This window comes from Pseudomonas sp. HR96 (assembly GCF_034059295.1).
Lineage (GTDB): Bacteria > Pseudomonadota > Gammaproteobacteria > Pseudomonadales > Pseudomonadaceae > Aquipseudomonas.
Window position 1 is genome coordinate 1,515,808 of sequence record NZ_CP139141.1, and the last position, 115,343, is coordinate 1,631,150.

Sequence of the window (115,343 nt, forward strand, 5' to 3'; positions counted from 1 at the left end):
CATCTGGTTCCCCGAGGTGCCGCGCATCCTCGCCCAGCAAGGCGCAGACATCATCTGCAGCCTGAACAACTGGGTGTGGACGCCGCCGCCGCTGTTCGACGCTACCGGCAAATGCATGGCCTCGTACCTGACCATCACCGCCGCCCACGTCAATAACGTCTTTATCGCTGCGGCCAACCGCACCGGCATCGACCGCGGCGAACGTTTCCTTGGCTGCTCGCTGATCGCCGGCACCAGCGGCTGGCCGCTCACCGAAGTGGCCTCGGCCGAGCACGAAGCCATCCTCTATGCCGATGTCGACTTGGTGGCCGCGCGCAGTGCGCCAATCTGGAACAGCCTCAACGACCTGCCGCGCGACCGCCGCGCCGACCTCTACGACAGCATGCTCGGCTACCGCCTGCATCCTGCGCTGCCGCGCTGAGGAGGCCCCGTGGACAATCCTGCACTCAAGCCGGCGCTCACACCCCGGCTGCTGGGCGTGGTGGTACTGGCCGTAGCCGTGCTGAGTTTCTGCACCGGGCTGATTCTTTCCCACGGGCTGTACCTGGACATGCGCTGGCCCAGCTACGCCGACACCGCCGGCAACCTTGACCAGCCGATCGCCTGGCTGCGCTGGGTGCTGGGCGATCTCAGCGAGTATGCGTTCTACAAGCACGAGCTGGCGGGCCTCGGCCTGCTGGCCGGGGCCGGGCTGGCCTGGTGGGCCAACCGCAACGGCTGGGCCTGGCAGGGCTTTGCGATTGCCTATGGCAGCGGCTTGTGGCCGTGGATGCTGGCCAGTGCGCTGCTGGGGCTGCTGCTGAGCAACCTGCTGTGGGGGTGGGCGGTCAGCGAGCAGAGTTGGCAGGCCACCTTCGTGCCCTTTGTTTCGCTGCCAGCGGCCACGGTGCTGCTCTATGGCCGGGGCTGGAAGGTGGCGATCGCCGGCGCGCTGCTCGGCGCCTTGCTGGTGGCGCCGGCCAGCCTGCTGCTGATCAACCATGTCACGGCGCCGCTGGGCTTGCCCAATGTGGTCGGTGCCGTCAGCGGCATGGCATTGGGCAGCTGCCTCGGGCTGTGGCTCTGCCGACCGTTGGCCGCCTGGCTGCAGGCGACCGGCGAGCCTGCGGGGCCTGTACCGCCGGCTCGTCCAGTGGAGCAGAGCCACGGCCTGGGCTGGATGGCGCGGCGGGTGCTGGCGGACTTCTCCGAGGCGCCGTTCTTCGGCAATGAACTGGCCAGCCTCGGCCTGCTGGGCGGAATCCTGCTGGCGTATGCCCTGAGCCCGGACGCCACCGTATACGGTTCCGGGCTACTGCTGCCGATACTGGCCGCGCAGGCGCTGGCCTCGGCGGTGGGCGTGCTGGTGTGGCGGCGTCAATGGATTCGCCACGGCTGGTACCCGACCTACATTCCGCTGGTCTCGGTGGCGCCGGCGGCGGTGCTGGTGCATGGCGGCACTTGGCCGGTGGTGCTGATCGGCGCTACGCTGGGCGCCTTGATCGCGCCGCCGCTGGCCAAGTGGCTGGGCGGTTTTCTGCCGGGTTGGTTGCATGGCTTCATCGCCAACGTGATCAGCATGGCGCTGGGCACGCTGTTGATCCTGCCGCTGATCGGCCTCGTGCTGCACTGGAGTTCCTGATGCCTTTACCCCTGCTTGCCATCGCCGCGCTGGGCGGCACCCTTAGCATGACCGCCCGTGACGGTGCCCCCGGCATCCAGCCGAGCGTCGATGCCCAGGCCATGCTGGCAGCGCTGCCGCAGCTGGGCGCCATGGCGCGAGTGCAGGCGCAGACCCTGCGGCTGGTTCCCAGCGCCTCGCTGACCTTCGTGCAGCTGCTCGAAGTGTTCGATTGGGCCAACGCGCAGATTGCCGCCGGCGCCGCTGGCGTGATCGTCACCCAGGGCACCGACACCCTCGAAGAAAGCGCCTTTCTGCTCGACCTGCTGTGGCCGCACCCGCAGCCGCTGGTGTTCACTGCGGCGATGCGTGGCGCCGCCCAGGTCAGCGCCGACGGCCCGGCCAACCTGCTGGCCGCCGCCACGGTGGCGCTGGCGCCGGGCAGCGCCGGGCGCGGCGTGCTGGTGGTGATGAACGACAGCGTTCACGCCGCTCGCCACGTGCGCAAGACCCACACTCTGGCGTTGGACGCTTTCACCTCGCCCGGCCACGGGCCGCTTGGCAGCCTGGTGGAAGGCCAGGTGCGCTATCGCCACGGCGCAACGCCGCGCCAGCCATTGCCGCGCCCGACCCGCAGCGACCATCAAGTCGCCCTGCTGGAAGCCACCCTGGCGGCCGATACCTTGCTGCTCGAGCAACTGCCCGCGCTGGGCTACGCCGGGCTGGTGGTGGCAGGTTCGGGCGCCGGGCATGTCTCGGCCGAGTGGGCCGAGGTGCTCACAGGCATTGCCGCGGCCATGCCGGTGATCATCGCCAGCCGCACGGGGCAGGGCAGCACCGCACGGCAGACCTATGGCTATGTGGGCAGCGAAATCGACCTGCAACGGCGCGGCGCGCTGATGGCCGGCGAGTTGTGCCCGCGCAAATGTCGGCTGCTGATGTGGGTGCTGGCTGGCAGCGGTGGCGATGTGCGGGGCCGGCTGGGAGACTGGCTGGCGGCTATCTGATCGACGGCATCGATGGCCTGAAGGGAGGGGAGGCCGCAAAAGCTCGGGGCCATGCCCCTCCCACCTTCCTGGGAGGCCAGTGCCGACCCTCGGCATGGAACTGCGACCTCGACAACCACTCCACTAAATACCAGCGTCCCCAGATACACACCTGAGCGACCCCTCGACGCGTCTTATCGGCCGCCCCTGCAGTGCTGACGCTGCCCATTATCCGATGGAGCGCGACGATGAAGATTGCCCAGATTGCACCCCTTTACGAGTCGGTGCCGCCGGCGCTGTATGGCGGCACTGAACGTGTTGTGGCCCACTTGACCGATGCCCTGGTCGACCTGGGTCACGAGGTCACCCTGTTTGCCGCCGGGGGGTCCTGTACCAATGCGACCCTGGTAGCCAGCCGCGACCAGCCGCTGCGCCTGGACCAGACCCCGTTGAAATCGGACATGGCCAGCCACCTGACCATGCTCTACGAGCTGCGCCGGCGCGCCGACGAATTCGATGTGCTGCATTTTCACGTCGACCTGCTGCACTTTCCCTTTTTCGCCGACATCGCTCACAAGACCCTGACCACCCTGCATGGCCGGCTCGACATGAAAGACCTGGCCGGCGCCTATCTACGATGGAACCGTTTCGAACTGGTGTCGATCTCCCAGCATCAGCGCGAGCCATTGCCCTTCGCGCGCTGGCTGTCGACCATTCATCACGGCCTGTCTGCCAGCGCCTATGCCTTCAACCCGAAACCGGGTGACTACCTGGCATTTCTCGGGCGCATCTCCCCGGAAAAACGCCCCGACCGCGCCATCGCCATCGCCATTGCCGCCGGCCTGCCGCTGAAGATTGCGGCCAAGGTGGACGCCGCCGACAGCGAATACTTCGAGCGTGAAATCCGTCCGCTGCTGGCCCATCCGCTGATCGAGTTCATTGGCGAGATCGGCGACCATGAAAAGTCCGCCTTTCTCGGCAACGCCCGCGCGCTGCTGTTTCCCATCGACTGGCCGGAGCCGTTCGGCCTGGTGATGATCGAAGCCATGGCCTGCGGCACGCCGGTGATCGCCTGGCGTTGCGGCTCGGTGCCGGAAGTGGTCGACCATGGCGTCACCGGCTTTATCGTCGACGGCGAACGCCAGGCCATCCAGGCCACTCGCGCCGTACTGGAGCTGGATCGCGCGCGGATCCGGCAGGTCTTCGAGCTGCGCTTCTCCGCTCCGGTGATGGCTGGCCACTATGTGCACCTGTACCAGCAACTGGCGGCGGGCCCGTTGGACAACCTGAGGGAAATCGCATGAGCACGTCGGCGAGCAGTGAAGCAGCGCCCGTCACCGATCAGAAGGAAGCCAGCACCGCCAACCTGTTCGTGCTGGTCAACGCCAATTCCTTCCTGGTGGTCAATGCCATGGGCGACCTGGACGGCGGCGCGGTGGGCCTGTTTCATCAGGACACGCGCATCCTGTCCGAGTACCGGCTGCGGGTCGAGGGCCAGCGTCCGTCGCTGCTGTCGGCTACGGTGAGCCAGGACAACGTCTATTTCATTTCCCACCTGACCAACCATCCGCTGCCGGCGCTGGGCGAGGAGAGCACTCCGCAAGGGGTGCTGCACATCGAGCGCAAGCGCTTTCTCTGGGCCGAGCGCATGTTCGAGTGCATCACCCTGACCAACTACAGCGACCATCCCGACAGCATAGCCATCGACCTGCAGTTCGCTGGCGACTTCCTCGACATGTTCGAAGTGCGCGGCTCGCGCCGTGCCCAGCGCGGCACCCTGGGCGAGCCGCAGGTCGGCGAGCGCAGCGTGACCCTCGGCTACCGCGGCCTGGATGACGAGGAGCGCTGCATGGCCATCAGTTTCTCCAGCGCCCTGGACCACCTCGACGGCCGCAGCGCCAGCTTGCGCATGCCGGTGGGTGCCCACGGCTGCAACGCGCTGTACATCGAGGTCGGCGCCAGCGTCATCGCCCCCAGCCGCGAGCGTTATCGCTACGCCGCTGCCCAGGCGCGGCGCCTGATGCGCCACAAGCAGCAGCGCGGCGCCCGGCTCAAGGCTTCCGGGCGGCTGTTTCAAGCCTGGCTGGACAAGTCCCGCGCCGATCTGGCGCTGCTCACCGCCGAACTGCCCAGCGGCCCCTATCCCTATGCCGGGGTGCCCTGGTACTCGACCCCGTTCGGTCGCGATGCGGTTGTCACTGCCTACCAGTCACTGTGGCTCAACCCGTCACTGGCCTACGGTGTACTGGCCTACCTGGCCGAACACCAGGCCAGGGAAACCTCGACCTTCAGCGACGCCGAGCCCGGCAAGATCATGCATGAGACCCGCCAAGGCGAAATGTCCCGGCTCAAGGAGCTGCCGTTCGCGCGCTACTACGGCGGCGTCGACACCACGCCGTTGTTTGTCCTGCTCGCCGGCGCCTACGCCCGGCGCACCGATGACATGGCCTTCATCGACCGCCTGTGGCCGGCGCTGGAGCTGGCCACCCAGTGGATCGAAAACAACGCCAGCCGCAGCCCCGACGGTTTCGTCAGCTACGCCCGGGGGGAGAAGACGGGCCTGGCCAACCAGGGCTGGAAAGACAGCCACGACTCGATCTTTCACCAGGATGGCCGCAGCCCCGAAGGCCCCATCGCCCTGATCGAAGTCCAGGGCTACGCCTACCGCGCCTATCACAGCATGGCCGAACTGGCGCAGCGGCGCGGCAACCACGAGGCCGCCGAGCACTGGCAGCAGTGTGCGCAAAAACTCCAGGCCGCCGTCGAGCGACGGTTCTGGATGGAGGACCAACAGTTCTATGCCCTGGCCATCGACGGCCACGGCGAACCTTGCCGCGTGCGCGCCTCCAACGCCGGCCACCTGCTGTTCAGCGGCCTGCCCAAACCCGAGCGCGGCCGCGCCGTGGCCCGCCAGTTGCTGACTCGGCCGTTCGACAGCGGCTGGGGCCTGCGCACCCTGGAAACCGGCGCCATTCGCTACAACCCCATGAGCTACCACAACGGTTCGGTGTGGCCCCACGACGTCGCGCTGTGCGCCGCCGGCGTGGCTCGCTACGGCGAGCACAGCGGTGCCGTGCATATTCTGAGCAGCATCTTCGAAGCGGCCACCGAGTTCGGCATGCGCCTGCCCGAACTCTACTGCGGCTTCAAGCGCGCCCCGGGCGAAGCGCCCATCGCCTACCCGGTGGCCTGTCTGCCCCAGGCCTGGGCCGCCGGCTCGGTGTTCATGCTGCTGCAGGCCTGCCTGGGCATCCAGATCGATGCCCGCGATTGCCGGGTGGTGATCACCCAGCCGCGCCTGCCGATCGGGATCGATCGTCTCGAGGTGCAGAAACTGGAGTTTGGCCAACACCGCATCGACATCACCTTCGCGCGTATCGGCGACCGGGTGACGGCGTATATCGAAAGGCAGACGGGACCGACGCCGATCAAGATGGATGTGCGGTTTTGAGTTGATCAGGGGTGAAGATCAAACCGGCCTTGCGGCCTCTCGGGGGCAGCGTGCGGCACGCTGCTCTGGGCCTGCAGACACATTCGCTTGCAGAAGATCCGACATTGAACTGACCAACGCCTTGTAGGCCCCAGAACGGGAGAATAGTCTGGAACTCCGCCATTGACGTATAGTGTAAAAGGCATGATATTCATTGAGACGCCGACATTTACAGAAGACGTCAAGCAGTTGCTGAGCGATGAGTGCTACGGCGAGTTTCAGCTGTATATGTGTGGTAACCCCCATGCCGGAGACGTAATCCGAGGCACTAATGGCCTTCGGAAGGTACGCTGGGCCGGCGATGGCGGAGGGAAGCGAAGTGGAGTCAGGATTATTTATTACCACATCAGCTCGGCCTTTGAGATCAGGCTCATTTTGATCTATCGCAAAGGTATCAAGGACGATCTTTCACCCGCCGAGAAGAAAGTGCTTTGCGAGCTGAACAAGAGGTGGAAATGATGGATAAGCGTTTATACGAACGATTGGTCGGTAGCATGACTGAAATGGACCAGATTGATCGGGGTCAGGAGCAGCCTTCCAGGGTGTTTCATATCGACGCGTTGCAAATCAAGACGATTCGCGAGTCTACCGGGCTGTCCCAGGCCAGATTTGCGCAGGCAATTGATGTCGCGGTGGGCACGCTACAAAACTGGGAGCAAGGTCGGCGTGAGCCTGTGGGGCCTGCTCGCGCGCTGCTTCGGGCTATCCACAACGATCCAACTCACGTTCTTGCAGCGCTGGAGCGACGTTGAAACGCGATCCGGCGTGCAGTCCGAGCCGTCTTGCGCCCACCGATCTCAGCCCGTCGCCTGAGTGATGAGGGCAAATTGCTGAACGCCGCCCCGCGCCTGGGGCGCCGAGCCAAGGGTCATCTGCGCTGCGCTGGCGACACACTTCAGCCCTGCGCCGGCCAGTCGCTCACTCAACCCGCAGCCCGCTGCGATATCGATTCGCACAAACTCGCCGGCGACGCGGCTCAACAGCGTGCAAACCAGCTGCCACGCCTCGTGCTCGTCTCGGGCAATCACCGGGCCGATGCTCAAGCCCCGGCCGAACGGCCGCAGCAGGGCAAAGCTGGCAACCTGCCCCTCATGCTCGACCGCGATGCCCTGCAAGGCGCTGGCCAGCACCTCATCGAGCACCGCACCGCGCTGCAACCCGCTGCCCGCAGAGGCCAAGGCGTGCAGCCGAGAGCGATCAGCGGCGCGCAGATCGCGCGTGCCATTGGCCGCTGCGAGCGGTGTTGCCACTCCTTGCCATTGCTCGATGCGTGCGTACTCGCGAAAGCCCATCTTCAGGTACATCGGCGCCCCGGCAGGCGTTGCATTGAGGAGGGCGGTGCGTGGGGCCACCGTCGCCAGCGCCAATTCCATCAGCCGGCGGCCAATGCCCAGCCCCTGGTAGGCGTCATCGACGATGACCAGGCCGATCAGCGAGAAGTCGCCTTGATGGCAGGCAAACGAACTACCCACCACCTGGCCTGCACTCTCGCAGACGAAGCCGTCGGCCAGGCGTTGCAGCATCGCCCAGTCCTCCAGGCGATGGGACCAGCCCACGCGGGCCGACAAGGTGTGTGCGGCCGGGATGTCGGCGGCGGTGATAGGGCGGCAGGTGACGGCCGGCGGCAGGGGGGCGGACATGGGGGGGCTCCGGCGCAGACAGGTGAATGGGTGGCCATCATACCCGGCCGAGGCCGTGAGATGTCCTAGGCGCGCTGATCAGAGCGCCCCTGCTGTACCACTTCGATAAACGCCCGCAGCCCGCTCGGCACATGACGATGCCCCGGGTAATACAGAAACAGCCCGGGCACTGGCGGGCACCAGTCGGCCAGCACCGGCACCAGCCGACCCTCGCGCAGGTAAGGCGCCGCAATATGTTCGGCGAGATAGGCGATACCCAGCCCGCGCGCCGCGGCGTCGGCCATGATCTGCGGGTTGTCCAGGGTCAGGTTGCCGGATACATCCAACGTCAGTGCCTGGCCGCGGCGCTCGAATTCCCAACGATAAGGCTTGCCGCTGGGCATGCGAATGCCGATGCAGCGGTGCTGGCGCAGATCGTCCGGCGTCTGCGGCGAGCCATGGGCGGCGAGGTACGCCGGGGCGGCCAGGGCCATGAAACGCATGTCTGCAGTCAAGCGCACCGCGATCATGTCCTGCGGCACCGACTCGCCCAGGCGCACCCCGGCGTCGAAGCCTTCGGCGACGATGTCTACCAGCCGGCCATCGGTCACCAGGTCGATCGCCATATGCGTGAAGCGCGCCAGAAAGCTTGGCACCACTGCTTCCATCAGCACCCGTGCTGCCGGTTCGCTGGCGTTGATGCGCAGGATGCCGCTGGGCAGGTCGCGAAATTCATTGACCTCCTCCAGCGCCAGCTCGAAGCCGCGCAGGAGGGGAGCCGTGCGCGCCACCAGGCGCTCGCCCGCAGCCGTTGGCGCCACGCTGCGAGTGGTGCGGTTGAGCAGGCGCACGCCAAGGTTGGCTTCCAACGTGCGCATCATGTGGCTGAGGGTCGAGGCTGAGAGCCCCAATTCATCTGCCGCCTTGCGAAAGCTGCGATGGGCGACGATCAGGGCCAGAGCCTGCATTTCGGCCAAAGAGGGTTTCAGCTGATTCATGGGTCTATTTCACCAGTGCATCCATGATTCGCTGGATAGTAACAGCAGTGCGGCGGGGCTAGGGTGGAACACTCAATCACCCATTCGAGGACACATCACATGAGCGCCACCTGGCTGATCACGGGCAGCTCGTCGGGCATAGGCCTCGCGCTGGTCGAACAACTGCTGGCCCGCGGCGACCGAGTGGCTGCGACCTTGCGCCGCCCCGACGCGTTGAACGAACTGCAAGCCCGCTACGGCCAGCAGCTGTGGCTTGGGCAACTGGACGTCACCGACCCCGGCGCCGTTCGCCGAGTCATGCGGGAGGCGTTCGCCCACTTCGGGCGCATCGACGTGGTGGTCAGCAACGCAGGCTATGCGCTGTTCGGCGCAGGCGAGGAAGTCACCGACGAGCAGATCGAACAGCAGCTGCAAACCAACCTGATCGGCTCCATCCAGGTCATCCGCGCCTGCCTGCCGCATCTGCGGCAACAGGGCGGCGGCCGGATTCTGCAGGTCTCCTCGGAAGGCGGCCAGCTGGCCTACCCGAATTTCAGCCTTTACCACGCGAGCAAGTGGGGTATCGAGGGCTTCGTCGAGTCGGTGGCTCAGGAAGTGGCGCCGTTTGGTATCGGCATCACCCTGATCGAACCGGGCCCCACCCGTACCCATTTCGGCGCGGCGCTGGTGCGCCCGCCGACAATGCCTGCGTACGAGCACACGCCCGCAGGCGAAGTGCGCCGGGCCGTCGACAGCGGCGCCTTCGGCCTCAAGGGCGACCCGCAGAAGATGGCCCGGGCAATGATCGAAGTCGCCGCCCGGCATCCTGCGCCCAAACGCCTGCTGTTGGGTAGCGATGCCTACGACAGGGTGCACAGCATGCTGACCGAGCGGCTGGCGGCTCTGGAGGGGCAGGAGGCGGTGGCGCGCAGTACCGAGGTGGACGAGTAGGCGCCCGGCCTCAAGGCCGAAGTGGCGCGGCCGCGACGCCAGCCCTCTCGCTCGTCGAGCCCTCGACTGCATCCGCCTGCGATTGGGTACGGTAGCAGGCCTTGGGCACCGCCCAGATGATCAGGGCTACCGCTAGCAGACTGACCAGGCTCAACAGGTACAGCGCCGAGGTGGTCGCCCCCGTCAGGTCGCGCACGCGGCCGATCATGAACGGCGCGATCACCCCGCCCAGCTGCCCCAGCGAGTTGATCAGGGCAATGCCCGCCGCAGCCGCCACTCCGGCGAGAAAGCGCGGTGGAATCGTCCAGAAAATCGGCATCCAGGCGATGATCCCGGCCATGATCATGCTCATCCCCACCATCAGCGGCAGCAATTGCCCCGCCGTCATGGCGCACAGCAGATAACCTGCCGCCGTCAGCAGCGCGCAACCGGCCATGTGCCAGCGCCGCTCGCCGCGGCGGTCCGAGCTGTAGCCCACACACAGGTTGAACACCACTGCAACCAAGTACGGCACCATGGTCAGCCAGCCGATGCTCAGGGTATCGGTGACCCCAGCGCTGCGGATCAGCTGCGGCATCCAGAACAGCAGCCCGGTCAATGCCATGACCAGGCACAGATAGATGGCCGACATCACCCAGGTCGCCGGCTGCCGCCACACCTGGGCAAACGAAGACTTGCCCTGAGGCTTGAAGTCCTGGGCCATGCGGGTCGCCATCAGGCGCTTTTCTTCGAGGTTGAGCCAGGGCGCATCCTCGATGCGATCGGACACCAGCCAGAACACCACGCCACCCAGCACGATCGAAGGCAGTGCCTCCAGCAGAAACAGCCATTTCCAGCCGGCCATGCCCATGGCCCCGTCCAGGTGCCCCAGTACCAGCCCGGCCAACGGCCCGCCGACCACGCCGCACAGGCAGATGGAGCTCTTGAAGTAGCTGTTGACCTGCGCCCGACGATGGCTGGGGTACCACTGGGTAAAGAAATACAGCACCCCCGGGACGAACCCGGCCTCCATCACCCCGATCAGAAACCGCAGTGTGTAGAACCAGAACTCGCTCTGCACGAACATCATGCAGGCCGAGGTAATGCCCCAGCTGACCATGATGCGCGCTATCCAGATCCGCGCGCCCATCCGGTGGAGCAGCACATTGCTCGGCACCTCGAAGAGGAAATAGCCGACAAAGAACAGGCTGGCGCCCAGGCCATAGACGGTGTCACTGAAACCCAGGTCGCTCTGCATCTCCAGCTTGGCGAAGCTGATGTTGACGCGGTCCAGATAGGCGAATAGGAAACACAGGATGAAAATCGGCACAATCCGCCAGTTGACCTTGCGGTACAAGGCGTCTTCCAGAGACTTGGCGTCGGCGGCGGTGGAGGGGGAGACGGGTATGGCCATGTAGCACCTCTTGTTGTTATGGGGTGTCGACAGGGGCCGCCGGTAAGCGGTGGGATGACCATATAGTATTACTATTTTCGGGGCCAGCGTTGGGTGATGGCTGGTGGGAGCGCAGATCGGCGCTACCGCTACCAGTCCTTGAGCCGGGTGCCGTCCATACATTCCTTTACATCAAGATCGATCAACGCGCCCGGCTTCAAACACTCGGCCATTGTCTTGCGTGTCGCGCGGTTTGCCTGGGCTGTGGTCGCGGCGATCTGCTGCTGGTTGTGTCGGGCACCGTCACCGATGGGGCCTGGTGTACCGGCGAGGAAATCGTTGACGGTGTTGCTTACGGTTCTGGAAAACTGCGCCGCCAATGGTTGCACGGCTTCAGCGGCCTGAGTGGGGAGGGGTTTGTGCTGATCGGCCAGCGCAAGGGTGATGACACCCGCGCTGAGCAGCCCGAACACGATGAGGAAGATTTTCATGGGGGAGGCGTCCTGGCCGTTGCCGCTATGCAGAGGGGCCTGGATTTTCGATGACATTCGCCGGCGGCGCAACTGGCTCGACGTCTTCTCGAACAAGCTCGGTACTGCAAGGCCGCTCGGGCTGACACTGGCAGAGATCTGGGAAACACCCATCACTCTTCGGCCTGCGCAAATTTTTAAAACCACGCCGCAAGCGGCCGGTGTCGGATCGACACCTCAACCCCGACCCGCCCAATAATCGATCAACCGGTTCAACAGGATCGCCAGCACGATGATCACCCCGGTGATCGCCATCTGATAGAACGAGCCCAGCCCCAGCAGGTTGAAGATGTTGCGCAGGATCTGCAGCAGCATCACCGCCACGGCCGTGCCCACCACGCTGCCGCGGCCGCCGAACAGGCTGGTGCCGCCGAGCACCACCGCCGCGATCGCGTCGAGCTCCAGGCCCTGGGCGGCGGTGGGTTGGCCGACGTGCAGGCGCGAGGTCATCAGCACGCCGCCCAGGGCAGCCAGCAGCCCGCAGATGGCGAACACCGCGATGGTCACTGCGCGCACCGGCACGCCGGACAGCCGCGCGGCCTCCAGATTGCCGCCGGTGGCCAGCACGTATTCGCCGAAGACCGTGTAGCGCAGCACCAGCCAGGCCACGGCGGTGATGACGATGAACATCAGCCCCAGCACCGGAAAGACGATGCCGTGACTGGGCAGGATGTCGATCATCGCCGAGCCGATGCGGGTGAAACCCTGCGGCAGGCCGCCGATGGGGGCGCCGTCGGAAGCCAGGAAAGTCAGGCCGCGCAGCGACACCAGGCCGGCCAGGGTGACGATGAAGCTGGGCACCTTGCCGAACACCGTGATGCTGCCCATGAAGGTGCCGATTAGCAGGCCGGCCAGCAGGGTGCCAGGCACCGCGAGCCAGCCGCCGACCTGTTGCTGCAGTAACGCAGCGACAATGATGCCGCCAAAGGCGCACAGGCTGCCCACCGACAGGTCGATGTTGGCGGTGAGGATGACGAAGGTCATGCCGATGGCGACGATGCCGACGATAGCGCCTTGCTGGAACAGGTTGGCGATGTTGCTGAAGGTCAGGAAGTCCGGCGACAGAAAAGTCGCCACGGCCACGGCAAACAGGAAGATGAACACGAAGTTGTAGCGCATCACCCAATCGAGCACGGCGTTGCGGCGCAGGGCGGGCAGCAGGGTCGGGCGCTCCAGCGCCGGCAGGCTTTTGCTTGGAATAGTCATGATTCAGGCACTCGCTCCCATCAGGATGGTTTGCTCTATCTGATCGCGGGGGGTGGTGAGGGGGTCGAAGCAGGCGACGTTGCGCCCTTCGTGCATCACCCAGATGCGGTCGCAGTTGACGTACAGTTCGTCCAGTTCGCTGCTGGCCACCAACACCCCGGCGCCTTCTTCGGCCAGCGAGCGGGCCAGGGCGTAGAGGTCGGCCTTGGCGCCGACGTCCAGGCCGCGGCTGGGCTCGTCGAGCAGCAGCAGGCGCGCGCCGTCGATCACCCATTTGGCCATGACCACCTTTTGCTGGTTGCCGCCGGACAGCTGGCGCACCGGCTGTTCGAGGTTGTCGAATTTGGTTTGCAGACGCTTGAGCACCGGCGCGCTGCGCGCTTTGGCGCGGACGTGGGAGAACCAGGTGAGGTGGCGGGTGTGCACCAGCTCGGCGTTGCGGTAGATCGGCGCGTCCAGCAGCAGGCCTTCGCTCTTGCGGCTCTCGGGCACCAGGCCGACCCCGGCGCGGATGGCCTGGCGCGAGGTGCGCGCTGCATAGGGCTGGCCGAACAGCTGCACGTCGCTGGCCACCTTGCTGGCGCCGAACAGACCCTTGAGCAGGCTGCTGCGCCCGGCGCCGTTGAGGCCGGCGAGGCCGACGATTTCGCCCTGGCGCACTTCCAGCTCGCGCACGTCCAGGCCCTGCGCGCCTTGCAGGCGGGTGACGCGCAGGGCCAGGCCCGCTTGCGGCGGCTGGCGTGGGGCGCGTTCGAGCAGCTCGCGGTGTTCGCCGACCACGGCGGCCACCAGCGCGCGGTCGTCGACGTCGGCCAGGTTGACGGTATCCAGGGTGCGGCCGGCGCGCAGCACGGTGACGCGGTCGCCGATCTCGCGGATTTCATTGAGGCGGTGGCTGACGTAGAGCACCGCGACGCCGTCGGCAGTGATTTCGCGGATCACCTGGAACACCCGCTTGAGCTCGGTTTCGTTGAGCGCGGCGGAAGGCTCGTCCATCACCACCACCCGCGCCTCGCAGGTCAGGGCGCGGGCGATGGCGGCCAGTTGCTGATTGGCGATGGACAGTGTCTCGACCCGCGCGGTGGCGCTGAAACCGGCGCCGACCCGCGCCAGCGCCGCCTTGACCCGGGCGCGCCGGGCGGCCTTGGCGATGAGACCAAAGCGCTGCGGGGTGTAGCCGAGCATCAGGTTCTCCTCGACGGTCATCTGCCCGACCAGATCGAGCTCCTGGTAGATCATGGCGATGCCGGCGCTGCGGGCCTGCTGTGGGTTCTTGAGTTCGACGCTGCGCCCGCCGACGAACATTTCACCATTGTCCGGACGATGGGCGCCGGCGACGATCTTCAGCAGGGTGCTCTTGCCCGCGCCGTTGGCGCCGAGCAGGCAGTGCACTTCGCCGGCGCGCAGGGTCAGGCTGGCGTCGGTCAGGGCAATCACGTTGGGCGGGAAGCGCTTGGACAGGTGACGGATGTCCAGGGCCAATTGTTCGGGCGCGATCATGAGGCGGCTCCCAGCAGAAAATGCGCGGTGGCTTGGTCGGTGGCCAGCACGTTGGCGTAGCCGGCGCGCAGGCAGGCCAGCACCACGGCATGTTTGGCCGCGCCGACGCACACGGCGATGGACCAGGCCTTGTCGCGCAGTGCCTGCGGGTGCAGGCCAAGGGTGCGCTGGTCGAGTTCGGGCATTACCACCTGGCCATCGGCGCCGATGAAGCGGCCCATGATGTCGCCCACGGCGCCGCGCCGGGCCAGTTCGGCCAGCAGCGCTTCATCGATATAGCCGCTCTCCAGCAGTACCGAGCGCTGGCTCAGTTCACCGAGGCTGAAGCAGGCGACCGGCGCCTTTTGCCCCAGTTGCAGCACGCTGGCGATGATCGGGTCCTGCTCCAGCGCCTCGCGGGTGTGGGCGCTGCCAAGGATGGCTGGCACCGGCAGCAGGGTGGCCTGGCCGCGCGCGGCCTGGGCGAAGCGTTCGGCGACGTTGTGGCTGGGCTCGCCGACCGATCGGGTATTGATCGCGCCGTTGAGCAGCACCACATTGAGCGCCTCGTTCCAGCGCGGGGTCAGCCACTGGGCCATCTTGGTCAGGGTGCGGCCCCACGACACGCCGATCAGGTCGGGCGCCGGCTGCAGGTTGCACAGGTAGCGCGCGGCCATCTGGGTCACGCTGTTCAGCGCGCTGGCGTCTTCGTTGTCGGCCACCACCAGCGCTTCACGCAGGCCGTAGCGGCGCTGCAACTGGGCCTCCAGGTGCGGCAGGCGGGTGGAGCGGGCAACGATTTCGATGCGCACCACGCCGCTGTCGCGGGCGTCGCGCAGCAGGCGGCTGACCTGCCAGCGGGTCAGGCCGGTTTCGCGGGCGATATCGCTCTGGTTCTTCTCCAGGTCGTAATACAGCTTGGCCACCTGCACCATCAGGTCCTCGCGCTGGCTCTCGCTGGGCAGGCGCGGGGCCAGGCCCGATTGCTCGCCGGTGTGGTCGTCGAAGGTCGGGGAGGTGTTCATGCGGCAGGCCTCCGGGTGCCGACGCTGCTCGGCGCTGGCCGGCAGCTGATGGGCGCGACGCTCTGGGTGGCGTCGCGGTAGCGGCCGAGCAGCTCGACATAGCAGTCGTGGGCGTGGGGGTCGGGCTCGATCAGCTTGCCGACGGTGGTGAAGTCGGTGGCGGCCTCCTGCAAGGTGGCGAACTCGCCCAGCGCGCAGGCGGCAGCGGCGGCGGTGCCGATCAGGGTGAGGTTGTCGTGGGCGACCATCTCGAAGGGCACGCCGGTGGCGTCGACCGTGGCCTGCAGCCACAGCGGGTTGTTCTGGAAACCGCCGGCGGCCACCACCCGGGTGATCTCGATGCCTTGAGCGCGCCAGGTGTGAAAGATGTTCGCCGAGCCCAGGGCGATGGCCTCCACCGAGGCGCGGTAGAGGTCGTGGCGGTCGTGGTTGAGCGACAGGCCCATGATTGCCCCGCGCATGTCCGGCGCGCGGTAGGGGGTGCGGTTGCCCATCCAGTAGTCGAGCACCAGCAGGCCGGTGGCGCCGGGTTTGAGTGCCATGGCGCGCTGGATGAGTTGTTGATGGCCGGCGGCGTCGAGGCCGAACATCTTCTGCGCCAGCCAGTTGAGGATCGAGCCGGCGGACACCTGGCCGCCCTCCATCAGCCAATGGCCGTCGAGCAAGGCGTCGGGGTAGGGCCCCCAGATGCCGGGCACGTCGATGCGCTCGGGGGTGTGCATCAACTGCACCACCGAGGTCCCGCCGATGAACAGCAGTTCGCCGGCGCCGGTGGTGCCAGCGCTGAGCATGGCCATGTGCGCGTCGATGCCGCCCTGGGCGACCAGGGTGTCACGGGTGAGCCCCAGGTGGTTGGCGGCATCGCCGCTGAGCGGAGCTATCCTGCCGCCCACGGCGATCACTTCGGGCGGCAGCTTGTCGGCCAGCTCCGGGATGCCCAGTTGTTCGTACAGCTCCACGGGGAAACGCTGGCGCTGGGTGTCGTAGTTCCACTTGCAGCTGGCGTTCAGACGCGAGGCGACCCAACGCCCGGTGAGCTTGAAGTTGAGCCAGTCCACCGCTTCGCAGATATGCGCAGCAGCGGCGTACACCTGCGGCTCGTGGCGCGCCAGCCACATGGCCTTGGGCACCAGCCATTCCACGGCATCGCCGCCGGGGTTCATCATGGGGTGTGCGGTTTGCGCGGTGCGGGTGGATTCGGCGCCGGCGCGGCAGTCCATCCATAACAGGGCCGGGCGCAGCGGCCGGCCGTCGGCACCGGCGGCCACCACAGTGGACGCCGTGGTCGCCACGCACACCGCCGCCACCGCAGGGTGGCCGGCCGCCGCCATCAACTGCCGGCAGGCGCTGCCCAGGGCCGACCACCACTGGTCAGGGTCCTGCTCGGCCCAGCCCAACTCGGGGTAGCTCGTGGCATAAGGGGCTTCTGCCACCTGCACCAGCTTGTGGCTGTGCAGGTCGTACAGCCCGGCGCGCACGCCACCGGTTCCGAAGTCCAGCCCCAGCAATAACGTCATGCCGTCCTCCTGCGTCTGAGTCGACGCTTCTTGTTGTCAGGGTGCCGCCTGCTCGCGCCTCGCTCAGGGGCGGAAGATCACCTTGGCCGCCACTTCCTTGCGCTCGGCGTAGCGGCGGAACATGTCCGGCAGCTCGCTGAGGGGCAGGTCGTGGGTGATCATGAACTGCCACTTCAATTCACCGGACGCCAGCTTGTCGATCGAGGCGGTCCACTCGTCTCCCGGAAACGGCGCCGAGAAGGAGTTCCAGGCGCCGTGCAGGGAAATTTCCTGGCGCAGGAAGTGCGAGAAGGTCGCGGTGCTGATGGCCACATCCGTGACCGGAATGCCGATGAACACCACGTGGCCGCCCGACTTGGTCAGCTGCACCGCCTGGTTGATGGAACTGGGGTGCCCGGCCGCCTCGATCACCACCTGGCAGCGCGGCAGCTCGGTGTCCAGCGCGCCGCTCAACAGGGTCAGGGTGGCACCGGCTTCGCGGGCCATGGCCAGCTTCTCCTCGGCGATGTCGATGGCGACGATGTCCTTGGCCCCCATCAATTTAAGCCACTGAATCGCGAACAGGCCAATGGGCCCGCAACCGACCACGGCGCCGTTCTGCCCGGCCTTGAAATCGGTCTTCCAGAGGGCGTGCAAGGCGATGGCGGCCGGGTCCACCAGCGAGGCGGCGATCGGGTCCATGCCGGCTGGCACCTTGATCAGATTGCTCAGCGGCACGTTGACGAACTCGGCGTAGGCGCCGTCGCGGCGGCTGCCGAAGTAGTCGTATTGCTCCGAGCGCGATGGAAACCCGCGTTGGTACTGGTCGCTGGAAACGTCGGGAATCATCGGCGGCACGGTCACCAGCTCGCCGATGCTGTAGCCCTCGACACCGGCGCCGATCTGCTCGATAAAACCGGCGAACTCGTGCCCGCAGATCAGCGGCATGCGGTGCGCGCCTTTGCTCAGCATGCGCGGGATGTCCGACCCGCAGACCCCGCAGGCGACCACGCGAATCAACGCATGGCCGGGTTTGACTTCAGGTTTGGCGACTTCTTCGACGCGGATGTCACCTGGCTGGTACATGACGGCAGCTTTCACGATAGATCCCCTTGCTTTGAGATGGGCGGCGGATTGTCCGTAGCCATGAACTGGGTTACTGACCGCCTGGCCGGTACTCGCCGAACGTGGCCGTGTGCGGCACCTGGGCGACATTGGCCTTGGTCAGCAGCGCGGTGCCGGCGTCGACGAAGGTCGGTACCGATTGCTTGGCCACCACCTTGCGCGCGGTGTCGATGGCGGTCTGGCCAAGGAAGGTCGGGTCGTTGAGCGCCGTGGCCACGTACTGGTCGCCGTTGGCGATGGCATTGATGGCCTCGGACAGGCCGTCGACGCCGGCCACCAGCACGTCCTTGCGGCCGCGCTCGTCCAACACCTGCAGGGCGCCCATGGCCATGTCGTCGTTGTGCGCGAACACCGCCTTGACCTTGGGGTGGGCCTGCAGCAGGTCCTGCATGGCGGTCACCGCGTTGGCACGCATGTATTCGCTGTAGGGGCCGTCGATGATCTTGAACGGGGTGCCGGCGAACGCCGTGTGGAAACCCTTGCGCCGCTGCTGCATCACCGTGCCGCCGGCGTCGCCCTGGATCTCGATGATCTCGCCGTCGCTGATGTTTTTCGCTTTCAGCGCCGCCAGCAGGGCGCCACCGGACAGCTCGCCCATCTTCACGTTGTCGCGGCCGATGGTGGTGGCGACCGTGCCATTGATCGCGCGGTCTACGGCGATCACCGGCACGCCCTTGGCGTTGGCGGCATCCAGGGAGGCGCCGACCGAGTCGGGGTTGACCGGATCGATGATCAGCACGTCGACCTTCTGCGTCAGCAGGTCCTGGATGTCATTGTTCTGTTTGCTGATGTCACCGTTGGCGTCGAGAAAGATCAGCGTGTCGCCACCCTGGGCGGCCGCAGCCTTGGCGCCGTCACGCAGTTGCACATAGAAGGGCGATTGCAGGGTGACCTGGCTGAAGCCGATCTTCAGGTCCTTGGCCTGGGCGGGCAGGCTGCCCAGGGCGGTGGCGGCGATGGCGATGGCCAAGGCGGTTTTGTGACGGGCGAACAGACGGGCGAGCAGCATGATGAAGTCCTGTTTTTATTGTTGTTCGGAATTCTTGGCGGCCTCGATGGGCGCCACCAGATGTGACTGCACATCACATTTGAGAGCTGAGACTAGTCCTCGCCCTCGGCAGGGTCAAGGCAGTTTTGTGAAAATATTCACACGATATCTTGACGGAAATCTTAAGGTCCAGGCTTTCTGTCCCGATAAACGTTGAGCGATATCAAGCCTTGAAAATACTCGTGTTACTTTTATAACATTGGTGCTATAAATTTCTCAGCGTCGTCATTCTCAAGATCAAGCTTTTGGAGCCTTCACCATGACCACCCCTCACAGCCCTTATGCGGCCTATATCGACCACACGGTGCTGGCCGCCGATGCTTCCCAGGCCAGCGTGCGCCGGCTGTGCGAGGAAGCCATCGAATTGGGTTTCAAATCGGTATGCGTCAACAGCGCCAACGTGCCGCTGGCCGCCGAATGCCTGCGCGGCCAGGCGCCGCTGGTGTGCTCGGTGGTGGGCTTCCCGCTGGGCGCCGGCTTGAGCGCCGCCAAGGCTTTCGAAGCGCGCGCGGCGATTGCCGCCGGAGCCGGCGAAATCGACATGGTGCTGAACATCGGCTGGCTCAAGGACGGCCTGCTCGACCAGGTGCGCGCCGACATCGCCGAGGTATTGCAGGCCTGCGGTGACGTACCCTTGAAAGTGATTCTGGAAACCTGCCTGCTCGACGAAACGCAAAAGGTCCAGGCCTGCGAAATCTGCAGGGACCTGAGCGTGGCGTTCGTGAAAACATCGACCGGCTTCAGCAGCGGCGGGGCAACGGTCGAAGACGTGCAGCTGATGCGCCGGGTGGTCGGACCATCGATGGGCGTCAAGGCTTCGGGCGGGGTTCGCAGTGCCGAAACGGCGCAGGCAATGATCGAGGCGGGGGCTACACGATTGGGTTCAAGTTCCGGCGTAACGATCGTCAAGGCCGAGACGGCGGTAGCTGACGGATACTGATCACTGGCGATACCCGTACAGCATCAACACGCATCCCGGACAACCTTGCCCCGGGATGCGTGTCGTCGAGATCAACCATTCTGGCAGTTCACATCACCGGCCGCGAACGCCTTGTAGTTCAGGGTATGAGTCACGCCCGTGCTGTCCTGATACTTCAGGTGAGTACCGACCGGGTTGCAGCCACCGCCGTTGTCGGCATCATGGGTCAGGCTGATCACCTTGGCGATGTCCAGATGCTGCCCGGCGCTGACCTGGCCTGCGTCGGTCAAGCCGTTCTTGCTGTTGCCCTGGGCCGAAGCAAAGGCGCTGAAGAGCATCAGGGTGGCGATCATGGCGTATTTCATGGGGTGTTCCTCTTTCGATAAGGGTTTGAAGTTGGGGGTCAGTGGTTGGCCTCTGGTGTTCATTATCGGGAAGTGGGTGAATGCCGGGAAATTCACTGTGGGAATAGTGTGCATTGGTGGAAGTGATGGTAATGGGGTGAACTTGGGCGCTGACGCGCAGGAGCCGGCTCGTCGCGATAGGCCCACAGCCGGTTTGAAGCCTGGTCAAAGGCCAGGCAGCCAACCATTCTGTCGTCTACTCCAGCCATCGGTGGTGGGCGTTCAAGCCATAGAACATCACCAATGAAGCGATGATCAAACTGGTCCAGAAATGAATGATCAGGGTTCTTCTGAAAGGCGCTGGCAAGTGATCCGTCTGTGCAATTTCAGAGCGGCCCAGTCTCCTGCGCAAGCTGCTGAATACCACGCAGCCCATCAGCTCACCCATCAAGATCAACTTCCCACGGCTACCGCTGGCATGGGGCGTTCGTTTGATACAGCCTGACCGCTGACTCATGATCTGAAGTGCATCGTCGAGTTGGGTGTGCACGGTGTAGAGCATCATTCCCAACGAGATGAACATGCCGCCGAATGCCAGGCATCCGGTTATCAGGAGAAAGGTTTCGGTGGGGGTCATTGGCGCTTTCCGATGAGTGAGACTCAGCAGACTAGAGAGGCGAGGACAGGGCTTCTATAGGACTTTTCTGAAGATGAGGGGCAGGCTTGTTCGCAGCCCAGGCGACAGGGTTCGTCGCCAAGCTCGGATTTGAATGTGGGAGCGGGCGCAGCCCGCGAGAGGCCGCAGGCCGGTTTCAAGCCTTTCGCTCAGAGCTCAGGCCCCGCGTAACTGCACCGGCCGCCGATAAACCCTCTACACCGACCGCTTCCCAAAGCACTGCGGATACCCCACACACCCCCAAAACTGCCCACCCGCGTTCGCCCCGCGTCGCGCCGTGCGCAACACCATCGCCGACTGAGCGCCAAGCCTTGCGGCTAGCCAATGCCAGGGCCCGAGGCCCGACTCGGGCAGGCGGCCCCAGCCTCGTCCGACGACTCAGCCAAACAACCGCGCCGAAGCCTTCCACCAACCTGCCACCTTCGACGAAGGCTGCCCGTGCCGGATCTCCGGGCTATCCAGCATTTGCGGCAAATCCCGCATCCGCATCCACGGCTCGTTCTGCCAATGCAGCAGGCGCAACCGCAGCCCTGGCCACTGCATCACGCTGACGCTGGGCGCCGACTCATTGGCCGGCAGCTGGGCATCGCGGATCACCGCAATCACCTCGTGGGTCAGCCAGCGCCGCAGGCTGCGGTTTTCCGGCACGTGGTGATGGACGAGCAAGGAGTAGGCGCCAGACTCGCTGACCATCAGGGTGTCGTGGTACTCGCCGTACTGGAGAAGACAGAGGGTACGGGTCTGGTCGGCGTCGAGTTTGCGCAGGGCGTGTGCATCGAGATAGCGACCCATCAGGCGACCCAGGTCGCGGGCGTGAAACCAGGCCTGGGATTCGAGCCATAGGGTGTGCAGGGGGCGGTTGTGGCGGGTGAAGAGGGTGGGGGTTTGGGGGTTAGGCATGGGGGGCCTCCGGTATCCAGGAGATCCTGGCTGCGAAGGTGGTTGGGTTGAGGGGCCAATGCGTGAACGGCAGGCAGCTTTTTGACATGTCCTTGATCCTCTGGTCGCTTCTTAGGGCGTTGATTGGGTGTCGGGAGCTAAGAAACTCACCAGAGACGAGCCGGACATATTTCCCTTTCGGGTCTTGTATTCGCCCACTCCCGACATAACGAGGATTTCTGTGGGCGAATGATAGCCGCTGGCACAGGAAAGCCGCAGGATGTCGGGTGCGGATGGCCGCTCTGGGGATGCGTTTCTTAGGCGCCAAAGCAGCGTAGGGAAAGGCAAGGGGCAAGGCAATGATGGCGCTTGTAGGACATTTCTGAAAAATGGTGCAGGTCTATTTCGAGGGTTTCCCCGACAGCGCTGCCCGCTGCTGTTCTAGCTGGTCCGAAAGCTTCTCCAACGCCTGGCTGTCTTCCTTGAGCTGACATTCCCAAATAATCAGCACGTTCCATCCGCTGGCTTCCAACGCTTGAATGTTGTTGAGATCGCGCTCTACGTTTTTCAGGAATTTGTCATTCCAGAATTCTGCTCGGGTTTTGGGTGTGGTCGCATAGCGGCACCCCACGTGGCGGTGCCAAAAGCAACCGTGTACGAACAGGCAGGTCCTGAGCTTGGGCAGTACCACATCGGGGTTGCCAGGGAGATCCTTGCGGTGAAGCCGGAAACGGTAGCCGTTTGCGTGCAGGAAGCTTCTTACCAGCAGTTCAGGTTTGGTGTTCTTCCCGCGTATCCCTGACATCATCCGTGAGCGGGTAGCTGGATCGACTACATCCATTCTATTCTCCTGAAGCGGTATCTTTGAGCGGGGCCGAATGAGAACCGTAGGTGTCTTCACCCTCTTCTTAGGGGGCGGATCTCGGGGGACGTTCAAACGCCTGACCGGCCCCGGCATTGCAGGAATGTTGGGGCCCAAGGCAAGGGGGATGACCAGCAAAAAATACTTGGCTGGTCATGCCGGACATCCCGGTTGCGGGTTTTTGCAAGGCGTTCTGTGCTGTGCGACTATTCTTGGCCCTGACTTGGATGTAGGGCGGTCTCCCTGTTCAAGTCATCTTCAGAACACAGAAAGGATGCTCATGGCTGATTACACTATTGACCCAGCGTACGACAAATGCCGCGCGTTTATCGATGATTGGCGGCTCAAAGGCCGTAGCTGGGAAGAGATCGCCAAGCTCGGCCGGTTGGGGGCGTCACCGGAAAAGCTCGATGACTGGTTCCTCGCGCAAGAGGAAATGCAGGATTGGCCTTCACTGGGAGATAGTCCGGAAAAGCGTTTCGAATGCTGGAAGGAGATAGTGAATCGCAAAGAACAGGCCGAAGCCCAATCTGTCGCGGCGGCGAGGCCTTTGATTATCGTTGGAGCAGAGGAGACTGAGCCCGGCATGGCGGTGCCTCAAGACGCGCGTAGCGCATGGCAGCTTTATAGAAAATACCTGATCGCCCAAGGCTGGAAGCAACCTGCGGTCGATAACATTCAGGGATCTGCCGTACGCGTCCTCCGGCATCTACGGCAGACCACCAAAGATAGGATGGCTGTTAAAGGCTTGGTCGTCGGCCACGTTCAGTCCGGCAAAACGGCCAACATGGCAGGTCTGATTTCCATGGCAGCCGACTATGGATGGAATTTGTTCGTCGTTCTGACCGGTACGCTCGAAAATCTGCGTATACAGACCAATAAGCGTTTAGTGGGTGATTTGTTTCAGCATGATGGTAATGTCACCTGGAAGGCGATCGATCATCCATCTGGCAACAGTCCGTACGGGGCTCGCGCACAGGACATGCAGTTCGATGCCGGCCGTCGAGACCGACATCTCGCTGTTTGTCTCAAGAACCCTGCGCGATTGAATCATCTCATTGCGTGGATCAAGGCTCACCCGCACGGGATGTCGCAGATGCGCCTGGTGGTGATTGATGACGAGGCGGATCAGGCCGGCATCAACTCGAATGATGTTTTGAAAGCTGAGCGAACAAAAATCAATGGGCTCATTCTTAAGTTGATCCGGCTACCTCTCCAATGCGTGAACTATGTCGCCTTCACCGCTACGCCTTCCGCCAATTTTCTGAATGAGGGCCCTGGCGACACTCTGTACCCGAGCGATTTCATCGCAGCGCTGCCACAGGCGGACGAGCACTTCGGGCCTGTGCAGATTTTCGGCTATGCCGAAAACGAAAGGTCGCCGTTGGGAATTGTTCTTGAAGTATCAGATAACGATTTGAATCAAGTTGGTAAGCTTCACAAGGGGGAAAGTCTAAAGCTGCCAAAGGCATTGGAAGAGGGGCTGATCTGGTTCCTATGCTGCGTGGCCGTGATGCGGCAGTCCGTTACCGCCAGACCCGTCAGTATGCTGATCCATACCAGCGCGAGGCAGTTGCATCACGACCATATGAACAAAGCGGTGCACAGTGCGCTCAGGACTTGGTCACAATACTCGGAGGAGCAATTGGCCGATGCTTTTAAGCCTGTTTGGGACAAAATCTCGTCCGGTCTGGATGCCGATGGGTTCAGAGAGCGCTTTCCAGATTACGGGCGCCTGTCTGAACTCGTCGAACTGCCGTTATTTGATTCATTCTTTCCTGAGATTCGGACTCTTCTGGATGAGGTTACGGCTATTAAGCTAGACGCGGACTCTCAACCCAGGTACCACAAAGGTATCCATATCTGTGTTGACAACTGCGCTAATAATGGAGTAACTGATGAAAATGAGGTCCGTAGATTGTTTTACCCGGACGCAGCGCAGCAGTTGGATTTTTGCACTGCCTTCATCGTCATTGGCGGCGGAACGCTTTCACGCGGCTTAACAATAGAGAATTTGGTTAGCACCTTTTTCCTGCGAGGCTCTGCGCAAGCAGATTCTCTCATGCAAATGGGACGATGGTTTGGCTACCGGAAAGGCTATGAACTGATACCTCGCATCTGGATGTCGACCGAGACGAAAAAAAAATACGAGTTCATGGCTGTTGCCGAGGAGGAGCTTCGGGACGACCTTGAGCGTTTCATGCACGGTGGGGCCAAACCTGAAGATTTTGGGCCTCGGGTTCGTGTACATCCAAAGTTTGCATGGATTCGGCCAACCAGTGCTAATAGGATGCAAAGCGCTGTGAATACGAAATACGACTTTTCAGGTATCAACAGGCAGACAACGGTTTTCCACGATGGGGAAGGTGCCGCCTCGATCCTGGACGCGAACCTAAAGGTAACGGAAAAATTTCTCGGTTCATCAGATGCTCACCTTGAAAAGTCTCAGTTGAAGGGCGCAAACAGCTATGTTTGGCGGGGCGTCGACGTTAGCCGCGTAGCAGATTATTTGGCCGAATTGTCGTTCCATCCGGGAAATCAGTTTTTCTCCGACATGGGTGCCTTTCTGAAATGGCTCGGCGAGCATGCAGATAACGCAGGATATACAAAATGGAACGTCGTGATGGCTGGCAGCACGCCGAACCCGGATAATTCCTGGGAAATCTCGGGCAAGGCTGTCGGCCGAATCAATCGTAGTAGGTTGATTAGTGAACGTTCGGATGACGGTGTCTCCATTGGTGCGTTGCGAGACCCAAAGGATTTGCTTGCAGATGCCTGCAACCTTGCTCCCGATAGCATTTCCAAGATGAAATTCACCAGTTCTTCCATCTCGAAGAGTCGCATCGAGGGTGGAGTTGGCGCAGTACCACAATTGTTGATCTATCTAATCGACAAGACGGGTAACCGCGGACTGCAAGAAAAAGCAATTCTTGATCCAAAGGCAACGCGGGCACCGCTCATGGCTAAGGCAAACATTATCGGTGTAAGCATTTATTTGCCGGGCTCCCAAGGCGCCCAAAAGAGTTATGTCACCCACGTGACAGTGAATATCCCCGATAGCTTCAAGGCTTCAGAAGAAGACCTCGAAGAAGCGCTAGGCGCGGTCTAACTTATGAAATATCACAGCCTTCCATTGCAGCCTATGCAGGAATCCGGGGCATACCTCCTTCGTGCTTTACAGAACGAAGAAACCCCTCTGCTTGATTTGCTAGTCCGGGAATCCGTTCAGAACGCGCTAGACGCAGGATGCAAAGGGAAACCAGCTCTGCCAGTTTCGGTTGATTTCTATATTCGTGACCACTCTGTGAATGCCATCGCTTCTACATTCGGTGAGGGGCTTAACCAGCAAGTTTTTGCAACACGCTTTCCGCGCGCTCAAAAGCTTCTTGAGATCCGCGATTCAGGGACTGAGGGGCTGACGGGCCCGATGACTTTTGAAGGCGTGGAACCGCATGGCCAACACGGCAACTTTCTCAAGCTTGTGTTCGAGATTGGTCGGACCCGAAGCGATGAGGGTGCAGGTGGATCATGGGGATTGGGCAAGACCTGTTACTTTCGGATGGGCGCAGGCTTGGTTATCTACTATAGCCGAATCAGGGTCGGCGAAGAGTATGAAGAGCGGCTAGTGGCCTCTATCGTTGAGGACGAAAATCGTGTAGATCGGCTTCAATTGAACACCCAAACAGGTATTGCCTGGTGGGGAGCAGAAGGAGGCTTGGGTGCAATCACTTCCCCATCCCATATCCACGAAATTCTTGATGCGTTCGATGCCAAACCTTTTACCGGTAAGCAAACTGGCACAGCAATCATTATTCCGTTGCTCAAGGAGAAGCTGTTGCCCGTTTTCGACGGGGAAAGGGGCGCTACGCCATGGTGGTACGGTGATTATGAAAGTTATATAGCGGTTTCAATTCAGCGTTGGTTTAGCGCACGTCTGGATAACCCATTCTTCGCTACCGGTAGGTATCTGAAAGCGTCGGTGAACGGCAAAGAACTAGCTCACTTTGAAATGTTACCGATATTTCAGGTTGCCCAGAGTTTGTATAACCGCGCAATGAGCGATACGGCTAAGGAAGACTATCTGACCGGCAAAGGTATCAAGAGCGACCATCTGCTCTCCAAATCAATTCAACTGCGCGGTGAATTCGTAGGTAGTGGTCTGGCAGGTCGCCTGCTTGCTGTAGCGCTGACCCCGCGTCAGCTACAAATGGATGCGCCCGACAATGCGCCCAGCCCGGAAACATGCATTTTCTCACGGGCCGACTGCGGTGCACCCCATCGACCCGTAGTAACATTCATGCGGTCTCCGGGAATGAATATCTCTTGGGACGACAGCCTTGACTCCCGGAGCTGGGCGGGTGGGTTTGCTGGGTTTCCTGATGGCCGATACGTTGTGGCGCTGTTTTTGCCTGATTCGGAACAAGAATTACAGGCGTCAGAAGCCCGCGGCTTGCGCTCGACAATACAGACTCTCGAAGGATATCTCCGGAGCTGTGAACGTGCGGATCATGGCGCGTGGGTCGACATCAGCGGTGGACGTGTCATTGAAAAGATTCGCGCTCAGTGTGGCCGGGCCATCAAAGACTTCGGGTCACCGCCTACGCCCAGCTTGAAAGTCAAACCATCCATGCGGATGTCACGCAAGCTTGCTGAACTCGTATTACCCAACCGTGGATTTGGCGGGGATGGACGTTTTGGCAAAGCAGCGCCCCGAGCAGCTGCTACCCATATTTCCAAAGGCGCTGCAGTACCTTCACCGGAGCTGGAAATCACAGAGCTTGGATATGAAGATGATGCGATCGTCATGAAATGGCGATTGAGCTGGGGAATGCTGCACCAAGGTATGCCTAGGGATATCTGTGTTTCCGTAGACTCCGAAGGTGGCCCAATCACCTTTGACACTTGGGTCACGAACAGACTTGGCGCGTTTCCGTTCCATCTGGATTCATTCAAGCTTAGCGGTTCAGCTATTACTGTTGGAAGTGTCGGAATCGATGGTGGAACAGGTGTAAGGCTCACTTTGACTGGTCCGGCGATAGAGTCGGGTTTGATTTTCGAAGGAAAACTTCACGTCAGGATGAGTGATTCGGACCGCAAGCTATTGCGGCCCGTGATCGGGGTCCGGATTTCAGATGGAGGTGGAGCTGCGAAATGAGCACTCGACTGCCACTATATCGAATGTTGAATGCACCGCTTGGCAGGAGTAACGAACCAGCGGTGGACTACCTATTTTTATCAGATGAAGGTCTAAATCCAGGTGCGACCGAAGTCAACGGCAATCAATATGCCTTGGGTAAGGACAGCGACTGGAATCCGGCCGAACACCCTTTGGCGGTTCAATGTTTAATTCACCGGGCTCCATTATTGCATGCCATATTCGGTCCAGAGGGGGTAGCCGGCAGTGGCACCGAGGTGTTATTGGCGCTGGAGTGGGCATCCGCTGACTCATGCTGGCGAGCGCTAGGACCGGTTCATGGCTTACGACACGAAGATGGGGGCATCGTAGCGTTGGATATCACCTTGGAGCCGGGGACCGTTAGAGGTAGTGGTTTTCTCTCCGTTCAAGCGTTCCTCGGCAAAAGCCAGACAGATTCCGCTCCCGGATTTGCTCAGCAGGCAGGCGCCAGGCTAGGCCCATTGACCCAGCTTGTTGAAGTCGTAATTGACGGGGACGGCTCTCTTTTCCCGGTTCTGGAAGAGTCATTGGGTGCGGAGGGGCCATTATGGGAATTGAAAGCGTGCTGGAGCGACCCCCAGGATGAGCCGTTCTCCAGCGAATACGTTGCTCTTGTGCTGAACAACGCTCACGCGCATTTTGACCAGTTACGCGACAGGGGGGGGCTTAACTTCGAGCAGTCTCCGCTGTTGCGCCAAGTCTTCGCCGCGTGGCTGGCACTTGTCGTTGCTCAGGTCAAACACGATATGGGAGCAGATTTCGATACGTATCTGGCCGCGCCTGATGTGGACGACGGATTCGGAAGTATTGCTGACGCTGTGCGGTCGTTCATTCGGTTAGGCTCTCTGAATACCGCCTCGCTCAACGAGTTGTTTGTGTCAACTCAATGCTGGTTGGATCAGCGAGTTCGGGATTTGGAGAATGTAGAATGAGCTTCCCCACCCTGAACCTTAAACTTTCGCTGCGACGCTATAACGAAATGGTCAAAGGCGATGCATTTCTTCCCGAGGCGTCTAACGCAGAGATGGAGGAAATTCGCCGGCAGCTCTTCGCCGTCGTATCGCTGTACGACTCCATAAAGAAGGACACCGCTTCAGGTCCCGGCGCCTATGACATTCGGGTTGGCCTCGCTCTGTACCAGGTACTGGCGGACGCAGGCATAAGCATTCGTACTGCCGCAGATGACGGCTGGTGGAGATTTCTGTCTTTGCGTGTGTTGCCTGACCTGGTCAAGAGTCGCTGGGACGGCGCCCCCCCTGTTAGATTCTGGAAGGGGCGAAGCCGCATCTGGTTACGCGCGATGTGGTGGACGGTCCACCTGACTTGGCAAGGGAACCAGGAGAATACTCGCAGAGTGCTTGAGAGCGTGACCACTGACACCGTCGTTCAATTAGTAGAACGGCCCGGCAAGGGCGGCTTCAGGATTGAGCTGACACGGCTTATTTTCAGCATGCGTCAGCACCGCAAGCCTTCTCAGGATCAGTTCAGGGCAATCATGAAACTCAATACAGCTCAGATCGTGCTGAAGGAACCTGCATTCTGCGACGGGGGCCTGCATGGCTATGTGGATGCGCTATTCACGGACGTAGGTTGCGCGCCTGTCCTTCCGGATCTCAATCATGACTGAATTGCTGAAAGAAATTCAAGAGGGCTTTGCCAATCTCGATCAAAGCGGCCGAATGCTGCCGCTCAGGGCTATGCCAGTAGATTGTGCCGCATGGGTCTTCAGGGAGGGAACAGCCTTCGGAGTAGCTATTGAGTGTTCTGCAGCCCTGGAGCTCTCGGAAGGCTTCGCTGGCGCCAAGCTACGGACCGTGGACCGAGTCATCAGTCAACAGCACCGACGCTTCCTGCGGTTGGAGTCTTCTATAGAGTGGCTCCGCAACGAATTCGGCGTAATCTGCGCGCATATGGTTAGCGTCGAGGCCGGTGCCAGTGTGCGGCAGGCGCTGCTGGCTGATCCTCTGAACTGGTGGGAGCGGTGGCGACATCTCTTGGGTAATGCGGTCGTCGACAGGCATGGTTATGACGTACTTGCTGAGCTTTTAGCGCTGGAAACGCTGGTAACGGGGGGCGCTATTTATGAATGGAGTGGGCCTTTTGGGGGCGTGGTCGACATCAAGACTTCCGAGACCGACTACGAAATCAAATCAACCATCAGTCGATATGGAACTGTGATAAATATATCCGGGCATTTCCAATTGGCTGCCTCTTCGGGCAAGCCATTGCAACTGTTGTATTACAGGTTCGAACCGGCTCATGATGGCCTTTCGATCGATCTGGTTTGTGACCGACTTATCGCGCTTGGGGTGGACGCTGTGCTCCTCGAGACAGCGCTGCAACGGCTTGGGATGGAAGCAGGGTGCTCTGCAAGGAAAGAGGGCTACAACCTGCTTGAAAGTCTATCCTATGCGATCGATGAAAATTTTCCGAAAATAACTCCGGCGAGTTTCAAAGGCGGAGTACTTCCTCGCGGTATTGTTCAGTTCGAATATAAAGTGGATCTTAGTGGCCTCAATTCTTCACCGCTATAGCTAAATGGTTGAACTATTGGAGCAACTTGAAACTTAACGGCAGGAGCTGCTTGCATTCCTGCTCATCAAGCAATCTAGGGCAGCCCAGAAGGTTGCCCGTTTGCTAAGCCATATCTCGTAAAAAACTGAGCCGCTGATGTTCAAGGCTGTGCTTTAGCCCTGCGCTGACCTAGGGTAAGGATCAGGCCGGCCCGGAAGCCGGGTTTGTAGGTGCGGCTTACCCCGGCCCGTGCAGCCAGAATCGATCTGCAAAGGCTTCGACGTGGCTGCGCCTCTGCTCCAATCCTGGTAAAGTAACGGGGCTCGGCTGCCTATTGTGTTGCCATCACTGATTTTTTTGACAAATGAAGCCCATGATTCAATACCAGAATAGTCTTTTCCCGCCTAGGGTGGCCACCGAGCCAGCAGCTGCAGTTGAGCACGCTATCCAGATCGTCGACCTTTTCGCTGGTCCTGGCGGGTTGGGCGAAGGTTTTTCCTCGTCTGGTGAGGGTAGGCGCTTCGATATCATAGTTTCTGCCGAAATGGACCCTGTCGCTAGAAAGACCCTCAAGCTTCGTGCCTTCTATCGTCTGCTCAAGCGGGAGTTCCCTGAAGGGTTGCAGGATTACTATCGGTATTTCAATGGTGAGGCGCCCGAGCCTTATACTGATGCAACCGCGAAATTTTGGCATTACGCTGACTTGGAAGCGCGGCAGATCACCTTGGGTTCACTCGAAGGCGATAGGGAGCTTAATCATTTAATTAAGGAAAGGTTGAACAGCGATGGGCGGCCATGGGTCCTCATCGGCGGCCCGCCATGCCAAGCGTATTCAATCGTTGGTCGGGCGAGGAATCAATCGAAACTAGGTTACATCCCTGAAAATGATCACCGGCATTTTCTCTACAAAGATTATTTACGTATCATCAAGGATTATCGGCCAACTGTTTTTGTCATGGAAAACGTGAAGGGAATACTGTCTTCAAAAGTTGCTGGGAAGGGTATCTTTTCGCAGATTCTGAACGACTTGGTAGATCCTACTAAAGCTCTAGATAATATCGAAGGCGGGCAAAAATATAAAATTTGCTCTATTGTTTCAGAAGAGTCATTCAGCCCTTCAGACTGCATAGACAAAATAAATCCAAAGTCGTTTATCATTGAGGCTGAAAAGTATGGAATTCCCCAAGCCCGACACCGTGTAATCCTTTTAGGGATAGCGCTCGATGAACAGGGCAATGTACCCTCGCATGATCTTTTGACACAGGTCGAGCCAGTCTCAGTAAGTCAAGCGATTGGCAGTCTCCCAAAGGTGAGAAGCAAGCTCTCTCGCAGTTACGACCCCTACGATGCATGGTATCGCACGGTGGCGGACGAAGTAGATGACTTACTGAATCATGCACAGCTGGAAAACGGAAGAATGGTCGCACCATTGCGCGCTACTCGCGAAGCACTGTTTGATGCGCCGCTAACTTCGGGTGCTGACCGCGTCCAAAAAAATCTTGGCGAAGGCTATACAGGCATACCCTCATTGGATGCTTGGTATCAGGACTCGAATATCAAATGTTGGCTGAGTCATGATTCTCGAAGTCACATGCGATCGGATCTGCGACGGTATGCGTTTGCAAGTACTTTTGCGAAACACTACAAGTATTCCCCGAAAGGGCACCTAGAGTTTTCATTACCAGGTCTGGCACCGGCCCACAAAAACTGGGAGAGTGGAAAATTTAGTGATCGCTTCAGGGTTCAGCTCGCCTGGCTTCCGGCAACTACGATTACAAGCCATATCTCCAAGGATGGACATTACTTCATTCATTATGATCCAGCCCAATGTCGAAGCCTGACTGTTCGTGAAGCAGCTCGGCTTCAAACATTTCCGGATAACTACTACTTTGAAGGGAATAGGACGCAGCAATTTCACCAAGTAGGTAATGCGGTCCCACCTTTATTGGCAAACAAAATTGCTGAAGTTGTCTATCATGTCATTTGTCGGCGAGCTGCCGAGGGAAAAACCTAAGCAGAATCAAAGAAAATGATTCAGTGTTTCCCATCGAGAGGGAGTTTATAAATCATATGAAATAACGGCGCTGAGTTAGCGCCGTTATGGTGATTTGCTCAAGTTACTATCAGGTGGTTATTTAGACCACCTTACATAGAATATGAGGAGCTAAACAACCGGTTTTTCAGAAATTTTATCTTTGGTGATACTATTTCCGCATGCAGGGCACATATTTTTTTCCCAAGCGAATTTCATGGTTTGAGTTATTTCAAAATCGCAGGTAGGGCACGGAAACATTACGCCTTCCCTCAATTTTCGCTGTTTGATCAGCGTGCAAGGGTTGTATATATAACGCCGCACTCGGTTGTGAATATCTTCATATTTTGTTATGAATTGAAACTTTTTGTCTTTTTGGTGGTGGTCGTATGTGCAGGAGTAACTCAATGCATATATTGAGAGCTTGTTGGATATATTTGTGTCTTTGGCGCTGATTCGATCAGTCCTCTTGTGAAGAAGCCTCTGGTAGATCAGCTCTGAAAAATCGTCTTCAGCAAGAGCGGAATGGTTTTCGGCACTTTCCTCGACTGCTATATGGCTAGTCTTGTTTTTTATAGCAAAATCTTCAAGGTGTCTCCAAGCTGACATAGCATTCGAGCGGGCTTGGATATTTAGAAGTTTTTTCTCTCCGTCAGATTTTATCGCATCTTTGATCATGACTGCTGAGACATACTGATAAGCGCCACCCCTTTTTAGAGGTCTGTTTCTATAAGTGACAAATTCGTTCCACGCATGTACCAAGATGGTGCCGAAATCTCTCGGATTACCCATTGAGCCCATAATCAGCAGTTCAAAGTTCTTTTTGCTATTGATCAGCACCGAGTTTGAAATGTCCGGACGATGCAGATGGTGTTGTAATCGTTTATCGATAAAGTCTTGAAAATATTTAATGCAAGATTGCTGATCAGTCTCATATATTAGAGATTCATCCAAGTCAATCAGGTGTTGCAGGTCATTGCCGATCGACAGTGGATGCAAGTTACCACGATAAGGAAAATATGCAATCCAAAAATAAATGGGATTATCTATGATTTTATTTATATATGTTGCTAGATATTTTTGGGAGCTGCCTTCATAGTAAAGTTTTTCCCATTCGTCAATATAAAAAGTAATGGATTTAATTTGTAGCGTGCTAATAATTTTTTTTATTATCTCGGACACATGTGATATGTCTAGGTAGCTGATGAATTTCGTGGCTTCATCTTTGGTAATATTGCGTTCTGCCACAGATTTCTTTTTCGCAGAAAGACCGAACGAGGCAGTACTAAGCCCGATCTGAGCCGACATCTCTTCAAATGCCTCTATCAAGTCCTTCAACTGCGTATTGATTTTTTGTTCGCCTGCTTCATAATTCTCGATGATACGAGTTCCTGAAAGCAGTGCATCTTGCGATTTCAACAATATCTCGATCGTTTCTGCCAGTCGTTTTCCGATCGATTGAGGAGTGGCTTTGTCAAGCAGTCTATTCCAAAATCCTTGCTTTGATGCAATAACTAGTATTTTCTGAAGGTGCTCTGAGATCCCAGTAAGTATGAAGCTAGAGAAAAGTCTGTTGAAAATCTCTTGAGTGCAACCCTCCGGAGTTGTTAATTTTTTTGAATTTAGATATATTGTTAAATTGCCATTCTCGAATATGTCTTGATTGATATTATGTCGGGCAAGTAAGAACAGATGGGTTTTGCCGGTCCCTCTGAGACCTTGGATAACACCACTCGACGAACCAGTGTGGGAAATAAGCTTATTAAGATGATCCTTGATTTCGACGTGTGTTTCAGCTAGTTCCGTAATTTTTTCTGCTGATGCCTCAAGACTCAAATCAAAATCTGCTCTCAAGTCAGAGAACGATTGTGTGATTTTTTGAACCAGGGCTGGGTCTTTAACGATGTCTCTTAGCTTTGTTTTTTGGATAGCCATAACTAACTCAAGTCTTCGGAGGGCGCTCTATATCGCTAGATTTTGAATCCTTTTTATCATGGAGTTTTCAAGATTTCAACGGAAGTTACTTATTTTTTATTGGAGTGTAAACTTGCCGGTATGAGCTATTGCGATTGATGGATTTGACACACAAAAAAGGTCGCTCAAGGCGACCTTCTAGGCGTATGTAAAGAGTTCTTCAATCCCAGCTCAAAGCCCCACCAGTCTGATACTCAATAACCCGCGTCTCAAAGAAGTTCTTCTCCTTCTTCAAGTCCATGATCTCGCTCATCCACGGGAACGGGTTGGTCGTCCCAGGATATTCTTCCTTCAACCCAATCTGGCTCAAGCGACGGTTGGCGATGAACTTGAGGTAGTCCTCCATCATCGCCGCGTTCATGCCCAGCACGCCGCGAGGCATGGTGTCGCGGGCGTATTCGATCTCGAGCTGAGTGCCTTGCAGAATCATCTGCGAGGCTTCTTCCTTCAGTTCGGCGTCCCACAGGTGCGGGTTTTCGATCTTGATCTGGTTGATCACGTCGATGCCGAAGTTCAGGTGCATGGATTCGTCGCGCAGGATGTACTGGAACTGCTCGGCGACGCCGGTCATTTTGTTGCGGCGGCCCATGGAGAGGATCTGGGTGAAGCCGCAGTAGAAGAAGATGCCTTCCAGCACGCAGTAGTAGGCGATCAGGTTGCGCAGCAGTTCTTTGTCGGTCTCGACGGTGCCGGTGTTGAATTCCGGGTCAGAGATGGCGCGGGTGTACTTCAGGCCCCAGGCGGCTTTTTTCGCGACCGATGGGATCTCGTGGTACATGTTGAAGATCTCGCCTTCATCCATGCCCAGCGATTCGATGCAGTACTGGTAGGCGTGGGTGTGGATCGCCTCTTCGAACGCCTGGCGCAGGATGTACTGTCGGCACTCGGGGTTGGTGATCAGGCGGTACACGGCCAGCGCCAGGTTGTTGGCAACCAGGGAGTCGGCGGTGCTGAAGAAGCCCAGGTTGCGCATGACGATGCGGCGCTCGTCGTCGGTCAGGCCTTCCGGGTTCTTCCAGAGGGCGATGTCGGCGTTCATGTTGACTTCTTGCGGCATCCAGTGGTTTGCGCAACCGTCCAGATACTTCTGCCAGGCCCAGTCGTACTTGAAAGGCACGAGCTGGTTGAGGTCGGCGCGGCAGTTGATCATGCGTTTTTCGTCGACCGCGACGCGGGCGGCGGAGCCTTCGAGTTCGGCCAGGCCTTCGGCAACGTCGAGCTTGTCCAGCGCAGCCTTGGCGCGGGCTACCGCAGCGGAGTCGCTGGCGTTGACGGCGCGGGCTTCAAGGGCGGCGGCGCCGCCGGCGCTGTCGAGCTTGTCCATCGCGGCTTCGGAGGCATGGCCGGCGTTGGCGCCTTTGGCGGGTTCAGCTGCGTCTTCTTTGTCGAATTCGTCCCAGCTCAGCATGGGTGAGGCTCCTGCTCGAGTGGCCGCGTGGTAGCGACCATTGGATTTGATAGTGGGCTGCTAATGGTGCGAGGTACGCATCAGGCAATGGCTTTGCATCAGAGGCTTGTTCAGCCCCCTGCGATTCTTCTAATTCGGGTAGTGGGCGCGTCAGGCAGTGCCCGGGCCCGGGCATACGGACAAGGCAAAACTCGGACGGGACGTGCGGTGTTCGGCCGTGATGTGATCAACGGCTTGAGAGACGCAGGTAGTCATGGTTTCAGTCCTGTGTTGCGGCCGGCAATTATAAAGACTTTTGCATCACGCGTGTTCGCCGTGAGGCAAATCAATGGCAGCGTATTCGGGTTTTGCTCGATACGTCACGTGGTTACGACATCCGGGGGTTAATCAACGGCGTCGAGGTCGCAATCGCCTATGTAGTGGCTAAGCAGATTGTGAGGCACACGATATAGGTTTTGGGGGGCTGTGTGAAGGAGGTTTGCAGAGTCGAAAGGTCGCAATACCCATCAGCTGCGCTGTAGCTGAAGCGGGCCGGGGGGTAGGGTGGAAGCTGGAGCGCATGCCGTCTGTCGGCGGGGAAAGACCATGCGATTGGGCGCGGGGAACACTGTGACTTTACCGCATGAGTTGAGGCGAAAATCAGGAAGCTTTGCCTGATTGCTGTCATTGTCCAGGATGACATAGCAGCCGACTCGGGCAGAGGCGTCGGAGGACTTGGCGCAACGGCGATTCTGTTCCCCTGCCCGAAGGCTGGTCGTTTGGCTTCAGCCGTAGATAGCTTGTCCGACGCAGCGCTCGAAGCAGCGTGTCAGGCCGGAGTAATCGCAGACGACTGCATCTATGTTCGCTTGAGTCCATTGCTCTTGATCTATCGCCCACCAGCTGATTTCGTAGCCGGCATGGATGATGATATGTTCGAACAGGATGCGTAGCGCACGGCCGTTGCCGTCTCGAAAGGGATGGATGACGTTCAGATCACCAAATAATTGCGCACTTGCACTGATAAGCCCCGCGCGATCAAGCCCCGAAAAGTAGGCCGCTCTGGCTAGGCTACCGAATAGTTTTTCAGCCTCGGGCTCTATTCGCCCAACTGTACAGAAGTGGGTAGTGCCTTTGGATATTTCCACGATGCGGATTTCCCCTGCCCAAGCGTACAGGTCGGCAAAGAGATGCTGGTGGATTCGTCGCAAGCACGCTAGATCATACGGAGGAGGGGAAAACTCGAGCTCGTTCGCCGCAGCTGCGGACAAGTCGCGTTCAGCCAGGTTGAGCACTGGTTCGCTTTGAATGTGCAGCTTGTTATCGAAAACCGATGTGCCGGGGTAACAGTAGGGATCTTGACCGATACCGTACTTGTCGAGCATCAGCTTTCCTTGTTCCTGTACTGCTCCAACAGCGTCTCACGCGTCGGTAACCGGCGCTCACCGTCTTGGGGGGTGGAGGGGAAGCCTTCCAGGCGCAGGCTGGCGGCGTAGTTCGATTGGCGAACCTTGCGGTAGTAGGCTTTTTTGATCTGCAGGTCAGAAGGGGACATGGTGAAGGTCTCTTGAGCGAAGCTGAATTATAGCTGACCACAGTGCTGACGTTGTCAGGAGAGACCGCAGGCTGCTGAGGTCTGACGCCCACAAAAAAACCGGCTTTCGCCGGCTTTTCTGCAGTCAGTGCAACGCTGTTACTGGCAAGCCTCGCAATCCGGCTCGTCGATCGCGCAAGCTTTCGGCACAGGGGCTGGACCCGCTGGAGCGGTCTGGATTGGCGAAGTGTCGCTGCCGCTGGAAACGGCGTTTAGCTTGCCGGTGTTGATGGTCGACTTCTCGGTGCTGGTGGCGGCCAGTGCGCGGAGGTAGTAGGTGGTTTTCAGGCCACGGTACCAGGCCATGCGGTAGGTCACGTCCAGCTTCTTGCCTGAGGCGCCGGCGATGTACAGGTTCAGCGACTGAGCCTGGTCGATCCACTTCTGGCGGCGGCTGGCGGCGTCGACGATCCACTTGGTGTCCACTTCGAAGGCGGTCGCGTAGAGGTCTTTGAGCTCTTGCGGGATGCGCTCGATCTGCTGCACCGAACCGTCGTAGTACTTTAGGTCGTTGATCATGACCGAGTCCCACAGGCCGCGTGCCTTGAGGTCGCGAACCAGGTAGGGGTTGATCACGGTGAATTCGCCCGAGAGGTTCGATTTCACGTACAGGTTCTGGTAGGTCGGTTCGATCGACTGCGACACGCCGGTTATGTTGGCGATGGTGGCGGTCGGTGCGATGGCCATGATGTTCGAGTTGCGGATGCCTTTCTGCACACGGGCGCGGATCGGGGCCCAGTCCAGGGACTCGTTGAGGTCGACGTCGATGTACTTCTGGCCACGGGCTTCGATCAGGATCTGTTGCGAATCCAGCGGCAGGATGCCCTTGGACCACAGCGAACCCTGGAACGTCTCGTAGGCGCCGCGCTCGTCGGCCAGGTCGCAGGACGCCTGGATGGCGTAGTAGCTGACCGCTTCCATGGATTTGTCGGCGAAGTCGACGGCGGCATCGGAACCGTACGGGATGTGCTGCAGGTACAGCGCGTCCTGGAAGCCCATGATGCCCAGGCCCACGGGGCGGTGCTTGAAGTTGGAGTTCTTCGCCTGTGGCACCGAGTAGTAGTTGATGTCGATGACGTTATCGAGCATGCGCACTGCGGTGTTGATGGTGCGCTGCAGCTTGGCGGTGTCCAGCTTGCCGTTGACGATGTGGTTCGGCAGGTTGATCGAGCCCAGGTTGCAGACGGCGATTTCGTCCTTGTTGGTGTTCAAGGTGATCTCGGTGCACAGGTTCGAGCTGTGCACTACGCCCACGTGCTGCTGCGGGCTGCGCAGGTTGCACGGGTCCTTGAAGGTCAGCCATGGGTGGCCGGTTTCGAACAGCATCGACAGCATCTTGCGCCACAGGTCTTTGGCCTGGACGGTCTTGTACACCTTGATCTTGTTGTACTCGGTCAGGGCTTCGTAGTACTCGTAGCGCTCTTCGAAGGCCTTGCCGGTCAGGTCGTGCAGGTCTGGCACTTCGCTTGGCGAGAACAGGGTCCACTTGCCATCGTCGAACACGCGCTTCATGAACAGGTCCGGAATCCAGTTCGCGGTGTTCATGTCGTGGGTGCGGCGGCGGTCGTCACCGGTGTTCTTGCGCAGCTCGATGAATTCTTCGATGTCCAGGTGCCAGGTTTCCAGGTAGGCGCAGACCGCGCCCTTGCGCTTGCCACCCTGGTTCACGGCCACGGCGGTGTCGTTGACCACCTTGAGGAAGGGCACGACGCCCTGGGACTTGCCGTTGGTGCCCTTGATGTAGGAACCCAGCGCGCGCACGGGCGTCCAGTCGTTGCCCAGGCCGCCGGCAAATTTGGACAGCATGGCGTTGTCGTGGATGGCGCCGTAGATGCCCGACAGGTCGTCCGGCACGGTGGTCAGGTAGCAGCTGGACAATTGCGGGCGCAGGGTGCCGGCGTTGAACAGGGTTGGCGTCGAGGCCATGTAGTCGAAGGACGACAACAGGTTGTAGAACTCGATGGCGCGGTCTTCTTTCTGCTTCTCTTCGATCGCCAGGCCCATGGCCACGCGCATGAAGAAGATCTGCGGCAGTTCGAAGCGGATGCCGTCCTTGTGGATGAAGTAACGGTCGTACAGGGTCTGCAGGCCCAGGTAGGTGAATTGCTGGTCGCGCTCGTGGTTGATCGCCTTGCCCAGTTTTTCCAGGTCGAAGGTGGCCAGCACGGGGTTCAGCAGTTCGAACTCGATACCCTTGGCGATGTAGGCCGGCAGGGCCTTGGCGTAGAAATCGACCATCTCGTGGTGCGTGGCGCTGTCGGCCACTTCCAGGAAGCTCAGGCCTTCGGCACGCAGGGTGTCCATCAGCAGGCGGGCGGTGACGAACGAGTAGTTCGGCTCACGCTCGACCAGGGTACGCGCGGTCATCACCAGGGCGGTGTTGACGTCCTTGAGGTTGACGCCGTCGTACAGGTTTTTCAGGGTTTCTTTCTGGATCAGGCTGCCGTCGACTTCTTCCAGGCCTTCGCAGGCCTCGGTGATGATGGTGTTCAGGCGGCCCATGTCCAGCGGCGCGAGGCTGCCGTCTTCACGGGTGATGCGGATGCTCGGGTGCGGTTGGGCCGGGCTGTCGACGCTGCGGGTGGCGCGCTCCTTGGAGCGGGCGTCGCGGTAGATGACGTAGTCGCGGGCCACTTTCTGCTCGCCGGCACGCATCAGGGCCAGTTCGACCTGGTCCTGGATTTCTTCGATGTGGATGGTGCCGCCCGACGGCATGCGGCGCTTGAAGGTGGCAGTGACCTGTTCGGTCAAGCGAGCCACAGTGTCGTGAATGCGCGACGAGGCAGCGGCGGTGCCGCCTTCAACTGCGAGGAAGGCCTTGGTGATGGCGACGGTGATCTTGTCATCGGTATAAGGAACGACAGTGCCGTTACGCTTGATCACGCGCAGTTGACCAGGAGCGGTGGCGGCCAGGTCCTGATTCGCACCGGTAGCCTGCGGCGCTGGGGCCTGCGGGTTCTCGCGAGTTGTGTCGGTTTGCATTGAGTGACTCCACGTTCTCTATGTTTGTTTAGGCACGTTCACGTGCCTGCCGTTCTGCCGTGCGTCTGGCAACGCGGCGCTCCATGGGCTGGGGCCGTGTGTTGCGCAAAGCCTGCGGGCCACCGCCAGGGGTGGGCCGGGAGACGCAAGGCAGAGCAGGGAAGGATGAGGCTTGCGCCATTCCCTGGCTGAATTCCTCGGGGACTGATAAAACCCCGGTACTGCGGGTGCTGCCGGTAGTGTTGCTGCGGGTTGCCCACGCCGGGTTAAGGGGGGTAGGGCGGGCCCGATCAAGCGGCAGAAACTTTCAACAAAAGCCGGCAAAAAAAGCCAACGAAAAGGGTTGAACTGCGCGCTGAAGTTGTGCTTGGTTTTGACTGCCTAGCCACAACATGTAGTGGTTATGCGCGCTGGGGACACAAGATAGTGCGATTGCCGGGGCTTTGCAACCGGCGGATCTGTGGATAACTTGTGGGTAGTTTGTGCGCCAAACTGGCCATGGGCCCGCAGGCCGCAGTGGCACTGGGCGCGGGGCAGGCAAGAGGTTTTTTGTCGCGGCCAGGTATTTTTTCGGCGCTGGCACAGGCCCCATTCTGGGGCAGCGCTACCGGTCACAATACCGGTAAAATGTTGCACTTCCATAAAGGCTCGCAAGCGGAGCAACGCACCGATGGACCTGGACGAGTTGCTGCAGCCGGCCCACCTCGACACGCTGCTGTTGCGTATGTACGGCCCGGCGCTGTGCGCGGAGCACCATCCGGTGCTGGTCTCCCAGTGGTCAAAGTATTACTTCATGTCTCTGTGGCCCTGCCTGCTGGAAGCTGGGCCGCAACGCTCGGCGGCCTGGGAAATGGTGCGGGTGAAGCTCGGCGCCCGTGGCCTGCCCGAGCACATCAGCCTCGCCGAAGCACGCCTCGCCGCATCGCCCGATGAGCTGTATGCCAGTCACCTGCGGCCGTTGGTTGGCCGTCTGGCGGCCTATGCCAAAGTGCCTGCGGCGGTGTTCTGGAGCAACGCCGGAGACGCGCTGGAGCAGGCGCTGCCGGCCTTTCCTCAAGCCGCCTGGGCGCGTGCCTTGTTGAGTCCGTCGGCGGGCGTGCGACCGCGCCGCGGTTCGCTGCAGGGCACCGTCCACTACAGCGCCCAAGGCTGCCGAAAGGTGCGGGCCTGCTGCCTTGCCTGGCAGGTGCCGGGTATCGGCTACTGCGCCCATTGCCCGTTGCAGGATTGACCCCGCCAGGCGCCATCCGGGCCTTTGCGAATTTTTGACACAGTTTTCACCAATCCCCGCCTCGAAGATTTTTATATTCTCCCCACGCCCAAAAAGTTCCCCCGCAAATTTTCGGGCTTCCGTCGTGCTGTCATTTTTCTAGCGTAATCACGGCGTTACCAACATGAAAATCGGGGCATCCACCGTGGGAACTGAAATCAGCATGGCCGTCGCATCCGTCAAACCCAAGCCGTTCAAACGCTACTTCACCACGTTGACCACCCTGGCGGTGCTGCTGGCTTTGAGCGCATTGATTGCCGGCTTCGTGGTCTGGCCGCTATCGCCCACCAATCTGGGCAGGGCCGGCAGCGAGGCGGCCATGCAGTTGCAGCGGCATTGGCAGGCCGGCGACGTGGTGGTGCTGGTGCGCCACGGCGAACGCTGCGACCGCTCGGCCAATACCTGCATGGGGCCTCCCGACGGCATCACTCTGGTCGGGCGCGATGCCGCCGCCAACCTGGGTTCGGCGTTCATGTCGATGGGCATGGACAAGGCCGAGGTGCTGACCAGCCCCTTGACCCGTACGGCGCAAACCGCCCAGGCGATGTTCAATCAGGCCGGCAGGGAGCAAAACTGGCTGGTCGATTGCAACGTCGATATGGCGGCAGATATCAAGGCGCACAAGGTCAGCGGTCGCAACCTGGTGCTGGTGACCCACAGTGGCTGCATCGACAAATTTGAAACCGCCATGGGCTTTCCCCATGCCAAGGATTCCGAGTACACCAGTTCGTTGTTCGTGACACAGGGTGCCGACGGCAAGTTGCAAGTACTGGGTGTGGTCAACGTGCAGGACTGGCCCAAGGTCATCGCGCTTAATTCGGGATTGTAACAGGCTGTGTTCAGGCGAGTTCAGGTACAACCCTTCCCTATCAAGGCCCAATGAAGTATCAACGGCCGCCAGCCAGTTTTGCTGGCAGCGAAGGCCCGGCGAAAACGATGCAAGGTCTTGCTGTAGCTGGCATTTATGGTGATGCCGACTAGCCTAGAGCAGTACGGCACCCGGTGCCTTTGCCAGAATCGATGTTCGTGCCCAAGGATCGTCATGAGTCAGAATTTTCTTCCCTTTTCGCGCCCCAGCATGGGTGACGACGAAGTGGCTGCGGTAGAGCAGGTATTGCGCTCGGGGTGGATCACCACCGGGCCGAAAAACGCCGAGCTGGAGCAGCGCTTCGCCGAACGTACCGGGGCCCGGCACGCCGTGGCCTTGAGCTCGGCGACCGGCGCCATGCACGTGACCCTGCTGGCCCTGGGCATCGGCCCTGGCGACGAGGTGATCACGCCCTCGCAGACCTGGGTGTCCACCGCCAACATGATCTGCCTGCTGGGCGCCTCCCCGGTGTTCGTCGATGTCGATGCCGATACATTGATGAGCGACCTGGCGAGCATCGAGGCGGCCATTACGCCACGGACCAAGGCCATCATTCCGGTGCACTACGCCGGCGCCGCCTTCGACCTCGACCCGCTGTACGCGCTGGCCGAGCGCCATGGCATTCGCGTCATCGAAGACGCCGCCCATGCCGCCGGTACCCGCTACAAGGGCCGCGAGATAGGCGCACAGGGCACGGCGATCTTTTCCTTCCATGCGATCAAGAACATGACCTGCGCCGAAGGCGCGATGTTCGTCAGCGACGATCAGGCCCTGGCCGATCGGGTGCGCATGCTCAAGTTCCACGGCCTGGGCGTGGACGCCTACGACCGCATGACCCATGGCCGCAAGCCGCAGGCGATGGTCATCGAGCCGGGCTTCAAGTACAACCTGGCCGACATCAACGCGGCCATTGCCCTGGTCCAGCTCGAGCGTCTGGATGACATCAATCAGCAGCGCGAGAAACTGGCTCAGGCGTATCTGCAGCGGCTCAAGCGCCTGCCGGTACAGCCGCTGCAAGTGCCGCAGTACGACCAGCAGCACGCCTGGCACCTGTTCATCCTGCGCATCGACGAGCAGCGCTGCGGCCTGGACCGCGAAGCATTCATGAAGGGCCTGCAGGAGCAGGGCATCGGTACCGGCATCCATTTCATCGCTACCCACATGCACACCTACTACCGCAAGCATTTCCCGGCGGTGAGCCTGCCGGCCACCGAATGGAACTCGGCGCGCCTGTGCTCCATCCCCCTGTTTCCCGACATGACCCTCGACGATGTCGAGCGGGTTGCGTCCGCCATTGAACACACCCTGGAACACCGCCCGTGAGACCTTATCCGATCAACAGCGTGTCCGTCGTCATCCCGGTGTACAACGAGGAGCAGAGCCTGCCCGAGTTGTTGCGTCGCACCGAGGCAGCCTGCGCGCAGCTGACCACCCCTTATGAAATCCTGCTGGTGGACGACGGCAGCCGCGACGCATCGGCCGATATGCTCGAAGCGGCGGCCGCGCGCCCGGGCAGCCCGGTGGTGGCGGTCATTCTCAACCGCAACTATGGCCAGCATGCGGCGATCATGGCCGGCTTCGAGCAGAGCACCGGCGACCTGGTGATCACCCTCGACGCCGACCTGCAGAACCCGCCCGAGGAAATCCCGCGGCTGGTGGCCCAGGCCAGGCTGGGCTATGACGTGGTCGCCACGGTACGCAACAACCGCCAGGACTCGGCCCTGCGCCGCTGGCCCTCGCGGCTGATCAACAAGGCGGTGCAGCGCTCCACCGGGGTGGCCATGAACGACTACGGCTGCATGCTGCGCGCCTATCGCCGCACGGTGGTCGACGCCATGCTGGCCTGCCGCGAGCGCAGCACCTTTATCCCGATTCTGGCCAACAGCTTCGCCCGCCACACCACCGAGATCCTCGTGGAGCACGCCGAGCGTGAGCACGGTGACTCCAAATACAGCCCGATGCGCCTGGTCAACCTGATGTTCGACCTGGTCACCTGCATGACCACCACGCCGTTGCGCCTGCTCAGCATCGTCGGCTTCGGCATGGCGTTTCTGGGCATCGTCTTCGCGGTCATTCTGCTGCTGTTGCGCCTGATGTTCGGTGCACCCTGGGCCGGCAACGGCAGCTTCGTGCTGTTCGCCGTGCTGTTCGTGTTCACCGGCGGCCAGTTCATCGGCATGGGCCTGTTGGGTGAATACCTGGGCCGCATGTACAGCGACGTGCGCGCTCGCCCGCGCTTCTTTATCGAAAAAGTGCTGCGCGCCGCGCCAGCACCCCAGGCTTCGGCCGAAGAAACCTCTTCCAGCACTAAGGTTGTCTCATGACTCAAAAAGCTGTTGTTTTCGCTTATCACGACATCGGTTGCGCCGGTATCCAGGCCCTGCTCGACGCAGGCATCGAGATTGCGGCTGTGTTCACCCATGCCGATGACCCCAGGGAAAACACCTTCTACGGCTCGGTGGCGCAACTCTGCGCGCGCAAGGGTATCGCCGTGCACGCGCCGGAAGACGCCAACCACCCGATCTGGATCGAGCGCATCGCCAAGCTCGAGGCTGACTACATCTTCTCGTTCTACTACCGCAACCTGCTGGGTGATGCGCTGCTGGCCAGCGTCAAGGGCGGCGCCTTCAACCTGCACGGCTCGCTGCTGCCGCGCTACCGTGGTCGCGCCCCGGCCAACTGGGTGCTGGTCAACGGCGAAACCGAGACCGGCGTGACCCTGCACCGCATGGTCAAGCGCGCTGACGCAGGCGCCATCGTGGCCCAGCAACGCGTGGCCATCGAGCGCTCCGACACCGGCTTGAGCCTGCACGCCAAGCTGCGCGACGCCGCTGCCGCGCTGCTCAAGGACACCCTGCCGCGCCTGCTCGCCGGGCAAGTCAGCGAAACCGCCCAGGACGAATCCCAGGCCAGCACCTATGGCCGGCGTACCCCGGCCGATGGCCTGATCCAGTGGAGCCAGCCGGCCGAGCGCCTGTTCAACCTGGTGCGCGCCGTGACCCAACCTTACCCGGGCGCCTTCTGCCCGGTGGGCGAGCACAAGCTGATCATCTGGGCCGCCGAAGTGGTGCCAGGCAACGAAGGGCAGGAGCCGGGCAAGGTCATCAGCTGCGACCCGCTGCGCATTGCCTGCGGCCAGGACTCGTTGGTGATCACCGCCGGCCAGCGTGGCGAGAACGGCCTGTACCTGAGCGGCCCGCAGCTGTCGCGCGAGCTGGGCCTGGTCGAAGGCTCGAAGCTGGCCGGCGCCCAGGCGCGCAGCGCCAAGCGCAAGACCCGGGTGCTGATCCTCGGCGTCAACGGCTTCATCGGCAACCACCTGTCCGAGCGCCTGCTGCAGGACGAGCAGTTCGAAGTGTTCGGCCTGGACATCGGCTCCGACGCCATCGACCGCCTGCGCAGCCATCCGCGTTTCCACTTCGTCGAAGGCGACATCAGCATTCACTCCGAATGGATCGAGTATCACATCAAGAAGTGCGACGTGATCCTGCCACTGGTGGCCATTGCCACGCCGATCGAATACACCCGCAACCCGCTGCGCGTGTTCGAGCTGGACTTCGAAGAAAACCTGAAAATCGTTCGCCACTGCGTCAAGTACAACAAGCGCGTGATCTTCCCGTCCACCTCGGAAGTCTACGGCATGTGCTCGGACCCGAGCTTCGACGAAGACACCTCCAACCTGATCGTCGGGCCGATCAACAAGCAGCGCTGGATCTACTCGGTGTCCAAGCAGCTGCTGGACCGGGTCATCTACGCCTACGGTCAGAAGGGCCTGCGCTTTACCCTGTTCCGCCCATTCAACTGGATGGGGCCGCGCCTGGACCGCCTGGACTCGGCACGCATCGGCAGCTCGCGTGCCATCACCCAGCTGATCCTGCACCTGGTGGAAGGCACGCCGATTCGCCTGGTCGATGGCGGCGCGCAGAAGCGCTGCTTCACCGACGTGGCCGACGGTATCGAGGCGCTGGCGCGCATCATCGAAAACCGTGACGGCCGCTGCGACGGCGCGATCATCAACATCGGCAACCCGGACAACGAAGCGAGCATCCGCCAGTTGGGCGAAGAGCTGCTGCGCCAGTTCGAGGCGCACCCGCTGCGCTCCAACTTCCCGCCGTTCGCCGGTTTCCGCGAAGTCGAGAGCAAGACCTTCTACGGCGCGGGCTACCAGGATGTCGAACACCGCAAGCCGAGCATCGCCAACGCCCGCAAGCTGATCGACTGGGCCCCGACCATCGAGCTGGAAGAGACCATCGGCAAGACCCTGGACTTCTTCCTGCGCGAAGCGATGATCGAACTCGCGGAAAAGCGTTGATGCAAGCGGGACTGCGCATCGATGTGGACACCTACCGAGGCACCCGTGACGGGGTGCCGCGGCTGCTGGAAATACTCGACGAGGCACAGGTCAAGGCCACCTTCTTCTTCAGTGTCGGGCCGGACAACATGGGGCGCCACCTGTGGCGCCTGATTCGTCCGCAGTTCCTGTGGAAGATGCTGCGCTCCAACGCGGCCGGGCTGTACGGCTGGGACATCCTGCTGGCCGGCACCGCTTGGCCGGGCAAGCGCATCGGCCGCGACCTGGGGCACCTGATGCGCCAGGCCCAGGCCGCCGGCCACGAGGTCGGCCTGCACGCCTGGGACCACCATGGCTGGCAGGCCAACGCCGGGCGCTGGAGTGATGCCCAGTTGCACGAGCAGATTCGCCTGGGGGTCGACACCCTGAGCGACATCCTCGGGCAGCCGGTGACCTGCTCGGCGACTGCCGGCTGGCGCGCCGATGAGCGGGTGGTCCAGGCCAAGGAGGCCTTCGGCTTTCGCTACAACAGCGATTGCCGCGGCAGCCACAGCTTTCTCCCGCGACTGGCAGACGGCAGCCTTGGCACCCCGCAGATTCCCGCCGACCTGCCGACCTTCGATGAAGTGGTCGGCACCCAGGTCATCGCGGCCGATTTCAACAGCTTCATTCTCGACCGCTTCCAAGCGGACAGTCTGAATGTCTACACCATTCATGCCGAAGTAGAAGGAATACTCATGGCCGACGATTTCCGTCGCCTGCTGGCAGAGGCCCGGCAACGGGACATCCAGTTCAAGCCCCTGGGCGACATGCTGCCGGCGCAGCTGGACAGCTTGCCGGCCGGGCAGCTGTCGCGCGGTACCCTGCCTGGCCGGGAAGGCTGGCTGGGAGTGCAGCGTCCATGACCGCGCCAACAACGTTCAACACCCGCCATGCCTTGCTGCTGCTGGGCCTGGCCTTTGTGCTGTTCTACCTGGGGCCCCTGGCCAGTCATGGCCTGTGGATACCGGACGAAACCCGCTATGCCCAGATCAGCCAGGAAATGCTCCTGAGCGGGCACTGGGCGACCCCGCACTTCATGGGCCTGCGCTACTTCGAGAAGCCGGCCGCCGGCTACTGGATGATCGCGATCGGCCAGGCGGTGTTCGGCCAGAACCTGTTCGGCGTGCGCATCGCCTCGGCCATCGCCCTGGGCCTCAGCGTGGTGCTGGCCTGGGCGATTGCCGGGCGCATGTGGCAGGACCGCCGCGTGCAGCTGGCCGCGGCCGTGGTGTACGGCAGCCTGTCGCTGATCTGCGCCGGCTCCGGCTACGCCAACCTCGATCCGCAGTTCACCCTGTGGGTCAACCTGAGCGTGGCCGCCCTGTGGTACGCCGCCGATGCGACCACCACGCGCGCTCGCCTGCTGGCCTGGGTCGGGCTGGGCCTGGCCTGTGGCATGGGTTTCATGACCAAGGGCTTTCTGGCGTTGCTGCTGCCGGTGCTGGTGGCGCTGCCGTACATGCTCTGGCAACGGCGTTTCCTCGAGCTGGTGCGCCTGGGCCCGCTGGCGGTACTGGCGGCGGTGCTGGTGTCGCTGCCCTGGGGCCTGACCGTGCACTTTCAGGAAGCGGACTTCTGGCACTACTTCTTTTGGGACGAGCACATCCGCCGTTTCGCCGGGGACGATGCCCAGCACGCCCAGGCCTGGTACTACTATCTGCCGATCATGCTAATGGCCAGCCTGCCCTGGGTGGCGTTGCTGCCGGTGACCCTGGTGCAGGCCTGGCAGACCCGCCTGCAGCCGCAGGTGGGCTTTCTGTGGTTGTGGCTGCTGCTGCCGCTGGTGTTCTTCAGCATTGCCAAGGGCAAGCTGCCGTCCTACATCATGCCGTGCCTGCTGCCCCTGGCGCTGTTGATCGGCCATGCGCTGGCGCAACGGCTGGCCCAGGGCAGAACCCTGGCGCTGCGCAGCAACGCCTGGTTGAACCTGGCCATGGGCGTGGTCGGCCTGCTGGCGCTGGCCTGGCTGCAGTTGAAAAAGCCCATCTATCACGATGAGCCCGGCACCCTGGCCCTGCTGGTGGTGGCGTTGCTCGGCTGGAGCCTGGCCAATCTGCTGGCCCTGTGGCGTCCGCTGCGCTGGTGGATGACGCCGGCGGTGGGCATGGGCATCGCCCTGGCGCTGATTCCTGCAGCGCTGCCGCGCTACGTGGTCGACAACAAGACCCCGGACGCCTTCATCGCCCGTCACACCCATGACCTGATGCAGACCAGCGTGCTGCTCAGCAACGAGCTGGGCGCCGCCTCGGCGCTGGCCTGGCACGCCCGGTACCCCATGGTGACCCTGTACAACACCGGCGGCGAAACCCGTTACGGCTTGCAGTATCCGGATGCGGCGGGGCGCATGGTCACCCTGCAGGAAGTCGGACCCTGGCTGGCTGAAGCGCGCCGCCATGGCAGCGTCGGTGTAGTGCTGCGCATCAAGGGCGAGGACGAACAAGCCGAGCTGGCCGCTTTGCCCACCGACGCCACCCGCTACGAGTCCGGCAGCATCGTGATCCTGATCTACAGCCAGACGGCGTCATGATCCTGTTGCTGCTGGCAGCCTGTGCTCTCACATGCGTGGGGCAGATTGCCCAGAAACTGGCGGTGGAGAGCTGGAGAGGGCAGGTCTCGAGCGCCCTGGGCAAGCTGGCCACGCCCTGGCTGTGGCTGGCCCTGGCCTGCCTTGGCCTGGGCCTGCTGCTGTGGTTGCTGGTGCTGCAACACCTGGAGGTGGGCCTGGCCTACCCGATGCTGGGCCTGAATTTCGTGCTGATCACCCTGGTGGCGCGGTTCGGCTTCAAGGAGGCGGTCGATGCCCGCCACTGGTTCGGCGTGCTCCTGGTGCTGGCCGGCGTGGTGTTGCTGGGGTGGCAGGCGTGAGCCGCGCCATGGGCCTGAGCCTGGCCATGGGCAGCGTGGTGCTGGTCAGCGCTGCGCAGTTGGGCATGCGCTGGAGCATGAGCCGCTTGCCGGCGCCGTTGCAGTGGTGGCCGGCGCTGGCCGACGGCCGCCTGGCGCTGGCGGCGGTCGGCGTGGTGCTGGCATCGATCCTTGCCTATGCCCTGTCGATGCTGTGCTGGCTGGGGGCGCTGCGCGACCTGCCGCTGGGGCGGGCTTATTCGCTGCTGAGCATGAGTTACGCCCTGGTGTATGTGTTGGCAGCTTGCCTGCCGACGTTCAATGAGCATTTTTCCTTGGTCCGCACGCTGGGGGTGACCCTGGTCATCCTCGGGGTGCTGACCATCAATTCGCGACGACCCACTCGGGTCGAGCCGTAGGACCCGCGTATGAAAATCAGTGTGATCGGTAGTGGCTATGTTGGCCTGGTGCAGGCTGTGGTGCTGTCTGAAGTGGGTCACGACGTGATCTGCATGGACATCGACGAGCAGAAGGTCAAGCAGCTCGAGCAAGGCCATGTGACCATCTTCGAGCCGGGCCTGGCCAACCTCGTGCGCGAAAGCCTGGCCAGCGGCCGGCTGCATTTTTGCAGCGACGAGAAACGCGCCATCGAACACGCCGAGGTCCTGTTCATCGCGGTGGGCACGCCCTCCACCGGTGACGGCTCGGCAGACCTGGGCGCGGTGTTCGCAGTGGGTGACGCGATTGCCCGGCACCGCCAGAGCAAGCTGATCGTGGTGGAGAAATCCACCGTGCCGGTGGGCACTGGCGACGCCCTGCGCGAGCATATCGACGGGCAACTGGCCAAGGCCGGCCGCCAGCTCGAATTCGAGATCGTCTCCAACCCGGAATTTCTCAAGGAAGGCTCGGCGGTCAACGATTGCCGACGCCCGGACCGCATCGTCATCGGTTGCGCCAGCGACGAAGTGCGCCAGGTGATGCGCGACCTCTATGCACCGTTCAACCGCAACCACGACCGCATCATGTTCATGGACCTGCGCAGCGCCGAGCTGACCAAGTATGCGGCCAACTGCATGCTGGCGACGAAGATCAGCTTCATCAACCAGATCGCCGAGCTGGCCGAACACCTGGGCGCCGACATCGAGTCGGTGCGCCTGGGCATCGGCGCCGACTCACGCATCGGCTACGATTTCATCTACGCCGGCTGTGGCTATGGCGGCTCATGCTTTCCCAAGGACATGCGCGCGCTGATCCAGAGCGCCGAGGGCGCCAACTGCAACAATGACCTGCTCAAGGCGGTGGAAGCGATCAACGAGCGGCAGAAGCACAAGCTGTTCGACCGGGTGAACGCCTACTTCAAGGGTGACCTCAAGGGCCGCACCTTCGCCCTCTGGGGCCTGGCATTCAAACCCAACACCGACGACATGCGCGATGCGCCGAGCCGCGTGCTGATGGAAGCCCTGTGGGCGGCCGGCGCCCAGGTGCGGGCCTTCGACCCCGAGGCCATGCAGCAGACCCAGACGCTGTACGGCGAGAATCCGGACCTGGTGCTGATGGGCACGCCGGAATCCACCCTGCTGGGCGCCGATGCGTTGATCGTCTGCACCGAGTGGCAGCAGTTCAAGGCGCCGGATTTCGAGCTGATTCACAAGCGCCTCAAGCAGCCGGTGATCTTCGATGGCCGCAACCTGTACGACGTCGAGCGCCTCAAGCAGCTGGGCTTCGAGTACTTCCCGATTGGCCGGGGCGAGTCGTGCAGCCTGCCGATTCCGGACCGCAAGTGGTCGGCGGCCTGATTCCAGCCAGGTCACAGGAAAGGCGCCCCAGGGCGCCTTTTTTTGTGCAAATCAAGCCGGCCTACTGCTGAGCCAGGCGCAGCAGCACATAATCATCCTTGTCGAACTTGCCGCTGAGCACCGGTTGCAGGGCGCCGATCGGCGTGCCCTGGAGCTTGGCGTAGTCGGCGGCGCTCATCAGCGCGTAGGCGGGGCCTTTGACCGCTTGCAGCTGCTCGGCGGTGGAAGTGAAGAGTGGCTTGAGGTCGGTGTCGACGTTGACCATGAACTTGATCGCCTTGGCGTCCTTGCCCATGCCATGCAGCACCAGCGTGGCGGAGGCGGCCTCGGCGCGCTGCAGGGTGGCCTGAGACAGAGTGCGTGTGTCGAAGACCCGCCGCTCCGTAGGCTCGACCACCAGGATGTAGGCCACCCAGACCGCCGCCACTGCGCAGCCGGCCAGGCCCAGCACCCGCGCCTTGGGCCTCAACAGCAGACCGAGGGCTGCGGCCTGCAATACCCCCAGCGCCAGCAGCACCGACGGCGGCACGTTGAGGTCCTGGGGCATGCGCTTTTGCCCCAGCAGCAGGGCGATCAGCAACAGCCCGGGCAGCAGCAGCCAGATGCCCTGCGACAGCCCGCGCAAGACGGCGAACACCCGGCCGGCGGGCTGGGTGAAGGGGTAGGCCGCGACAATGGCAGCCATTGGCAACATGGGCAACAGGTAGCGGGCTTTCTTGGCCAGGGGTATCGACAGCCCGACCATGACCAGCAGGCCGGCAGCGGCGCAGGCGCCGAGCAGATACAACAGTGGCCCGCGTTGCTGGCGCCAGGTCGCGGCGACGCCCGCCAGCACCAGCAGCGCCAGCGGATAGGCCATGGCGTAGTTGCCCAACGAACTGGTGAAGTAGTACAGGCCACCACTGGCGCCCTCACTGCCGTCAATGCGCCCGGTGACCTGCATGCGCACTACGTCCTGGACAAAAGCCGGGCCGCCGCTGAGGTCGGCCAGCCACAACAGCAGGCCGATGCCGGCCAGCAGCAGGGCCAGCGCGGCGAAGCCGAAGCCCAACAGACGTTTGTACTGGCCGCTGAGCAGGTAATAGACGCTCAGCATGCCGGTGGGGATCACCAGGCCGATCGGCCCACGTATGGCGAAACCCAGCAGCAGCAATAGCAGCAGGGCCGGGGTGCGCCGCGCGGCGCCGAAATGGTCGCAAGCGTAGCCCAGGTAGAACACGGCGAAGGCCACGGCGGCCAGCATCAGGTCGAGGGACACCGCCCGCGCCTCGGTGATGAAGGTCACGCTGAGTAGCATCCACGCCACGCTGAGCAGCGCCCAGGTCTGCGACCAGCCGGCCAGCAGGCGGTACATGAGGGTCGCCAGCGCGGCGCCGGCCAGAGCGGTGGGCAGCCAGGCGGTGAAGCTGGTCACCTCGCCGAACGGCAGCGAGAGCAGGTAGATGAAGTAGGTCGAGGTCGCCGAATAGTCGGGGTAGGGCTCGCCATAGGTGGTGGGGAAGAAGCTGGGGCCATGGCGCAGCATCTCCTGGGCGAACAACACAAAGCGCGAGTCGAAGCCGATCGCGGCCAGATGGGTGTTGCCGATCACCAACAGCAGCAGGGTGAGCCCGCCCACCAGCAGTGATTGACGGTGCAGGGCCGGCCTGGACGGGTCGGAAAAGCTCAGAGACATCGATGCGCTCTCGAAATGGCAGGTGCGGGCAGACGCTTTTGCCCGTTTGGTATGTGAATGTCATGCCTCATTTCGTTACAAGACCATTCACCAGGTAGGTTACAAAGTAGTAGGTGCGGCCGCCGACCACGATCTTGTCGAGGACGTGCAGCGGCTCGGCAGGAGTCTGTTCGCGCTCCATTACCGCGACGTTATCCGGCGATGCACTGAGGAAAGTGTGCAAGCCGCTGTCGTCGGCCAGCGCCTTGAGCAGGCTGCGCGAGTAGAACACACCGGCTCCGGCCAGCCGCTCGCTGGGGTCGAACAGCACCACCGAGCGGCCCTCGGCCTGCAGTTGGGCGATGCGCGCGGTCAGCGGCAGCAGGGTCTGCTGGCGATCCTCGCGCGGCAGCACCCAGACGGCAATGGCGAGGTAGGCGCAGGCCACCGCGCCGGCCAGCCCAAGCGCCAGCGCACGCAGCCTGGGGCGTGGTTGGGCCAGGTAGACCGCGGCGAATTCGGCGCCGATCACCGCCGCAGCCGGGGTCAGCGACAGCAGGTAGACCATGCGTTTGCTCGAGGCCAGGGTCAGCAGGGTGAACTGCGCCACCAGCCACAAGGTGAAGAACAGCAGCTCGGGGCGGGCGCCCAGCTGCTTGCGAAAGTGCCAGAGCCCCAGATACACCAGCAGGTTCCACGGCAGGAAGGCTTCGGGCAGCTTGCCCAGGTAATAGTAGAAGGGCTCGTAATGCCCGGCGTCGCTGAACGACCCGCTGAAGCGCCCGACGCTGTTGGTCCAGAGCACGTCGCTGACCGCAGCCATGCCGCCGGCGCGATGCAGCAGCACCAGCCAGATCAGCAACGGCACCAGCCCGAGCAGGGTTACCGCTGCCGGCAGCAGCCACTGGGCCGGCCGCAGCTGGCGTTGGCGCAGGCTGGCCACCAGTAGCCAGGCGAAGATCACCACGCCGGGCAGGGCCAGGCCGAGCACACCCTTGCTGGTGGTGGCGATGGCGATCCCGCTGGCAAAGGCCAGCCAGCCGAGTACTCGCTGGCGGCTGCCAAGGGACCCGGGGCGGTACAGATGAAAGAACGCCAGCAGGGCCAGGCTGACCCCCAGGCTGAGCAGGGCGTCTTCGCCCACCTGGCGCACATTGCCCCAGAAGCTGGCGCTGGTCGCCAGCAGCAACCCGGCGCCGGCGGCGAGCCAGGCCGGCCGGCCCCAGGCGCGCAGCATGGCGTACAACAGCATGACGCTGAGCAGGCCGGCCAGCGCCGAAGCCAGCCGTACGCTCCAGGGTGTGAGGCCGAAAGTGCGCAGGGCGCCTGCGTCGAGCCACAGGCTCAGCGGAGGTTTTTCCAGAAACGGTTGGCCGTTGAGGCGCGGGGTGACCCAGTCGTCCAGCAGGTGCATCTCCATGGCGATGCCGGCCACGCGCGGTTCGGTCGAACCTTGCAGCTCGTGATTGCCCAAGCCGACGAAGAACAGCAGGCAGGTCACCAGCAGCAGCATGGGCGTGGGGCGCAGGATCATCGAGGTTGCACTCGGAGCAGATGGACAGAGGTGAGCGGGCAAGAGTGGCGCCAGCTTGAGTACGCGGGCGTGAAAATAAGGTGAAGTGACCGTCAGGGAAAAGGCCTGTCGCCGGGCTGTACAGGCAAGCGACAGGTTGGCTGAGGGATCGTCTGATCCATGTGGGTTTTCGTGACGAGTTTTGCCATTTGCATGACGGCTCGCTGACACGCGACCGCAGTGGGCGGCGTTGTGGTGCCGGGGTTGTAGCGGTCGCTGCGTGGGGGGCCGAGGCCGCACGCGGCCGGCAATTTGCGCTGGCTAGCAAGGGGGGGTGGAGTTGCCGTTGGTGCTCTTCAGCGGCCCGAAGCCGCGGGCCAGAGCGGGAGAGACCGGTATAGTGCCAATACTCTAAAGGTGACTGCCATATAATATTTAGTCACATTTGCAGCGCCATGGTCGCTCGCGCCCCTAGTCGCCCCCCATCAAAGCTGCTACTCTCGGCGCGCTTTCGGCCTTCATGCATAGGAATGAAGCCATGGCCAGATCAATAATAACCGCATTGAATGCGCAGAACGCCGTTGCTGGAGGAGTGGGCTTCCATGATCGAAAATTTTTGGAAGGATAAGTATCCGGCAGGTATCGCGGCCGATATCGATCCTGACGAATATCCGAATATCCAGGCCGTGCTCAAGCAGTCCTGCCAGCGCTTTGCCGACAAGCCGGCCTTCAGCAACCTGGGCAAGACCCTCACCTACGGCGAGCTCTACGAGCTGTCCGGGGCTTTTGCCGCGTACCTGCAACAGCACACCGATCTGCAGCCCGGCGATCGCATCGCCGTGCAGCTGCCCAACGTGCTGCAGTACCCGGTCGCCGTGTTCGGCGCGATTCGCGCCGGGCTGATCGTGGTCAACACCAACCCGCTGTACACCGCGCGGGAAATGGAACACCAGTTCAATGATTCCGGCGCCAAGGCGCTGGTGTGCCTGGCCAATATGGCCCACCTGGCGCAGGTGGTGGTGCCCAAGACCCAGGTCAAGCACGTGATCGTCACCGAGGTCGCCGACCTGCTGGCGCCGCTCAAGCGCCTGCTGGTCAACAGCGTCATCAAGTACCTGAAGAAGATGGTGCCCGCCTACCACCTGCCCAAGGCGGTGAAATTCAACCAGGTGCTGGCCAAGGGGCGCGGGCACGCGGTGCGCGAAGTCAGCCCGGGCGCCCATGACGTGGCCGTTTTGCAGTACACCGGTGGCACCACGGGCGTGGCCAAGGGTGCCATGCTGACCCACCGCAACCTGATCGCGAACATGCTGCAGTGCAAGGCGCTGATGGGCTCGAACCTCGACGAGGGTTGCGAGATCCTCATCACGCCACTGCCGCTTTACCACATCTATGCCTTCACCTTTCACTGCATGGCAATGATGCTGATCGGCAATCACAACATTCTGATCAGCAACCCGCGCGACCTCTCGGCCATGGTCAAGGAACTGTCGAAGTGGAAGTTCAGCGGCTTCGTCGGGCTCAACACCCTGTTCGTTGCGTTGTGCAACAACGACGGCTTCCGCAAGCTCGATTTCTCGTCGCTCAAGGTCACCCTGTCCGGCGGCATGGCGCTGCAACTGGCGGCCGCCGAGCGCTGGAAGGCAGTCACCGGCTGCGCCATCTGCGAAGGCTATGGCATGACCGAGACCAGCCCGGTGGCGACGGTCAATCCGATCCAGCACATCCAGGTCGGCACCATCGGTATCCCGGTGCCTTCGACCCTGTGCAAGGTAATCACCGACGACGGCGTCGAACTGGGCCTGGGTGAAGTCGGCGAGCTCTGCGTCAAGGGCCCGCAAGTGATGAAGGGCTACTGGCAGCGGGTCGACGCCACCGCCGAAATCCTCGACCAGGACGGTTGGCTGAAGACCGGCGATATCGCGCTGATCCAGCCGGATGGCTACATGCGCATCGTCGACCGCAAGAAGGACATGATTCTGGTGTCCGGCTTCAACGTCTACCCCAACGAGCTGGAAGACGTGCTGGCGGCTCTGCCGGGCGTGTTGCAATGCGCGGCCATTGGCATCCCGGACGAGAAGTCCGGCGAGTCGATCAAGATCTTCGTGGTGCCACGCCCGGGTGTGACCCTGACCAAGGAGCAGGTCATGGAGCACATGCGCAGCAACGTCACGGCCTACAAGGTGCCGCGCACCGTGGAGTTCCGCGATGCCTTGCCGACCACCAACGTGGGCAAGATCCTGCGCCGCGAGCTGCGTGATGAAGAGTTGAAGAAATTGGGGCTGAAGAAGATCGCCTGATGGCACGAGGGTACGGTCAGGAGGGCTCACAGGCTCCTGGCCGACGCTTGGATCAAGAGGACGGCAAAAGTGGGACGTGTTGTTCCATCCGGATGGAAACGGTTGCCTGACTTTTCTTGATCACGAACAAACCATCCCCCGCCATTTCCAGCGGCCCCTGTGCGTTGCCCAGATCCAACACCGACCAACGCGGGAAATGACCGATGTCGATTATCGCATTGCCCCAGCCGGCGAACTTGCCTTCGCCATGGCTGAGCATGGCATGGATCATCTGCTGTCGCTCATTCAAAAAAACGATCCGCCAGCCTGGCGGTATGCGCCGCAAGGTGCCGTAGTCGGCTACGGCATGCCCGCCGCCATTAAGGTACGCGCGAAAGTTGTCAGCGGTCGTTTCCCTTGCCAGACGCGAGCTTTGCGCGGGCGAAAGGTTCACAGCGGCCTCTTCAACCCGGAGCTCCGCCTGCCACGCCGTTGTCACCACCTCGGTTCCACCACCGTCGGGCTGCGGGCGTTGGGTAAATACCCGGGTTCGAATATTCGGGTCGCGTGCCACGTCGACACTGGATCGAAGGGTTCGCTGGCCAACGTCCAACTCGCTTCCCGGCGCAAGTCGATGGCGATGTGCTCTGATGTAGTCTTTTGCGTCTGCGGTTAGCAGCTCCTGCGCACGGTCAAGTTTTGCTGCCCTGGATTCGTTTGCAACAGGAGCCAGTTGAGCGGCGCGCTGAGCGATTTTATGGGTGGTGGGCTGGAGCTCGCCCAGCTCGGCATACCAATTATCCATTTTTTCCAGCATGTGCTCGACAGAGGCGGGGCTTCGATGAATGGATTGCAACAGCGAAATGTAGTGGGCGTAAGAGTCGGCATTGGCCATCGCTGATTGGCCTTTGTATAACCCCAGCATGACAATTTCCGTCAACTCGTAATCGCCGTCGCTCAGTCTAGGAACGTAGGCCAAGTCGATAACCTGGTGGGTATTCTGGAAGAAATCAACCGGCGGTTCCAAGTGGGTGTATTCATGCACCAACGTTCTTGCGAAACGCAAATTTGCGGCGCTTTCGCCAAAACGACTGATATCGTCTTCCAGTTTTTCCAACGCCAACTCCATGAAGACAGAGGTTCGCGACGCGGCGGTTCGATAGATTCCGACATGGGAACTGGCAACTACACTAGAGTTCGGGAATTCACCAGGGTGATATTGGATATTTTTCTTCACGTCCAGTGCGTTTAGCCGACGCCTCAGATGCTTCACGTAATTCCTGATATTTTGCATATTGCCTGTGACTGAGTTGCCTTCTCTGAAAGCCTCATCCCAGCCAAAGAAATAACGCCCCAGTCGGCGGGGCAGGTTAGAGGAGCTCTCCAGCACCTTGGTCGCCTGATCGAGCATTTGCAGCGCAGCCTTTTTTGCCTTCTGAGCCAGGCCGACCCCACGCTGATAACTTTTCAATGTCAGCTCCGCGCTGCCGTTGGCCATTATCGGGGTCAGGCGCTGACCTCCCTCGCCCCCAGCATCCAGATGACGTTGCCATTTGCCGGTCTTGGTGTCGTAACGGACCGGATCGTCGTTCCAGATTTGCCCGTTGCCCCGACGCATTCGCCATGTTTGGTTGTCCGCATCCCAGCGGATGGAGTAGGTGTATTGGCCATCCGAACAATAATGCAATTGGCGATTCATCACTTGCGGGTCCGGCAGGGAATACACGCCGGCGTATTTGCCAGCGTCGCCAGGTCGGGTTTCACCAAGGTCGACGGTGACCTTGTAAGCTGGATCAAGGTCAGCTGAATGTTGGGCGCTATCGAAAGGCTTGCCCTGCATGAATTCTCCGGGGCTTTGAGGGTCCGGTTCAACCGTGAATTCAGTGGGTCTTCCTGTCTCGTCGAGCAAGCGCAGGGTGCTACCGTGAGGCTGGATTTCGAACACATACTCGCCATCTTTGATGAAGAATCGCTCGCCCACGCGGATGGTGCCCCTTGCCACGCCAGCGTTGATCGGCACCCCTTTGGATATATCCTGGGCTGTGCGCAGCGCCGGATTGGGACGGCGCGCAAACTTGACGAGGCGCGGTCGCAAACGTTGGTACCCACTTATCCAGCGTGTTGCCAATTCGCCCGTTATATCGCGTGCCTTGCCTATAACTTGTGGCACGCCTGGCGCTGCGCTGATTCCGAGAGTGAATGCAGCAATGATTGCACTGCGCCTAGCCGCATCTTCTTCGTCAGGGGACAGCGCCTCGCCTATCTGAGCGAAGGCAGCAGCTGTGTCGACGGCGCTGGCCAAAAATCCGATCATGACGGCGATGCCCGGGCTTGCCGCAAGGGCTGAGAGGGCTGCAGCCGTGCTGATGAGCCTCACGACATCCAGCAGCAGGCGTTTTTGCCGCTCGGAACGGGTATATACCAACGCATCGATGTCGAGATCCATTCGCGCCGTCTTGTCTTTATGCAGCGCCGCCGGCAATTGAGCCAATGTGTAACTGCCCTCAAACGCGTAGGGCGAGGCCGAGCCAAAATAGGGGCGGTCGGAGCCTGGTTTACGGCCATAGTCAAATTGGGAGTCTACCAATGAGTATCGGTGGTAGACGGACAGGTGTGCAGTGATCCAGGCTTTGAAGGAGGGCGAGGTGTTCAGCACCGGTTTGGCTTCGCCCATTGAATAGTACGACTGGGAAGGGATGAAGTAGGAAGTTGCGCTGTCCGTGCTGAACAGCAGGCCTTCGGCTGACCCGGAGACCGGCAGGTAGAACATGCCACTCAGTGGCCATTTGTTGAAGGTAACCCGTTGCGCCTTCAATTTGTTCTGCAGAAAAAGATCAATCGCTGAGGTAACCCGGCAATCCGTGCGGCTCGTCTCGTGGCGTTCGAGCACGCCGGCCAGCAATTGTCCTGCAATGAACTCTTGCCAGTCTTCCACGCTTTTCGCACTTTGCGTAAACGTGTTGGCGGCGCTTCGCATGCTTTGTTCGATATCGTCCTTTTGGTGCGCCTCGATCCAGTCGATCATGTTTTCCATATCCCGAGGCACTTCAACCGCGTACCTCGATTTAGGGGACAATGCCTCCTCTCGCTTGTGATGCCCGGCCAATAGTTGCCAACGCTTGAAGGTTCTGGGCGTGCGCACAGCGGTAGTCGGTACGAGCAACCCATCAGCAGATCGCACGCTTTCGGTGACTACGATGTCATCGAGGGCACTGACGGCGGCCGCTGAGGGGTGCGCCCGCTTCCACTGGTCTAGCCGGCGCTGTGCCTCTGTGACCACCAGACGTTCAGGCTGGAGAATGGGCGTCTCGAAGTATTCAAGGCGTTGGCGGGCCCGCTTGAACAACTCGTCGTATTGGCTGCGGGTTTCGTAAACGTCCGGCACCCATACGCCGCCTGCGGCGTTGCCCGACACACTCGAAGCGAGTTTTGGCACTTCATAGACCGGCAAGGGCCGTGGGGTAGCCGAGTCCACCCAATAGCGGCCGGCGCGTCTTTCCGCTTGCTGGTAAGTCTCCAGGAAAGTTGCATCTTCGAGCGCTTTCTGAACCCCGAACACCTCGTCAGCAGTACCCGAATTGAAATGCTCCGGCCAAGTGACCACCCTGTACTGTGTCGATCTCAGCGTAGGCATTTTTTGCCGCATCAGATAGTCGTGCAAGGATAACGAATGTGTAGAGGACAACTCACCTACGCCCCGGCCACCGACGGAGTTGTAGACCTTCACTATCAGACCGTTCCAGCGCCGTAATGGCGAGGTGATGCCGCTGCGTCGGGTGATCTGGAGCAGCAGTCTGTCCCGGGTCCAGCTGCCCCACGGGGCATAATCGGGTGGCAGACCCGCCGCAAGCAGATCGCGAATTTCCGTCAATTCTCGGGAAGGAAATCCGCTCAGGAAGGCTATTTGTGGATCACTGCGGCGGGGATACCAAATATTGCTGAAAAGAGCCTTGAAGCCAGGATCCACCACATCGCGCAGAGGCAGCTGCTGATTCACCGGGGTTGGTGGCGTTTGGGGGGTCAGCTGCTCGGTGTATTGCACCTGTACGTTTGTTTCTGGCCCTAAAGTCAGCCCTTGGGCCCTGAGGTGCGCGCTGTGCAAAGCGTTGACTTCGGCGATAAACACCTCGACCAACCTGGCAGTTGCTCTGGGCGGCTGTTGTTTGATCGATATCAGCCGATAGCGCATCAAAGCCGAGTAGTCGGGGGGAAAGCGGATTTTCACGTTGTAGAGCGGGTCTTCGAGTAGCGCCTCGCGCTGCTTCAGGAATGCCTCGAGCGATAGATCGACAGCTTCCCGCGCACCGGCGCCAGTGCGTGGCGTGAAAGTTATGTGGATCCGGTCGTCATCCGGATTGACCCAGGCAGCCTCGCTGTCGGGTATCGCAAGTTCGCGAACCAGGCGTTCTCTCAACAGGGCGCGGGGGACGCTCCATGGGTGAGGGTAGCTGAAGCCTGTATAGTCGTGCCCCATGCCTTGCCTGAAAAGCGCTGACAACGCTTCAGGGTACCCGGCATAGGCAATGATGGCTGAGCGCCCGGTGCTCTCGTGCGCAGCAATGAAGTCAGGGCTGACCGTTTCGCGCAAGGGCACATAGTAGTCGGTGCCAGGGCGGTCGTAGCTCACGAGAGTCCGAGTATCGCCGGTCAACTGTCGAGCCGCGGGAAACGGCCGAACCTGCTCGGCAATCCAGGCATCGGCATGGGGGTGCGCATGCCAGCCGGCCGCAGCGGTGAGGCGCATGGCCCGGTAGTCCGGTGGCATCCGTTCAACCAGTGCGGCAAAGAGGTTGTCCGGCAGGCCGGCAGGACGTTCCAGGGACATGCTCAAATCTCTGGCGTCCGCAGGCGCCGGGCTGAGCTTGTCTGCATTGGCTGAAACCGCCACCCGCAATCGCTCAGTGAGTGTGAAGCGTGAGGTCGTGAGGCCGCCTTCAGCGTTGGTCCAGGAGAACTGCATGGTCACTCGGGTGTCGCCATCCAGTGGCGCCTTGACCATAGGAGGCATGAACCTGGCACAGGTCTCTGCGATCCATTCATCGGCGTCTTCTTGAACATGTTCCAGCGCCCTGGGGGATTGTCGGCGGCGTTCGCGGACGTCTTCCTCGATCTTGATCCGCTGGTTGTTCAGTTCGGTTCTCAATCGGGTCAGCAAATCGTCGGTCTGGGCTTGTGCATGCGGTGCGAGTTCGCCAAGACCGTCGTCGTCCGTGGCAGGATCAGCATCGCTGAACGCAACAACAGAAGGATCGCCGAGTACTTCATCCAGCGCAGTGTCCATCAGGGCCGAATCATCGAACACAGCATCGCCGTACCGTGCCAGCAACGTGCGATAGATCTCCTCGAAAGTGCTGGTATCGGGGAAGTCCGGACGTGGCTCGAACAGTTTGCGCTCCTGGTTTCTCGCCGACCCTATCTCATAGGCCTTCAATATCCCCGCGCCGCTAAAAAGCATCGCGGCCATCCCGCCCAGCATCTTGAACCACGCTGTGGCCCGGCTTGAAGGGGGCATCGCTGGGGTCGTTTCGGTGGCCGGTTCTTCAGGATCGACAGGTTGGTAGGGGGGCAAGCTCTTTGCATGCACCCCGCGCACGGCGGCAATCGTCCAGATCGTGCTGCCCATCATTGCCACCGCGCCAAGACTTGCACCGGCGGCCAGACCCCATGCACTTTCCAGACGGGGCGGTTGCCACGGCGCGGTGGCGGATACCTGGAGCTTGTTGGTGGTACCGCTGAACACTGCCGGCAGGGTGGCCGGAGCATCGGTCGAGGCGGCCTGCGCCCCGAGCCCTCGCCAGGCTGTAGGGGTGCGGCCGCCTGCTGGCAGGAGCATCAGATCGACAACCGAGTCGATCAATTTGGCTTGCAGCTTGCTGGCAAAGTCAGCCAGGACCGGGCTGGGGCTCTGTGCCAGGTATTCAATGGCCCGGGACAGACGTATCGGCACGTGGAGGTCCGGGGGAAGCCGGAGGTCCGCCTGTATTGCACCGAACAGGACCGGAAGCAAAGGCAGCAGGTCCAGCAAGTACTCGGCCTCGGCCGATATCTGTGTATTGGCCTTGAAGTCTCGAATGGCCTTTATCACCAGTTGCTCTGTCTGTTCAACCGGAGCCTTGGCGCTGGCCCATTGCTGGCACAGCTGGATGGCGTTGATACCGTAGGCGCGAAGGTACGAGGGCCAGCCCCGCAACCATTGGATTTGACTGGTAAGGGTTTTCCAAACCCTTTCGCTGAATGGGCCTTGTGGCGCGTCCTTGGGCAACTCGTCGATTTGCCGCAGGCAGCTGAGCAGCGTTATCAGGGTCAATGTGGTAGGGGTGGTCACAGCCAACGCCTTGAGCGTGGCCATCTGCGGATCCACAGCTATCCACCATAGACGCTCCCCCAGTGCCTTGGCCCAATGTCGCGCTGCGGGGCCCCAGGCCGTGGGCCAATCCTGCGCGACCTGATTGCTTGAGGTGTGCCCTGCCTTGTTGTCATCGCGAACAGGTAATGCAGACAACACCTGGATCGCTGGAATACCCCATTCCAGCAACGGCGAGGTAACTGGCACGTAGGCACTTATCAGACCTCTGGTGGCCAATGCGGTGGGACTCGAAGAGCTCGCCAGATCCTTTCCCGTTGTCCACGCTTTCTTGGCCAGTTTCTGCGGATGAAAGATCAACGGGGCCCACTGCAAAGCACTCTCCAGCTGCTCTACTCCAGGTAACAAGGCCGTGATGCCGGTATTCGCGCCGGCCATTGCCTTTGCCAGCCATTGGGCCTGCTCCCGAGCATCGGCTTCATGCGGAAAGTGCGAGATCTTGTTCATCCACTCAAAGGGGGCTAGCAAGATATCGGCCTGCTCGGCAGGAAGCAGCAATCCAAGGAGTGGACGCAAGCTACCCGTACCCAGCAAGTCGAGGCCCCATCCCAGTTGCTCATCCCAGCTGCCTGTCAGTGGGTAGTCCATGCAGCGGCGCAAGACCCCTTGCAGAGTGGCCAGCCCTTCGATCAGCTTGCCGAGTCGAGCATCAGGTTCAGGCAGCGCTTGCTGCAACCAGCCGCTCATCTCGGGATCGCTGAGTAGTCGCATCAGCTCGACCCACTGGTCACGCGCCGAGAGGTTTGCGAACCGAGCGATGCCCAACGCCGGTTTGAGGACCGACGTCAATTGCTGCGGCAGCTGCTCGAGCAGACTGTCTGCCATGGGGCTGGCCAACACCAGTGTCAGCAACTGCGCGGCGTGTGGCCATTCTGGTCCACTCCCTTGCGGTGGTCGGGCAATGGGTTCAGGTGTCATTTTGAGCTGATGACTCAATTCGGCCATCTGCTCGAATAAACTTTTGAGCCACTGCACCGACTCGGGCATCAGCTGGCTGACGAGGCCCCCCAGTGGGTCTTCGAGAGACGTAGCGGGGTCAAGGAATGCAGTCAGGGACGCCTGCCGCGCCTCGCCGATCAACATAATGGTCAATGCTTTACCATCATTGCTGCGCAGCCACTGTAGGCACCATTGCAGTTGTACGGCAACGGGCTGCCGAGCAGGGTAGGGAGCCAGGCTGCCTACGCTGAGCAATAGCTGCCCGAGACTGCGACGCCAATCATTGTCCGGTAAATCGCTGGCTATTTGTTCGCGCACCCTGATTGTCAGGTTGACCAGTGGCACGCTGTTGGCAACTACGCTCAAGAATAATGCGCCGTGCTCGACGAGACTAAGCTCTTTGCCCGCAGCTAAATCTAGGTATTCAACTACAGCGCTGCCCAGTGAGCTCATCAGGCGTAACGCCCATTGCAGTCGCAGAGGCAGATAGGCCAAGGCATTTTCATTGCCGCCTATCCGTAGAGTCATACGCAAGGCCGACCAGCCTCGAGATTCGAAGGTGGCCCCATGGGCATCCTCGAGCAAGCTGTCGAGCACATCCATGGCATGCGCCAGTCCCGGGACGTAATGGTCGGGCAGCAGCAGGCCTACAGCGTCTGACTCAAGCAGGATCTTCAGCTGGGCGAGACTGTTCTGCGCCTGGATCAAAGTCAATGTACCGGTGCGAAGCCCAGTACCTGCGCCGACTAGCGTGTCGGCGCAGCTCAACAGCGCTTTGATCAATGCCAGGGTGTTGCCATCTTCACCGGGGCGCTCAGGTAGCTGATCGATGCCGCGTCGCAGCACGTTCAGCTTCTCGTCGAAGGTGCCCTGATGATCATTCGCTACCCGGTACAGCGTGGGAAACGCCGCGATAACGTCGCCGGCGCCGCTGCCTCCCAATTTGTTGGCAACCGCACCGAGCAGGCTGAACAGGGTTTTGCAGAGCGTGTCCTTGACGATACTGAGGACGACGGCGCGTGCCTTGTCTGTACCCGCCGTTGGCGGCAACTGAGGTGCTGCGGTGTTGCCAGCGGGCGCCTGTGCAGGGCTACGGTCAGGCGTGCGTTGGTCAGCCAGGTCGGTTTCCCGAATTTTATACTGGCCTCCCATGCATTTGCCCCGCGCCGAGTTCAGGCTGCAAACAGACGACGGTACAGGCTGTCGCCCAAAACCATAGCAAGCCTAAATTCAGAGAGCGGCCGACGTCTATGAATTGAATTTTGCGTGCGTACAACGCTTGGAAAGATACGATCGTTGGCTGGCGCTGAGCCTTCGCCGATTGTTGCTCCCGCCCGCAGCGGGCTCTTAGCGCAGCCGCTCCAACATCCCGTAATACCACATCCCGACCGCCAGCAATGGGTTGCCCAGCACATCGCCCATCGGCACTTTTACCTGTTTGCACGCGGCAAAGGTGTCGTAGCGGCCCAGCGTCCCGGTCATGGCCTCGGCCATGATCTCGCCCATGATGTGGCTGGTGGCGATGCCGTGTCCGGAGTAGCCCTGGCAGTACCAGACGTTGTTCGACAGCTTGCCCAGTTGCGGGATGCGGTTGATCACGATGCCCATGGCGCAGCTCCACTGAAAGTCGATGGGCACGCCTTTGAGCCTGGGGAAGGTGCGTTCGATGCAGGGCCGCAGTTCGCCGGCGATGTCCCTGGAGTCCTTGCCTGAATAGTTGGCGCCGCCGCCGAACAGCAGGCGGCCGTCGGCGGTCATGCGGTAGTAGTCGAGCACGAAGCGGCAGTCATAGACCGCCAGGTCCTGGGGGTTGAGCTCGGCGGCCAGTTCGCCCAGAGGCGCGGTGGTGACGATGCCGCCCATGGCCGGGAAGATCTTGCCCTTGAGCTGCCGGGGTTCGAGCTTGTGGTACACGTCGCCGGCGAGCAGCACCTGCCGCGCGTCGATCCGGCCCTGGGCGGTGACCACTGCCGGGCGCTCGCCATGAACGATGTTCAGCACCTCGCAATTCTCGAAGATCAGCGCGCCCAGGCTTTGCGCGGCGCGGGCTTCACCCAGGCACAGGTTGAGCGGGTGCAGGTGCAGGTTGCGGGTGTTTTTCAGCGCCCCGCAGTACAGCGGGCTGTCGAGGTGCTCGCGCACGCCGGCGGCGTCCAGCAGGCTGACCTCGGCGCCCATGCCGCGGCGCTGGGCTTCGTCGAACGAGGCGCGCAGCTCGTGCAGGTGCGCAGGCTTCATGGCCGCGTGCAGATGGCCGTGTTTGAGGTCGCACGCGATGGCGTAGCGGGCCACGCGCTGCTGGATGATCGCGTGGCCGCGCCAGCGCAGGTGCCAGATGAAGTCGTCGACCTCGTCGCCGAGCCTGGCGCGCATCTGCTGGCGCATCGCGGCATCGCCCGACAGGCTGCCGGTGACCTGGCCGCCGTTGCGCCCGCTGGCGCCCCAGCCGATCCTGTTGGCCTCGACGATGGCCACCTTGAGCCCGCGCTCGGCCAGCTCCACGGCGCTGGCGACGCCGGTGAAGCCGCCGCCGATGATGACCACGTCCACCGAATGCTGGCCGGTGAGGGTGGGGTAGTCGCTGTCGCCATTGACGGTGGCGGTGTAATACGAATTGCTGCGAATAGCCATGAGCGCTTCCAGTGCGAATTCAGGGAGGAGAAGGGTCAAGCCTGGGTCAGATACCAGCGCCAGTCCTGTTCGCCCACTTCGGCCATGAACTGCCGATATTCGGCGCGCTTGATCGCCAGGTAGACGTCGAGAAAACCGCTGCCCAGTGCTTCCCGAGCCCAGCTGGAGCGCTGCAGGGCCTGCAGCGAGGTCAGCCAGTCGGTGGGCAGTAGCGTGGTGGCCTGGGCATAGCCATTGCCCTCGACCGGCTCGCCAGGATCCAGCCGGCCCCGGATGCCCGTGTGGATGGCCGCCAGCATCGCCGCCGCGGCCAGGTAGGGGTTGGCGTCGGCGCCGCAGATGCGATGCTCGATGTGCCGGCTCGCGGCCGGGCCGCCCGGCACGCGCAAACTGACAGTGCGGTTGTCGATGCCCCAGGTCGGCGCCAGCGGCGCGTAGCTGTTGGCCTGGAAGCGCCGATAGGAGTTGGCATTGGGACAGAACAGCAAGAGGCTGGCCAGCAGGTACTCGAGCATGCCGCCCACAGAGTGGCGTAGCAGCGCGGTGCCGGCCTTGTCCTCACTGGCATACAGGTTGGCGCCGGTGGCGTCGGCCAGGCTCACGTGCATGTGCATGCCGGTGCCCGCCAGGTGGTCGAACGGCTTGGCCATGAAGCAGGCCTGCATGCCATGGCGGTGCGCCACGCCCTTGACGATGCGCTTGTAGCGAACGGCCTGATCCATGGCCAGCAGGGCGTCGCCGTGCTCCAGGGTGATTTCGACCTGGCCTGGCGCGTACTCGGAGATGGCCGTGCGCGCCGGAATGCCTTGCAGTTTGCAGGCGGCGTAGAGGTCGGCGAGAAACGGCTCGATCTGCTCCAGCTCGCGCAGGCCGTAGACCTGGGTGCTGCGCGGCCGCGCGCCGTCCTGGTCCAACGCAGGCTGCGGTCGGCCCTGGGCATCACGCTGTTGATCGAGCAGATAGAATTCCAGTTCGCAGGCCATCACCGGGTGGTAGCCGTCGCCCCTGAGCCGTTCGATGACGGTGACCAGCACGTGGCGCGGATCGGCGACGGTGGCGGGCAAACCTTCGCTGGGGTGCATGCTGACCTGCACCGCCGCCGTGGGGATCTGCCGCCAGGGCATGGGCACCAGGCTGCCCGCCAGCGGGTAGGCACGGCAGTCGATGTCGCCGACCTCCCAGACCAGCCCGGAATCTTCGACGTCGTCGCCATTGAGGGTCAGGCCGAGCAGGGTACTGGGCAAGGGGCGGCCGCTTGCATACACGGCCAGCAGTTCGTCGCGGTGCAGCAGCTTGCCGCGCGGTACGCCGTTGGCGTCGAGGATGAACAGCTCGAACAGTTCGATCTGCGGGTGCTGCTCAAGAAAATCCAGCGCGTGCTGGACCGGGGCAAAAGTCGTCATGTGGCTCTCGCTTGCGCACTTCAGGCGCACAGGGATTCAGGCCCGGCGGCCATAGGCGCGCCGGGTCAGGCAGGCATCAGGCAGCGAGAGCGGTGTCCGGCGGGCGGGCGTGACGGCAATGAAACAGCGCCCAGAACGCGAGAATCGCCTTCGGTGACGAAGGGCAGGGGACTGGGCGAGGGCGCAGCGCGGGGGAAATCATGGTTGCAGAGGGTTACATGGGGCTTCATGGGGGTTAAATGCTGTTTGGCGGATGTTCAGGTGTGAAGGCGCTAAACATTGGCCCGCCGCCTGGGCCGCGCGGTGGTCCTGACGAGACTGCTGCAAATCTGCGACAATCCCCGACTATTTTTCGCGCGACCTCTACGTACCTGATGACCGACCAGACCGCTTCCATCGATCAGCTGCTGAAAAACCTCGACCAGGCCATGACCGCCGACCGCCATCGCCTGCGGCGCCAGCTGCATGAGCTGCGCAAGAAGCCCGACGAGGCCAGGCTGGCGCAGTGGGTGGCCAAGGTCGAGGCGTCGTTCGCCAAGGTCGTCGCCCGCCGCGCCAGTGTGCCGGTGGTGCGCTATGACGACAGCCTGCCGATCGCCGCCAAGCGCGACGAGATCAAGAAGGTGTTGGCCGAGCATCAGGTGCTGATCATCGCAGGCGAAACCGGCTCGGGCAAAACCACCCAGCTGCCGAAGATCTGCCTGGAGCTGGGGCGTGGCCAGCATGGCCAGATCGCCCACACCCAGCCGCGCCGGATTGCCGCACGCAGCGTCGCCAGCCGCGTCGCCGAAGAGCTGGGCACGCCGCTGGGCGGGCTGGTCGGCTACCAGGTGCGCTTCGAGGACCAGAGCGATGCCAACACCCTGATCAAGCTGATGACCGACGGCATCCTGCTGGCCGAGACCCAGCACGACCGGTTTCTGGAACGCTACGACACCATCATCGTCGACGAGGCCCACGAGCGCAGCCTGAACATCGACTTTCTGCTGGGCTACCTCAAGACCTTGCTGCCGCGCCGTCCCGACCTCAAGGTCATCATCACCTCGGCGACCATCGACCTGCAGCGCTTCTCCGAGCACTTCGACAAGGCGCCGATCATCGAGGTGTCGGGGCGCACCTTCCCGGTCGATACCTGGTACCGGCCGCTGACCAGCGAGCAGGATGAAGAAGGCAATCAGGTCGAGGAAGACCTCAGCGTCGACCAGGCGATTCTTGCCGCGCTGGACGAGATCGCCAGCCACGAACGCAGCGAGCGGCGCAACCCTGGCGATGTGCTGGTGTTTCTTCCCGGCGAACGGGAAATCCGCGACGCCGCCGAAATGCTGCGCAAGGCGCAGCTGCGCCACACCGAGATCCTGCCGCTGTACGCGCGGCTGTCGCCCGCCGAGCAGCAGCGCATTTTCCAGAGCCACCCGGGGCGCCGGGTGGTACTGGCGACCAACGTCGCGGAAACCTCGCTCACCGTGCCCGGCATTCGCTACGTGATCGACAGCGGCACCGCGCGCATCAGCCGCTACAGCTATCGCGCCAAGGTCCAGCGCCTGCCCATCGAGGCGGTGTCCCAGGCCAGCGCCAACCAGCGCAAGGGCCGCTGCGGGCGGGTCGAGCCGGGCATCTGCATCCGCCTGTACAGTGAAGAGGATTTCAACGCGCGGCCGGCCTTCACCGACCCCGAGATCCTGCGCACCAACCTGGCGGCGGTGATCCTGCAGATGCTGCACCTGCGCCTGGGCGAGATCGACCAGTTCCCCTTCATCGAGCCACCCGACGGCAAGGCCATCAGCGACGGTTTCAACCTGTTGCAGGAGCTCTCGGCGGTCAATCGCGAAAACCAGCTGACACCCCTCGGCCGTCAGCTCGCGCGCCTGCCGATCGACCCGCGGCTGGGGCGCATGCTGCTCGAAGGCACCCACCAGGGCAGTCTCCAGGAACTGCTGATCATCGCCAGTGCCCTGTCGGTGCAGGACCCCCGCGAACGGCCGCCGGAGCGCCAGCAGGCGGCCGATCAAGCCCACGCGCAGTGGAAGGACGCCGATTCCGACTTCGCCGCCCTGGTCAACCTGTGGCGTGGTTTCGAAGAACAGCGCCAGGCGCTGGGCTCGAGCCCGCTGCGCAACTGGTGTCGCAAGAATTTCCTCAACTACCTGCGCCTGCGCGAATGGCGCGATGCCCATCGCCAGCTCAGCCTGATCTGCCGCGACCTGCAGCTGAGCGTCAACAAGGATCCGGCTGACTATCCCAAGCTGCACAAGGCGGTGCTCGCCGGCCTGCTCAGCCAGATCGGCCAGAAGACCGAGGAGGGCGACTACCTGGGCGCCCGCCAACGGCGTTTCTGGGTGCACCCCTCGTCAGGGCTGGGCCGCAAGCGGCCGCAGTGGATCATGGCCGCCGAGCTGGTGGAAACCACCAAGCTCTACGCGCGCATGGTGGCCAAGATCGAGCCTGACTGGATCGAGCCACTGGCCGGGCACCTGGTCAAGAAGAATCATTTCGAGCCGCACTGGGAGAAAAAGCGTGGCCAGGTGGTGGCTTTCGAGCAGATCACCCTCTATGGGCTGATCGTGGTCGGCCGTCGGCCCGTGCATTTCGGCCCGATCGACCCGGCTGCCTCGCGCGAGCTGTTCATTCGCGAAGGCCTGGTGCGCGGTGAAATCCAGTCGCGGGCCAAGTGCCTGAGCGCCAACCGCGAGCTGCTCGAACAGCTCGACGAACTGGAGGCCAAGGCCCGGCGCCGCGACATCCTCGCCGACGAAGAGACGCTGTACGGCTTCTACGACGCCCGCCTGCCGGCAGAGATTCACCAGACCGCCACCTTCGACAGCTGGTACAAGGTCAACAGCCAGAAAGACCCGCAGCTGTTGATCATGCGCGAAGAAGACGTGCTGGCCCGCGAGGCCAGCGAGGTGACGGCGGCGCAGTACCCCGACGTGCTGCGCCTGGGTGACCTGACCCTGGCCCTGAGCTACCACTTCGAGCCCAACCACCCCCGTGACGGGGTGACCCTGCGTGTGCCGGCGCCGCTGCTGCCGTCGCTGCCCGGCGAGCGCCTGGAGTGGCTGGTGCCGGGCCTGCTGGAAGCCAAAAGCATTGCCCTGGTGCGCAACCTGCCCAAGGCCCTGCGCAAGAACTTCGTGCCGGTGCCGGACTTCGTGCGTGCGGCGCTGGCGCGTATTCCCTTCGCCGAGGGCTCGTTGCCCCAGGCGCTGGGCCGCGAGCTGTTGCGCATGACCGGCGCGCGGGTCAGCGACGAGGCCTGGGCCGAAGCGGCGCAACAGGTCGACAGCCACTTGCGGATGAACCTGGAAGTGCTCGACGGCCAGGGCAAATTCCTTGGCGAGGGCCGCGACCTGGCCGAACTGACTGCCCGTTTCGCGGCCGCCAGCCAGGCCGCGCTGGCGGCCCCGGCCAGCGCCCGCTCGCAGCAGCCGGTGGAGGCCAAGGCGTTTGCCGCGGTGGCGGCTACCACCCAGCAGAACATCGCTGGGTTGTCGATGACCGTCTACCCGGCGCTGGTGGAAGACCAGGGTACGGTCAAGGAGGGCCGTTTCTCCACCGCCGCCGAGGCCCGGTATCAGCATCGCCGGGCGCTGCAGCGCTTGTTGTTGCAGCAGCTGGCAGAGCCGGCCAAATTCCTGCGCGGCAAGCTGCCTGGCTTGACCGAGCTGGGCCTGCTGTACCGTGATCTGGGTCGCGTGGACGCGCTGGTGGAGGACATCCTGCTGGCCAGCCTCGACAGCTGCATCCTCGAGGGCGAGGCCGAGCTGCCCCGTGACGGTTCCGGCCTGGCGGCACTGGCCGAGCGCAAGCGCGGCGCCTGGGCCGAGCACGCCGAACGCCTGGCGCGGCTGACCCTGGACATCCTCAAACTGTGGCACGGCCTGCAGAAGCGCTTCAAGGGCAAGATCGACCTGGCCCAGGCGGTGGCGTTGAACGACATCAAGCAGCAGTTGGGCGCCCTGGTCTACCCGGGCTTCGTGCGCGAAACGCCCGGCGTCTGGCTCAAGGAGCTGCCGCGCTTTCTCAAGGCCATCGAGCTGCGCCTGGAAAAGCTCGGCTCCCAGGTGCAGAAGGACCGGGTCTGGAGCACCGAGCTGGGCGACTACTGGGCGCAGTACCAGTCGCGCCTGGCCAAGCATGCTCAGGAGGGCAAGCGTGACGAGCAGCTGCAGGTCTACCGCTGGTGGCTGGAGGAGTATCGGGTGTCGCTGTTCGGCCAGCAGTTGGGCACCAAGGTGCCGGTGTCGGACAAGCGTTTGAGCAAGCAGTGGGCGGCCGTGGAGGGGTGATCCTGACCTGAGGGCTTGATGTTGCCCTGATTGGGAGAGGCCGGTCCGGCCTGCGGGCCACGAGCGTTGCAGCCGAAGATCAAACCGGCCTGCGGCCTCTCGGGGCTCTGCCCCTCCCACGCTGCCGAACCCTTGGTAGCGTACTTGCAAACCGCGCGTTTTCGCCGGAGTTATGCCACAATTCGCCCCTGAATCACCTGCCCTGGCTGCGCCCGGGCCCCTAACAATAGAGGAACGACCGTGTACGACGTCGTTATCAGCGGCACCGGACTGTTCACCCCAGCCAACAGTATTTCCAACGATGAGCTGGTGGAATCGTTCAACACTTACGTGCGGCAGTTCAATGCCGACAACGCCGCCGCCATCGAAAGCGGTGAGCTTGAGCCTTTGGCAGAATCCAATGCGGCCTTTATCGAAAAAGCCTCGGGTATCCAGAGCCGTTTCGTCATGGACAAGGACGGCATCCTCGACCCGCAACGCATGAAGCCGCGCCTGCCGGAGCGCAGCAACGACGAACAGTCGATTCTCTGCCAGATGTCCGTGGCAGCCGCCGAACAGGCCCTAGCCCGAGCCGGCAAGACTGCGGCCGACATCGATGCGGTCATCGTCGCCTGCTCCAACCTGCAACGCGCCTACCCGGCGGTGGCCATCGAGGTGCAGCAGGCATTGGGCATCGCCGGTTTCGGTTTCGACATGAACGTGGCCTGTTCGTCGGCCACCTTCGGCATCCAGAACGCCTGCAACAGCGTCAAGCTGGGCCAGGCGCGTGCGGTGCTGATGGTCAACCCGGAAATCTGCACCGCGCACCTGAACTTCCGCGACCGCGACAGCCACTTCATCTTCGGCGACGGCGCCACCGCCGTGGTCATCGAGCGCGCCGACCTGGCCACCTCGGCCCACCAGTTCGAGATCGTCAGCACCAAGCTGCTGACTGAATTCTCCAACAACATTCGCAACAATTTCGGCTTCCTCAACCGCACCGGCGAAGAAGGCGAGGGCACGCGCGACAAATTGTTCGTGCAGGAAGGCCGCAAGGTCTTCCGCGAGGTCTGCCCGATGGTGGCCGAGCTGATCGCCCAGCATCTCGAGGAAAATAACCTTAACGTCAGCGACATCAAGCGCTTCTGGCTGCACCAGGCCAACCTCAGCATGAACCAGCTGATCGTCAAGAAGCTGCTGGGCCGCGATGCGACGGTAGAGGAGGCGCCAGTGATTCTCGATACCTACGCCAACACCAGCTCGGCCGGCTCGGTGATTGCCCTGCACAAGTATCAGGACGATCTGGCCAAAGGCTCGCTGGGGGTGCTCAGCTCCTTTGGTGCCGGTTACTCGATCGGCAGCGTGATCCTGCGCAAGCGTTGACAGCGTGCGCCCACTGCCCTTGGCAGTAGGCGCATCGGTTCAGCCGTGCAGGCGCACAGCAAAGGGTGTTTTGCGCCGCGTGTAGCCGACGGCCAGCAGCTGCCGGTTGGCTTGCACGATCAGGTTGCTGCCGATGGAGTCGAAGGCGTCCAGCTTGACCAACCCCTGCGGGCCGAAATCGAGGTCGGCTGTGCCGTCGCTGTGAAGCCGCCCACAGGCGGCCTGCAGGTAGCCGTTGGCCTCGTCCAGATACTCGCCAATGAACACCAGGCGACCCTCGCCATCGACCTGCGCATAGGTCAAGGCCGAGTAGGGCAGGCCCGGGATATAGGCGCCCTGGCCGGCGAACGCCGTGACCTGGCGGCCTGCGGCGTCGAAGCGCACGGCGATCGCCCGGGTTCGGCTGCCCACCCCTACGCCGTACAGGCAGCCGCTTGCGTCGAGCACGACGTCGTTGATCCGAAAGCTTTGCGCGGTGATGCCATAGCCGCCAAGGCCTTCATCGCCGAAGGCTGTGTCGTGATGCCCGCAGAAAGTGACCCGGGCGACCAGTGCCGGGTTGTGGCCACCCGAAGCACCGCCGGCGACGTAGATGCCCTCCTTGCCGACAGCTACCGAGCGCAGCAGGACGCTGTAGGACGGCGAGCTCAGCGCTACCACGCCACGGTCGCCAAAGCGCTGGTCCAGTTGGCCGCTGCTGGTCAGGCAGAAGACCAGCCCGCTCAGCCGCGCTTGATCGCCGACCCGGCCGGTGGCGATTACGTAGATCTCCTCGTTCGCCACCACCATGTCGAAGTTGACCTGGGTGAAATCCTGTTGCGTGGCGCTGGCCGCAGAGCTGCTGCTGCACAAGGCCAGGTTGGTCTGGAAGCTGATGGGGCCCATTGCGCAGTGGTTCTCTGCCAGCGCCTGAGCCAGGCTCAGCTGGCCGGTGCCGTTGAAACGGCTGTCACGATGGCCCTCGGCGGTGTAGCAGGCCAGCGCCGGCGAGTATTGCCCCGGGGCATGCTCGATCATGCCGCCGATCAGCACGCGGTCGCCGAGCCGAGCCACTCGGCGGCCGGGTTTGACGCCGTCCCCGCTGCTGTTGTCGAACGAATCGATCAGCCGGCCCTGGTCGCCGAAGGTGGGCACGCTGCGGCCATCGTCGGCCAGGGCAGCGAGGGCGAAATGGTTGCCTTTGCTCAGGGCGAGGTACAGCGTGGCGTCGTCCTCCGAGCGGGTGATGCCATGCAACTCGAAGCCTGCCAGCGCCTCGAGTGCAGTGGATGGGTCGAATGCCATATCCGCTTGTCCGGCCTGCTGCCGGCCAGGGGTGAGTATGCTGACCATGGAGGGTTTTCCTTGTTCCAAATGCGGTTCGGCACGAACCGTGAGCGTCATTCAAGCCCGCCGCAGAAGAGCCGTCCATAGCGCGTAATACGTACTCATACTTCAGCGCCAGGGGCGCGCTGGCGTGCCTCTGACGCTGCAACGTTAGGCAACGCATTAGCCATGTGCCACGTCTTGTGGCCGCGCCATCGATCTCCAATCATCGCTGCCAGCCAGTTCCGCCGGGTGACTCGTTCCATGCGAGTCCGGCGAGGGCTGAAGTTCGTACGGCGTGACTGCGCCGTACGCCAGCCAAGCCATGAGGCCGGGACGTATCGGCCTCATCGCCAAGGGAGTAGCGATATGAGTGATACCACTGCAACACTGCGGGCCGGTGACCTGGACCCCAGCTTCAATGCCGCTGAGGTCCTCGCCCATTACCTGGATTACCGTGGCCAGGATGTGGCCAGCGTCCAGGGCGATTCCCAGCTGTACGTTTCCTTGAGTCATGCCGCCACGTTCGTGGTTGCCGGGCTGACGGGCGAGGGTGCAGCGCAGGCCGAGTTTGGCCAACAGGGTGTGGTCGAAGGCGATTATGGGGGGGAGGAAGATCGCGAGGATTTCAACTCGCCCGGCCAGCGCGTGGTGGTCGGCGATGACCTGCTCATCGTCGGCGGCATGACCCTGCTGGACGGCGGCAAGGCCTACCCGGCGCTCAGTGCCTACCGCCGCAATGGTGGCCAGCTGCTATGGCAGAAGGTCCTTCGACCCGAGCCCGGCAGGCACGCCCACCTGGCGGCGTTGAGTTTCACCTGCAACGAGGCCGAGCTCTGCCCTTATCAGGCGCAGCCGCATTGGGCCAGCCTGGACAGCAGCGAACAAAAGCGCCTGACCGGCGAAAACTTCGATCTGCAGTTGCACGGCGAGCACATCTACGTACTCGCCAGCGGGGTCATCGGCCAGCGCCGGGTGGGCGCCTTGCTCAGGCTGAACCGGCAAGGTGAGTTCGATCGTGGCTTCGGCCTTGGAGGGCTGCGCATCATCGAGCACCCCTCTACCGGGCTTGACCTTTTCGGCCTGCTGGTGCGAGACGACGCGATCACCGTCGCCGGGGGCGCGACAGACAGCAACAAAGGGGCTTTCATCGCCCGGCTTGACTCACAGGGGCTGCCGGTCGCCGATTTCGCCGAGGGCGGCTTCCGCTTCAGCGGCCACAGCGGAGTGTTCTACCGAGTGGCCGGGCGTGCCGAGGGGCTGCTCGTAGCGGCGGGCACCGGCGGCAACGGTGTGGCATTTGGCGCCCTGGCCATGGCGGTCGATTCGCGCACCGGCGCAATGCTTTATCCTCCAGCGGTGCTCGAGAACAACTTCGCCGCCTTCTGGGGTGCTGACGTGGACGCATTCGGTCGGGTGGTGCTAGTGGGCGAATATTTCACCGAGCAGTGGCGACCACAGATGGTCATCGTCAGGCTGGACGCAGCAGGTCGCTGGGATCCGTCCTTCGGGGTTGATGGCAAGGTGGATGTCGGGGTGTCGGATTCGCTAGGCGAGAGCATCAAGGTGCAGGAGAACGGTCGCTTGCTGGTGGTCGGTTATCGCAACGGCGGGCTGCCGCTCGTGCTGCGTTACCACGGCTGAAGCCCGCCCATGAAAAAACGCGCCAGGCTGGATGGGTTCAGCCTGGCGCGTTTGTTCTTGCGGGGGCTGCGGCTTAGAACTTGGCTTCCAGATCCAGCTGCAGGGTGTTCAGGTCGACGTCGGTACGGTTCGCGACAGCGGTGTCGGTCTTGGCGAGGAAGTAGGTCACGCCCAGGCCGAAGTTCTTGTCGATGTCGTAGCCCAGCTTGATCTTGTGACCGCGCGAGCCGGTATAGCCGTTGGCGAAGTCGGAGTCGGTGAAGGCACCCACGACACCGTTCTTCTGCACGTCACGGTAGTTGTAGTCGACCGAGAAAGCACCCAGCTTCGATTTGATACCGGCCAACCAGGCTTCGTCCGCGCCGTCGGTGGAAGCACCGTTGTGCACGTATTGACCGTACACGGCCAGCGGGATTGGCAGGGTCTTTATGTCGACCTGGCCGAACAGTTCGTACAGCTTGAACTCGTTGGTGGTGTTGCCGTTCTGGATCAGCGTGCGCGTGGTGGTCGTGCCGTTGGACGCCACGGTGGTACCCGCAGCGGTGCCGTCATCGTTGGAGTTGTTGTAGTTGTAGATGCTGCCGCCGGCCGTTACGCCCACCACATCACCCAGGTTGAACTTGCCACCCAGCTGACCGGCGTACAGGCTCAGGTCGTGGTTGAACTGATAGCCTTCGCCGTCGACGTTGTCCTTGAGGGTGTAGTAGCCGATGCTGCCGAACAGTTCGGCGTTCTTGTTGATCGGCAGCTTGTAGGTCGCGGCCACGCCTTCGGGGTTGACGTCGCTGTCCCAGATGATGTCGCCCATGCTGACCCACGGCTGCAGCATCTTGCCGCCGATCAGGTGCAGGTTCTTGATGGCGGTCGGGTGCCAGTCGAGATAGCCTTCATCCAGCCACAGGCTTTTCTTGGTAAAGCCGTTGTTCAGGTCCTGGTTGGTCGAGCGCGAGTCGGCGCTGCCACCCGTGGCGACACGGATGCCGGCATCGACCTGCGGGTCGATTTCGCTGTACACACCGAAACGGGCACGAACGCGCTGGCGGTCGGCGGTACGGTTGTTGTCCAGGGTCGAACCTTCGGTCTTGATGTTCTCTTCGCGAACGCGCACGTCGCCGGTGATCCTGGTCTTGGAGGCCCAGGCCACTTTCTGGTCCCAGGCGTTCTGCTTGGCGACGGCGTCGGCGGTGGCCTGCTGGGTCACTTTCTGGTCATTGGCCAGGTCAGCTTGCAGTTCGGCATACTGGGCGTCAGTGATCGAACCGTTGGCCTTGAGCATCGCCAGCAGTTTCGCGTCGACCGCGGCATTGGCCGGGGTGCTCATCGCCATCAGCAGGGTCGAACACAGGCCGATACCGGTAAAGGTAGAAAGAAGACGCATACGTTGCTCCGTAATGTTTAAAGTTGCAGTTGCCTGCTCTGTAGGGGATTTATCCCGAAAGGCCCTGAACAGAAGGCTCTTGGTTCCAAAAGGTGGCGCAAGTATTGCGATTGGTTATTACAGAGTGATGGCAAATCGATGGCTTAGCGATGACATGAAAGCCCTTTGTCATTTCGCTGAAACCGCTCTGAAATGGCACTGTTGAGGGAGGCGATACACATTCCCGGCTGATCGGGCGATACTTGCGGCGCTGCCACCCATCTCGACCTGCATGGTGGAAAAAACCGATGTCGCTGACCGTGCTGCACCGTCTTGCCGACCTGCCCGCCGCACAGTGGGACGCCTTGCTGCCGGCTGCTCAGCCGTTCATGCGCCATGCCTTCCTCAGCGCCGTGGAAGACAGCGGCAGCCTGGGCAAGGGCTCCGGCTGGCGCGCCGAGCATGTATTGCACATGCACGAGGGGCAGGTGCTGGCGGCCTTGCCGGCCTACCGCAAGTGGCACTCCTATGGCGAGTACGTGTTCGATCATGGCTGGGCTGACGCCTGTCGCCGCGCCGGTATCGACTACTACCCCAAACTGCTGGCGGCGGTGCCGTTCAGCCCAGTGGCCGGGCCGCGCCTGTTGGCGGCCACGCCGGCCGACGGCCTGGCGCTGCTGCAGGCGTTGCCGGGTTATCTTGAGATCGAGGATCTCTCCAGTGCACACATCAACTTCACCGAGCCCACGCTCGATGCCATGCTGGCAGGCGAGGAAGGTTGGCTGCAGCGGCTAGGGTGCCAGTACCACTGGCAGAACCGCGGCTACGGCGACTTCCAGGATTTTCTCGACACGCTGGCCTCACGCAAGCGCAAGCAGATGCGCAAGGAGCGCGAGCAGGTGCTGGGGCAGGGCATCGGTTTCCAGTGGTACAGCGGCCATGAGCTGGGCGAAGCCGACTGGGATTTCGTCTACGCCTGCTATGCCAATACCTATGCCGTCCGGGGCCAGGCGCCTTACCTGACGCGCCTGTTCTTCAGCCTGCTGGCCGAGCGCATGCCCGAGGCCATCCGCGTCGTGTTTGCCGTACAGGGCGCCCAGCGGGTGGCCATGGCGTTCAGCCTGGTGGCCGGTGACACCCTCTATGGGCGCTACTGGGGTTGCCTGGCGGAGTACGACCGCCTGCATTTCGAGACCTGCTTCTATCAGGGCATGGACTATGCCATCGCGCACGGCCTGCAGCGCTTCGATGCCGGGGCCCAAGGCGAGCACAAGTTGATTCGCGGGTTCGAACCGGTGATCACGCATTCCTGGCACTACTTGCGCCACCCTGGATTGCGCGCGGCGGTCAGCGAGTTTCTCGAAGCGGAGCGGGTAGGGGTGCTGGCGTACGCTGAACAAGCGAGGGGCGCCTTGCCGTACCGGCAAGGCTGAGACCGGATGGGCCGTGGGAGGCTGCGCAGCGCTCCATTGTATCTAGATCAAACCGGCCTGGCGGCTTCTCGGGGGCTTTGCCCCCTCCCAGGGTCAGTTCAGCCTTCAGCCTGTCATGGCGGTCAATCCATCCCGACAAACCCGCCGGTCTGGTGATGCCACAGCCGCGCGTATAGCCCGTGCTGTGCCAACAATTCACTGTGGCTGCCGATTTCGACGATGCGGCCCTGTTCGAGCACCACCAGACGGTCCATCTTGGCGATGGTCGAGAGGCGGTGGGCGATGGCGATCACGGTCTTGCCCTTCATCAGGGTTTCCAGGCTTTCCTGGATCGCCGCTTCCACCTCGGAGTCCAGCGCCGAGGTGGCTTCGTCCATGATCAGGATCGGCGCGTTCTTGAGCAGTACACGCGCAATGGCGATGCGCTGACGTTGCCCGCCTGACAGCTTGACCCCACGCTCGCCCACATGTGCCTCGAAGCCCAGGCGGCCCTCGGCATCGGACAGCAGCGGGATGAACTCGTCGGCGCGCGCCTTGCGCACCGCTTCCCACAGCTGCTCGTCGCTGGCGCCGGGGCGGCCGTACAGCAGGTTTTCGCGGATCGAGCGGTGCAACAGCGCGGTGTCCTGAGTGATCATGCCGATCTGCGCGCGCAAGCTTTCCTGGGTGACCTGGGAAATATCCTGGCCGTCGATCAGGATGCGGCCGTCAGGCAGGTCGTACATGCGCAGCAACAGGTTGACCAGGGTCGACTTGCCGGCACCCGAAGGGCCGATCAGGCCGATTTTTTCGCCGGGGCGGATGTCCAGGGTCAGACCGTCGATGATCGCCCGGCTGCCTTTGCCGTAGTGAAAGTCGACGTCTTCGAAGCGCACGTTGCCGCGGCCGATCTTGAGGGTTGGCGCGCCTTTCTGGTCGGTCACGCTGACCGGCTGGGAGATCGACTCGAGGCCGTCCTGGACCATACCGATGTTTTCGAAGATACCGTTGACCACCCACATGATCCAGCCAGACATGTTGACGATCCGGATCACCAGGCCTGTGGCCAGGGCGATGGCGCCCACGGTGATCAGGCTCTCGCTCCACAGCCACAGGGCCGAACCCGTGGTGCCGACGATCAGCATGCCGTTGAGGGTGGTGATGACCGTGTCCATGCTGGTGACCACACGGCTGGCCAGCTGGGTCTTGACGGTCTGTTCGGTGATCGCTTCGCGCGCGTATTGCTGTTCCAGGTTGGTGTGGGCGAAAAGTTTGAGCGTGGCGATGTTGCTGTAGCCATCGACGATGCGGCCCATGAGCTTGGAGCGCGCTTCGGAAGACACCACCGAACGCTCCTTGACCCGTGGCACGTAGTAATACAGTACGCCGATGTAGCCGAAGATCCACAGGATCAGCGGGATCATCAGGCGCCAGTCGGCCTCGGCGAACAGCACCAGTGAGCCCACCGCATAGATCACCACGTGCCAGATGGCATCCACGGCCGCCACGGCCGAATCGCGCAGCGAGTTGCCGGTTTGCATGATGCGCTGGGCAATGCGCCCGGCGAAGTCGCTTTGGAAGAAATTCAGGCTCTGCTTGAGCATCTGGCTGTGGTTCTGCCAGCGAATCAGGCTGGTCATGCCAGGCGCGATGGTCTGGTGCACCAGCAGGTCATGCAGGCCGACGAAGATCGGCCGCAGGATCAGGGTCACCACCAGCATCCACGACAGCTCAAGGGCGTGGTTGCCGAAGAAGTGCGGATCTGGCGTGCCCTGGGCCAGGTCGATGATCCGGCTCAGGTAGCTGAACAGTGCCACTTCGATCAGCGCGCCGATCAGGCCGACCACCAACAGCGCGGCGAAGCTGGGCCAGACCTGCTTGAGGTAATAGATATAGAAGGGCAGGACCGTTTTCGGGGGCTCCTCCGTGGGCGCTTCGCGAAAGATATCGATCCATTGCTCGAAACGACGGTAGATCATCGGGGAAGGGCTCCTTTACAGCGCCGGCCCGTGAGGGGCCGGCTTTGAACGGAAAGCAGCGATCAGGGCAGGCGCTTGGCCACTTTGATCAGTACCGGGTCGACCGGCACGTTCTGCTGGCCTTGCTGGGTGGAGGTCTGCACGGCAGCGATCTGGTCGACCACTTCCATGCCTTTGACCACCTTGCCGAACACCGCGTAGCCGAAGTCGCGGCCGCCGTGGTCGAGGAAGTTGTTGTCCTTGTGGTTGATGAAGAACTGGCTAGTGGCCGAGTTGACGTCCGAGGTGCGCGCCATGGCCAGGGTGCCACGGGTGTTGTGCAGGCCGTTGTCGGCTTCGTTCTTGATTGGCGGGTTGGTAGGTTTTTCGACCAGTTGCGGGGTGAAACCACCGCCCTGAACCATGAAGCCCGGAATCACCCGGTGGAAAATGGTGCCGTTGTAGAAGCCTTTGTCCACATAGGCGAGGAAGTTGGCGGTGCTGATCGGCGCTTTCTCGCCGTCCAGTTCGACCACGACGGCGCCAAAACTGGTGTCCAGCTCTACTTGCGGGTGCTTGGCATCGGCGGCCAGCAACTGGCTGGCGAAGAGGACGGTACCGGCGGCAACGAGCAGTTTTTTCAGCATTGAATCGAATCCTTGTAGTCGATGGGGTCAGCGTCTGGCCAAGCGCAACGCGATACAGCGTGGGTGAGTTTTCGATAACCGCCAGTGCCGCAGCGGTTATGAGTGTTACCGGGTGTTCCTTCAAGCCGACCGGGGGCAGCATGGTCGGCGCTGATGATAAGGGTAGGACAGATGATAGGCGAGAGTCGTTCCAGCGCTGTCGGCGCCGGTCCATGGCTCAGGCCGGTTCGACCACGTGGAGCGGCAGGGTGGGGGGCAGTTCGTGCAGCGGCGCTACGTCGAATTTGCGCAGCAGATCGATGAGAATCTGCGTCGCCGGGCCCATGGGCTTGTCCTTGTTGGCGTAGAGATAGAAGGTGGGGTGGCGGCTGCCGCCTTGCTCCATGGGCAAGGCCTTGAGCACGCCCTCGGCCAGCTCGCGGACGATCAGGTGGCGCGGCAGCCAGGCGAAGCCCAGGCCGTTGCCGACAAAAGTCGCGGCGGTGGCCAGGCTGCCCACGGTCCATCGCTGCTCGGCGCCCAGCCAGCCGACGTCGCGCGGCTGTGAGCGGCCCGAATCGCGGATCACCACCTGCAACTGGCTTTCCAGGTCCTGGAAGTTCAAGGGCCGGTTGAGCCGGTGCAGCGCGTGTTCAGGCTGGGCCACGGCGACGAACTCCACGGCGCTCATCTCGGTGCCCAGGTACCCCGGGATGCTGAAGCCACTGATGGCCACGTCGGCGACGCCTTCCTGCAACACTTCTTCAACCCCCGACAACACCTCTTCGCGCAGGCGCACCCGGCAGCCACGGCTCTGGGGCATGAATTCGGTCAGCGCGCGCACCAGCCGCGTATTCGGGTAGGCGGCGTCGACCACCAGGCGTACCTCGGCTTCCCAGCCCTGCTCCATGTGGTGGGCCAGGTCCTCGAGTTGCGCAGCCTGCTTGACCAGCTGCCGCGAGCGGCGCAACAGCACGCCGCCGGCTTCGGTCAACACCGCCTTGCGCCCGTCGATGCGCAGCAGTGGCACACCGAGCTGGTCCTGCATGCGTGCCACGGTATAGCTGACCGAGGACTGCGAACGGTGCAACGCCTCGGCGGCCTGGGCAAAGCCCCCATGGTCGACCACCGCCTGCAGGGTTCGCCATTGATCGAGGGTGACACGCGGCGCTTTCATCGAAGACTCCTGCAGCTGGGATCGGGCGCCTGACGCGCCGGGCAACGTTGAACAATGTCGAGCAGAGTAGAGCATCGGCTCTATAAAACAACTTGTCTGATGTGTTTTGACTGTATCCTTGGCGATTCAATCGATTTTTCATGAAGGCTTTGGCCTCAGCCCCTGTCAACCAGACCTTCCCACAGAGCTGCGCAATGCCCTACCTGTTGCTTGTCACCCTTATTCAGGCCTTGTCCTTCAACCTCATCGGCGCCTACCTGGCGGGCCATGTCGACAGCTATTTTGCCGTGCTGGCCCGGGTGTTGATCGCCGGTCTGGTGTTCATCCCGCTGACCCGCTGGCGTCAGGTTCCAGCCAGCGTGGTACGCCGCCTGCTGCTGATCGGCGCCTTGCAGTTCGGTGTCACCTACGTCTGCCTGTATCTGAGTTTTCGCGTGCTCAGCGTGCCGGAGGTGCTGCTGTTCACCATTCTCACGCCCCTGCATGTGACCTTGATCGAAGACGCCCTCAACCGCCGCTTCAACCCTTGGGGCCTGCTGGCGGCACTGACGGCGGTGATTGGGGCAGCGGTGATCCGCTACGATCGCATCAGCACCGACTTCTTCCTCGGGTTTGTGCTGCTGCAGGTCGCCAATTTCACCTATGCGGCCGGGCAGGTGTTGTACAAACACCTGCAAGCCCGCTCGCCCGGCGACGAACCCCAGTATCGGCGCTTCGGCTACTTTTTCGTCGGTGCCTTGCTGGTTGCCTTGCCGGCGTATCTTGCCTTCGGCAATCTGCAACGCCTGCCCCAGACCTCGCTGCAATGGACCGTGCTGGTGTTCCTCGGCCTGATCGCCACTGCCTTTGGCATGTATGCCTGGAATAAAGGCGCCAGCCAGGTCGGCGGCGCGACGCTGGCGGCGATGAACAACCTGCATGTCCCGGTGGGCTTGTTGTTGAATCTGCTGCTGTGGAATAAGCAGGAGCCGCTGGCGCGCCTGGCCGCAGGCGCGGCGATCATTCTGCTGTCGGTATGGATTGCCCGGCGCTCGGCCCGGCGGCCGCTGGCGAGCGATCGTTCAGCACCAAGGGTCGATCACCTCTAGCCCCGCTGCCCTGTACGGGGCCGTGCCCCGGGAAGCGATGGCATAGCCGCGTGCCGCCGCCGTGGCGGCTATATAGCCATCCGGCGTTGGAAATCCCCGACCGTTGGCGCGTGCCAGAACAGCGAGCTTGGCGTGATGGGACGCGGCATCGGTGTCAAACGGCAGGACCCTTCCCTCGAACAACCCCAGCAGCCCTTTTATCGCCAGACCAAGGTTGTCCTTGCGCTGACCTTCGGGCAGAACGGCGACGCCAAACAACATCTCGGCGACCGTCACACTCGAGATGTACAGCGTCGCAGCCTCCTGGGCATTGAGCCAGTCGACTACAGCAATAGCGGGCTGGGGTCGAAGTGCTTCGCTTAGAACATTGGTATCCAGAACAATCATTCAAACCTCATGGGCTCGGCGGGCTCGGTGTCCCGCGCCTGCGTCAGTGCTTGGACATCTTCCTCATCAAGATCGAAGCTGCGACCCAGGGCCGTCAATGCGTCGCCCAGTTTCAGTCGCGCCTGCGGACGCACCGCCGTCGTCAGGATGTCTCTGACCTCCGCCTCGGTGCTGCGACCATGTTCGGCAGCCCTTAGTCGCAGGGCACGGTGTACTTCATCGGGCAGATTTCGCACTGTGAGAGTCGCCATCAGGTAAGCACCTTTGCTTTCATTGATAGCAATCATGATGCAGTGCTTTCATTAGTGCAATGGCTGAAGAGTGCCGTCGTCTGGCCGCGAACCTGACCCGCCAGAGCCACGCGCATATCCCCGCCACTCGGCTGTTGATACACCGCCAGGCCGAAATCCGGGACCAGCGCCAGTAGGTAGTCGAAAATGTCGCCCTGCACCCGTTCGTACTCTGCCCAGTCGGTGGTGCGGGTAAAGCAGTAGATTTCCAGCGGTACACCCTGGGCGGTGGGTTGCAGCTGACGGACCATGCAGGTCATGCTCGGCTGGATGTCAGGGTGGTTTTTCAGGTAGGCCAGCGTGAAGGCACGCAGGGTGCCGATGTTGGTCATCTGCCGGCGGTTGGCGGCGAGCTCGCCGCGCGGCTCGTTCCAGCTGTGCAGTTCGAGTTGCTTGCGCTGCAGGTAGTCGCCCAGCAGGTGCACCTGGCCCAGGTGGGCCTGTTGCGCCGGGTCGAGGAAGGCGATGCTGCTGGCGTCGATAAACAGGCTGCGCTTGATGCGCCGGCCGCCTGATTGTTGCATGCCGCGCCAGTTCTTGAAGGACTCGGCCATCAGACGCCAGGTGGGAATGGAGACGATGGTCTTGTCGAAATTCTGCACCTTGACGGTGTGCAAGGTGATATCCACCACATCGCCATCAGCGCCGACCTGGGGCATTTCGATCCAGTCGCCGACCCGCAACATATCGTTGCTGGTCAGCTGCACGCTGGCGACGAAGGACAACAGTGTGTCCTTGTACACCAGCAGGATCACCGCCGACATGGCCCCAAGGCCCGACAGCAGCAGCAACGGCGAGCGGTCGATCAGGGTGGCGACGACGATGATGCCGCCGAAGACGAACAGCACCATGCGCGCCAGCTGCACGTAGCCCTTGATCGAGCGGGTGCGGGCGTGTTCGGTGCGCGAATAGATGGCCAACAGCGCGTCGAGCAGGGCGCTGGTCGCCAGCAGCAGAAACAGTACGGTCAATGCCAGCGCCACGTTGCCCAGCACCGTGGCGGTGCCGGGTGCCAGCTGCGGGATACCGCGCAGGCCGAACTGCAGCACCAGCGACGGCACGGTTTGCCCCAGGCGATGGATGACCCGGTGCTGCAACAGGTCGTCGAGCCAGTGCAGCGCGGCTTGAGCACTGAGGGCTTGGGTCACCCGCAACAGGGTGGCGCGGGCCACCTTGCCGGCGAGCCACGCGCACAGCAACAGCAGGGCCAGGCTCAGGCCGGCGGCCAGCCAGGGTTGTTGGTCGAGGGCGCTCAACAGTTGCTGCACCTGTTGCCAGCCGTGGGAAATCATCATCGCAAGTCTGCTCGTTCATCGGGCGAGGCGGCGATTAAAGCGCATCGGCGCGCCGAAGCCACGGCTTGTACCGTTACAGGAAGTAAAGAAATTCGGCGCAGGCCGCGGAAACCGTTACGCTATGCAGTTGAATTCAAGTACTTCGCCGAGGTAACACCCGTGTTTTCCCAATTCGCCCTGCACGAACGCCTGCTCAAAGCCGTGGCCGAGCTTAAATTTGTCGAGCCTACGCCGGTGCAGACGGCGGCCATTCCGTTGGCCCTGCAGGGCCGCGACCTGCGGGTGACGGCGCAGACCGGCAGTGGCAAGACCGCCGCCTTCGTCCTGCCGATGCTCAACCGCCTGATCGGCCCAGCCAAGGTTCGCGTCGACATCCGCGCGCTGATCCTGCTGCCGACCCGCGAACTGGCCCAGCAGACCCTCAAGGAAGTCGAGCGCTTCTCGCAGTTCACCTTTATCAAGGCCGGGCTGATCACCGGCGGCGAAGACTTCAAGGTGCAAGCTGCGATGCTGCGCAAGGTGCCGGACATCCTGATCGGCACCCCGGGCCGCCTGATCGAGCAGCTCAATGCCGGCAACCTGGACCTCAAGCACGTCGAGCTGATCGTGCTGGACGAAGCCGATCGCATGCTCGACATGGGTTTCTCGGAAGACGTCCAGCGCCTGGTCGAAGAGTGCCCGAATCGCCAGCAGACCCTGCTGTTCTCGGCCACCACCGGCGGTGCAGGCCTGCGCGAGATGATCGCCAAGGTGCTCAAGGACCCCGAGCACCTGCTGATCAACAGCGTCAGCCAGCTCGCCGAAGGCACCCGCCAGCAGATCATTCCGGCTGACCACAACGTGCACAAGGAGCAGATCCTCAACTGGCTGGTGGCCAACGAGACCTACCAGAAGGCGATCATCTTCACCAACACCCGGGCCATGGCCGACCGCCTGTACGGTCGCCTGGTGGCCCAGGACTACAAGGTGTTCGTGCTGCACGGCGACAAGGACCAGAAGGACCGCAAGCTGGCCATCGACCGCCTCAAGCAGGGTGGCGTGAAGATCCTCGTGGCCACCGACGTCGCCGCCCGCGGCCTGGACGTCGAGGGCCTGGACATGGTGATCAACTTCGAGATGCCGCGCAGCGGCGACGAATACGTGCACCGCATCGGCCGCACCGGTCGTGCCGGCAACGAAGGCCTGGCCATCTCGCTGATTTCCCATGGCGACTGGAACCTGATGTCGAGCATCGAGCGCTACCTCAAGCAGACCTTCGAGCGCCGAGTGATCAAGGAAGTCAAAGGCAGCTACAACGGGCCGAAGAAGGTCAAGGCCTCCGGCAAGGCTGTGGGAGTCAAAAAGAAGAAAACCGATCCGAAGAAGGGCGACAAGAAGGCCGTGGCCAAGGGCCCGACCAAGCGCAAGACCGTCAACCGGCCGAAAGCCGACGCACCGTCGCTGGTCAGCGGCGACGGCCTGGCCCCGCTGCGCAAGCGCAAGCCTGCCGCACCGGCTGGCGAATAAGGCCGGCTGGCTTGCTCGCGCCAGCCTTTCCCGGAACGGCTGGCGCCTGTTTGGGTCACAACTGATGCAAAACCCTATCACTTGAGTGTTGGAGGTTTCATCAGCATGGATACCCCGAAAAAATACAATTGGGACCTGATCGAGCGTCTGTTGCACGAGGTGCAGAACGGTGCCGACCACAGTTTCACCCCGCGCCCCTATGCCGAGCAGCACGCTGCTGCGCAGGCCGCTCAGGGCGCCAGCGTCGGCGATCTGGATCGGCTCAAGGCCGATGCCAGCGAATACGAGAAGCTGTTGCTGGAGCGCGGCTTCATCGAGCCGCGCCCGGAGGGCGAGGGCGGCAATGGCGAGAATTTCGTCCTGACGCTGCGCGGTTCGAGCCTGTTGAGCCTGCTCGACAGCAGCATCCCGGGCAACGATCACCCGCGTCAGGTGCTCGATGAACAGCCGGACGCGCTGGCTCCCGCCACCTTCGACCAGGTGGCGAGCAAGGCGCAGATTGCCGGAGGCAGTATCTAGCTGCCTTGAAGATCGGGCCGGCCGGTGGCCGGCTTGATGCTATTGCCCTCTTTCAGCGCAATCCGCACCCATTTTGCGCGAATTGCGTCGACTTAATCCCGCCACCCCCCGCAAACTGGCCGTTCCAGGCAATGGCATACATCCTGCTCCACGTTTGGCTCAACAATCGTATACAACAGTGCTAGCGACTCGCCATGAGCCGTGGCCGTTGTCTCAAGGAGGCAAACGATGACCGAGCAATTGCCCAAGGGGTACAGCCCACGCCTGTACAACGCGGACCTGGGGCCCGTGCCGCAGACCTGGAGTTGGTACAACATTTTCGCCTTCTGGATGAGCGACGTGCACAGCGTCGGTGGCTATGTGTTCGCCGCCAGCCTGTTTGCCCTCGGGCTGGCCAGCTGGCAGGTATTGATCGCCTTGCTGGCGGGGATCTGTATCGTGCAGCTGATCGCCAACCTGGTCGCCCGTCCCAGCCAGCAGGCGGCGGTGCCGTTCCCGGTGGTCTGCCGGCTGGCCTTTGGCGTGTTCGGCGCCAACATTCCCGCCGTGATTCGCGGCCTCATCGCCGTGGCCTGGTACGGCGTGCAGACCTACCTGGCCTCCAGCGCGCTGATCATCGTGGTGCTGCGCTTCTTCCCCGGCATGGAAATCTACACCCACATGACCTTTGCCGGCCTGTCGTACCTGGGCTGGTTCGGCTTCCTCGCCCTCTGGGTGTTGCAAGCGGCGGTATTCTGGACCGGCATGGATTCGATCAGACGCTTCATCGACTGGGCAGGCCCCGTGGTGTACGCGGTGATGTTCCTGCTGGCGGCATGGATCGTCTGGAAAGCCGGCTGGAACAACATCAGCTTCACCTTGTCGGAAAAATCCTTGAGCGGCTGGCAGGCGTTCAGCCAGATCATCATCGCCACGGCGCTGGTGGTGTCGTACTTTTCCGGGCCGACGCTGAATTTCGGCGATTTCAGCCGCTATTGCCGGAGCATGAGCGACGTGCGCCGCGGCAATTTCTGGGGCCTGCCGGTGAATTTTCTGGCGTTCTCGCTGGTGACCGTGGTCATCGTCTCGGGCACCTTGCCTGTGTTCGGTGAAATGCTGCACGACCCGATCGCCACCGTGGCGCGCATCGATAACAGTGTGGCGGTGCTGCTAGGTGCCTTTGCCTTTGTCACAGCGACCATCGGCATCAACATCGTCGCCAATTTCGTCTCCCCGGCCTTCGACTTCGCCAACGTGTCGCCTAGCCGGATCAGCTGGCGCGCCGGCGGCATGATCGCCGCCGTGGCTTCGGTGTTCATCACGCCATGGAACCTGTTCAACAACCCGGCGGTGATCCACTACACCCTCGACGTGCTGGCAGCGTTCATCGGCCCGCTGTTCGGCATCCTGCTGGTGGATTACTACCTGATCAAGCAACGCCAGGTCGACGTGCCGGCGCTGTTCGACGACAGCCCGTCGGGTCGCTATTACTACACCAAGGGGTTCAACCGCACGGCGATCTATGCGCTGATTCCGGCCACCCTGATGGGCGTGGCGATCACCTTCATTCCCTGGTTGCAGGTGCTGGCCAATTTCGCCTGGTTCACCGGATGCGGCCTGGGAGCCTTGTTTTACCTGGGTCTGGCCTGGCGCGAGCGCAGCCGCTACCGAGCGCCGCTGGCCGCAGTCGGGGTCTGAAACGCTGGGGGGCGGCGCGCCGGCGAGCGCCCCCATTCATCCGAAGGAAGTGAACGCTTAGGGTCGGTTCGAGCTCTTTTGTAATAGATGTTGCATCTGGTCGCACTTTTTAGTGGTTCCAAATGTAATCCAAAGGACTATGATCAAGGCGAAGTGACGACAGAATTCCCGTCACTCAGGTTTACCCTTGAGGGGGGCATCATGAAATCCGACCTGTTTTCTTCCGGCCAACTGTACAACTGGCTTCATGACCTGGCTGTCGCGCTTGGCTTGATCCCACCGCCGCTGCAACCTGTGCCCATCCCCACCGAAGATGACCGCCGGCGGCAGAAGCCGCGGCGCTGATCGATTCCCGAAACGTCGAAGGGGCGGTACCGTCACGGTAACCGCCCCTTCGTCGTGGCAGCGGACTTCATGCAATCAAGCGTGGGCCTTGACTGCCGAGGTGGTCGAGTGCGAGCGGCTGCGTGGGTCCCCTGGGCCATACACCTCTGGCAATTCCGGGAACAGGCTGAGCAGCGCCAGGTACACCAGCGCGGCCAGGCCCAGGGTCACCGGCAGGCTGATGTCGATGCCGCCTGCCAGGTTGCCCAGGGGGCCGACGAACTGCCCCGGCAGGTTGACGAAGCACAGCCCGACCAGCGCACTGGGAATCCAGGCGCCCATGCCGCGCCAGTTCCAGCCGTGGCTGAACCAGTAACGCCCGCCGGTCTCGCCGCGGGTGAACACCTGCAGGTCGTTCGGGCAGTACCAGCCACGGCGGGTCAACAGGCCCAGTAGCATGATCACCATCCAGGGCGTGGTGCAGGTGATGATCAGCACCGCGAAGGTCGAAACGCTCTGCACCAGGTTGGCGGCAAAGCGCCCGATGAAGATGAACGCGATGCTCATGATGCCGATCAGCAGGGTCGCCCTGACCCGCGACAGCACTCGCGGGAACACGCTGGACATGTCAAGGCCGGTGCCATACAGCGAGGTGGTGCCGGTGGACATGCCGCCGATCACTGCCAGCAGGCACACCGGCACGAAGAACCAGGTCGGCGACACCGCCAGCAGGCCACCGACATAGTTATTGCTGGCGATGTAGTCCGGCGCCTTGACCGCGACGATGGTCGCCGTGGCCAGGCCGAACAGCGACGGCAGCAGGGTCGCCAGTTGCGCGAGAATCACCGCGCCTAAGATGCGTACCTTGGCCGTGTCGCGCGGTATATAGCGCGACCAGTCGCCGAGAAAGGCGCCGAACGAGATCGGGTTGCTCATCGACACCAGTGCGGCGCCGATGAAGGCCGCCCAGAACCCTGGCTGACCCATGCCGACGGTGCCGGCATAGGCGCTGTCGAAGGTCGGCGCGAACGCCACCACGCCCAGCAGGAACAGCACGCTGGCCACGGTCACGGCGATCTTGTTGACCCACAGCATGAAGCGAAAGCCGTAGATGCACACCACCAGCACCAGCAGGGCGAACAATCCATAGGCCAGGCCCAGCGTCAGGTCGGTTTCCGGCAGCCCGATCAGGCGCTTGGCGCCCCCCACCAGGGCATCCCCCGAGCTCCATACGGAAATCGAGAAGAAGGCGATGGCGGTCAGCAGCGAGAGGAACGAGCCGACGATGCGCCCGTGAACGCCGAAGTGCGCACCGGAGGACACGGCGTTGTTGGTGCCGTTGATCGGGCCGAACAGGCCCATGGGGGCGAGAATCAGCGCGCCGACCACGATGCCCAGCACGATCGCCCAGGCCCCGGCCTGGAACGACAGGCCGAACAGCACCGGGAAACTGCCGAGCACGGCGGTGGAGAAGGTATTGGCGCCGCCGAAGATCAGGCGGAAGAGGTCAAGCGGGGTGGCATTGCGTTCGTGGTCGGGGATCTGTTCGACACCGTTGGTCTCGATCTGGCTGATGCTCTGGTTCATGCTGGGACTTTTCGAGTTGTTATTAGTCATGGTCTGCTCCGATCATTGCGCCGCGCATCGTGTGCGGCGCTGGCTAAGGGGAGGGCAGTGGTTGTGCTACTGAAAGGTGTTCATGGCAGGCCAGCCAGCGGCCCTGGTTGTGTTCTTGTTGTTGTGGATCGTGTTGTGGATCGTGTTGTGGATTGAGCTGCGGACTCTGTTGCGATGACGAACGACGAAACACGATGGTCTCGCGCTCCTGGCTGCGGTACAGCTCCCCTTGCAGGCGCAGCTCGGTGGCCACGTCGTGGATGAAGATCGCCACGTCACCTTGCAGGCTGACGTAGGCATTGCGCGAGGTGCACGAGAGCACCTCGAAACCCTCGTCCCGGCGCCAGCCGTCCCACACTGCCTGGTAGGCGGCGCGGCTGAGCAACGGCTGCTCCAGGTTGTGAAAGACGAAACTGGCGTCCTCGCTGAAGGCGCCAAAATAGGCTTGCCGATCATTGCTGGCAAAGGCTTCGACGAGCGTGGCGGCGGCCTGCAGTACCTGCTCGACGCTCATCGGTGCACCACCCCTGGCAGCACGCAGAGCATTTCGTAGAGCAGGTTGGCGCCCAGCAGCGAGGTGTTGCCGGTGGTGTCATAAGGAGGCGAGACCTCCACCAGGTCACAGCCGACCAGGTCCAGGCCCTGGCAGCCGCGGATGATCTCGATGCCCTGGATGGTGGTCAGGCCGCCAATTTCCGGAGTGCCGGTGCCCGGTGCCCAGGCCGGGTCGATGCCGTCGATGTCGAAGCTCAGGTACACCGGGCCGTCACCGACCTTGGCGCGCACCTCTTCCATCAATGGGGTCAGCGACTTGTGCCAGCATTCCTCGGCCTGCACCACCCGGAACCCCTGTTTGCGGCACCAGTTGAAGTCTTCTGCGGTGTAGCCCTGGGCGCGCAGGCCGATCTGCACTACCCGGTCGCAGTCCAGCAGGCCTTCCTCGACTGCGCGGCGGAAGGTGGTGCCGTGGGCGATCTTCTCGCCGAACATGTGGTCGTTGACGTCGGCATGGGCATCGATGTGCACCAGCCCGACCTTGCCGTGCTTCTTGTGTATCGCCCGCAGGATCGGCAAGGTGATGGTGTGGTCACCGCCCAGGGTCAGGGGGATGACATCGTGCTCGAGAATGCTGTCGTAGGCCTCTTCGATGATGCGCACCGAGTCGAGCAGGTTGAAGGTATTGATCGCCACGTCGCCAATGTCGGCCACCGACAGCGAATCGAACGGGGCAGCGCCCGTGGCCATGTTGTAAGGGCGGATCATCACCGACTCGGCGCGGATCGAGCGCGGGCCGAAGCGGGTGCCGGCACGCAGCGATGTGCCGATGTCCAGCGGAATGCCGATGAAGGCTGCGTCCAGGCCTGCGGCGGTCTCGACCTGAGGCAGGCGCAACATGGTGGCGATACCGCCGAAACGCGGCATCTCGTTACCGCCCAGTGGTTGGTGCAGGATCTTTTCCACGGGTTTGCCTCATCTTTATGGTTATGCAGTGGGGTCGGAGTCTGCGCAAGGGCGTGCCTGGGAAGAATCCGCGACGGCAAATAGTTAGTTCAGAATTTTCTGAACTAATGCACAATTCACCCGACCACCCCAGCCACCCCCTCCTGCCGATACCTGTGAATCTTCCATGGCCAGTTCGCTCCCCGACCTGAAACTGTTGCGCATCTTTGTCAGCGTGGTGCGCCACCAGGGTTTCGCCAACGCCCAGCAGGAACTGAACCTCTCCACTTCGGCCATCAGCACCTACATGAGCCAGCTGGAATCGAGCCTGGGCATCGTGCTGTGCCACCGCGGCCGTGGCGGCTTCAGCCTGACCAGCAAGGGCGAGCTGTTTCACCAGGAAACCCTGCGCGTGCTGGGCGAGATGGAGGTGTTCGAGCAGTACACCGCGGCGCTCAAGGGCGAGCTGCGCGGCACCCTGAACCTGGGAGTGATCGATTCCACCGTCAGCGACAGCGCCTTTCCGTTCGCCGAGGCCATTGGCGCCTACAGCCAGGAGTACCCGGCAGTGCACCTGCACCTGTCGGTGTCCAGCCCCTATGAGCTGCAGATGGGCGTGCAGGAAAACCGCCTGGACCTGGCCGTGGGGTCGTTTTCCACGCGCATGAGCGGGCTGGTCTACCAGCCGCTGTACCGCGAGCAGCATTGGTTGTATTGCAGCAGCCGCCACCCTCTGTACAGCGAACGCCGCATCCCGGAAGAGGTGATCACTCAGCAGCGCATGGTCGGGCGCGGCTATTGGAGCCAGGCGGAGCTGGCGCGCCATGGCTTCAAGCACAGCGCGGCGACGGTGGAGAGCATGGAGGCGCAGCTGATTCTGGTGCTGTCGGGCGCGTACATCGGCTATCTGCCCGAGCACTATGCGCAGAGCTGGGCGGACAAGGGCGACTTGCGCGTGCTGTCCCCGGCCACCTTTGGCTACCAGGCGCCGTTCTCGATGATCGTGCGCCGCGGGCGCAGCCGGGAGCCGCTGATCCAGACGTTTCGCGATCTGCTCAAGAGCCAGGTCAATCCCGGGTGATCGGCATGCCTTTTCAGACGGGTCCTATTTTCTCTCACGGCCCTCAAGGCTAGCCTGCTGCATCTCCCCGCCGCAGGCCTGCCCATGAAACGCCTGATCATCGCCTCGCTCGTCACCGCCTGCGCCACTGGCTGCGGCACTATCAGCAGCACGTTTACCGACGACCAGACCGCTCGCCAGCGCCTCAAGGCCATGGGCACTCGCTGCGAGGCTGTCCCCAGGGTCTACAGCGGCATCGCTTATGATTTCTGCACCTTGCACGCCGACCCGGCGAGTGGCCCCGGCCCGGCGGGGCTGGCGATCAACAGCGTGCCGGTGGTGTTCTTCGATTTCCTGTTCTCCGGTGTAGCCGATACCCTCGTCTTGCCCTACAGCCTCTACCTGCAACACCGCGACGGCAGCCTTGAACTGCGCTGAGCAGCTTTGTGGCAAAATGCTCGACATGCCCAGACCCCAATGCCCGCGCTGCCTGCGCCCACTCGACCACTGCCTGTGTGCGCTGATTCCGGCGCTGCCCAGCCGTTCGCGGGTGCTGGTCCTGCAGCACCCCAGCGAGGTCGGCCACGCGCTGAACACCGCCCGGCTGGCGGCGCTGGGGCTGCGCAATAGCGAGTTGCTGGTGGGAGAGGTGTTCGAGGACCTGGCGCAGCGCTTGAACCTGCCCGGCTACCGGGCTTGTTTGTTGTTTCCCGGGCAAGAGGCGGCGATGCTCGAGCCGTATACCGCGCATCAACAGCCCCTGTTGCTGGTGGTGCCCGACGGCACCTGGCGCAAGGCGAAGAAACTGCTGCACCTCAACCCGCTGCTGGCGGGCCTGCCGCGAGTCAGCCTGAACCCTGTTGCGCCCAGCCGTTACCGCTTGCGCAAGGCCCCGGCGGCGGGCGCGCTGTCGACTATCGAGGCGGTCGCCCAGGCCCTGGAACAGCTGGAAGCGCCGGCCTCATTCGCCGCGCTGCTGCGACCCTTCGATGCCTTGATCGAAGGGCAGATCGCGGCCATGGGGCCGGACACCTTCGCGCGCAATCATCAACGCCACTCGTGAATCGGCCAGCCGGCCTGTTCGGCGTGGGCGCGCAGCACCGGGTCGGGGTTGACCACCTGCGGGTGGGCGACCTTGAGCAGCAGCGGCAGGTCGTTGCGCGAGTCGGAGTAGAAGCTTGCGCCGTCAAGGCTCTCGCCTTGTTCATGCAGCCATTGGGCCAGGCGCGTGACCTTGCCCTCGCGGTAGGTCAGCACGCCTTCGGTGCGCCCGCTGTACACGCCGTGGGCCACTTCCAGGTTGATCGCCAGTACCTCGTCGACCCCCAGGCGGTCGGCGATGGCCTGCACCAGGAACACTGCCGAGGCGGAGATGATCAGGATGCGGTCACCGGCCGCGCGGTGGCGGGCGATGGTGCGAGTGGCGTCGCTGAAGATGATCGGCTCGATGAAGTCCTCGACCCAGGGCCCCACCAGAAACTCGACTTCCTCGGGCGTGCGCCCGGCCACCGGCTCCAGGCTGAACGCCATGTAGTCCTCCATGGCCAGCTGGCCCTCGGCGTAGGCCTGCATCAGTTGCTTGTCCTTGCGCAGGAAGGACTCGGCGTCCACCCATTCCAGGCGCACCATCTGTTCGCTCCACAGGGACGCGCAGTCGCCATGGATAAGGGTTTCGTCCAGGTCGAAAATGGCTAACGGCATAACGGTCAATCTCCTAGTTCCTCAACCGAAGCGGCCAGCCCTCAGGCCACTTCACACAACGCCTCGGGGTCGATCGACAGCGATACCCGCTGACCGTTGGCCAGCAGGTCGCTGGCCGAGCGGTTGAGCACGTCGACCACCAGTTCCACCTCGCGCGCCAGCACCCGGTAACGGATCACGTTGCCCAGCAGGCTGTGGCTGCGGATTTCCCCTTCCAGCTCGCCGGACAGGCTCAGGCTGATGGACTCCGGGCGGATCGCCAGGCGCGAGCTCACCGGGCGTTGCAGCAGTTTACTCGCCCGCTCGGCATCGAGCAGGTTGTAACTGCCGATGAAGCCGGCGGCGAAGGCGTCCACCGGCGCCGTATAGAGGCTCTGGGCGTCGCCGCTCTGGACGATGCGGCCCTGGTTCATGAGGAAGATGCGGTCGCTCATGGTCAGCGCCTCTTCCTGGTCATGGGTAACGAAGATGGTGGTCAGGTTCAGCTCCTGCTGGATGGCGCGGATCTGCTCGCGCAGGTGCTTGCGGATACGCGCGTCCAGCGCCGACAGCGGCTCGTCGAGCAGCAGCAGGCGCGGGCGGGTCACCAGCGAGCGTGCGAGGGCCACGCGCTGGCACTGCCCGCCGGACATCTGGTGCGGATAGCGGTCGGCGAAAGCGGTCAGTTCCACCAGCCTGAGCACCTCGGCGACGCGCTGGCGACTCTCCTCGGCGGGGATTTTCTGCATGCGCAGGCCGAAGGCGACGTTCTGCTCGACGTTCATGTTGGGAAACAGCGCGTAACTTTGGAACACCATGCCGATGTCGCGCTTCTGCGGGCTCAGCGGCACTAGGTCCTGGCCATCGAGGAGGATCCTGCCGCTGTTGACCGAAGTCAGCCCGGCGATGCAACGCAGCAGGGTCGACTTGCCGCAGCCTGAGGGGCCGAGCAGGGTGATGAATTCGCCGCGGGCGATGGTGAAGTGGATGTCACTGAACACCGGTGTGGCGCCGTAGTGTTTTTCCAGCTGTTCGACACTGACGTAGCTCATATCAGTCCTTGTCCTTGTTCAGTCGGTTGGCGGCCCAGGTCAGCACCAGCACGAAGAGGAAATAGGAAATCACCAGCGCGCTGTTGAAGTGCCCGCTGCTGTTGCGCATGTTGTTGAGGTACACCTGCAAGGTTTCGTAGCGAGTGCCCACCAGTATGTTGGCGAACACGAACTCGCCGAACAGGAAAGAAAACGACAGCAGCAGCGCCACCATCAGCCCTTTGCGCAGGTTTGGCAGCACCACCAGGATGGCCGCCTGAAAGGTGCTGGCACCGAGCAGTTGGGCGGCGTCCATGAGGTCGCGCAGGTTGATGGCCTGCAGATTGTTGGTGATGGCGCGGTACATGAATGGCAGGGCCACGGTGAAGTAGCAGCCGATCAGGATCCACGGCGTGCCGACCATGGCCAACGGGCCCGAGCCGTACAGGTTGAGCAGCCCCACCGAGGACACCACCGGCGGCACGGCGAACGGCAGCAGGATGAGGATGTTCATCAGCGCGTCGAGCCTGGGGAAGTGGTAATGCACCACGAACAGCAGCGGCAGGATCAGCACTACCGAGAGGATCAATGCGCCCACGCACACCAGCAGCGACTGGCCGAAGGCGTGCAGAAAACGTGGGTCGCTCCACAGCGCCAGGTACCACTTGAAGGTCAGGCCGCTGGGCAGGATGGTCGCCGACCATTCGGTGGCCACCGAATAGAGCAGGGTGCCGGCCAGCGGCGCCAGCAGGATGAGGAACAGCAGCCACACCACCACCCGGTGGTAGAGGGCTGCGGGGCCGATTTCAGCGCGCGACATGGTAACTCCTCTTCAGCAGCCATTGATGCACTACGGTCACCAGGGTCATCAAGCCCACCAGGATCATCGCCAGGGCACTGGCCAGGTTTGGGTCCAGGCTGATGTCGCCGGCGACCATGGCGGCAATGCGGATCGGCAGCACGTTGAAGTTGCCGGTGGTCAGCGCGTACACCGTGGCGTAGGCACCCAGGGCGTTGGCCAGCAGGATGACGAAGGTGCCCAGCAGGGCCGGGGTCAGCACCGGCAGGCCGATGTGTCGCCAGTATTGCCAGCCGCTGGCGCCGAGCAGGGCCGAGGACTCGCGCCAGTCTTCGCGCAGCGCATCGAAGGCTGGGTACAGCAGCAGCACGCCCAGGGGTATCTGGAAGTAGGTGTAGAGAATGATCAGGCCGGTCTTGGAGTAGACGTCGAAGTCCTGGATCAGCCCGGCCTGCTTGAGGATCAGTGTCACGCTGCCGTTGAAGCCGAGCAGGATGATGAAGGCGAAGGCCAGGGGCACGCCGGCGAAGTTGCTGGTCATGTTGGCGAAGGCGCTGACGAAGTCGCGCAGTTTCGAATCGACCCGGCGTAGCGAATAGCTGCCCAGTACGGCGATAAGGATGCCGAACAGGCTCGACCAGAAGCTGATCTCCAGGCTCAGCTGGATGGCCTGGCGGTAGAACTTCGAGCTGAAGGCCTTGATGAAGTTGTCCAGGCCCCAGCCGTCGTCCAGCTGCACGCTATGGATCGCCACCCAGGCCAGCGGTGCGATCTGGAACACGATGAAGAACGCCGCGAACGGCAGCAAAAACAGCAGGGCCAAGCCGCGGCCTCGGGTCGGGTTACTCACTTTTCAACAGCTCCCGGCTCACGGGTTTGTCGTGGGGCACGCCCAGCAGTGCGCAGATCGTGCCGCACAGCTCGGTCTGCAACGGGCGCAGGTTGGGGTTCAGGCTGAAGGCATCGCCGAGCACGAACAGCGGCACTTCCCGCTCTTCGCTGAGCAGGCCGTTGTGCGAGCGATCGTTGTTCATGCCGTGGTCGGCGGTGACCAGCACCTGGTAGCCGGCATCCAGCCAGCCTTGCAGGTGGTCGGCGAGGATCACGTCGGCGCCGCGGGCACTGTTGCGGTACTGCGAACTGTCCAGGCCGTGCTTGTGCCCAGCGTCGTCGATGTTCATCGGGTGTATCAGGAGAAAATCCGGGTTGTGCCGACGGCGCAGGCTTTCGGCGTCGCTGAACAGGTGCGAGTCGGGGTAGTGGTCGACCCAGTAGAAATACCCATGCTGGATGGGCAGCGCGATGTCGCTGGTGTGGCGGTCGCGGTGGGCATCGAACGGCGAGCGGTTGTACAGCTCGCTGACCCAGTGGTACGCCGCAGCAGCCGTGGTCAGCCCGGCATCGGCGGCGTAGTGAAAAATACTGCGCTGGTTGGACAGGCGCGAAACCTGGTTGTGGACGATGCCGCTGTCGATCGGCGGAACGCCGGTCAGGATGCATTCGTAGAGCGGCCGTGACAGCGCCGGCAGGGCGCATTCAAGCTTGTACAGCACGGCGCGCTCGGCGGCGACATAGGCATGCAGGTGGCCCATGGCGTGTTCGGCCACCGAGTAGCTGAGGCCGTCCAGCAGGACCAGGATGACTTTGTGGGGCATGGTGTGCGGGTCCTGTGGAGGTAGGGTGCAAGGCTTGCCGGCGACGGGGCCCTCACGGGCACCCTCGCGATCAGCTGCAGAGCCTCAGTTCATCTCGATGATGACCTGCTCCTGCCATTGTTGCGGCAGCGCCTTGGAGCTCTTCTCCCAGGCAGCAGGGTCCTTGATCGGCTTCACGCTCTTGTACTGCTCGTTGGGCAGCAGCAGCGCCTTGACGTCGTCGGGCAGGGTGATGTGCTCGGCGCGGATTGGGCGGGCGTGGCCGCGGGCCAGGTTGATCTGCCCGGCGTCGCTGAAGATGTACTCACGCGCCAGCTTGGCCGCGTTCGGGTGCTTGGCGTATTTGTTGATGATCGTGGTGTAGCCGGAGATCACCGAACCATCGGACGGAATCAGCACGTCGAAGCGCTTGGGGTCGATCTTGTCGCGATAGCTCAGGCCGTTGAAGTCCCAGACCACGCCCACTTCCACCTCGCCTTTTTCCAGCGACTGGATGGTCGGGTTGCCCAGCGACAGGCGTTTCTGCTGGGCCAGCTTGGTGAACAGCTGCAGGCCCGGTTGCAGGTTGGTTTCGTCGCCCTTCATGGCGATGGCCGCCGCCAGTACGCCGTTGGCCGCTTGCGCTGCTGTGCTGACGTCGCCGATGGTGACCTTGTATTTGGCGCCTGGCTTGAGCAGGTCGGCCCAGCTGTGCGGTTCATCGCCCGCCTTGACAAGGTCCTTGTTGATGATGAAGGCGATACTGCCGGTGTAGGCGAGCATCCAGTGGCCGTCCTGGTCCTTGGCCCATTCCGGCACCTGGTCCCAGTGGCTCGGCTTGTACGGCTGGGTGACGCCCTTGGCGGCGGCGATCGGGCCGAAGGCGGCGCCGACGTCACCGATGTCGGCGCTGGCGTTGTCCTTCTCGGCGTCGAACTTGGCCACTTCCTGGGCCGAGCTCATGTCGGTGTCCATGTGGGTCAGGCCGTATTTGGTCGACAGGTCGCTCCAGGTGCCTTTCCAGTTGGCCCAGTCATCGGGCATGCCGACGCTGTTCACCGTGCCTTCGGTCCTGGCTGCGGCTTCCAGGGTTTTCAGGTCGGTGTCGGCCGCCATGGCGGCGGTGCACAGCGCAATACTCGAGCCTAACAGTGATGCCAGGAAAAGCTTTTTCATTCGAAGCTCCTATGGACGGACATTCAACGCGGTCTTTGGTCTAGGTCAGCAATACCTGAGCCAATCTAGGCCCTTGCCATGACAAAATTATGTCCGCGGCGTTGGCGCAGGCTTTGCATTGGCCCTGGCGACAGGCCTCGCCGCTAAGCGTAGACCATGCTGCAGGCCGCTGATTGCAAGGCTTTGGCGCAGCATGTGACGAGCCGATGGCAGCCCTGTCACGGCTCGGTCATTTTAATTGCCTAGTCTTGTGGCAGGAGGCGCCAAGGCAAAGCGGCCGTGCGCGTGCCCGAAGATAGCGCTGGTCTAGTCCAGATAAGGGTCGAGTGATGCAAGAGGGTGCACCCCGCGCGGTGACGGCAATCAGCAACGCGCTGCAGGAACAGATCGAACATGGCCTGCTGTCGCCGGGCTGCAAGCTGCCGGCCGAGCGCAAGTTGAGCGAGGTGTTCGCCACCACGCGCATCACCTTGCGCGAAGCGCTGGTGCAACTGGAAGCCAAGGGCCTGATCTACCGCGAGGAACGCCGGGGCTGGTTCATTTCGCCGCCGCGACTGACCTACGACCTGATCAAGCGCAGCCACTTTCACGCCATGGTTCGCGATCAGGGGCGCGAGCCCTCGACGCAGCTGCTCAGCGCGCGCCTGCAGCCGGCGCCGGCGGCCGTGTGCGAGGCTTTGCAGCTGGCACCGTTGTCCAGCGTGATTCAGCTCTGCCGCACGCGGCGTATCGACGAGCGCCTGGTGCTCTATGTGGAGCATTACCTCAATCCGCAGTTCTTCCCGGCGATTCTCGAGCAGGACCTCAGCCAGCCGCTCACCGAGCTGTATGCGCAGCAGTACGGCATCCAGTACGGGCGAGTGAGGTTCGAGATGATGCCCACTGCGCTGCACGCCGAGGCTGCAGGCGCGCTGAAGGTGTCGGTGGGCAGCCCCGGCTTGCGTATCACCCGGGTCAACTACGACCAGCACGGGCGGCTGATCGACTGTGACCTGGAATACTGGCGCCATGATGCGATTCGCTTGAGTGCCGATGTGCAGCCAGGGGAGTAAGCGGCCCGAGCGACTCGTCACTGCCGGCAATCACCCTGCCTCGGGCTTTTGCTCCGAAGCCCCGGTCACCACTTGCACACTCAGCCTCGGCGTGGCGATGTCCAGGCCGGCTTCGTCAAGCTGGCGTTTGAGCGCCAGGTTGAACGCCCGGGACACTTCCCACTGCTTGATCGGCGCGGTCTTGAAGCGCGCGCGCAGGATCGCCGTGCCCTGTTCGAAGCTCTCCACCCCCTGCAACTCCAGCGGCGACCAGATGTTGCGCTTTTGCAGCGGGTCGCTGCGCATCTTCTGGCCGACGTCGCGGATCAGCTTGATGGCGTCATCGATGCTGATGTTGTGCGGGATGGCCACGCGAAAGATGGCGTAGCCGAACTCGCGCGAGTAGTTCTTGATGCTCTTGATCTCGCTGAACGGGATGGTGTGCACGATGCCGTCGATGTCGCGCAGGCGCACCGTGCGGATGGTCAGGCCTTCCACGGTCCCCAGGTGGCCGCCGAGGTCGACGTAGTCGTCGATCGCCAGCGAGTCCTCGATAATGATGAACAGCCCGGTGATCAGGTCGGCCACCAGTGATTGCGCGCCGAAGCCGATGGCCAGGCCGATCACCCCGGCACCGGCCAGCAGTGGCGTGACGTTCATGCCCATGTTGGCCAGGGCGGCGATGGCCGCGATGATCGCGATGGCGATGAACAGGATGTTGCGGATCAGCGGCATCATGGTCTGCGCGCGGGCGTTGGCCAGGCCCTTGCGTGAGCGCGTCAGCGCATGTTGCACGCCGGTGTCGGCAAGTATCCAGGCCAGCCAGGCAAAGATCAGGGTGCCGGCCAGGCTCATCAGCTTGACGCTGATGTCGTGCCCATCGCCCTGGGTGAAGCGGATCAGCGACAACCCCCAGACCCGTAGCCCCAGCTCGGCGAACAGCAGCCAGATCAACAGGTGCACCAGGGTGTAGACGAAGTTCTTCAGGCGGTCGGAGTACAGCGCATGGCGTTTGTTGTGCCGCGCCGGGCGCTGGCCGTGGCGGCGGATCAGGCCGTTGATGACCATGCACAGCACCACCAGCACGGTGCAGATCAGCGACTGGCGCAGGGCGTTGCTGGTGTCACCGGCGGAGAAGAAGGTGGCGAACAGCGAGATGGCCACCAGCACCAGGGCCGGCAGGTACCAGAAGGTCCCGAGGATCTCGATGGTGTCGCTCAACGCGCGGCGGGTCAGGCGCCTCGACAGCGGCTGGTTGCGGATCAGGTGCGCCACCGGGCGGCGGAAGCGCAGGATGAACAGCCCGGAGAACAGTGCGGCCAGCACGTTGGCCGCAGTGGCGGCGACGTAGGCCAGGTGATAGCCCAGCGAGCTGACCAGCCGCGGGTCGCTGAACGCCTCGCCGAGGGCCGCGCAACTGCCGATCAGCCACAGCGGGCGAAACGCCTGGTGGCGCAGGATGTACAGCGCGGCATGGCGGTGCGGGCCGTCGAGCAGGGAGAAGGCGATGACGCAGATGGCCGAGAAGAAAGTGCCGACCACCAGCGCATAGGCCAGCACCATGGCCAGGCTTTTGCCCAGGGAGGAGGGCAGGGCGTAGCCGACATAGATGGTGATGATCAGCGCCACCAGCCAGGGCCCCAGTTTGCGCAGTGCGAAGCGCGCCAGGTCCCAGGTGCGCGGGTTGGGCGGCAGCTCCATGGTCAGGCCGAACCGCACCCGCAGGCGCTGGCTGAGCCAGATCAGGCCGTAGGCCAGGGCGCTCCACACGGCGATGATCACCGCGAAGCCGCCGATGATCGGCGGCCACTGGTTGATCGGCAGCACCAGCGCCTGCAGCTCGATGTTGGCCAGGTCCAGCTCATTGCCCCAGCGCTCGAACGGACTGTCGTCGCCGGAGAACTGCGCTTCCAGATGGTTCAGAGCGCTGCCGATCAGGCCGAGCACGCCTTCTTCCGGGTTGGCCTGGGCTTTTTTGGTGGTGTCGCGCAGCTTTTTCAGGTCGTCCAGCAGCTTGCCGCGCTGCTGGTCGTTTTCCAGATTCTGGATGACTTCATCCAGCGACTGCCCGAGCGGCTCGCTGGCCTGGGGCTGACTCTTGCTGGAGCCGCCGAGCAGGCCCGGCAGGCCGGCGGCCAGGGCCTGGGACATGCACGTGCACAGCAGCAGCGCCAGCAGCAGGCGCCAGGCGCGCATTTACGGCAGTTCCCGGGCGGCGTAGAACGCCTCCAGGACTTTTACCAGGTGGGCCAGGTCATGGCTGCCGGCCAGTTCGCGGATCGAGTGCATGGCGAAGGTCGGCACGCCGATATCGACGGTGCGCACACCCAGGTGGCTGGCGGTGATCGGGCCGATGGTCGAACCGCAGGCCATGTCGCTGCGCACCACGAAGCTCTGCACCGGCACTTCCTCGGCCATGCACAGGTGGCGGAAGAAACCGGCGCTTTCGCTATTGGTGGCATAGCGCTGGTTGCTGTTGACCTTGATCACCGGGCCGGCGTTGAGCTTGGGACCGTGATTGGCGTCGTGCTTTTCGGCGTAGTTGGGGTGCACGCCATGGGCGTTGTCGGCGGAGATTAGCAGTGAGCGTTGCAGGCAGCGTACATAGTCGTCGCCCTCGGGCAGCAGGCGCTGCAGGGTCTGTTCGAGCATCGGGCCGTCGGCTCCGCAGGCGGAGCTTGAGCCGACTTCTTCGTGGTCGGTGCACACCAGCAGGCAGGTTTCCTCGCCCTCGGCCTTGATCAGCGCCTGCAGGCCGGCGTAGCAGGACAGCAGGTTGTCCAGCCGCGCACCGGCGATGAAGTCACCGTGCAGGCCGACCACAGCGGCGGCCTGGGTGTCGTAGAAGCTCAGCTCGTAGTCCAGCACCACGTCAGCATTGAGGCCGTGCTCGCGGGCCAGTTGCTCGGTGAGCAGGGCGCGGAAGTCCGGACGCTCGTCGCCGGCCACCTGGGCCAGAATCGGCGGCAGCTCGTTCTGCGCGTTGATCGCCCAGCCCTGGTTGGCCTCGCGGTTGAGGTGGATGGCCAGGTTGGGGATGATCGCGATCGGCAGATGGAAGTCGATCAGCTGGCTCTCGACCTTGCCGTCGCGGCGGAAGGTCACGCGGCCGGCCAGCGACAGGTCGCGGTCGAACCACGGCGCCAGCAGCGCGCCGCCGTAGACTTCCACACCCAGCTGCCAGAAACCCTGGCGCTGCAGCTCGGGCTGCGGTTTGACCCGCAGGCAGGGGCTGTCGGTGTGGGCGCCGACCAGGCGAATGCCGCTGATCAGGGGCGAGTGCCGGCCCATGCGCCAGGCGATGATCGAGGAATCGTTGCGGGTGATGTAATAGCGGCCGCCGGCGACGACGGCCCAGCTGTCGCGCTCGTCGAGGCGCTGGAAACCGGCCGCGTCCAGGCGCTGGGCCATGCTCGCGGTGGCGTGGAAAGGAGTGGGAGAGGCCTTGAGAAAATCGATCAGGCCCTGGTTCAAAGCTTCGCGCATAAGTCGCTCCAGACGGCAATGGGCGCGAGTTTAACGTATCCGTGGGGCGGTGTCTGGCAGGCTTGAGATCGGCAGGTTGCGGGCCGATAACGTGGGGGGCAAGGCCCCACGAAAGGCCGCCAGGCCGGTCAGGGTCTGTATGAAATGTATTCCAGCGAAGGCCAGGCAAGGCGAAAACCGGCGAGGAAGCGGAGTTGACTGGTTGTCAATGAGCATTCCGACCGGGCTGGCGCACCAGCCGGTTTTCAACGCCGCATGGGCGAGCTGGGATGCATTTCATACAGAGCCTAGAAGGGCGCCGGGCACTCGAAGCGTACCCGTTCGCCACTCACCGGGTGGGTGAAACCCAGCATGCTGGCATGCAGGCACAGCCGCGGGTAGGCCGCCAGCGCTTCGGGGTGCGCGTACAGGCCATCGCCCAGCAGCGGATGGCCGATCGACAGCATGTGCACGCGCAGCTGGTGAGAGCGGCCGGTGATCGGTGTCAGTTCCAGGCGGCACCAGTGTTCATGGCGTTCCAACACCTTCCAGAAGGTCAACGCATGCTTGCCGTGCTCGTGGTCGACCACGTGGCGCGGCTTGGTCGGCGGGTCGTAGCGCAATGGCAGGTCGACGCTGCCGCTGTCCAGCGCCGGCTGGCCCCAGGCCAGGGCGGTGTAGGCTTTTTCGGTTTCGCGGTCGTGAAACTGGCGGGACAGTTCGCGGTGGGTGTCGGGGTCGCGTGCCAGCAGGATGATGCCCGAGGTTTCCCAGTCCAGCCGGTGCACGATGCGCGCCTCCGGGTAGCCGTTTTCCTGCAGGCGAGTGATCAGGCAGTCCTTGTTGTCATCGGCACGGCCGGGGACCGAGAGCAGCAAGGTCGGCTTGTCGATGACCAGGATGGCAGCGTCCTGGTGGAGGATGCGGATGTTGGATAGGGGCATGGGGGGTATTTTCAGGCATGCACAGCACAGGTGGGAGGGTGCGAGGCGCCCGAGCCATGAGAAGCTCGGGCGCTTCGCACCCTCCCACAGGGCCGGTGCGTTGCGCCAGTCTCAGCGGTCGGGCAGGGTGATATTCAGTTCCAGAATCGAGCAGCTGCCCTGGCTTTCCAGCGCGACGTGAACCTGGTCGTTCTCGATGGCAACGTACTTGCGGATGACCTCCACAAGCTCCTGCTGCAGGGCAGGCAGGTAGTCCGGGGTGCTGCGTTGGCCGCGTTCATGCGCCACGATGATCTGTAGACGCTCTTTCGCTACCGACGCGGTGCTGCCTTTCTTGCGGTCACGAAAGAAGTCAAAAATATTCATTCACGGCCTCCAAACAGGCGCTGCAAGAACCCCTTTTTCTGCACGTCGAGGAAACGATGGGCGACTTCCTTGCCCAGCAGGCGGTCGACGGCATCGCTGTAGGCCTGGCCGGCATCGCTCTGGTCGTCGAGGATCACCGGCACGCCCTGGTTGGAGGCCTTGAGCACCGCCTGGGATTCGGGAATCACGCCCAGCAGGCGGATGGCGAGGATCTCTTCGACGTCTTCGACACCGAGCATTTCGCCCTTGCTTACGCGCTCCGGGTTGTAGCGGGTCAGCAGCAGGTGTTCCTTGATCGGGTCTTCGCCTTTTTCGGCGCGGCGCGACTTGCTGGCCAACAGGCCCAGCATGCGGTCCGAGTCACGCACCGAGGAAACTTCCGGGTTGGTCACGACGATGGCTTCGTCGGCGAAGTACATGGCCAGGCTGGCGCCTTTCTCGATACCGGCCGGCGAGTCGCAGATGACGTACTCGAAGCTTTCCTTGAGTTCGTTGAGGACTTTTTCCACGCCTTCCTGGGTCAGCGCGTCCTTGTCGCGGGTCTGGCTGGCCGCCAGCACATACAGGTTCTCCAGGCGCTTGTCCTTGATCAGCGCCTGGCTGAGGGTCGCTTCGCCATTGACCACGTTGACGAAGTCGTACACCACGCGGCGTTCGCAGCCCATGATGAGGTCGAGATTACGCAGGCCGACGTCGAAGTCGACAATGACAGTCTTGTGCCCGCGCAGAGCGAGGCCGGTACCGATGGCGGCGCTGGTGGTGGTCTTGCCAACGCCACCCTTGCCGGATGTAACCACGAGAATCTTGGCCAAGGTGTATCACCCCTAGTGAAAAAGGGATTGCTAATCCCGAAAAAAATGACTTGAAAAAAACCAGCAGTGAAGACGGATTCGTCGTAAAAAACCGGCGCTTTCAACCCGCTGCAACACTATTGAAGATGCCTGGAAAAAGGCGGCAGTATCCGTTAAAGACGGGTGATGTTCAACACATCTCCGGACAAACTCACTTGTACCGGCGAGCCCCACAGGGGATCGCGCCGCAGGTCCTCGGAGACCTTGTAGGAACCGGCGATCGACAATAATTCGGCGCCCAGTTGCTGACAGAAAATGCGCGCCTTGCGGTCGCCCTTGATGCCGGCCAGCGCACGACCACGCATGGGGCCGTAGACATGGATGTTGCCGTCGGCGAGAAGTTCCGCACCGGAACTGACCGAGGAAATCACCAGCAGGTCGCCGCCCTGGGCATACACCTGCTGGCCACCGCGCACGGGCGTGGTGATCACCCGGGTCGGCTGGATGGTCGGCTCGGGTGGTTTTTCCGGTTTCTTTTCTTCCAGTTCCAGCGGCCGTTCGCGAGCGCCGGAAGGCGGCAGCACCGGCAGGTCGATGGCGATGGCGGCGGCGATGTCCTCGATGCGGCTGGCGCGGATGGCCAGGGTGCGCAGGCCGTGATGGCGGCAGACGCGCATCAGGCCAGGCAGGTCGATGTTGCCTTCGCTGGCCGGCAGTTTGTCCAGTGCCAGCACCAGCGGCGTGTTGCTGAAGAAGTTCGGGGCCAGGGCGACTTTGGCCGCCAGTTGCCGATCCAGGCTGTCGAGATTGTTGCGCGCCAGCTCCAGTACGGTGATGGCGAGCATGCTGCCCTTGAGCTGAAACACGGGTTCATGATCTTGCAGTTCGGTCTGGGTCATGTTCGGCAAAACGCGCTTTGTTACGAAAAGAGTGCGCAGACTTATAGCGAGAACCACCTCCAGCCGCAAGCCGCGCAGAACCCATGTAGAATGCCGGGCCTTGTTGTCTGTCCGGAATCTGTAATGGATCGCCCGCGTTTTAGCCGTTCTTTTCTGCACCCGCGCCACTGGCCGCTATGGCTCGGCCTTGGCGCGCTGTGGCTCACCGTACAACTGCCGTACCGCTGGCTGCTGGCCCTGGGCCGGGGGCTGGGCGCCTGCATGTTCGTGGTTTCCACCGAACGCCGAGTCATCGCCGCGCGCAACCTGGAGCTGTGCTTCCCGGAGAAAACCGCGCGCGAACGCCGGCGCCTGTTGAAGAAAAACTTCGCCTCCACCGGCATCGCGTTTTTCGAAATGGCCATGAGCTGGTGGTGGCCGCGCTCGCGTCTTGAGCGCCTGGCGCATATCGAGGGTCTGGAACACCTGCACGCGGTAACGGCGCAAGGCCAGGGCGCCATCCTCATGGCCCTGCACTTCACCACCCTGGAGATCGGTGCGGCGTTGCTCGGCCAGCGCCAGACCATCGACGGCATGTACCGCCAGCACGACAACCCATTGTTCGACTTCATCCAGCGCCAGGGCCGCGAACGGCACAACCTCGACTCGCTGGCGGTGGAGCGCGAGGACGTGCGGGCGATGATCAAGCAGCTGCGCAAGGGCCGCGCCATCTGGTATGCGCCCGACCAGGACTACGGCAAGAAACAGAGCATCTTCGTGCCGTTGTTCGGTATCCCGGCGGCCACCGTGCCCGCCACCACCACCTTCGCCCGCCTGGGCAAGGCGCGGGTGATCCCGTTCACCCAACGACGTCTGGACGACGGCAGCGGCTATCAGCTGGTGCTGCATGCGCCGCTCGAGGATTTTCCGGGGGAGAGTGAAGAAGCCGATGCCTTGCGCATCAACCAGTGGATCGAGCAGGCCCTGCGCGAGTGCCCCGAGCAGTACCTGTGGGCACACCGGCGGTTCAAGTCGCGACCGCCGGGCATGCCCAAGCTCTATCCCAAACGCCGGGGCTGATTACTCGGCGATCTGCAACTTGCGCGCTTCGGTGTAGACGTAGCGCACCTTCTCGTACTCGAACGGCGAGTTCGCCGAGCCGTAGCGGAAGCTGTTGGTGTAACGCCGGTCGACGATGCGCAGCGCCCAGATTTCCGGGTGCCGGCTGCTTTCCTGGCTGACGTTGAGGAAGTTGATCGCCGACTCCGCCGAGAAGTCGAACACCAGCCCGCCGGTGTCGCGCAGGTTGGACGGCCCGAGAATCGGCAGGACCAGGTAGGGGCCGGCGGGCACGCCGTAGAAACCCAGGGTCTGGCCGAAGTCTTCGCTCTGCTTCTGCAGGCCCATCCAGGTGGCCGCATCCCACAGGCCGGCAATGCCTACGGTGGTGTTGATCAGCAGGCGCCCGGTGATGTCCAGCGAACGCTTGCCCTTGAACTGCAACAGGCTGTTGAGCAGGTTCGGCACATCGCCGATGTTGCCGAAGAAGTTGCTCACGCCGGTGCGCAGGAAGCTGGGCGTGATGTAGCGGTAGCCATTGATGATGGGCAGGAATACCCACTCGTCGAAACGGTAGTTGAAGTGGTAGACCCGGCGGTTCCAGTTCTCGATGGGGTCGTAGACGTTCAGCGCGTCGAGGGTCGAGCGCTCGAACTCACGCTGGTCCAGCCCGGGGTTGAAGGTCAACGCCTTGAGCGGCTCCTTGAAGCCGTCCTTGTCCAGCGTCTGCGCGCTGTCGTCGGCATGGGCCGCGCTGGCGCAGAGCAGTGCCGCGATCAACAGGAATTTTCTAGCCACGGAAGAACTCCAGCATCGCGTCGGTGTTGACGCGGTAATTAATGTTGCCGCAATGGCCACCGTACGGGTACAGGGTCAGGCGATCGCCAAAGGTGGTGCGCAGAAAGCCGATGTCGCCAGGGCCGAGGATGACGTCGTCGGCGTTGTGCATGACGGCGATCTTTTTGCTGTCGTGCAGGTAGTCCTTGAGCGCGTACAGGCTGACCTGATCGGCCAGCTGCAGCACGCTGCCGCCGTCGGTGCGGGCGCGCCACATCGGGATCACCTGCTCGGTCATGTAGCAGTCGAAGTCGCACTGCAGGGCCTTGCGCAGGTAAGGCGTGAGGCTGGTGCCTTCGGTGATCGGGGTCTTGGGCGGAGTGATCAGGCCGCGGCGGTTGATCAGGTCGCTGGTGAAGGCGATGTCGGCCGCCGAAAAGCGGAACGAGGTGCCGATCAGCATCGCCAGTTGCTCGTTGGAGAGCTTCTGTCGGGACTGCTGCAGGTCGTAGACCAGTGCGTCGTTGAGGTCGATGTAGCCTTTCTGCTGGAAGTAGCGGGTCAGTTTGGCCAGCATCAGCTCATAGAACGTAGTGCTGTTGTTGATACCCTTGACCTGGGTCTGCACCAGCTTGTCGAGGTTGCTGATGGAGGTCAGCAGGTTGACCGGCGGATTGAGCAGCAACACCTTTTTGAAGTTGAAGGCGCGACGGGTCTCGTCGAGCTTGCTGACGAAGGCGGCATCCAGCGCACCCAGGCTGTAGCCGGTCAGGTAGAACTCGGTGACCTGCAGTTTGGGATGCTGGGCGCGGATGGCCTGCATGGCGCGGTACAGGTCTTCGGCGTCTTCGGTGCTCAGGCCCGGCGTGGCGAAGCGCGAGGCCGAGCTCATGAAGTCGAAGCTGGTCGGCGACGACAGTTGCACCACGTTGTAGCCGGCCTTGTAGTAGAGCTTCTTGAGAAACTCGTTGAGGCTGCTGGTGTAGGGCGCGCCGGTGCCGGCGATGAGGAAGATCAGCGGCGCCGGGTGGTCCTGGTGGGCCAGGCGGTAGCGCAGTTTCTTCACCGCCCAGAAGTTGTCGGGCAGGCTGAATTGGCGTTCGGGCAGCAGGTTGATGCTGTAGTCGGCCTGCTTGATGTCTTCGTCCTTGGGCAACTCGGGGCGCAGGGCGAGCGGCGTGGAAGCGATGGTCGCCTCGAACGGGTTGGTGAGCGGGTAGCCATAGGTGGCGGGATCGATGTCCCTGGCCATTGTGGACGCACTCAGGATGAGGCCACCCACCAGGGCAGCGAAGCGCAGTAATCGAAGCATGAGTTTGTCCCTAGGAGGAAAACGCTTTTTTGATGTTCGGGAGTCAGACCATTACAGTAGTAGCAAGTTGCCCACGGCACCTCGCCCAGCGCAAATATTTGTTCTCCCTCGAACGGCGCAAACGATACACCGATTTGCCCTGCGGACATCAGACGTGGTCGCGGTTTTCTCTGCTATTTACCCGGCTTTTACACTGCGATGCCCTTGCGCCCTGCGCCGGGGCGATTATGCTGGCCGGCCTTGCGCTTGTGGAGTGTGTTTATGTCTCGGCGGATGTCGCTGACCCTGCTGTCGTTATTGCTGCTGGCCGCCTGGCTGGCCGCCAGCTATGGCGTGCGTTACGGGCTGATGGAGAACACCCGCTGGGTCGGCGCCTGCCTGGAGGACGCTGCGCAGTGGCAGTGCCAGGTGCGCTCGGGGCTGGGGCTGATGATTCACTTCGGGGTGATCGGCTGGGGCGGTATCGCGCTGGCCGTGGCCGGGTTCTTCTGGCCCGGACGAGTGGGGCGGGTGCTGGCCGCATTGGCCTTGATTCCGGGGATCGTCGCACTGGTGCTCTATACCGCCAGCCTGGCGGTATTTGTGGTGGTGCTGGCGGGGTTGCGACTGGTGCGCGCGGGCTGAAACAGCATCACTCCGGCCTGACGGCCTCCCGGGGGCTTTGTCACCTCCCACGATCGTGCTCGTCAGCCTGGCTGGCGCCCTTGCCCATCAAGATCTGCGCAAGGACCGCCACAAGCCGACCACCATCACCACACAGACCGCCGCCCAGCCCCATGCCTGCTGGTTTTCCAGGCCTTCGCGCCAGAGCTGCAGCGGGATGCCCAGGCCGACGATCAGGGCCATCAAGCTCAGCTCGTTGCGCGGCCCGCGCACCGGCTGCAGCGCGAACACCAGCGCCGGCAACAGCAGCGAGGCGCTGGCGAAGCTGCGATAGCGCGGGTCGAAGACCATCGCCAGCATCATCACCGCCGCCGCGAAACCGGCCGCCGACAGCCACCAGCCCGCACGGGCCTGCAGCCATTGGTAGGCGCGCTCGCGCCAGCCACGGCGCCTCGCCAGGCCCAGCAGGGCATAGCTCAGCAGCAGCAGGTTGAGCCCGGTCAGCAGCGCCATCCACACCCATTCGCCGAAAAAGCGCACGTCGATCCGCGAGGTCTCGCCCCACACGCCGATGCACCCAGCGCCCAGTGCTGCCAGCGGCGGCATCAGCCAGGCGCTGCGACGGTCAGCCGGCGCACCGGCGAAGCTCAGGGCGACCAGCATCAACAGCCCGCTCAAGCCCAGCCACTGCGGCCAGAACGGCAGGTTGGACACCGGCCCCTGCAGCGTGCCCTTGTCGTGCCGATCGGCATCGAACAGTCCCCAGTAGCCGCCCACTGCGCCCTCGTTGGTGCGCTTCCAGGGCTGGTCGAACGCCTCGATCAGGTTGTAGTGCCAGCCATGCTCTTCGGCCATGTGGGCGAAGGTGCGGATGAAGCGCGCCTGGTTGACGCGGCTGGGCAGGGCGGTTTCGCGCTGGCGACCCTCGCTCGGCCAGCCGGTCTCACCGATGAGGATGTCCTTGGGTGCGTACTTTCTGCCGAAGGCCTCGCGCACGGCGGCGACGTGGGCCAGGGCGTCATCGATGCCCAGCGGCTGGTCTTCCCAGTAGGGCAGCAGGTGGATGGTCAGGAAATCCACGGCCGGCGCCACCTCCGGGTACTGGTCCCAGAACTCCCAGACGTCGGCATAGGTCACCGGCTGCTGGACCTGGGCCTTGACCTGGCGGATCAGCCCGGCCAGCTGGGCGCCGGTGACCTCCTTGCGCAGCAGCGTCTCGTTGCCGACGATTACCGCGCTGACCACATCGCGGTTGGCGTTGGCCGAGCTGATCAGGGCGTTGACCTCCTTGGCGGTGTCCACCGGGTTGGCATTGACCCAGGCGCCGAGCATCACCTTGAGGCCGTACCTGCGGGCCACGGCGGGAATGTCCTGCAGGCCGGTCATGGAGTAGGTGCGGATGCAGCTGAAACGCGTGGCCAGCAATTCCAGGTCGGCGTCGACCCGTTCCGGGCGGATGCTGAAGGGCTGGTCGAAGGGCGACTGGTCCTTGTCGAACGGCGTGTAGGACGCGCATTGCAGCTTGTGCGCGGCGTTGGCGGCGTCCGCCAGGGGCACCGGCTTGCCCAGCCAGTACCAGCCGCCGCCGAGGGCAAGCAGCGCGAGCAGGGTGGCGACGATATAGGGCAGCAGAGAGGAGCGAGCGATCGAAGACATGAAGGCGCCGAGGCAAATGCAAAGTCGCGCATATTACCTGTATTCGCCGAGGTTTTGCCCCGCTGTCGCGCACGGCCATGCAAAGTTCGAGCAACCTTGGTGCACAGGGCGCAGGGTGGGAAATTGATGGCGCGGTGATGTCGTTTCTCGCTGTTTCAATGTCGTTCGCAGAGCAGGTTGTTTCCCCCTGCGGGTTGATGATCGGGACGCTGCATGACAAGACGTTAGCCGTGCTCGCCAACCGTCGATCACGTTCTGTTTATCTTCCGGGGAAGTTTCAAGATGACAAAGCGACGAATTCTGGGGGCGGGCGCCGCTCTGGTGCTGGCAATCAGTTCTACCTTGGCCGGCGCGGCCGACAAATCCATCAGCATCGGTTATGTCGATGGCTGGTCCGACAGTGTGGCCACCAGCTTCGTGGCCCAGCAGGTGATCCAGCAGAAGCTGGGCTATGACGTCAAGCTGCAGGCCGTGGCCACCGGCATCATGTGGCAGGGCGTAGCCACCGGCAAACTCGACGCCATGTTGTCTGCCTGGCTGCCGGTGACTCACGGCGAATACTGGACCAAGAACAAGGACAAGGTGGTCGACTACGGTCCCAACTTCAAGGACGCCAAGATCGGCCTGATCGTGCCGGAATACGTCAAGGCCAACTCCATCGACGACCTCAAGACCGACGACACCTTTGGCAAGAAGATCGTCGGTATCGACGCCGGTTCCGGCGTGATGCTCAAGACCGATCAGGCCATCAAGGACTACGGCCTTGACTACAAGCTGCAGGCCAGCTCGGGCGCGGCGATGATCGCCGAACTGACCCGTGCCGAAAAAGAACACAAGTCCATTGCCGTGACCGGTTGGGTGCCGCATTGGATGTTCGCCAAGTGGAAGCTCAAGTTCCTCGAAGATCCTAAAGGCGTGTACGGCGCTGCGGAAACCGTCGACAGCGTCGGCAGCCTGGACCTGGAAAAGAAAGCCCCGGAAGTCGTGGCCTTCCTGAAGAAGTTCCAGTGGGCGTCGAAGGACGAGATCGGCGAAGTGATGCTGGCCATTCAGGACGGCGCCAAGCCTGAAGCGGCGGCCAAGGACTGGGTGGCCAAACACCCGGACCGCGTCAAGGAGTGGACAGGCAAGTAAGCAGTAGCCTGCAGGACCGCTTGCTCGGGAAGTAGGGGCAATCCCATTCCCGAGCAAGCTCGGTCCTACAAAGCAGAGCCGGCAGCCATTGCGGCATCGATTCATTGTTCTACCCGCGCATCTAAGACTAAGGTCGTCTGGAGCCTGTTCTACAGCAGCCTAAAGTGGAACTGTTCCACCCAATCTGTGCTGCGAGGACAAAAACAATGAACGACAGCATTTACCTCTCGATTCAAAACAGCCCCCGTTTCAAGGAGCTGGTTGCAAAAAGGGAGCGGTTCGCCTGGATTCTTTCGGCGATCATGCTCGGGCTCTATGCCGCCTTCATCTTCCTGATCGCCTATGGCCCGCATATTCTGGGCGCCAAGTTGAGCCCCGGCTCGTCCATCACCTGGGGCATTCCGATCGGGGTCGGTCTGATCGTGTCCGCCTTCGTCCTGACGGCCATCTATGTGCGCCGGGCCAATGGCGAGTTCGACGACCTCAATGCGCTGATCCTCAAGGAGGCGCACCAATGATCCGGCCTCTGCTCGGTACTCT

At 62.4% G+C, this 115,343-nt stretch carries 94 protein-coding genes (2 of these 94 only partly in view); 44 read left to right on the top strand and 50 right to left on the bottom strand.

The window, feature by feature from the left end:
* From SFA35_RS07185 to SFA35_RS07215, 7 genes are all read left to right on the top strand, one after another.
* Positions 1-421: the 3' end of a nitrilase family protein gene (locus SFA35_RS07185; RefSeq protein ID WP_320576666.1), read on the top strand. The gene continues 476 nt to the left of window position 1, outside the view; 421 of the gene's 897 nt are visible here — the last part of the coding sequence; its start codon lies beyond the left edge, outside the window; the stop codon is at positions 419-421.
* A gap of 9 nt (positions 422-430) precedes the next feature.
* On the top strand, positions 431-1,621 hold the full coding sequence (locus SFA35_RS07190) for a hypothetical protein (RefSeq protein ID WP_414058502.1): 1,191 nt from the start codon (positions 431-433) through the stop codon (positions 1,619-1,621).
* A complete protein-coding gene (locus tag SFA35_RS07195; protein ID WP_320576667.1) occupies positions 1,621-2,607 on the top strand; it encodes an asparaginase in 987 nt (328 codons plus the stop codon). Before SFA35_RS07190 ends, SFA35_RS07195 begins: the two co-directional genes overlap by 1 nt.
* A 227-nt stretch (positions 2,608-2,834) precedes the next feature.
* Positions 2,835-3,890: a glycosyltransferase family 4 protein gene (locus SFA35_RS07200; RefSeq protein ID WP_320576669.1), complete on the top strand. Its 1,056-nt coding sequence runs from the start codon at positions 2,835-2,837 to the stop codon at positions 3,888-3,890.
* Entirely contained in the window at positions 3,887-6,037 is a 2,151-nt protein-coding gene (locus SFA35_RS07205) for an amylo-alpha-1,6-glucosidase (protein ID WP_320576670.1), read from the top strand. Before SFA35_RS07200 ends, SFA35_RS07205 begins: the two co-directional genes overlap by 4 nt.
* 183 nt (positions 6,038-6,220) lie before the next feature.
* Positions 6,221-6,535: a hypothetical protein gene (locus tag SFA35_RS07210; RefSeq protein ID WP_320576673.1), complete on the top strand. Its 315-nt coding sequence runs from the start codon at positions 6,221-6,223 to the stop codon at positions 6,533-6,535.
* Complete coding sequence (locus SFA35_RS07215) at positions 6,535-6,828, top strand: helix-turn-helix domain-containing protein (RefSeq protein ID WP_320578897.1); 294 nt, start codon at positions 6,535-6,537, stop codon at positions 6,826-6,828. Before SFA35_RS07210 ends, SFA35_RS07215 begins: the two co-directional genes overlap by 1 nt.
* Positions 6,829-6,873: 45 nt before the next feature.
* Here SFA35_RS07215 and SFA35_RS07220 read toward each other — a convergent pair whose 3' ends face one another.
* Positions 6,874-7,716, bottom strand: coding sequence for a GNAT family N-acetyltransferase (locus SFA35_RS07220; RefSeq protein WP_320576675.1), 843 nt, complete (start codon positions 7,714-7,716; stop codon positions 6,874-6,876).
* 65 nt (positions 7,717-7,781) lie between these two features.
* On the bottom strand, positions 7,782-8,693 hold the full coding sequence (locus tag SFA35_RS07225; RefSeq protein WP_320576676.1) for a LysR family transcriptional regulator: 912 nt from the start codon (positions 8,691-8,693) through the stop codon (positions 7,782-7,784).
* A 99-nt stretch (positions 8,694-8,792) separates the two neighbouring features.
* On the opposite strand from SFA35_RS07225, the gene SFA35_RS07230 reads away from it, so the two are divergent.
* The gene (locus tag SFA35_RS07230) at positions 8,793-9,623 is read left to right on the top strand and encodes an SDR family oxidoreductase (RefSeq protein ID WP_320576678.1); all 831 of its coding nucleotides are present in this window, start codon (positions 8,793-8,795) and stop codon (positions 9,621-9,623) included.
* 10 nt (positions 9,624-9,633) lie between these two features.
* Here the strand turns inward: SFA35_RS07230 and SFA35_RS07235 are convergent, their stop codons facing one another.
* From SFA35_RS07235 to SFA35_RS07270, 8 genes are all read right to left on the bottom strand, one after another.
* The gene (locus tag SFA35_RS07235) at positions 9,634-11,016 is read right to left on the bottom strand and encodes an MFS transporter (RefSeq protein WP_320576680.1); all 1,383 of its coding nucleotides are present in this window, start codon (positions 11,014-11,016) and stop codon (positions 9,634-9,636) included.
* A 128-nt stretch (positions 11,017-11,144) separates the two neighbouring features.
* Positions 11,145-11,486: a hypothetical protein gene (locus tag SFA35_RS07240; RefSeq protein WP_320576682.1), complete on the bottom strand. Its 342-nt coding sequence runs from the start codon at positions 11,484-11,486 to the stop codon at positions 11,145-11,147.
* Positions 11,487-11,702: 216 nt separating this feature from the next.
* Positions 11,703-12,731, bottom strand: a complete 1,029-nt coding sequence (locus SFA35_RS07245; protein ID WP_320576686.1) for an ABC transporter permease subunit — start codon at positions 12,729-12,731, stop codon at positions 11,703-11,705.
* 3 nt (positions 12,732-12,734) lie between these two features.
* On the bottom strand, positions 12,735-14,231 hold the full coding sequence (locus SFA35_RS07250) for a sugar ABC transporter ATP-binding protein (protein ID WP_320576688.1): 1,497 nt from the start codon (positions 14,229-14,231) through the stop codon (positions 12,735-12,737).
* Positions 14,228-15,235, bottom strand: a complete 1,008-nt coding sequence (locus SFA35_RS07255; protein ID WP_320576690.1) for a sugar-binding transcriptional regulator — start codon at positions 15,233-15,235, stop codon at positions 14,228-14,230. Before SFA35_RS07255 ends, SFA35_RS07250 begins: the two co-directional genes overlap by 4 nt.
* On the bottom strand, positions 15,232-16,752 hold the full coding sequence (locus SFA35_RS07260) for an FGGY-family carbohydrate kinase (RefSeq protein ID WP_320576692.1): 1,521 nt from the start codon (positions 16,750-16,752) through the stop codon (positions 15,232-15,234). The genes SFA35_RS07255 and SFA35_RS07260 overlap by 4 nt, the downstream gene beginning before the upstream one ends.
* Before the next feature lie 63 nt (positions 16,753-16,815).
* A complete protein-coding gene (locus SFA35_RS07265) occupies positions 16,816-17,832 on the bottom strand; it encodes a galactitol-1-phosphate 5-dehydrogenase (RefSeq protein WP_320576694.1) in 1,017 nt (338 codons plus the stop codon).
* A gap of 55 nt (positions 17,833-17,887) precedes the next feature.
* Positions 17,888-18,865 (bottom strand): substrate-binding domain-containing protein, encoded by a 978-nt coding sequence (locus SFA35_RS07270; RefSeq protein ID WP_320576696.1) that lies wholly within the window; start codon positions 18,863-18,865, stop codon positions 17,888-17,890.
* A 298-nt stretch (positions 18,866-19,163) separates the two neighbouring features.
* Here SFA35_RS07270 and deoC point away from each other — a divergent pair, with 298 nt between their 5' ends.
* Positions 19,164-19,844 (top strand): deoxyribose-phosphate aldolase, encoded by a 681-nt coding sequence (gene deoC / locus SFA35_RS07275; protein ID WP_320576698.1) that lies wholly within the window; start codon positions 19,164-19,166, stop codon positions 19,842-19,844.
* Between the two features lie 71 nt (positions 19,845-19,915).
* Here deoC and SFA35_RS07280 read toward each other — a convergent pair whose 3' ends face one another.
* The 4 genes from SFA35_RS07280 to SFA35_RS07295 form a co-directional block, all read right to left on the bottom strand.
* Positions 19,916-20,188 (bottom strand): DUF2790 domain-containing protein, encoded by a 273-nt coding sequence (locus SFA35_RS07280; RefSeq protein ID WP_320576700.1) that lies wholly within the window; start codon positions 20,186-20,188, stop codon positions 19,916-19,918.
* 235 nt (positions 20,189-20,423) lie between these two features.
* The gene (locus tag SFA35_RS07285; protein ID WP_320576702.1) at positions 20,424-20,804 is read right to left on the bottom strand and encodes a hypothetical protein; all 381 of its coding nucleotides are present in this window, start codon (positions 20,802-20,804) and stop codon (positions 20,424-20,426) included.
* A 417-nt stretch (positions 20,805-21,221) separates the two neighbouring features.
* Entirely contained in the window at positions 21,222-21,743 is a 522-nt protein-coding gene (locus tag SFA35_RS07290) for a Bro-N domain-containing protein (protein ID WP_320576704.1), read from the bottom strand.
* A 379-nt stretch (positions 21,744-22,122) separates the two neighbouring features.
* Entirely contained in the window at positions 22,123-22,563 is a 441-nt protein-coding gene (locus tag SFA35_RS07295) for a very short patch repair endonuclease (RefSeq protein ID WP_320576707.1), read from the bottom strand.
* Positions 22,564-22,864: 301 nt separating this feature from the next.
* On the opposite strand from SFA35_RS07295, the gene SFA35_RS07300 reads away from it, so the two are divergent.
* The 6 genes from SFA35_RS07300 (at position 22,865) to SFA35_RS07325 (ending at position 32,288) form a co-directional block, all read left to right on the top strand.
* On the top strand, positions 22,865-25,693 hold the full coding sequence (locus SFA35_RS07300; RefSeq protein WP_320576709.1) for a Z1 domain-containing protein: 2,829 nt from the start codon (positions 22,865-22,867) through the stop codon (positions 25,691-25,693).
* A gap of 3 nt (positions 25,694-25,696) precedes the next feature.
* Positions 25,697-27,739, top strand: a complete 2,043-nt coding sequence (locus SFA35_RS07305; RefSeq protein WP_320576711.1) for a hypothetical protein — start codon at positions 25,697-25,699, stop codon at positions 27,737-27,739.
* The gene (locus SFA35_RS07310; protein WP_320576713.1) at positions 27,736-28,692 is read left to right on the top strand and encodes a hypothetical protein; all 957 of its coding nucleotides are present in this window, start codon (positions 27,736-27,738) and stop codon (positions 28,690-28,692) included. Before SFA35_RS07305 ends, SFA35_RS07310 begins: the two co-directional genes overlap by 4 nt.
* On the top strand, positions 28,689-29,387 hold the full coding sequence (locus SFA35_RS07315) for a hypothetical protein (protein WP_320576720.1): 699 nt from the start codon (positions 28,689-28,691) through the stop codon (positions 29,385-29,387). Before SFA35_RS07310 ends, SFA35_RS07315 begins: the two co-directional genes overlap by 4 nt.
* Positions 29,380-30,294: a PD-(D/E)XK motif protein gene (locus SFA35_RS07320; RefSeq protein ID WP_320576721.1), complete on the top strand. Its 915-nt coding sequence runs from the start codon at positions 29,380-29,382 to the stop codon at positions 30,292-30,294. The genes SFA35_RS07315 and SFA35_RS07320 overlap by 8 nt, the downstream gene beginning before the upstream one ends.
* Positions 30,295-30,647: 353 nt before the next feature.
* Positions 30,648-32,288, top strand: a complete 1,641-nt coding sequence (locus SFA35_RS07325; protein WP_320576723.1) for a DNA cytosine methyltransferase — start codon at positions 30,648-30,650, stop codon at positions 32,286-32,288.
* 150 nt (positions 32,289-32,438) lie between these two features.
* On the opposite strand, the gene SFA35_RS07330 is transcribed toward SFA35_RS07325, so the two are convergent.
* From SFA35_RS07330 to SFA35_RS07350, 5 genes are all read right to left on the bottom strand, one after another.
* The gene (locus SFA35_RS07330) at positions 32,439-34,241 is read right to left on the bottom strand and encodes a hypothetical protein (protein ID WP_320576725.1); all 1,803 of its coding nucleotides are present in this window, start codon (positions 34,239-34,241) and stop codon (positions 32,439-32,441) included.
* Between the two features lie 199 nt (positions 34,242-34,440).
* On the bottom strand, positions 34,441-35,688 hold the full coding sequence (locus SFA35_RS07335; protein ID WP_320576728.1) for a ribonucleotide-diphosphate reductase subunit beta: 1,248 nt from the start codon (positions 35,686-35,688) through the stop codon (positions 34,441-34,443).
* A gap of 764 nt (positions 35,689-36,452) precedes the next feature.
* On the bottom strand, positions 36,453-37,052 hold the full coding sequence (locus SFA35_RS07340; RefSeq protein ID WP_320576730.1) for a Fic/DOC family protein: 600 nt from the start codon (positions 37,050-37,052) through the stop codon (positions 36,453-36,455).
* Positions 37,052-37,222 (bottom strand): YhfG family protein, encoded by a 171-nt coding sequence (locus SFA35_RS07345; RefSeq protein ID WP_320576732.1) that lies wholly within the window; start codon positions 37,220-37,222, stop codon positions 37,052-37,054. The genes SFA35_RS07340 and SFA35_RS07345 overlap by 1 nt, the downstream gene beginning before the upstream one ends.
* Before the next feature lie 138 nt (positions 37,223-37,360).
* A complete protein-coding gene (locus tag SFA35_RS07350; protein ID WP_320576734.1) occupies positions 37,361-40,243 on the bottom strand; it encodes a ribonucleoside-diphosphate reductase subunit alpha in 2,883 nt (960 codons plus the stop codon).
* Between the two features lie 670 nt (positions 40,244-40,913).
* Between SFA35_RS07350 and fhuF the strand changes: the two genes are divergently transcribed.
* From fhuF to SFA35_RS07400, 10 genes are all read left to right on the top strand, one after another.
* Positions 40,914-41,474 (top strand): siderophore-iron reductase FhuF, encoded by a 561-nt coding sequence (fhuF, locus tag SFA35_RS07355; RefSeq protein WP_320576738.1) that lies wholly within the window; start codon positions 40,914-40,916, stop codon positions 41,472-41,474.
* A gap of 202 nt (positions 41,475-41,676) precedes the next feature.
* Complete coding sequence (locus SFA35_RS07360; RefSeq protein WP_320576740.1) at positions 41,677-42,342, top strand: histidine phosphatase family protein; 666 nt, start codon at positions 41,677-41,679, stop codon at positions 42,340-42,342.
* A gap of 213 nt (positions 42,343-42,555) precedes the next feature.
* On the top strand, positions 42,556-43,704 hold the full coding sequence (arnB, locus tag SFA35_RS07365; protein ID WP_320576742.1) for a UDP-4-amino-4-deoxy-L-arabinose aminotransferase: 1,149 nt from the start codon (positions 42,556-42,558) through the stop codon (positions 43,702-43,704).
* A complete protein-coding gene (gene arnC, locus SFA35_RS07370) occupies positions 43,701-44,705 on the top strand; it encodes an undecaprenyl-phosphate 4-deoxy-4-formamido-L-arabinose transferase (protein WP_320576743.1) in 1,005 nt (334 codons plus the stop codon). The genes arnB and arnC overlap by 4 nt, the downstream gene beginning before the upstream one ends.
* Entirely contained in the window at positions 44,702-46,693 is a 1,992-nt protein-coding gene (gene arnA, locus SFA35_RS07375; protein ID WP_320576744.1) for a bifunctional UDP-4-amino-4-deoxy-L-arabinose formyltransferase/UDP-glucuronic acid oxidase ArnA, read from the top strand. Before arnC ends, arnA begins: the two co-directional genes overlap by 4 nt.
* Complete coding sequence (gene arnD / locus SFA35_RS07380) at positions 46,693-47,577, top strand: 4-deoxy-4-formamido-L-arabinose-phosphoundecaprenol deformylase (RefSeq protein ID WP_320576745.1); 885 nt, start codon at positions 46,693-46,695, stop codon at positions 47,575-47,577. The genes arnA and arnD overlap by 1 nt, the downstream gene beginning before the upstream one ends.
* Positions 47,574-49,241, top strand: a complete 1,668-nt coding sequence (arnT, locus tag SFA35_RS07385) for a lipid IV(A) 4-amino-4-deoxy-L-arabinosyltransferase (RefSeq protein WP_320576747.1) — start codon at positions 47,574-47,576, stop codon at positions 49,239-49,241. The genes arnD and arnT overlap by 4 nt, the downstream gene beginning before the upstream one ends.
* Positions 49,238-49,579: an EamA family transporter gene (locus tag SFA35_RS07390; RefSeq protein ID WP_320576750.1), complete on the top strand. Its 342-nt coding sequence runs from the start codon at positions 49,238-49,240 to the stop codon at positions 49,577-49,579. Before arnT ends, SFA35_RS07390 begins: the two co-directional genes overlap by 4 nt.
* The gene (gene arnF / locus SFA35_RS07395) at positions 49,576-49,977 is read left to right on the top strand and encodes a 4-amino-4-deoxy-L-arabinose-phosphoundecaprenol flippase subunit ArnF (RefSeq protein ID WP_320576753.1); all 402 of its coding nucleotides are present in this window, start codon (positions 49,576-49,578) and stop codon (positions 49,975-49,977) included. The genes SFA35_RS07390 and arnF overlap by 4 nt, the downstream gene beginning before the upstream one ends.
* Positions 49,978-49,986: 9 nt before the next feature.
* The gene (locus SFA35_RS07400; protein WP_320576755.1) at positions 49,987-51,354 is read left to right on the top strand and encodes a UDP-glucose/GDP-mannose dehydrogenase family protein; all 1,368 of its coding nucleotides are present in this window, start codon (positions 49,987-49,989) and stop codon (positions 51,352-51,354) included.
* Positions 51,355-51,415: 61 nt separating this feature from the next.
* Here SFA35_RS07400 and SFA35_RS07405 read toward each other — a convergent pair whose 3' ends face one another.
* Together SFA35_RS07405 and SFA35_RS07410 are read right to left on the bottom strand one after the other, a co-directional pair.
* Entirely contained in the window at positions 51,416-53,029 is a 1,614-nt protein-coding gene (locus tag SFA35_RS07405; protein WP_320576756.1) for a glycosyltransferase, read from the bottom strand.
* A 67-nt stretch (positions 53,030-53,096) separates the two neighbouring features.
* A complete protein-coding gene (locus SFA35_RS07410) occupies positions 53,097-54,542 on the bottom strand; it encodes an ArnT family glycosyltransferase (RefSeq protein WP_320576758.1) in 1,446 nt (481 codons plus the stop codon).
* A 581-nt stretch (positions 54,543-55,123) separates the two neighbouring features.
* On the opposite strand from SFA35_RS07410, the gene fadD1 reads away from it, so the two are divergent.
* Positions 55,124-56,821 (top strand): long-chain-fatty-acid--CoA ligase FadD1, encoded by a 1,698-nt coding sequence (gene fadD1, locus SFA35_RS07415; protein ID WP_320576760.1) that lies wholly within the window; start codon positions 55,124-55,126, stop codon positions 56,819-56,821.
* 52 nt (positions 56,822-56,873) lie between these two features.
* Here fadD1 and SFA35_RS07420 read toward each other — a convergent pair whose 3' ends face one another.
* From SFA35_RS07420 to SFA35_RS07430, 3 genes are all read right to left on the bottom strand, one after another.
* Positions 56,874-65,255, bottom strand: a complete 8,382-nt coding sequence (locus SFA35_RS07420) for a hypothetical protein (protein WP_320576762.1) — start codon at positions 65,253-65,255, stop codon at positions 56,874-56,876.
* Between the two features lie 195 nt (positions 65,256-65,450).
* A complete protein-coding gene (locus SFA35_RS07425) occupies positions 65,451-66,734 on the bottom strand; it encodes an FAD-binding oxidoreductase (protein WP_320576763.1) in 1,284 nt (427 codons plus the stop codon).
* A gap of 35 nt (positions 66,735-66,769) precedes the next feature.
* Positions 66,770-68,137, bottom strand: a complete 1,368-nt coding sequence (locus SFA35_RS07430) for a glutamine synthetase family protein (RefSeq protein ID WP_320576765.1) — start codon at positions 68,135-68,137, stop codon at positions 66,770-66,772.
* A 374-nt stretch (positions 68,138-68,511) separates the two neighbouring features.
* Here SFA35_RS07430 and hrpA point away from each other — a divergent pair, with 374 nt between their 5' ends.
* Positions 68,512-72,423, top strand: a complete 3,912-nt coding sequence (gene hrpA / locus SFA35_RS07435; protein ID WP_320576767.1) for an ATP-dependent RNA helicase HrpA — start codon at positions 68,512-68,514, stop codon at positions 72,421-72,423.
* 240 nt (positions 72,424-72,663) lie between these two features.
* Positions 72,664-73,785 carry a beta-ketoacyl-ACP synthase III gene (locus tag SFA35_RS07440; protein ID WP_320576770.1) on the top strand — a complete coding sequence of 374 codons (1,122 nt, stop codon included), beginning with the start codon at positions 72,664-72,666 and terminating at the stop codon, positions 73,783-73,785.
* 39 nt (positions 73,786-73,824) lie between these two features.
* Here the strand turns inward: SFA35_RS07440 and SFA35_RS07445 are convergent, their stop codons facing one another.
* On the bottom strand, positions 73,825-75,117 hold the full coding sequence (locus SFA35_RS07445; RefSeq protein ID WP_320576772.1) for a hypothetical protein: 1,293 nt from the start codon (positions 75,115-75,117) through the stop codon (positions 73,825-73,827).
* 342 nt (positions 75,118-75,459) lie between these two features.
* Here SFA35_RS07445 and SFA35_RS07450 point away from each other — a divergent pair, with 342 nt between their 5' ends.
* On the top strand, positions 75,460-76,734 hold the full coding sequence (locus SFA35_RS07450) for a hypothetical protein (protein WP_320576774.1): 1,275 nt from the start codon (positions 75,460-75,462) through the stop codon (positions 76,732-76,734).
* Between the two features lie 73 nt (positions 76,735-76,807).
* Here the strand turns inward: SFA35_RS07450 and SFA35_RS07455 are convergent, their stop codons facing one another.
* Positions 76,808-78,112, bottom strand: coding sequence for a putative porin (locus tag SFA35_RS07455; protein WP_320576776.1), 1,305 nt, complete (start codon positions 78,110-78,112; stop codon positions 76,808-76,810).
* 287 nt (positions 78,113-78,399) lie between these two features.
* Between SFA35_RS07455 and SFA35_RS07460 the strand changes: the two genes are divergently transcribed.
* Positions 78,400-79,524 carry a GNAT family N-acetyltransferase gene (locus tag SFA35_RS07460; protein WP_320576778.1) on the top strand — a complete coding sequence of 375 codons (1,125 nt, stop codon included), beginning with the start codon at positions 78,400-78,402 and terminating at the stop codon, positions 79,522-79,524.
* A gap of 122 nt (positions 79,525-79,646) precedes the next feature.
* Here the strand turns inward: SFA35_RS07460 and SFA35_RS07465 are convergent, their stop codons facing one another.
* The 3 genes from SFA35_RS07465 to SFA35_RS07475 form a co-directional block, all read right to left on the bottom strand.
* Positions 79,647-81,482 carry an ABC transporter ATP-binding protein gene (locus SFA35_RS07465; protein WP_320576779.1) on the bottom strand — a complete coding sequence of 612 codons (1,836 nt, stop codon included), beginning with the start codon at positions 81,480-81,482 and terminating at the stop codon, positions 79,647-79,649.
* 62 nt (positions 81,483-81,544) lie between these two features.
* Positions 81,545-82,108, bottom strand: a complete 564-nt coding sequence (locus tag SFA35_RS07470; protein WP_320576781.1) for a peptidylprolyl isomerase — start codon at positions 82,106-82,108, stop codon at positions 81,545-81,547.
* A 217-nt stretch (positions 82,109-82,325) separates the two neighbouring features.
* On the bottom strand, positions 82,326-83,264 hold the full coding sequence (locus SFA35_RS07475; protein ID WP_320576783.1) for a LysR family transcriptional regulator: 939 nt from the start codon (positions 83,262-83,264) through the stop codon (positions 82,326-82,328).
* 194 nt (positions 83,265-83,458) lie between these two features.
* On the opposite strand from SFA35_RS07475, the gene SFA35_RS07480 reads away from it, so the two are divergent.
* Complete coding sequence (locus SFA35_RS07480) at positions 83,459-84,352, top strand: carboxylate/amino acid/amine transporter (RefSeq protein ID WP_320576785.1); 894 nt, start codon at positions 83,459-83,461, stop codon at positions 84,350-84,352.
* Here SFA35_RS07480 and SFA35_RS07485 read toward each other — a convergent pair.
* From SFA35_RS07485 to SFA35_RS07495, 3 genes are read right to left on the bottom strand one after another with little or no spacing between them, the layout of a single operon-like run.
* Positions 84,326-84,739: a type II toxin-antitoxin system VapC family toxin gene (locus SFA35_RS07485; protein ID WP_320576787.1), complete on the bottom strand. Its 414-nt coding sequence runs from the start codon at positions 84,737-84,739 to the stop codon at positions 84,326-84,328. The genes SFA35_RS07480 and SFA35_RS07485 overlap by 27 nt on opposite strands.
* The gene (locus SFA35_RS07490) at positions 84,736-85,026 is read right to left on the bottom strand and encodes a FitA-like ribbon-helix-helix domain-containing protein (protein ID WP_320576788.1); all 291 of its coding nucleotides are present in this window, start codon (positions 85,024-85,026) and stop codon (positions 84,736-84,738) included. Before SFA35_RS07490 ends, SFA35_RS07485 begins: the two co-directional genes overlap by 4 nt.
* The gene (locus SFA35_RS07495; RefSeq protein WP_320576789.1) at positions 85,023-86,324 is read right to left on the bottom strand and encodes a mechanosensitive ion channel family protein; all 1,302 of its coding nucleotides are present in this window, start codon (positions 86,322-86,324) and stop codon (positions 85,023-85,025) included. Before SFA35_RS07495 ends, SFA35_RS07490 begins: the two co-directional genes overlap by 4 nt.
* Before the next feature lie 159 nt (positions 86,325-86,483).
* On the opposite strand from SFA35_RS07495, the gene SFA35_RS07500 reads away from it, so the two are divergent.
* From SFA35_RS07500 to SFA35_RS07515, 4 genes are all read left to right on the top strand, one after another.
* Complete coding sequence (locus SFA35_RS07500) at positions 86,484-87,830, top strand: DEAD/DEAH box helicase (RefSeq protein ID WP_320576793.1); 1,347 nt, start codon at positions 86,484-86,486, stop codon at positions 87,828-87,830.
* Between the two features lie 105 nt (positions 87,831-87,935).
* Complete coding sequence (locus SFA35_RS07505; protein ID WP_320576795.1) at positions 87,936-88,349, top strand: transcriptional regulator; 414 nt, start codon at positions 87,936-87,938, stop codon at positions 88,347-88,349.
* Positions 88,350-88,577: 228 nt separating this feature from the next.
* A complete protein-coding gene (locus SFA35_RS07510) occupies positions 88,578-90,026 on the top strand; it encodes an NCS1 family nucleobase:cation symporter-1 (RefSeq protein WP_320576797.1) in 1,449 nt (482 codons plus the stop codon).
* A gap of 201 nt (positions 90,027-90,227) precedes the next feature.
* Entirely contained in the window at positions 90,228-90,371 is a 144-nt protein-coding gene (locus SFA35_RS07515; RefSeq protein WP_320576799.1) for a PA1414 family protein, read from the top strand.
* A 75-nt stretch (positions 90,372-90,446) separates the two neighbouring features.
* Here the strand turns inward: SFA35_RS07515 and SFA35_RS07520 are convergent, their stop codons facing one another.
* Genes SFA35_RS07520 through speB form a run of 3 tightly spaced genes read right to left on the bottom strand, consistent with a single transcriptional unit; the run spans position 90,447 to position 93,428 of the window.
* A complete protein-coding gene (locus SFA35_RS07520; RefSeq protein WP_320576801.1) occupies positions 90,447-91,967 on the bottom strand; it encodes a purine-cytosine permease family protein in 1,521 nt (506 codons plus the stop codon).
* Positions 91,968-92,010: 43 nt separating this feature from the next.
* Complete coding sequence (locus tag SFA35_RS07525) at positions 92,011-92,481, bottom strand: YybH family protein (RefSeq protein WP_320576802.1); 471 nt, start codon at positions 92,479-92,481, stop codon at positions 92,011-92,013.
* Entirely contained in the window at positions 92,478-93,428 is a 951-nt protein-coding gene (gene speB, locus SFA35_RS07530; protein WP_320576803.1) for an agmatinase, read from the bottom strand. The genes SFA35_RS07525 and speB overlap by 4 nt, the downstream gene beginning before the upstream one ends.
* A 166-nt stretch (positions 93,429-93,594) precedes the next feature.
* On the opposite strand from speB, the gene SFA35_RS07535 reads away from it, so the two are divergent.
* From SFA35_RS07535 to SFA35_RS07545, 3 genes are all read left to right on the top strand, one after another.
* Positions 93,595-94,488 carry a LysR family transcriptional regulator gene (locus SFA35_RS07535; protein ID WP_320576804.1) on the top strand — a complete coding sequence of 298 codons (894 nt, stop codon included), beginning with the start codon at positions 93,595-93,597 and terminating at the stop codon, positions 94,486-94,488.
* Positions 94,489-94,572: 84 nt separating this feature from the next.
* On the top strand, positions 94,573-94,905 hold the full coding sequence (locus SFA35_RS07540) for a YceK/YidQ family lipoprotein (RefSeq protein ID WP_320576805.1): 333 nt from the start codon (positions 94,573-94,575) through the stop codon (positions 94,903-94,905).
* A 25-nt stretch (positions 94,906-94,930) separates the two neighbouring features.
* Positions 94,931-95,530 carry a tRNA-uridine aminocarboxypropyltransferase gene (locus SFA35_RS07545; RefSeq protein WP_320576806.1) on the top strand — a complete coding sequence of 200 codons (600 nt, stop codon included), beginning with the start codon at positions 94,931-94,933 and terminating at the stop codon, positions 95,528-95,530.
* Here SFA35_RS07545 and SFA35_RS07550 read toward each other — a convergent pair.
* The 6 genes from SFA35_RS07550 to SFA35_RS07575 form a co-directional block, all read right to left on the bottom strand.
* Positions 95,515-96,168 (bottom strand): HAD family hydrolase, encoded by a 654-nt coding sequence (locus SFA35_RS07550; RefSeq protein ID WP_320576808.1) that lies wholly within the window; start codon positions 96,166-96,168, stop codon positions 95,515-95,517. The genes SFA35_RS07545 and SFA35_RS07550 overlap by 16 nt on opposite strands.
* A 41-nt stretch (positions 96,169-96,209) precedes the next feature.
* Entirely contained in the window at positions 96,210-97,199 is a 990-nt protein-coding gene (locus SFA35_RS07555; protein ID WP_320576809.1) for an ABC transporter ATP-binding protein, read from the bottom strand.
* Between the two features lies 1 nt (position 97,200).
* Positions 97,201-97,998 (bottom strand): ABC transporter permease, encoded by a 798-nt coding sequence (locus SFA35_RS07560; RefSeq protein WP_320576811.1) that lies wholly within the window; start codon positions 97,996-97,998, stop codon positions 97,201-97,203.
* Positions 97,985-98,827 carry an ABC transporter permease subunit gene (locus tag SFA35_RS07565; protein WP_320576813.1) on the bottom strand — a complete coding sequence of 281 codons (843 nt, stop codon included), beginning with the start codon at positions 98,825-98,827 and terminating at the stop codon, positions 97,985-97,987. The genes SFA35_RS07560 and SFA35_RS07565 overlap by 14 nt, the downstream gene beginning before the upstream one ends.
* Positions 98,820-99,632 (bottom strand): alkaline phosphatase family protein, encoded by an 813-nt coding sequence (locus SFA35_RS07570; protein WP_320576816.1) that lies wholly within the window; start codon positions 99,630-99,632, stop codon positions 98,820-98,822. The genes SFA35_RS07565 and SFA35_RS07570 overlap by 8 nt, the downstream gene beginning before the upstream one ends.
* Positions 99,633-99,716: 84 nt before the next feature.
* Positions 99,717-100,787 carry an ABC transporter substrate-binding protein gene (locus tag SFA35_RS07575; RefSeq protein WP_320576818.1) on the bottom strand — a complete coding sequence of 357 codons (1,071 nt, stop codon included), beginning with the start codon at positions 100,785-100,787 and terminating at the stop codon, positions 99,717-99,719.
* A gap of 329 nt (positions 100,788-101,116) precedes the next feature.
* On the opposite strand from SFA35_RS07575, the gene phnR reads away from it, so the two are divergent.
* Positions 101,117-101,839 (top strand): phosphonate utilization transcriptional regulator PhnR, encoded by a 723-nt coding sequence (gene phnR, locus SFA35_RS07580; RefSeq protein ID WP_320576820.1) that lies wholly within the window; start codon positions 101,117-101,119, stop codon positions 101,837-101,839.
* 30 nt (positions 101,840-101,869) lie between these two features.
* Here the strand turns inward: phnR and SFA35_RS07585 are convergent, their stop codons facing one another.
* The 6 genes from SFA35_RS07585 to minC all read right to left on the bottom strand — a co-directional run bounded on the left by SFA35_RS07585 (position 101,870) and on the right by minC (position 108,283).
* Positions 101,870-104,014, bottom strand: coding sequence for a mechanosensitive ion channel family protein (locus tag SFA35_RS07585; protein ID WP_320576822.1), 2,145 nt, complete (start codon positions 104,012-104,014; stop codon positions 101,870-101,872).
* Positions 104,015-105,304: a M18 family aminopeptidase gene (locus SFA35_RS07590; RefSeq protein WP_320576824.1), complete on the bottom strand. Its 1,290-nt coding sequence runs from the start codon at positions 105,302-105,304 to the stop codon at positions 104,015-104,017.
* A gap of 287 nt (positions 105,305-105,591) precedes the next feature.
* The gene (locus tag SFA35_RS07595) at positions 105,592-106,227 is read right to left on the bottom strand and encodes an RluA family pseudouridine synthase (protein ID WP_320576826.1); all 636 of its coding nucleotides are present in this window, start codon (positions 106,225-106,227) and stop codon (positions 105,592-105,594) included.
* A gap of 111 nt (positions 106,228-106,338) precedes the next feature.
* Positions 106,339-106,593, bottom strand: a complete 255-nt coding sequence (minE, locus tag SFA35_RS07600; RefSeq protein ID WP_320576828.1) for a cell division topological specificity factor MinE — start codon at positions 106,591-106,593, stop codon at positions 106,339-106,341.
* Positions 106,590-107,405: a septum site-determining protein MinD gene (minD, locus tag SFA35_RS07605; protein WP_320576830.1), complete on the bottom strand. Its 816-nt coding sequence runs from the start codon at positions 107,403-107,405 to the stop codon at positions 106,590-106,592. Before minD ends, minE begins: the two co-directional genes overlap by 4 nt.
* 152 nt (positions 107,406-107,557) lie before the next feature.
* Complete coding sequence (minC, locus tag SFA35_RS07610; protein WP_320576831.1) at positions 107,558-108,283, bottom strand: septum site-determining protein MinC; 726 nt, start codon at positions 108,281-108,283, stop codon at positions 107,558-107,560.
* 123 nt (positions 108,284-108,406) lie between these two features.
* Here minC and SFA35_RS07615 point away from each other — a divergent pair, with 123 nt between their 5' ends.
* Positions 108,407-109,342, top strand: a complete 936-nt coding sequence (locus SFA35_RS07615) for a lipid A biosynthesis lauroyl acyltransferase (RefSeq protein WP_320576832.1) — start codon at positions 108,407-108,409, stop codon at positions 109,340-109,342.
* On the opposite strand, the gene SFA35_RS07620 is transcribed toward SFA35_RS07615, so the two are convergent.
* Positions 109,343-110,119, bottom strand: a complete 777-nt coding sequence (locus tag SFA35_RS07620) for a VacJ family lipoprotein (RefSeq protein WP_320576835.1) — start codon at positions 110,117-110,119, stop codon at positions 109,343-109,345. It abuts the gene before it with no gap.
* Positions 110,112-111,410 (bottom strand): serine/threonine protein kinase, encoded by a 1,299-nt coding sequence (locus tag SFA35_RS07625; RefSeq protein WP_320576837.1) that lies wholly within the window; start codon positions 111,408-111,410, stop codon positions 110,112-110,114. Before SFA35_RS07625 ends, SFA35_RS07620 begins: the two co-directional genes overlap by 8 nt.
* A 261-nt stretch (positions 111,411-111,671) precedes the next feature.
* Here SFA35_RS07625 and SFA35_RS07630 point away from each other — a divergent pair, with 261 nt between their 5' ends.
* The gene (locus SFA35_RS07630) at positions 111,672-112,034 is read left to right on the top strand and encodes a hypothetical protein (RefSeq protein ID WP_320576839.1); all 363 of its coding nucleotides are present in this window, start codon (positions 111,672-111,674) and stop codon (positions 112,032-112,034) included.
* Positions 112,035-112,121: 87 nt separating this feature from the next.
* On the opposite strand, the gene SFA35_RS07635 is transcribed toward SFA35_RS07630, so the two are convergent.
* Complete coding sequence (locus SFA35_RS07635; RefSeq protein WP_320576841.1) at positions 112,122-113,669, bottom strand: glycosyl hydrolase family 17 protein; 1,548 nt, start codon at positions 113,667-113,669, stop codon at positions 112,122-112,124.
* 282 nt (positions 113,670-113,951) lie between these two features.
* Here SFA35_RS07635 and SFA35_RS07640 point away from each other — a divergent pair, with 282 nt between their 5' ends.
* The 3 genes from SFA35_RS07640 to SFA35_RS07650 all read left to right on the top strand — a co-directional run.
* Positions 113,952-114,803 carry a glycine betaine ABC transporter substrate-binding protein gene (locus SFA35_RS07640; RefSeq protein ID WP_320576843.1) on the top strand — a complete coding sequence of 284 codons (852 nt, stop codon included), beginning with the start codon at positions 113,952-113,954 and terminating at the stop codon, positions 114,801-114,803.
* 206 nt (positions 114,804-115,009) lie between these two features.
* A complete protein-coding gene (locus SFA35_RS07645; RefSeq protein ID WP_320578899.1) occupies positions 115,010-115,321 on the top strand; it encodes a DUF485 domain-containing protein in 312 nt (103 codons plus the stop codon).
* Positions 115,318-115,343, top strand: partial view of a cation acetate symporter gene (locus SFA35_RS07650; protein WP_320576844.1) — the 5' portion only. 1,633 nt of this gene lie beyond the right edge of the window; the window shows 26 of its 1,659 coding nt (coding positions 1-26); it begins with the start codon at positions 115,318-115,320; its stop codon lies beyond the right edge, outside the window. Before SFA35_RS07645 ends, SFA35_RS07650 begins: the two co-directional genes overlap by 4 nt.

What these genes read in the sequence shown, in the direction of transcription:
- SFA35_RS07630 (WP_320576839.1), top strand. Translation starts at nt 111,672, where the DNA reads ATGTCTCGGCGGATGTCGCTGACCCTGCTGTCGTTATTGCTGCTGGCC.
- SFA35_RS07635 (WP_320576841.1), bottom strand. Translation starts at nt 113,669, where the DNA reads ATGTCTTCGATCGCTCGCTCCTCTCTGCTGCCCTATATCGTCGCCACC.
- SFA35_RS07640 (WP_320576843.1), top strand. Translation starts at nt 113,952, where the DNA reads ATGACAAAGCGACGAATTCTGGGGGCGGGCGCCGCTCTGGTGCTGGCA.
- SFA35_RS07350 (WP_320576734.1), bottom strand. Translation starts at nt 40,243, where the DNA reads ATGCAAACCGACACAACTCGCGAGAACCCGCAGGCCCCAGCGCCGCAG.
- SFA35_RS07520 (WP_320576801.1), bottom strand. Translation starts at nt 91,967, where the DNA reads ATGACTAATAACAACTCGAAAAGTCCCAGCATGAACCAGAGCATCAGC.
- SFA35_RS07215 (WP_320578897.1), top strand. Translation starts at nt 6,535, where the DNA reads ATGGATAAGCGTTTATACGAACGATTGGTCGGTAGCATGACTGAAATG.
- SFA35_RS07505 (WP_320576795.1), top strand. Translation starts at nt 87,936, where the DNA reads ATGGATACCCCGAAAAAATACAATTGGGACCTGATCGAGCGTCTGTTG.
- SFA35_RS07555 (WP_320576809.1), bottom strand. Translation starts at nt 97,199, where the DNA reads ATGAGCTACGTCAGTGTCGAACAGCTGGAAAAACACTACGGCGCCACA.
- SFA35_RS07430 (WP_320576765.1), bottom strand. Translation starts at nt 68,137, where the DNA reads ATGACGACTTTTGCCCCGGTCCAGCACGCGCTGGATTTTCTTGAGCAG.
- SFA35_RS07280 (WP_320576700.1), bottom strand. Translation starts at nt 20,188, where the DNA reads ATGAAATACGCCATGATCGCCACCCTGATGCTCTTCAGCGCCTTTGCT.
- SFA35_RS07320 (WP_320576721.1), top strand. Translation starts at nt 29,380, where the DNA reads ATGACTGAATTGCTGAAAGAAATTCAAGAGGGCTTTGCCAATCTCGAT.
- phnR (WP_320576820.1), top strand. Translation starts at nt 101,117, where the DNA reads ATGCAAGAGGGTGCACCCCGCGCGGTGACGGCAATCAGCAACGCGCTG.
- SFA35_RS07540 (WP_320576805.1), top strand. Translation starts at nt 94,573, where the DNA reads ATGAAACGCCTGATCATCGCCTCGCTCGTCACCGCCTGCGCCACTGGC.
- hrpA (WP_320576767.1), top strand. Translation starts at nt 68,512, where the DNA reads ATGACCGACCAGACCGCTTCCATCGATCAGCTGCTGAAAAACCTCGAC.
- SFA35_RS07465 (WP_320576779.1), bottom strand. Translation starts at nt 81,482, where the DNA reads ATGATCTACCGTCGTTTCGAGCAATGGATCGATATCTTTCGCGAAGCG.
- SFA35_RS07340 (WP_320576730.1), bottom strand. Translation starts at nt 37,052, where the DNA reads ATGCTCGACAAGTACGGTATCGGTCAAGATCCCTACTGTTACCCCGGC.
- SFA35_RS07570 (WP_320576816.1), bottom strand. Translation starts at nt 99,632, where the DNA reads ATGCCCCACAAAGTCATCCTGGTCCTGCTGGACGGCCTCAGCTACTCG.
- arnA (WP_320576744.1), top strand. Translation starts at nt 44,702, where the DNA reads ATGACTCAAAAAGCTGTTGTTTTCGCTTATCACGACATCGGTTGCGCC.
- minC (WP_320576831.1), bottom strand. Translation starts at nt 108,283, where the DNA reads ATGACCCAGACCGAACTGCAAGATCATGAACCCGTGTTTCAGCTCAAG.
- fhuF (WP_320576738.1), top strand. Translation starts at nt 40,914, where the DNA reads ATGGACCTGGACGAGTTGCTGCAGCCGGCCCACCTCGACACGCTGCTG.
- arnB (WP_320576742.1), top strand. Translation starts at nt 42,556, where the DNA reads ATGAGTCAGAATTTTCTTCCCTTTTCGCGCCCCAGCATGGGTGACGAC.
- SFA35_RS07300 (WP_320576709.1), top strand. Translation starts at nt 22,865, where the DNA reads ATGGCTGATTACACTATTGACCCAGCGTACGACAAATGCCGCGCGTTT.
- SFA35_RS07390 (WP_320576750.1), top strand. Translation starts at nt 49,238, where the DNA reads ATGATCCTGTTGCTGCTGGCAGCCTGTGCTCTCACATGCGTGGGGCAG.
- SFA35_RS07225 (WP_320576676.1), bottom strand. Translation starts at nt 8,693, where the DNA reads ATGAATCAGCTGAAACCCTCTTTGGCCGAAATGCAGGCTCTGGCCCTG.
- SFA35_RS07525 (WP_320576802.1), bottom strand. Translation starts at nt 92,481, where the DNA reads ATGAGCGTCGAGCAGGTACTGCAGGCCGCCGCCACGCTCGTCGAAGCC.
- arnT (WP_320576747.1), top strand. Translation starts at nt 47,574, where the DNA reads ATGACCGCGCCAACAACGTTCAACACCCGCCATGCCTTGCTGCTGCTG.
- SFA35_RS07490 (WP_320576788.1), bottom strand. Translation starts at nt 85,026, where the DNA reads ATGATTGCTATCAATGAAAGCAAAGGTGCTTACCTGATGGCGACTCTC.
- SFA35_RS07595 (WP_320576826.1), bottom strand. Translation starts at nt 106,227, where the DNA reads ATGCCCCTATCCAACATCCGCATCCTCCACCAGGACGCTGCCATCCTG.
- fadD1 (WP_320576760.1), top strand. Translation starts at nt 55,124, where the DNA reads ATGATCGAAAATTTTTGGAAGGATAAGTATCCGGCAGGTATCGCGGCC.
- SFA35_RS07245 (WP_320576686.1), bottom strand. Translation starts at nt 12,731, where the DNA reads ATGACTATTCCAAGCAAAAGCCTGCCGGCGCTGGAGCGCCCGACCCTG.
- SFA35_RS07615 (WP_320576832.1), top strand. Translation starts at nt 108,407, where the DNA reads ATGGATCGCCCGCGTTTTAGCCGTTCTTTTCTGCACCCGCGCCACTGG.
- SFA35_RS07475 (WP_320576783.1), bottom strand. Translation starts at nt 83,264, where the DNA reads ATGAAAGCGCCGCGTGTCACCCTCGATCAATGGCGAACCCTGCAGGCG.
- SFA35_RS07585 (WP_320576822.1), bottom strand. Translation starts at nt 104,014, where the DNA reads ATGCGCGCCTGGCGCCTGCTGCTGGCGCTGCTGCTGTGCACGTGCATG.
- SFA35_RS07470 (WP_320576781.1), bottom strand. Translation starts at nt 82,108, where the DNA reads ATGCTGAAAAAACTGCTCGTTGCCGCCGGTACCGTCCTCTTCGCCAGC.
- SFA35_RS07310 (WP_320576713.1), top strand. Translation starts at nt 27,736, where the DNA reads ATGAGCACTCGACTGCCACTATATCGAATGTTGAATGCACCGCTTGGC.
- SFA35_RS07645 (WP_320578899.1), top strand. Translation starts at nt 115,010, where the DNA reads ATGAACGACAGCATTTACCTCTCGATTCAAAACAGCCCCCGTTTCAAG.
- SFA35_RS07305 (WP_320576711.1), top strand. Translation starts at nt 25,697, where the DNA reads ATGAAATATCACAGCCTTCCATTGCAGCCTATGCAGGAATCCGGGGCA.
- SFA35_RS07535 (WP_320576804.1), top strand. Translation starts at nt 93,595, where the DNA reads ATGGCCAGTTCGCTCCCCGACCTGAAACTGTTGCGCATCTTTGTCAGC.
- SFA35_RS07485 (WP_320576787.1), bottom strand. Translation starts at nt 84,739, where the DNA reads ATGATTGTTCTGGATACCAATGTTCTAAGCGAAGCACTTCGACCCCAG.
- SFA35_RS07250 (WP_320576688.1), bottom strand. Translation starts at nt 14,231, where the DNA reads ATGATCGCGCCCGAACAATTGGCCCTGGACATCCGTCACCTGTCCAAG.
- SFA35_RS07560 (WP_320576811.1), bottom strand. Translation starts at nt 97,998, where the DNA reads ATGTCGCGCGCTGAAATCGGCCCCGCAGCCCTCTACCACCGGGTGGTG.
- SFA35_RS07270 (WP_320576696.1), bottom strand. Translation starts at nt 18,865, where the DNA reads ATGCTGCTCGCCCGTCTGTTCGCCCGTCACAAAACCGCCTTGGCCATC.
- SFA35_RS07495 (WP_320576789.1), bottom strand. Translation starts at nt 86,324, where the DNA reads ATGATGATTTCCCACGGCTGGCAACAGGTGCAGCAACTGTTGAGCGCC.
- arnD (WP_320576745.1), top strand. Translation starts at nt 46,693, where the DNA reads ATGCAAGCGGGACTGCGCATCGATGTGGACACCTACCGAGGCACCCGT.
- SFA35_RS07450 (WP_320576774.1), top strand. Translation starts at nt 75,460, where the DNA reads ATGAGTGATACCACTGCAACACTGCGGGCCGGTGACCTGGACCCCAGC.
- SFA35_RS07260 (WP_320576692.1), bottom strand. Translation starts at nt 16,752, where the DNA reads ATGACGTTATTGCTGGGGCTGGACTTCGGAACCGGTGGCGTGCGCGCC.
- SFA35_RS07195 (WP_320576667.1), top strand. Translation starts at nt 1,621, where the DNA reads ATGCCTTTACCCCTGCTTGCCATCGCCGCGCTGGGCGGCACCCTTAGC.
- SFA35_RS07400 (WP_320576755.1), top strand. Translation starts at nt 49,987, where the DNA reads ATGAAAATCAGTGTGATCGGTAGTGGCTATGTTGGCCTGGTGCAGGCT.
- minE (WP_320576828.1), bottom strand. Translation starts at nt 106,593, where the DNA reads ATGAATATTTTTGACTTCTTTCGTGACCGCAAGAAAGGCAGCACCGCG.
- SFA35_RS07420 (WP_320576762.1), bottom strand. Translation starts at nt 65,255, where the DNA reads ATGGGAGGCCAGTATAAAATTCGGGAAACCGACCTGGCTGACCAACGC.
- SFA35_RS07460 (WP_320576778.1), top strand. Translation starts at nt 78,400, where the DNA reads ATGTCGCTGACCGTGCTGCACCGTCTTGCCGACCTGCCCGCCGCACAG.
- SFA35_RS07590 (WP_320576824.1), bottom strand. Translation starts at nt 105,304, where the DNA reads ATGCGCGAAGCTTTGAACCAGGGCCTGATCGATTTTCTCAAGGCCTCT.
- SFA35_RS07290 (WP_320576704.1), bottom strand. Translation starts at nt 21,743, where the DNA reads ATGCCTAACCCCCAAACCCCCACCCTCTTCACCCGCCACAACCGCCCC.
- SFA35_RS07515 (WP_320576799.1), top strand. Translation starts at nt 90,228, where the DNA reads ATGAAATCCGACCTGTTTTCTTCCGGCCAACTGTACAACTGGCTTCAT.
- SFA35_RS07255 (WP_320576690.1), bottom strand. Translation starts at nt 15,235, where the DNA reads ATGAACACCTCCCCGACCTTCGACGACCACACCGGCGAGCAATCGGGC.
- SFA35_RS07405 (WP_320576756.1), bottom strand. Translation starts at nt 53,029, where the DNA reads ATGTCTCTGAGCTTTTCCGACCCGTCCAGGCCGGCCCTGCACCGTCAA.
- SFA35_RS07550 (WP_320576808.1), bottom strand. Translation starts at nt 96,168, where the DNA reads ATGCCGTTAGCCATTTTCGACCTGGACGAAACCCTTATCCATGGCGAC.
- SFA35_RS07235 (WP_320576680.1), bottom strand. Translation starts at nt 11,016, where the DNA reads ATGGCCATACCCGTCTCCCCCTCCACCGCCGCCGACGCCAAGTCTCTG.
- SFA35_RS07230 (WP_320576678.1), top strand. Translation starts at nt 8,793, where the DNA reads ATGAGCGCCACCTGGCTGATCACGGGCAGCTCGTCGGGCATAGGCCTC.
- SFA35_RS07545 (WP_320576806.1), top strand. Translation starts at nt 94,931, where the DNA reads ATGCCCAGACCCCAATGCCCGCGCTGCCTGCGCCCACTCGACCACTGC.
- SFA35_RS07240 (WP_320576682.1), bottom strand. Translation starts at nt 11,486, where the DNA reads ATGAAAATCTTCCTCATCGTGTTCGGGCTGCTCAGCGCGGGTGTCATC.
- SFA35_RS07445 (WP_320576772.1), bottom strand. Translation starts at nt 75,117, where the DNA reads ATGGTCAGCATACTCACCCCTGGCCGGCAGCAGGCCGGACAAGCGGAT.
- SFA35_RS07335 (WP_320576728.1), bottom strand. Translation starts at nt 35,688, where the DNA reads ATGCTGAGCTGGGACGAATTCGACAAAGAAGACGCAGCTGAACCCGCC.
- SFA35_RS07410 (WP_320576758.1), bottom strand. Translation starts at nt 54,542, where the DNA reads ATGATCCTGCGCCCCACGCCCATGCTGCTGCTGGTGACCTGCCTGCTG.
- SFA35_RS07210 (WP_320576673.1), top strand. Translation starts at nt 6,221, where the DNA reads ATGATATTCATTGAGACGCCGACATTTACAGAAGACGTCAAGCAGTTG.
- deoC (WP_320576698.1), top strand. Translation starts at nt 19,164, where the DNA reads ATGACCACCCCTCACAGCCCTTATGCGGCCTATATCGACCACACGGTG.
- SFA35_RS07480 (WP_320576785.1), top strand. Translation starts at nt 83,459, where the DNA reads ATGCCCTACCTGTTGCTTGTCACCCTTATTCAGGCCTTGTCCTTCAAC.
- SFA35_RS07315 (WP_320576720.1), top strand. Translation starts at nt 28,689, where the DNA reads ATGAGCTTCCCCACCCTGAACCTTAAACTTTCGCTGCGACGCTATAAC.
- SFA35_RS07425 (WP_320576763.1), bottom strand. Translation starts at nt 66,734, where the DNA reads ATGGCTATTCGCAGCAATTCGTATTACACCGCCACCGTCAATGGCGAC.
- SFA35_RS07625 (WP_320576837.1), bottom strand. Translation starts at nt 111,410, where the DNA reads ATGCTTCGATTACTGCGCTTCGCTGCCCTGGTGGGTGGCCTCATCCTG.
- SFA35_RS07295 (WP_320576707.1), bottom strand. Translation starts at nt 22,563, where the DNA reads ATGGATGTAGTCGATCCAGCTACCCGCTCACGGATGATGTCAGGGATA.
- SFA35_RS07360 (WP_320576740.1), top strand. Translation starts at nt 41,677, where the DNA reads ATGGCCGTCGCATCCGTCAAACCCAAGCCGTTCAAACGCTACTTCACC.
- SFA35_RS07200 (WP_320576669.1), top strand. Translation starts at nt 2,835, where the DNA reads ATGAAGATTGCCCAGATTGCACCCCTTTACGAGTCGGTGCCGCCGGCG.
- SFA35_RS07220 (WP_320576675.1), bottom strand. Translation starts at nt 7,716, where the DNA reads ATGTCCGCCCCCCTGCCGCCGGCCGTCACCTGCCGCCCTATCACCGCC.
- SFA35_RS07330 (WP_320576725.1), bottom strand. Translation starts at nt 34,241, where the DNA reads ATGGCTATCCAAAAAACAAAGCTAAGAGACATCGTTAAAGACCCAGCC.
- SFA35_RS07345 (WP_320576732.1), bottom strand. Translation starts at nt 37,222, where the DNA reads ATGTCCCCTTCTGACCTGCAGATCAAAAAAGCCTACTACCGCAAGGTT.
- SFA35_RS07510 (WP_320576797.1), top strand. Translation starts at nt 88,578, where the DNA reads ATGACCGAGCAATTGCCCAAGGGGTACAGCCCACGCCTGTACAACGCG.
- SFA35_RS07455 (WP_320576776.1), bottom strand. Translation starts at nt 78,112, where the DNA reads ATGCGTCTTCTTTCTACCTTTACCGGTATCGGCCTGTGTTCGACCCTG.
- SFA35_RS07285 (WP_320576702.1), bottom strand. Translation starts at nt 20,804, where the DNA reads ATGACCCCCACCGAAACCTTTCTCCTGATAACCGGATGCCTGGCATTC.
- SFA35_RS07205 (WP_320576670.1), top strand. Translation starts at nt 3,887, where the DNA reads ATGAGCACGTCGGCGAGCAGTGAAGCAGCGCCCGTCACCGATCAGAAG.
- SFA35_RS07575 (WP_320576818.1), bottom strand. Translation starts at nt 100,787, where the DNA reads ATGAAAAAGCTTTTCCTGGCATCACTGTTAGGCTCGAGTATTGCGCTG.
- SFA35_RS07325 (WP_320576723.1), top strand. Translation starts at nt 30,648, where the DNA reads ATGATTCAATACCAGAATAGTCTTTTCCCGCCTAGGGTGGCCACCGAG.